This window comes from Clostridium ljungdahlii DSM 13528 (genome assembly GCF_000143685.1).
GTDB lineage: Bacteria > Bacillota > Clostridia > Clostridiales > Clostridiaceae > Clostridium_B > Clostridium_B ljungdahlii.
This window is the reverse complement of sequence record NC_014328.1, coordinates 4324144-4439486: the sequence shown is the minus strand read 5'-3', so window position 1 is coordinate 4439486 and position 115343 is coordinate 4324144. Positions and strand designations below refer to the sequence as shown.

The 115343-nt window shown below is 31.8% G+C and carries 117 protein-coding genes, 2 pseudogenes and 1 riboswitch (1 of these 120 running past the window's edge); of the genes and pseudogenes, 102 read left to right on the top strand and 17 right to left on the bottom strand.

Features of this window, described 5'->3' with window-relative positions; genetic code table 11:
• From CLJU_RS20150 to CLJU_RS19940, 43 genes are all read left to right on the top strand, one after another.
• A protein-coding gene (locus CLJU_RS20150) for a type Z 30S ribosomal protein S14 (RefSeq protein WP_013240679.1) crosses the window boundary here: on the top strand, window positions 1-142 show its 3' portion. Its footprint begins 44 nt before the window's first position; only the last 142 of its 186 coding nucleotides appear in the window; its start codon lies beyond the left edge, outside the window; the stop codon is at window positions 140-142.
• A gap of 32 nt (window positions 143-174) precedes the next feature.
• The gene (gene rpsH / locus CLJU_RS20145) at window positions 175-573 is read left to right on the top strand and encodes a 30S ribosomal protein S8 (protein ID WP_013240678.1); all 399 of its coding nucleotides are present in this window, start codon (window positions 175-177) and stop codon (window positions 571-573) included.
• 73 nt (window positions 574-646) lie between these two features.
• Entirely contained in the window at window positions 647-1189 is a 543-nt protein-coding gene (rplF, locus tag CLJU_RS20140) for a 50S ribosomal protein L6 (RefSeq protein WP_013240677.1), read from the top strand.
• Between the two features lie 18 nt (window positions 1190-1207).
• The gene (rplR, locus tag CLJU_RS20135; RefSeq protein WP_013240676.1) at window positions 1208-1567 is read left to right on the top strand and encodes a 50S ribosomal protein L18; all 360 of its coding nucleotides are present in this window, start codon (window positions 1208-1210) and stop codon (window positions 1565-1567) included.
• Between the two features lie 15 nt (window positions 1568-1582).
• On the top strand, window positions 1583-2080 hold the full coding sequence (gene rpsE / locus CLJU_RS20130) for a 30S ribosomal protein S5 (protein WP_013240675.1): 498 nt from the start codon (window positions 1583-1585) through the stop codon (window positions 2078-2080).
• Window positions 2081-2092: 12 nt separating this feature from the next.
• Window positions 2093-2272, top strand: a complete 180-nt coding sequence (rpmD, locus tag CLJU_RS20125) for a 50S ribosomal protein L30 (RefSeq protein WP_023162486.1) — start codon at window positions 2093-2095, stop codon at window positions 2270-2272.
• A gap of 22 nt (window positions 2273-2294) precedes the next feature.
• Window positions 2295-2735, top strand: coding sequence for a 50S ribosomal protein L15 (gene rplO / locus CLJU_RS20120; protein ID WP_013240673.1), 441 nt, complete (start codon window positions 2295-2297; stop codon window positions 2733-2735).
• Between the two features lies 1 nt (window position 2736).
• Complete coding sequence (gene secY, locus CLJU_RS20115) at window positions 2737-4017, top strand: preprotein translocase subunit SecY (RefSeq protein WP_013240672.1); 1281 nt, start codon at window positions 2737-2739, stop codon at window positions 4015-4017.
• Between the two features lie 25 nt (window positions 4018-4042).
• Window positions 4043-4696 carry an adenylate kinase gene (locus tag CLJU_RS20110; RefSeq protein WP_013240671.1) on the top strand — a complete coding sequence of 218 codons (654 nt, stop codon included), beginning with the start codon at window positions 4043-4045 and terminating at the stop codon, window positions 4694-4696.
• Between the two features lie 308 nt (window positions 4697-5004).
• Window positions 5005-5223: a translation initiation factor IF-1 gene (gene infA / locus CLJU_RS20105; protein WP_013240670.1), complete on the top strand. Its 219-nt coding sequence runs from the start codon at window positions 5005-5007 to the stop codon at window positions 5221-5223.
• A gap of 15 nt (window positions 5224-5238) precedes the next feature.
• A complete protein-coding gene (gene rpmJ, locus CLJU_RS20100) occupies window positions 5239-5352 on the top strand; it encodes a 50S ribosomal protein L36 (protein WP_007062395.1) in 114 nt (37 codons plus the stop codon).
• 187 nt (window positions 5353-5539) lie between these two features.
• A complete protein-coding gene (gene rpsM, locus CLJU_RS20095; RefSeq protein WP_013240669.1) occupies window positions 5540-5917 on the top strand; it encodes a 30S ribosomal protein S13 in 378 nt (125 codons plus the stop codon).
• Window positions 5918-5934: 17 nt separating this feature from the next.
• Window positions 5935-6333, top strand: coding sequence for a 30S ribosomal protein S11 (gene rpsK, locus CLJU_RS20090; protein ID WP_013240668.1), 399 nt, complete (start codon window positions 5935-5937; stop codon window positions 6331-6333).
• 21 nt (window positions 6334-6354) lie between these two features.
• Window positions 6355-6975, top strand: coding sequence for a 30S ribosomal protein S4 (rpsD, locus tag CLJU_RS20085; RefSeq protein WP_013240667.1), 621 nt, complete (start codon window positions 6355-6357; stop codon window positions 6973-6975).
• Window positions 6976-7037: 62 nt separating this feature from the next.
• Window positions 7038-7985, top strand: coding sequence for a DNA-directed RNA polymerase subunit alpha (locus tag CLJU_RS20080; RefSeq protein ID WP_013240666.1), 948 nt, complete (start codon window positions 7038-7040; stop codon window positions 7983-7985).
• A 56-nt stretch (window positions 7986-8041) separates the two neighbouring features.
• Complete coding sequence (rplQ, locus tag CLJU_RS20075) at window positions 8042-8383, top strand: 50S ribosomal protein L17 (protein ID WP_013240665.1); 342 nt, start codon at window positions 8042-8044, stop codon at window positions 8381-8383.
• Window positions 8384-8477: 94 nt separating this feature from the next.
• Window positions 8478-9323 (top strand): energy-coupling factor transporter ATPase, encoded by an 846-nt coding sequence (locus CLJU_RS20070; RefSeq protein ID WP_013240664.1) that lies wholly within the window; start codon window positions 8478-8480, stop codon window positions 9321-9323.
• Complete coding sequence (locus CLJU_RS20065; protein WP_013240663.1) at window positions 9308-10162, top strand: energy-coupling factor transporter ATPase; 855 nt, start codon at window positions 9308-9310, stop codon at window positions 10160-10162. The genes CLJU_RS20070 and CLJU_RS20065 overlap by 16 nt, the downstream gene beginning before the upstream one ends.
• Before the next feature lie 12 nt (window positions 10163-10174).
• Window positions 10175-10984, top strand: a complete 810-nt coding sequence (locus CLJU_RS20060) for an energy-coupling factor transporter transmembrane component T family protein (protein WP_013240662.1) — start codon at window positions 10175-10177, stop codon at window positions 10982-10984.
• Complete coding sequence (truA, locus tag CLJU_RS20055) at window positions 10984-11718, top strand: tRNA pseudouridine(38-40) synthase TruA (RefSeq protein WP_013240661.1); 735 nt, start codon at window positions 10984-10986, stop codon at window positions 11716-11718. Before CLJU_RS20060 ends, truA begins: the two co-directional genes overlap by 1 nt.
• Before the next feature lie 184 nt (window positions 11719-11902).
• Complete coding sequence (gene rplM, locus CLJU_RS20050; protein WP_013240660.1) at window positions 11903-12337, top strand: 50S ribosomal protein L13; 435 nt, start codon at window positions 11903-11905, stop codon at window positions 12335-12337.
• 25 nt (window positions 12338-12362) lie between these two features.
• Complete coding sequence (gene rpsI / locus CLJU_RS20045; RefSeq protein WP_013240659.1) at window positions 12363-12755, top strand: 30S ribosomal protein S9; 393 nt, start codon at window positions 12363-12365, stop codon at window positions 12753-12755.
• Window positions 12756-12955: 200 nt separating this feature from the next.
• On the top strand, window positions 12956-13591 hold the full coding sequence (cwlD, locus tag CLJU_RS20040; RefSeq protein ID WP_081442111.1) for an N-acetylmuramoyl-L-alanine amidase CwlD: 636 nt from the start codon (window positions 12956-12958) through the stop codon (window positions 13589-13591).
• Window positions 13592-13956: 365 nt separating this feature from the next.
• The gene (locus tag CLJU_RS20035; protein ID WP_013240657.1) at window positions 13957-14751 is read left to right on the top strand and encodes a gamma-glutamyl-gamma-aminobutyrate hydrolase family protein; all 795 of its coding nucleotides are present in this window, start codon (window positions 13957-13959) and stop codon (window positions 14749-14751) included.
• 178 nt (window positions 14752-14929) lie between these two features.
• A complete protein-coding gene (locus CLJU_RS20030; protein WP_013240656.1) occupies window positions 14930-16672 on the top strand; it encodes a sigma-54 interaction domain-containing protein in 1743 nt (580 codons plus the stop codon).
• Between the two features lie 26 nt (window positions 16673-16698).
• Entirely contained in the window at window positions 16699-18111 is a 1413-nt protein-coding gene (locus CLJU_RS20025; protein ID WP_013240655.1) for an amino acid permease, read from the top strand.
• A gap of 397 nt (window positions 18112-18508) precedes the next feature.
• Entirely contained in the window at window positions 18509-19486 is a 978-nt protein-coding gene (locus CLJU_RS20020; protein WP_013240654.1) for a GntR family transcriptional regulator, read from the top strand.
• 131 nt (window positions 19487-19617) lie between these two features.
• The gene (gene glmS / locus CLJU_RS20015) at window positions 19618-20022 is read left to right on the top strand and encodes a methylaspartate mutase subunit S (RefSeq protein WP_013240653.1); all 405 of its coding nucleotides are present in this window, start codon (window positions 19618-19620) and stop codon (window positions 20020-20022) included.
• 49 nt (window positions 20023-20071) lie between these two features.
• Window positions 20072-21484, top strand: coding sequence for a methylaspartate mutase accessory protein GlmL (gene glmL, locus CLJU_RS20010; RefSeq protein WP_013240652.1), 1413 nt, complete (start codon window positions 20072-20074; stop codon window positions 21482-21484).
• A gap of 21 nt (window positions 21485-21505) precedes the next feature.
• Window positions 21506-22963, top strand: coding sequence for a methylaspartate mutase subunit E (locus tag CLJU_RS20005; RefSeq protein ID WP_013240651.1), 1458 nt, complete (start codon window positions 21506-21508; stop codon window positions 22961-22963).
• Between the two features lie 35 nt (window positions 22964-22998).
• The gene (locus CLJU_RS20000; RefSeq protein ID WP_013240650.1) at window positions 22999-24240 is read left to right on the top strand and encodes a methylaspartate ammonia-lyase; all 1242 of its coding nucleotides are present in this window, start codon (window positions 22999-23001) and stop codon (window positions 24238-24240) included.
• A gap of 200 nt (window positions 24241-24440) precedes the next feature.
• Complete coding sequence (locus CLJU_RS19995; protein WP_013240649.1) at window positions 24441-25283, top strand: fumarate hydratase; 843 nt, start codon at window positions 24441-24443, stop codon at window positions 25281-25283.
• Window positions 25284-25346: 63 nt separating this feature from the next.
• Window positions 25347-25913 carry a Fe-S-containing hydro-lyase gene (locus tag CLJU_RS19990; RefSeq protein ID WP_013240648.1) on the top strand — a complete coding sequence of 189 codons (567 nt, stop codon included), beginning with the start codon at window positions 25347-25349 and terminating at the stop codon, window positions 25911-25913.
• Window positions 25914-26003: 90 nt separating this feature from the next.
• Window positions 26004-26267: a citrate lyase acyl carrier protein gene (citD, locus tag CLJU_RS19985; protein WP_013240647.1), complete on the top strand. Its 264-nt coding sequence runs from the start codon at window positions 26004-26006 to the stop codon at window positions 26265-26267.
• 13 nt (window positions 26268-26280) lie between these two features.
• The gene (locus CLJU_RS19980; protein WP_013240646.1) at window positions 26281-27153 is read left to right on the top strand and encodes an HpcH/HpaI aldolase/citrate lyase family protein; all 873 of its coding nucleotides are present in this window, start codon (window positions 26281-26283) and stop codon (window positions 27151-27153) included.
• Window positions 27154-27217: 64 nt separating this feature from the next.
• Complete coding sequence (citF, locus tag CLJU_RS19975; protein WP_013240645.1) at window positions 27218-28759, top strand: citrate lyase subunit alpha; 1542 nt, start codon at window positions 27218-27220, stop codon at window positions 28757-28759.
• Between the two features lie 33 nt (window positions 28760-28792).
• Window positions 28793-29833 (top strand): [citrate (pro-3S)-lyase] ligase, encoded by a 1041-nt coding sequence (gene citC, locus CLJU_RS19970; RefSeq protein ID WP_013240644.1) that lies wholly within the window; start codon window positions 28793-28795, stop codon window positions 29831-29833.
• A 12-nt stretch (window positions 29834-29845) separates the two neighbouring features.
• Entirely contained in the window at window positions 29846-30541 is a 696-nt protein-coding gene (locus CLJU_RS19965) for a tetratricopeptide repeat protein (RefSeq protein WP_013240643.1), read from the top strand.
• A gap of 185 nt (window positions 30542-30726) precedes the next feature.
• A complete protein-coding gene (ptsP, locus tag CLJU_RS19960; RefSeq protein ID WP_013240642.1) occupies window positions 30727-32340 on the top strand; it encodes a phosphoenolpyruvate--protein phosphotransferase in 1614 nt (537 codons plus the stop codon).
• Window positions 32341-32535: 195 nt separating this feature from the next.
• Window positions 32536-33294 carry a DUF4652 domain-containing protein gene (locus CLJU_RS19955; protein WP_013240641.1) on the top strand — a complete coding sequence of 253 codons (759 nt, stop codon included), beginning with the start codon at window positions 32536-32538 and terminating at the stop codon, window positions 33292-33294.
• Window positions 33287-34519, top strand: coding sequence for a tetratricopeptide repeat protein (locus CLJU_RS19950; RefSeq protein ID WP_013240640.1), 1233 nt, complete (start codon window positions 33287-33289; stop codon window positions 34517-34519). The genes CLJU_RS19955 and CLJU_RS19950 overlap by 8 nt, the downstream gene beginning before the upstream one ends.
• A gap of 110 nt (window positions 34520-34629) precedes the next feature.
• The gene (gene trxA / locus CLJU_RS19945) at window positions 34630-34947 is read left to right on the top strand and encodes a thioredoxin (RefSeq protein WP_013240639.1); all 318 of its coding nucleotides are present in this window, start codon (window positions 34630-34632) and stop codon (window positions 34945-34947) included.
• Between the two features lie 97 nt (window positions 34948-35044).
• Complete coding sequence (locus CLJU_RS19940; protein ID WP_013240638.1) at window positions 35045-35902, top strand: NAD(P)/FAD-dependent oxidoreductase; 858 nt, start codon at window positions 35045-35047, stop codon at window positions 35900-35902.
• Window positions 35903-35946: 44 nt separating this feature from the next.
• Here the strand turns inward: CLJU_RS19940 and CLJU_RS19935 are convergent, their stop codons facing one another.
• Entirely contained in the window at window positions 35947-36471 is a 525-nt protein-coding gene (locus tag CLJU_RS19935; RefSeq protein ID WP_013240637.1) for a cell wall hydrolase, read from the bottom strand.
• Between the two features lie 2 nt (window positions 36472-36473).
• Window positions 36474-36601, bottom strand: a riboswitch (cyclic di-AMP (ydaO/yuaA leader).
• Window positions 36602-36734: 133 nt separating this feature from the next.
• Between CLJU_RS19935 and cdaA the strand changes: the two genes are divergently transcribed.
• From cdaA to CLJU_RS19865, 14 genes are all read left to right on the top strand, one after another.
• Complete coding sequence (cdaA, locus tag CLJU_RS19930; protein WP_023162482.1) at window positions 36735-37586, top strand: diadenylate cyclase CdaA; 852 nt, start codon at window positions 36735-36737, stop codon at window positions 37584-37586.
• Window positions 37553-38809 carry a CdaR family protein gene (locus CLJU_RS19925; RefSeq protein ID WP_013240635.1) on the top strand — a complete coding sequence of 419 codons (1257 nt, stop codon included), beginning with the start codon at window positions 37553-37555 and terminating at the stop codon, window positions 38807-38809. Before cdaA ends, CLJU_RS19925 begins: the two co-directional genes overlap by 34 nt.
• Entirely contained in the window at window positions 38799-40397 is a 1599-nt protein-coding gene (locus CLJU_RS19920) for an NAD(P)/FAD-dependent oxidoreductase (RefSeq protein WP_013240634.1), read from the top strand. Before CLJU_RS19925 ends, CLJU_RS19920 begins: the two co-directional genes overlap by 11 nt.
• Window positions 40398-40707: 310 nt before the next feature.
• On the top strand, window positions 40708-42057 hold the full coding sequence (glmM, locus tag CLJU_RS19915) for a phosphoglucosamine mutase (RefSeq protein ID WP_013240633.1): 1350 nt from the start codon (window positions 40708-40710) through the stop codon (window positions 42055-42057).
• A gap of 128 nt (window positions 42058-42185) precedes the next feature.
• Window positions 42186-42380 (top strand): DUF4177 domain-containing protein, encoded by a 195-nt coding sequence (locus tag CLJU_RS19910; protein ID WP_013240632.1) that lies wholly within the window; start codon window positions 42186-42188, stop codon window positions 42378-42380.
• A gap of 555 nt (window positions 42381-42935) precedes the next feature.
• A complete protein-coding gene (glmS, locus tag CLJU_RS19905; RefSeq protein ID WP_013240631.1) occupies window positions 42936-44762 on the top strand; it encodes a glutamine--fructose-6-phosphate transaminase (isomerizing) in 1827 nt (608 codons plus the stop codon).
• 978 nt (window positions 44763-45740) lie between these two features.
• Complete coding sequence (locus tag CLJU_RS19900) at window positions 45741-47555, top strand: sigma-54 interaction domain-containing protein (RefSeq protein WP_013240630.1); 1815 nt, start codon at window positions 45741-45743, stop codon at window positions 47553-47555.
• 175 nt (window positions 47556-47730) lie between these two features.
• On the top strand, window positions 47731-47919 hold the full coding sequence (locus tag CLJU_RS19895; RefSeq protein WP_013240629.1) for a Rid family hydrolase: 189 nt from the start codon (window positions 47731-47733) through the stop codon (window positions 47917-47919).
• A 105-nt stretch (window positions 47920-48024) separates the two neighbouring features.
• Window positions 48025-49182, top strand: coding sequence for an alanine racemase (gene alr, locus CLJU_RS19890; RefSeq protein ID WP_013240628.1), 1158 nt, complete (start codon window positions 48025-48027; stop codon window positions 49180-49182).
• A gap of 327 nt (window positions 49183-49509) precedes the next feature.
• Window positions 49510-49755: a helix-turn-helix domain-containing protein gene (locus tag CLJU_RS19885; RefSeq protein ID WP_013240627.1), complete on the top strand. Its 246-nt coding sequence runs from the start codon at window positions 49510-49512 to the stop codon at window positions 49753-49755.
• A gap of 176 nt (window positions 49756-49931) precedes the next feature.
• Complete coding sequence (locus tag CLJU_RS19880; RefSeq protein WP_013240626.1) at window positions 49932-50306, top strand: RidA family protein; 375 nt, start codon at window positions 49932-49934, stop codon at window positions 50304-50306.
• A gap of 618 nt (window positions 50307-50924) precedes the next feature.
• A complete protein-coding gene (locus CLJU_RS19875; RefSeq protein WP_013240625.1) occupies window positions 50925-52184 on the top strand; it encodes a threonine synthase in 1260 nt (419 codons plus the stop codon).
• Window positions 52185-52234: 50 nt separating this feature from the next.
• Window positions 52235-53692, top strand: a complete 1458-nt coding sequence (locus CLJU_RS19870; protein WP_013240624.1) for a Na+/H+ antiporter NhaC family protein — start codon at window positions 52235-52237, stop codon at window positions 53690-53692.
• 439 nt (window positions 53693-54131) lie between these two features.
• Entirely contained in the window at window positions 54132-54779 is a 648-nt protein-coding gene (locus CLJU_RS19865) for a trimeric intracellular cation channel family protein (protein WP_013240623.1), read from the top strand.
• A 747-nt stretch (window positions 54780-55526) separates the two neighbouring features.
• Here the strand turns inward: CLJU_RS19865 and CLJU_RS19860 are convergent.
• The 6 genes from CLJU_RS19860 to menA all read right to left on the bottom strand — a co-directional run bounded on the left by CLJU_RS19860 (window position 55527) and on the right by menA (window position 61227).
• Entirely contained in the window at window positions 55527-56921 is a 1395-nt protein-coding gene (locus tag CLJU_RS19860) for a 4Fe-4S binding protein (protein ID WP_013240622.1), read from the bottom strand.
• 18 nt (window positions 56922-56939) lie between these two features.
• Window positions 56940-57476, bottom strand: a complete 537-nt coding sequence (locus CLJU_RS19855) for a FixH family protein (RefSeq protein WP_013240621.1) — start codon at window positions 57474-57476, stop codon at window positions 56940-56942.
• A 185-nt stretch (window positions 57477-57661) separates the two neighbouring features.
• Window positions 57662-58486, bottom strand: a complete 825-nt coding sequence (locus CLJU_RS19850) for a polyprenyl synthetase family protein (RefSeq protein WP_013240620.1) — start codon at window positions 58484-58486, stop codon at window positions 57662-57664.
• 232 nt (window positions 58487-58718) lie between these two features.
• A complete protein-coding gene (gene ubiE / locus CLJU_RS19845; protein ID WP_013240619.1) occupies window positions 58719-59423 on the bottom strand; it encodes a bifunctional demethylmenaquinone methyltransferase/2-methoxy-6-polyprenyl-1,4-benzoquinol methylase UbiE in 705 nt (234 codons plus the stop codon).
• 271 nt (window positions 59424-59694) lie between these two features.
• A complete protein-coding gene (locus tag CLJU_RS19840; protein WP_013240618.1) occupies window positions 59695-60315 on the bottom strand; it encodes a CPBP family intramembrane glutamic endopeptidase in 621 nt (206 codons plus the stop codon).
• Window positions 60316-60330: 15 nt separating this feature from the next.
• Window positions 60331-61227, bottom strand: coding sequence for a 1,4-dihydroxy-2-naphthoate octaprenyltransferase (gene menA, locus CLJU_RS19835; RefSeq protein ID WP_013240617.1), 897 nt, complete (start codon window positions 61225-61227; stop codon window positions 60331-60333).
• 270 nt (window positions 61228-61497) lie between these two features.
• On the opposite strand from menA, the gene CLJU_RS19830 reads away from it, so the two are divergent.
• The 3 genes from CLJU_RS19830 (at window position 61498) to CLJU_RS19820 (ending at window position 64054) form a co-directional block, all read left to right on the top strand.
• Window positions 61498-62181, top strand: a complete 684-nt coding sequence (locus CLJU_RS19830; protein WP_013240616.1) for a response regulator transcription factor — start codon at window positions 61498-61500, stop codon at window positions 62179-62181.
• The gene (locus CLJU_RS19825; RefSeq protein ID WP_013240615.1) at window positions 62181-63548 is read left to right on the top strand and encodes a sensor histidine kinase; all 1368 of its coding nucleotides are present in this window, start codon (window positions 62181-62183) and stop codon (window positions 63546-63548) included. The genes CLJU_RS19830 and CLJU_RS19825 overlap by 1 nt, the downstream gene beginning before the upstream one ends.
• Window positions 63549-63610: 62 nt before the next feature.
• Complete coding sequence (locus CLJU_RS19820; protein WP_013240614.1) at window positions 63611-64054, top strand: OsmC family protein; 444 nt, start codon at window positions 63611-63613, stop codon at window positions 64052-64054.
• 183 nt (window positions 64055-64237) lie between these two features.
• On the opposite strand, the pseudogene CLJU_RS19815 reads toward CLJU_RS19820, so the two are convergent.
• Window positions 64238-65611 (bottom strand): annotated as a pseudogene (locus CLJU_RS19815) (urease accessory protein UreH domain-containing protein); the annotation flags it as partial.
• A gap of 288 nt (window positions 65612-65899) precedes the next feature.
• Here CLJU_RS19815 and CLJU_RS19810 point away from each other — a divergent pair.
• The 6 genes from CLJU_RS19810 to CLJU_RS19785 all read left to right on the top strand — a co-directional run bounded on the left by CLJU_RS19810 (window position 65900) and on the right by CLJU_RS19785 (window position 71216).
• Entirely contained in the window at window positions 65900-66709 is an 810-nt protein-coding gene (locus CLJU_RS19810) for an electron transfer flavoprotein subunit beta/FixA family protein (RefSeq protein ID WP_013240612.1), read from the top strand.
• Complete coding sequence (locus tag CLJU_RS19805) at window positions 66697-67986, top strand: FAD-binding protein (protein WP_013240611.1); 1290 nt, start codon at window positions 66697-66699, stop codon at window positions 67984-67986. The genes CLJU_RS19810 and CLJU_RS19805 overlap by 13 nt, the downstream gene beginning before the upstream one ends.
• A 3-nt stretch (window positions 67987-67989) precedes the next feature.
• Window positions 67990-69285 carry an FAD-dependent oxidoreductase gene (locus CLJU_RS19800; RefSeq protein WP_013240610.1) on the top strand — a complete coding sequence of 432 codons (1296 nt, stop codon included), beginning with the start codon at window positions 67990-67992 and terminating at the stop codon, window positions 69283-69285.
• Window positions 69285-69578, top strand: coding sequence for a ferredoxin family protein (locus CLJU_RS19795; protein ID WP_013240609.1), 294 nt, complete (start codon window positions 69285-69287; stop codon window positions 69576-69578). Before CLJU_RS19800 ends, CLJU_RS19795 begins: the two co-directional genes overlap by 1 nt.
• A gap of 79 nt (window positions 69579-69657) precedes the next feature.
• Window positions 69658-69975 carry an APC family permease gene (locus CLJU_RS19790; protein ID WP_147453379.1) on the top strand — a complete coding sequence of 106 codons (318 nt, stop codon included), beginning with the start codon at window positions 69658-69660 and terminating at the stop codon, window positions 69973-69975.
• A 347-nt stretch (window positions 69976-70322) separates the two neighbouring features.
• Window positions 70323-71216 carry a metallophosphoesterase family protein gene (locus CLJU_RS19785; RefSeq protein WP_013240607.1) on the top strand — a complete coding sequence of 298 codons (894 nt, stop codon included), beginning with the start codon at window positions 70323-70325 and terminating at the stop codon, window positions 71214-71216.
• Window positions 71217-71766: 550 nt separating this feature from the next.
• On the opposite strand, the gene CLJU_RS19775 is transcribed toward CLJU_RS19785, so the two are convergent.
• On the bottom strand, window positions 71767-72561 hold the full coding sequence (locus tag CLJU_RS19775) for a polysaccharide deacetylase family protein (RefSeq protein ID WP_013240605.1): 795 nt from the start codon (window positions 72559-72561) through the stop codon (window positions 71767-71769).
• Between the two features lie 188 nt (window positions 72562-72749).
• On the opposite strand from CLJU_RS19775, the pseudogene CLJU_RS23105 reads away from it, so the two are divergent.
• The 3 genes and pseudogenes from CLJU_RS23105 to CLJU_RS19770 all read left to right on the top strand — a co-directional run.
• Window positions 72750-72873: pseudogene (locus tag CLJU_RS23105) on the top strand (recombinase family protein); the annotation flags it as partial.
• 11 nt (window positions 72874-72884) lie between these two features.
• Complete coding sequence (locus CLJU_RS23100; protein WP_013240604.1) at window positions 72885-73025, top strand: hypothetical protein; 141 nt, start codon at window positions 72885-72887, stop codon at window positions 73023-73025.
• Window positions 73026-73137: 112 nt separating this feature from the next.
• Complete coding sequence (locus CLJU_RS19770) at window positions 73138-73662, top strand: flavoprotein (protein ID WP_013240603.1); 525 nt, start codon at window positions 73138-73140, stop codon at window positions 73660-73662.
• A 154-nt stretch (window positions 73663-73816) separates the two neighbouring features.
• On the opposite strand, the gene CLJU_RS19765 is transcribed toward CLJU_RS19770, so the two are convergent.
• From CLJU_RS19765 to CLJU_RS19745, 5 genes are all read right to left on the bottom strand, one after another.
• Window positions 73817-74932, bottom strand: a complete 1116-nt coding sequence (locus tag CLJU_RS19765; protein WP_013240602.1) for a helix-turn-helix domain-containing protein — start codon at window positions 74930-74932, stop codon at window positions 73817-73819.
• Window positions 74933-75010: 78 nt separating this feature from the next.
• On the bottom strand, window positions 75011-76420 hold the full coding sequence (locus CLJU_RS19760; protein WP_013240601.1) for an MATE family efflux transporter: 1410 nt from the start codon (window positions 76418-76420) through the stop codon (window positions 75011-75013).
• Between the two features lie 112 nt (window positions 76421-76532).
• Window positions 76533-77369 (bottom strand): MerR family transcriptional regulator, encoded by an 837-nt coding sequence (locus CLJU_RS19755; protein ID WP_013240600.1) that lies wholly within the window; start codon window positions 77367-77369, stop codon window positions 76533-76535.
• A gap of 122 nt (window positions 77370-77491) precedes the next feature.
• A complete protein-coding gene (locus CLJU_RS19750; RefSeq protein ID WP_013240599.1) occupies window positions 77492-78670 on the bottom strand; it encodes a M28 family metallopeptidase in 1179 nt (392 codons plus the stop codon).
• Window positions 78671-78775: 105 nt separating this feature from the next.
• Window positions 78776-79537, bottom strand: a complete 762-nt coding sequence (locus CLJU_RS19745) for a MerR family transcriptional regulator (protein WP_013240598.1) — start codon at window positions 79535-79537, stop codon at window positions 78776-78778.
• A gap of 271 nt (window positions 79538-79808) precedes the next feature.
• Between CLJU_RS19745 and CLJU_RS19740 the strand changes: the two genes are divergently transcribed.
• The 3 genes from CLJU_RS19740 to CLJU_RS19730 all read left to right on the top strand — a co-directional run bounded on the left by CLJU_RS19740 (window position 79809) and on the right by CLJU_RS19730 (window position 83610).
• Window positions 79809-80936, top strand: a complete 1128-nt coding sequence (locus CLJU_RS19740; RefSeq protein ID WP_013240597.1) for a hypothetical protein — start codon at window positions 79809-79811, stop codon at window positions 80934-80936.
• 635 nt (window positions 80937-81571) lie between these two features.
• Window positions 81572-81847 carry a CD3324 family protein gene (locus CLJU_RS19735; RefSeq protein ID WP_013240596.1) on the top strand — a complete coding sequence of 92 codons (276 nt, stop codon included), beginning with the start codon at window positions 81572-81574 and terminating at the stop codon, window positions 81845-81847.
• Window positions 81848-82065: 218 nt separating this feature from the next.
• Window positions 82066-83610 carry an ABC-F family ATP-binding cassette domain-containing protein gene (locus tag CLJU_RS19730; RefSeq protein WP_013240595.1) on the top strand — a complete coding sequence of 515 codons (1545 nt, stop codon included), beginning with the start codon at window positions 82066-82068 and terminating at the stop codon, window positions 83608-83610.
• Between the two features lie 61 nt (window positions 83611-83671).
• On the opposite strand, the gene CLJU_RS19725 is transcribed toward CLJU_RS19730, so the two are convergent.
• Window positions 83672-84103, bottom strand: coding sequence for a nuclease-related domain-containing protein (locus CLJU_RS19725; protein WP_013240594.1), 432 nt, complete (start codon window positions 84101-84103; stop codon window positions 83672-83674).
• A 101-nt stretch (window positions 84104-84204) separates the two neighbouring features.
• On the opposite strand from CLJU_RS19725, the gene CLJU_RS23255 reads away from it, so the two are divergent.
• From CLJU_RS23255 to CLJU_RS19680, 11 genes are all read left to right on the top strand, one after another.
• Window positions 84205-84336, top strand: a complete 132-nt coding sequence (locus tag CLJU_RS23255) for a hypothetical protein (protein ID WP_023162477.1) — start codon at window positions 84205-84207, stop codon at window positions 84334-84336.
• An 82-nt stretch (window positions 84337-84418) separates the two neighbouring features.
• Complete coding sequence (locus CLJU_RS19720) at window positions 84419-85183, top strand: DUF2935 domain-containing protein (RefSeq protein WP_013240593.1); 765 nt, start codon at window positions 84419-84421, stop codon at window positions 85181-85183.
• 269 nt (window positions 85184-85452) lie between these two features.
• Window positions 85453-85584: a hypothetical protein gene (locus CLJU_RS23250; RefSeq protein WP_013240592.1), complete on the top strand. Its 132-nt coding sequence runs from the start codon at window positions 85453-85455 to the stop codon at window positions 85582-85584.
• A gap of 292 nt (window positions 85585-85876) precedes the next feature.
• On the top strand, window positions 85877-87028 hold the full coding sequence (locus tag CLJU_RS19715; protein WP_013240591.1) for an amidase domain-containing protein: 1152 nt from the start codon (window positions 85877-85879) through the stop codon (window positions 87026-87028).
• 572 nt (window positions 87029-87600) lie between these two features.
• The gene (locus CLJU_RS19710; protein WP_013240590.1) at window positions 87601-89043 is read left to right on the top strand and encodes a glycosyltransferase family 39 protein; all 1443 of its coding nucleotides are present in this window, start codon (window positions 87601-87603) and stop codon (window positions 89041-89043) included.
• Window positions 89044-89142: 99 nt separating this feature from the next.
• On the top strand, window positions 89143-89910 hold the full coding sequence (locus CLJU_RS19705) for an ABC transporter ATP-binding protein (RefSeq protein WP_013240589.1): 768 nt from the start codon (window positions 89143-89145) through the stop codon (window positions 89908-89910).
• Window positions 89900-91891: an FtsX-like permease family protein gene (locus CLJU_RS19700; protein WP_013240588.1), complete on the top strand. Its 1992-nt coding sequence runs from the start codon at window positions 89900-89902 to the stop codon at window positions 91889-91891. Before CLJU_RS19705 ends, CLJU_RS19700 begins: the two co-directional genes overlap by 11 nt.
• A 79-nt stretch (window positions 91892-91970) precedes the next feature.
• On the top strand, window positions 91971-92642 hold the full coding sequence (locus CLJU_RS19695) for a response regulator transcription factor (RefSeq protein ID WP_029170057.1): 672 nt from the start codon (window positions 91971-91973) through the stop codon (window positions 92640-92642).
• On the top strand, window positions 92639-93658 hold the full coding sequence (locus CLJU_RS19690) for a sensor histidine kinase (protein WP_013240586.1): 1020 nt from the start codon (window positions 92639-92641) through the stop codon (window positions 93656-93658). The genes CLJU_RS19695 and CLJU_RS19690 overlap by 4 nt, the downstream gene beginning before the upstream one ends.
• A 108-nt stretch (window positions 93659-93766) precedes the next feature.
• Window positions 93767-94288 carry a DedA family protein gene (locus tag CLJU_RS19685; protein ID WP_013240585.1) on the top strand — a complete coding sequence of 174 codons (522 nt, stop codon included), beginning with the start codon at window positions 93767-93769 and terminating at the stop codon, window positions 94286-94288.
• 436 nt (window positions 94289-94724) lie between these two features.
• Window positions 94725-95891, top strand: coding sequence for an iron-containing alcohol dehydrogenase (locus CLJU_RS19680; RefSeq protein WP_013240584.1), 1167 nt, complete (start codon window positions 94725-94727; stop codon window positions 95889-95891).
• A gap of 101 nt (window positions 95892-95992) precedes the next feature.
• On the opposite strand, the gene CLJU_RS19675 is transcribed toward CLJU_RS19680, so the two are convergent.
• Both CLJU_RS19675 and CLJU_RS19670 read right to left on the bottom strand, forming a co-directional pair.
• Window positions 95993-96544 (bottom strand): TetR/AcrR family transcriptional regulator, encoded by a 552-nt coding sequence (locus tag CLJU_RS19675; protein ID WP_013240583.1) that lies wholly within the window; start codon window positions 96542-96544, stop codon window positions 95993-95995.
• A complete protein-coding gene (locus tag CLJU_RS19670) occupies window positions 96541-97725 on the bottom strand; it encodes an MFS transporter (protein WP_029170056.1) in 1185 nt (394 codons plus the stop codon). Before CLJU_RS19670 ends, CLJU_RS19675 begins: the two co-directional genes overlap by 4 nt.
• A 260-nt stretch (window positions 97726-97985) precedes the next feature.
• Between CLJU_RS19670 and CLJU_RS19665 the strand changes: the two genes are divergently transcribed.
• The 19 genes from CLJU_RS19665 (at window position 97986) to CLJU_RS19575 (ending at window position 115334) form a co-directional block, all read left to right on the top strand.
• A complete protein-coding gene (locus CLJU_RS19665; protein WP_013240581.1) occupies window positions 97986-98600 on the top strand; it encodes a LysE/ArgO family amino acid transporter in 615 nt (204 codons plus the stop codon).
• A gap of 16 nt (window positions 98601-98616) precedes the next feature.
• Window positions 98617-100077: an aminotransferase-like domain-containing protein gene (locus CLJU_RS19660; RefSeq protein WP_013240580.1), complete on the top strand. Its 1461-nt coding sequence runs from the start codon at window positions 98617-98619 to the stop codon at window positions 100075-100077.
• 445 nt (window positions 100078-100522) lie between these two features.
• Complete coding sequence (locus CLJU_RS19655) at window positions 100523-101605, top strand: membrane protein (RefSeq protein WP_013240579.1); 1083 nt, start codon at window positions 100523-100525, stop codon at window positions 101603-101605.
• A 4-nt stretch (window positions 101606-101609) separates the two neighbouring features.
• The gene (locus CLJU_RS19650; RefSeq protein WP_013240578.1) at window positions 101610-101873 is read left to right on the top strand and encodes a hypothetical protein; all 264 of its coding nucleotides are present in this window, start codon (window positions 101610-101612) and stop codon (window positions 101871-101873) included.
• Window positions 101874-102056: 183 nt separating this feature from the next.
• Window positions 102057-103145 (top strand): membrane protein, encoded by a 1089-nt coding sequence (locus CLJU_RS19645; protein WP_013240577.1) that lies wholly within the window; start codon window positions 102057-102059, stop codon window positions 103143-103145.
• Window positions 103146-103149: 4 nt separating this feature from the next.
• Window positions 103150-103416, top strand: a complete 267-nt coding sequence (locus CLJU_RS19640) for a helix-turn-helix domain-containing protein (protein ID WP_013240576.1) — start codon at window positions 103150-103152, stop codon at window positions 103414-103416.
• A 139-nt stretch (window positions 103417-103555) separates the two neighbouring features.
• A complete protein-coding gene (locus tag CLJU_RS19635) occupies window positions 103556-103852 on the top strand; it encodes a BMC domain-containing protein (RefSeq protein WP_013240575.1) in 297 nt (98 codons plus the stop codon).
• A gap of 39 nt (window positions 103853-103891) precedes the next feature.
• Window positions 103892-104194 carry a BMC domain-containing protein gene (locus CLJU_RS19630; protein WP_013240574.1) on the top strand — a complete coding sequence of 101 codons (303 nt, stop codon included), beginning with the start codon at window positions 103892-103894 and terminating at the stop codon, window positions 104192-104194.
• Between the two features lie 86 nt (window positions 104195-104280).
• The gene (locus CLJU_RS19625; RefSeq protein ID WP_013240573.1) at window positions 104281-105777 is read left to right on the top strand and encodes an aldehyde dehydrogenase family protein; all 1497 of its coding nucleotides are present in this window, start codon (window positions 104281-104283) and stop codon (window positions 105775-105777) included.
• Window positions 105778-105867: 90 nt separating this feature from the next.
• The gene (gene cutC / locus CLJU_RS19620; protein WP_013240572.1) at window positions 105868-108417 is read left to right on the top strand and encodes a choline trimethylamine-lyase; all 2550 of its coding nucleotides are present in this window, start codon (window positions 105868-105870) and stop codon (window positions 108415-108417) included.
• Between the two features lie 133 nt (window positions 108418-108550).
• Window positions 108551-109501 carry a choline TMA-lyase-activating enzyme gene (gene cutD / locus CLJU_RS19615; protein WP_013240571.1) on the top strand — a complete coding sequence of 317 codons (951 nt, stop codon included), beginning with the start codon at window positions 108551-108553 and terminating at the stop codon, window positions 109499-109501.
• A gap of 247 nt (window positions 109502-109748) precedes the next feature.
• Window positions 109749-110519: an ethanolamine utilization protein gene (locus CLJU_RS19610; RefSeq protein ID WP_013240570.1), complete on the top strand. Its 771-nt coding sequence runs from the start codon at window positions 109749-109751 to the stop codon at window positions 110517-110519.
• Complete coding sequence (gene eutJ / locus CLJU_RS19605; protein WP_013237856.1) at window positions 110501-111343, top strand: ethanolamine utilization protein EutJ; 843 nt, start codon at window positions 110501-110503, stop codon at window positions 111341-111343. Before CLJU_RS19610 ends, eutJ begins: the two co-directional genes overlap by 19 nt.
• A 16-nt stretch (window positions 111344-111359) precedes the next feature.
• Window positions 111360-111665 carry a BMC domain-containing protein gene (locus CLJU_RS19600; RefSeq protein ID WP_013237857.1) on the top strand — a complete coding sequence of 102 codons (306 nt, stop codon included), beginning with the start codon at window positions 111360-111362 and terminating at the stop codon, window positions 111663-111665.
• Window positions 111659-111925, top strand: coding sequence for a EutN/CcmL family microcompartment protein (locus CLJU_RS19595; RefSeq protein WP_013237858.1), 267 nt, complete (start codon window positions 111659-111661; stop codon window positions 111923-111925). Before CLJU_RS19600 ends, CLJU_RS19595 begins: the two co-directional genes overlap by 7 nt.
• A gap of 17 nt (window positions 111926-111942) precedes the next feature.
• Window positions 111943-113271 carry a 4Fe-4S dicluster domain-containing protein gene (locus tag CLJU_RS19590; protein ID WP_013240569.1) on the top strand — a complete coding sequence of 443 codons (1329 nt, stop codon included), beginning with the start codon at window positions 111943-111945 and terminating at the stop codon, window positions 113269-113271.
• A gap of 1 nt (window position 113272) precedes the next feature.
• Entirely contained in the window at window positions 113273-113821 is a 549-nt protein-coding gene (locus CLJU_RS19585; protein ID WP_013240568.1) for a BMC domain-containing protein, read from the top strand.
• A 37-nt stretch (window positions 113822-113858) separates the two neighbouring features.
• Window positions 113859-114548, top strand: a complete 690-nt coding sequence (locus tag CLJU_RS19580) for a cupin domain-containing protein (RefSeq protein WP_013240567.1) — start codon at window positions 113859-113861, stop codon at window positions 114546-114548.
• A gap of 39 nt (window positions 114549-114587) precedes the next feature.
• Window positions 114588-115334: a BMC domain-containing protein gene (locus CLJU_RS19575; protein ID WP_013237860.1), complete on the top strand. Its 747-nt coding sequence runs from the start codon at window positions 114588-114590 to the stop codon at window positions 115332-115334.
• Window positions 115335-115343: the final 9 nt, after the last annotated feature.

The following is a 115343-nucleotide window of genomic DNA, read 5'->3' as shown; positions in this document are numbered from 1 at the left end:
ATATCCAACAAGGGCTTACACAAGATGTAGAATATGTGGAAGACCTCATGCTGTATTAAAAAAATATGGTATATGTCGTATATGCTTTAGAGAACTTGCGTATAAGGGTGAAATACCTGGCTGCAGAAAAGCAAGTTGGTAAATGTTAGTTATTGATGAAAGGAGGCACAATAAATGGTAATGACTGATCCTATAGCAGATTTGCTTACTCGTATAAGAAACGCAAATATTGTTAGACATGAAATAGTAGAAGTACCTTCTTCAACTATTAAGAAGGCACTATTAAATATAATGCTTCAAGAAGGATATATAAAGAATGTAGAGGAATATACAGATGGTTCTGTAAATATGATAAGACTTTCAATGAAGTATGGTAAAGATAAAGAAAGGGTTATAACAGGACTCAAGAGAATATCTAAACCTGGATTAAGAGTTTATTGTAGAAAAGAAGAAATTCCTAAGGTTTTAAATGGACTTGGAGTTGCAGTAATATCAACATCTAAAGGAATTGTTACAGATAGAGACGCAAGAAAATTAGGAGTAGGTGGAGAAGTACTTTGCTACATATGGTAGTTTTAGAAATGAACTAAGATTAGTAGTAAATGATATTTATTATGAACCTATTAGGAATACAGGAGGTGTAATGATGTCAAGAATAGGAAAGCTTCCAATAGCTATTCCAAGTGGTGTCACCTTTACAGTAACACCAGACAACGTTGTTACTGTAAAAGGACCTAAAGGCCAACTTGTAAAGGCTATGAGAAAAGATATGAATATTGCTGTTGAGGATAACTCAATAGTAGTTAAAAGAAATAATGATGAAAAAGAATCTAGAGCTCTTCATGGATTGACTAGAGCATTAATAAATAATATGGTTATTGGTGTAACTGAAGGATATGCAAAGACATTAGAATTAGTAGGTGTTGGTTATAGAGCTCAGTTACAAGGAAAAAAGTTAGTTTTAAACTTAGGATTTTCACATCCAATTGAAGTAGAGGCAGTTGAAGGAATAACTTTTGAAACACCTGCACCTACAAAAGTTATAGTAAAAGGTATCGACAAAGAATTAGTAGGCGATGTCTCAGCAGATATAAGAAATTGGAGAAGACCTGAACCTTACAAGGGAAAAGGAATTAAGTATGAAAATGAAGTTATAAGACGTAAAGAAGGAAAAACAGGTAAGAAGTAGTAGAAAGGAGTGAACCTTATGTTTAAAAAAGATGATAAGAAAAAACTAAGATCAAAGCGTCATCTTAGAGTTCGTAGAAAAATTTCTGGAACAAATGAAAGACCAAGACTTGCAGTATATAGAAGTGCAAAAAATATATATGCTCAAATAATAGATGACGTAAAGGGAACAACTCTAGTTTCTGCTTCAAGTGTAGATAAGGATTTTCAAGGAGTTGGAAGTAATAAAGAAGCAGCAAAAGTTGTTGGTCAGACAATAGCTAAGAAAGCTATTGAAAAAGGAATCAAAGAAGTAGTTTTTGATAGAGGCGGATATATATATCATGGAAGAGTACAGAATCTTGCTGAAGGTGCAAGAGAAGCTGGCTTAGAATTCTAATAAGGAGGGAAATAAATGAGAATCGATCCTAGCGCTTTAAATCTTAAAGAGAAGGTTGTATTCATAAACAGAGTTGCTAAGGTTGTTAAAGGTGGTAGAAATTTTAGATTTAGTGCCCTAGTTGTAGTGGGAGATGAAAATGGCCACGTAGGCGTAGGAACTGGAAAATCTATAGAAATACCTGAAGCAATCAGAAAAGGAATAGAAGATGCTAAGAAGAATTTAATCGAAGTTCCAATTATAGGTACAACAGTACCTCATAGTATAGCTGGTCAATTTGGAACAGGAAGAGTACTTATAATGACAGCTCCTGAAGGTACTGGAATTATAGCCGGTGGACCTTCTAGAGCAGTTCTTGAACTTGCAGGATTAAAGGATGTTAGAGCAAAATCAGTTGGTTCTAATAATCCAAGAAATATGGTAAATGCTACTATTGACGGTTTATCAAGATTAAAGACAGCAGAACATATAGCTAGTCTTAGAGGAAAAACTGTCGAAGAGATTTTAGGTTAGGAGTGAATGACCTTGGCTAAACTTAAAATAACTCTAGAAAAGAGTTTAATAGGAAGAAAAAAAGATCATATAGCAACTGTAAATGCTCTTGGATTAAGAAAAATAGGAAAAGTTGTAGAGCATGAGGATAATCCTCAAATCAGAGGAATGATCCAAAAAGTTAGCTATCTTTTAAAGGTAGAAGAGGCATAATACAAAGGAGGTGTAAGTACGAATGAAACTTCATGAATTAAAACCAGCAGAAGGATCAAGAAAATCACCAAAAAGACTTGGAAGAGGTACTGGTTCTGGTTGGGGAAGAAATGCTGGAAAAGGTGAAAATGGACAGAAAGCTAGATCCGGTGGTGGAGTAAGAATAGGATTTGAAGGCGGACAGATGCCATTGTATAGAAGACTTCCTAAAAGAGGCTTCACTAATATATTTGCAAAACAATATTATGAATTAAATGTTGAAAGATTAAATGCATTTGAAGATGGAACAGAAATTACTCCAGAATTACTTTTAGAGAAAAAGGTAATTAAAAAGTCTAAAGATGGTTTAAAAATACTTGGGAATGGTGAATTGCAAAAGAAACTCACAGTAAAAGCAGCTAAATTTACTAAAACTGCAGTGGAAAAGATAGAGGCAGCTGGAGGAAAAGTAGAGGTGATATAAAGTGCTATCAACCTTGCGTAATGCTTGGAAAGTTCCTGAACTAAGGAAAAGATTGCTATTTACTTTATTTATGATAATAATTTTTAGAATGGGAAATTTTATTCCTGTTCCAGGAATTGACACTACAAAGTTAAGTAGTTTAACTAGCAATGGCTCGTTGTTTGGCTTTTATGATCTTCTAGCAGGAGGAGCATTTAGCAGATTTAGTATATTTGCTATGGGAGTTATTCCATTTATCAATTCCTCCATCATATTCCAACTTCTTACAGTCGCTTTGCCTCGTTTAGAGCAATTATCTAAAGAAGGAGAAGAAGGTAGAAAGAAGATACAGGAATACACTAGATATGCTTCAGTACCACTAGGTGTAATTCAAGGAATAACCATATATGTTATTATAAATAGAGCAGGTGCACTTGCAAATCCATCTGATAAATTCAATATATTTATGATAATATTTACTGTGACTGTAGCGTCAACTTTTCTCATGTGGTTTGGTGACCAGATTACTGAGCATGGTATTGGAAATGGAATATCTCTTATAATATTTATAAACATTATTTCGAGATTTCCTTCTGCAGTATCTGGAATTTTCAAAATGCAACAAGTTGAAACTGTTAACTTTGTGGAAGTAATAGGACTTGCAGCAGTTATATTCTTGCTATTTTTAGGAGTTGTAATTTCAAGTTTATCTGAAAGAAGAATCCCTATACAGTATGCAGGGAAAACAAATGCAGGAAGAATGTATAAAGGGCAATCCACTAATATTCCAATCAATGTAAATGGAGCAGCTGTTATTGGAATCATATTTGCCATATCAGTTATGCAGTTTCCAATGACTATAGGGCAATTTTGGCCGGACTCAGCTTTTAACAAGTTTATAACAGGAAGTGTGTATAGTCCATTTAAAGAAAGCAATTGGACATATTTAGTGCTTTATTTCTTGCTTACAATTTTCTTTACATGGTTTTATACCGAAGTTACTATGAAGCCAGAAGAAATGGCCGAGAATATGAATAAGTCTTCAGGATTTATACCTGGCATAAGACCAGGAGAACCTACGGCTGTATTTATTGAAAGAGTTTTAGCCAGAGTGTCAGTATTAGGAGGAGCTTTTGCAGGAATAATAGCAATATCCCCTATAGTAGCAGAAACGTATACTAGTTTTAAAGGCATATATTTTGGCGGAACAGGGCTGTTAATTATAGTAAATGTAGCTATTGAAACCATAAGGCAATTACAATCGCAACTAGTAATGCGTCATTATCATGGATTTTTGAATTGATAAAATATTTTTGGAGATGGTGCTGTTGAGAATAATTTTATTAGGTCCTCCAGGAGCTGGAAAAGGGACTCAAGCTAAATTTATTAGTGAAGAATATTCCATACCTCATATATCAACTGGAGATATTTTTAGAAAAAATATTTCAGAGAAGACTCCACTTGGAGTTGAGGCAAAAAAGTATTTAGATAACGGACAATTAGTACCAGATGAGGTTACTATAAATATAGTTAAAGATAGATTAGGCAAGGATGATTGCAAAGAAGGATTTTTATTAGATGGATTTCCTAGAACCGTAAATCAAGCTGAAGCTCTAGACTTATTTTTAAATAATAAAGGGCAAAAGATAGATACAGCTCTCCTTATAGATGTTCCTAAAGAATTAATTCTTGAAAGAATGACAGGTAGAAGAGTTTGTCCATCTTGCGGCGCAAGTTATCATGTAAAATTTAATCCTACTAAAGTTGAGGGCAAGTGTGATGTGTGTCATAATGATGTTATACAAAGAAAAGATGATACTGAGTCAACTGTTAAAGATAGATTAGATGTATATGATAAGCAAACTCAACCTCTGATTGGGTACTATAAAAAGCAGAAAGCACTTTCTATAGTAGACGGAACTGGAGAAATAAATGAGGTCTTTCAAAGAGTAAAAGAAAGTTTAAAATCTATTTGTAAATAATTTGACACAAATAGAGATAGATATGCTGGAACCTGTAAGTTGAAAACCAAGCAAAAGCTGATGATACAGTAAAATCTAGAATAACTACTGAATAATTGGATAGAATTTCAGAGGAGTACATATTAAGACAACAGTGTTTTAAAAAATACTCCGGAAATATTGACTTTAATTTAAAGTGTTAGTATTATGGATTAATATGGACTGTAAGTATATGAAGCATAATTTACTGCTACGTTGAAAGTGATTATAAGCTCGGTGCTAAACAGATTTTTGCAGTCAGCAATAACAAGGAGGTTTGATTATACCTTATGTCAAAAGATGATGTTATTGAAATTCAGGGTACTGTTTTAGAAGCTTTACCAAATGCTATGTTTCAGGTAGAATTAGAAAGCGGACATAAGATATTAGCACATATATCTGGTAAATTAAGAATGAATTTTATAAGAATATTACCAGGTGATAAAGTTACAGTAGAGCTTTCTCCTTACGATTTGACTCGTGGGAGAATAACTTGGAGAGCGAAGTAATAAGGAGGGTTAGCTATGAAAGTAAGGCCATCAGTTAAGCCTATGTGTGAAAAGTGTAAGATCATAAAGCGAAAAGGAAGAGTAATGGTTATCTGTGAAAATCCTAAGCACAAACAAAAACAAGGCTAAACTAATAAAAAGTAAGTATTAGTAAAACACGTTACTAATACTTAACGTATGATTTATGAGTTAATAACGTTTTAAGGTGCGGCTGCAGCAATGTAAAGTTATTTACTTTGCTGGCTTTAAAGCTTAATATAATATAAATAAAGTAAATTAATCCTTACCAATCAGATTTTAGGAGGTGTAAATTTTAATGGCAAGAATAGCAGGTATTGACCTACCAAAGGAAAAAAGAGTTGAAATAGGTCTAACTTATATATATGGCATAGGGTTATCAACTTCTCAAAAAATTCTAAAAGAAGCTGGAGTAAATCCAGACACTAGAGTTAAAGACCTAACAGAAGAAGAAGTTAACTCTTTGAGAAATTACGTAAAAAATGTAACAATTGAGGGTGACTTGAGAAGAGAGATTGCTCTTAATATAAAAAGATTGATAGAGATAGGTTCATATAGAGGAATAAGACATAGAAGAGGTCTGCCAGTCAGAGGACAGAAAACAAAGACAAATGCAAGAACAAGAAAAGGACCTAAGAAAATGGTAGCAGGCAAGAAGAAAGTAGTAGGAAAATAATATAAGGAGGTAAAAAGATGGCAGCTGGAAAAGTTAGAAAGACAACTAAGAGAAAAAAAGAAAGAAAAAATGTTGAGCATGGTTGTGCACATATAAGATCAACTTTTAATAATTCTATAGTTACAATTACCGATGCTGCGGGAAATACTTTATCCTGGGCTAGTGCAGGTGGTTTAGGGTTCAGAGGCTCTAGAAAGAGCACACCATTTGCTGCACAAATGGCAGCTGAAACATCAGCTAAAGCAGCTATGGAACATGGATTAAAAAGCATCGAAGTATATGTTAAGGGACCTGGTGCTGGTAGAGAAGCCGCAATAAGGTCATTACAGGCAGCAGGACTTGAAGTTACATTGATCAAAGATGTTACTCCAATTCCACATAATGGATGCAGACCACCAAAAAGAAGAAGAGTTTAGTAACGGGAGGTGTAAGTTTTAATGGCAAGATATACTGGATCAGTATGCAGACTTTGCAGAAGAGAAGGCTTAAAATTATTCCTTAAAGGGGATAGATGTTATACAGATAAGTGTGCATTTTCAAGAAGAGGATATGCACCAGGACAACATGGTCAAAGAAGAAAAAAAGTATCAAACTATGGTTTACAATTGAGAGAAAAGCAGAAGGCTAAGAGAATATATGGACTATTAGAAGGACAATTTAGAAAATACTATGAAACAGCTGATAGGAAAAAGGGAATAACAGGTGAAAATTTGTTAGTTTTACTTGAAACAAGACTTGACAATGTAATTTATAGATTAGGATATGGACAGTCAAGAGCAGAAGCTAGACAATTGGTAACTCATGGCCATTTTTTAGTTAATGGAAGAAAAGTGGATATACCTTCTTTTAAGGTATCAGTTAATGATAATATAACTGTAAGTGATAAAAGCAAGTCATCAGAGAAATTTAAAACTTTTGCAGAAAACCCAAAAACTTTACCAAGTTGGTTAGAAGGAAATGTAGAAAATTTTCAAGCAAAAGTTCTTAGACAGCCAACAAGAGAGGATATAGATGTTCCTGTTAACGAAACATTAATCGTAGAGTTATACAGCAAGTAGTTAATATAGAATCAGTTGCCCTCAGAATACATTATTAGATAAATAGAAGGAGGGTTATATTCATGTTAGAAATAGAAAAACCCAAAATAGAATGTGTTGAAACTAGTGAAGATGGTAACTATGGAAAGTTTGTAGTGGAGCCCCTTGAAAGAGGCTATGGTATTACTCTTGGTAATGCACTTAGAAGGATTCTTCTTTCTTCCCTTCCAGGAGTTGCTGCTAATCATATAAAAATAGATGGTGTACTTCATGAATTTTCAACTATTCGTGGAGTAAAAGAGGATGTTGCAGAGCTAATTCTAAATATAAAAGAATTAGCTTTAAAGATGAATGGAGAAGGTCCTAAAACTATATATATAGATGCACAAGGACCAGGAGAAGTTGTTGCAGGAGACATAAAAACAGATGGTGATGTTGAAATAATTAATAAAGACTTACATATAGCTACCTTAGATGATGATGGCAAACTCTATATGGAGATTGCAGTCAACGGAGGAAGAGGATATGTTTCTCAAAGAAAGAATAAGTCTGAAGACATGCCAATAGGTACTATTCCTGTAGATTCAATATATACTCCTATTAAAAGAGTTAATTTTGCTGTAGAGAATACAAGAGTTGGTCAAATAACTGATTATGATAAATTATCATTAGAAGTATGGACTAATGGAACTATATTACCAGATGAAGCTGTAAGTTTATCAGCTAAAATTCTCATAGAACATTTCAAACTATTTATGACTCTTACTGATCATGCTAATAATGTAGAAATAATGGTTGAAAAGGAAGAGGATAAAAAGGAAAAAGTTCTTGAGATGACAATAGAAGAATTAGACCTTTCAGTGAGAAGTTATAATTGTCTAAAGAGGGCTGGAATAAATACAGTTCAAGAGTTAACAGAAAGAACAATGGATGATATGATGAAGGTAAGAAATTTAGGTAAAAAATCCTTAGAAGAAGTTGAGCAAAAGCTTGATGCCTTAGGATTATCATTAAAGCAAAGTGAAGAATAGAATTTGTTAAAATAACGAACGGATAAACTTATTACCTACAGTAAGGAGGGATATAAATGGCACAGTATCGTAAATTAGGACGTCCATCTGACCAAAGAAGAGCAATGCTTAGAAGTCTTGTTACTAACTTTTTGAAGCATGGTAAAATACAAACAACTGTAACTAGAGCAAAGGAAACAAGAAGTTTAGCAGAAAAGATGATTACTCTTGCAAAGAGAGGAGATCTTCATGCTAGAAGACAGGTACTTTCTTTTGTAACTGAAGAAGAAGTTGTAAAAAATTTATTTACAGATATAGCTCCTAAATATGCTGAAAGAAATGGTGGATACACTAGAATGTATAAAATGGGTCCAAGAAGAGGCGATGGAGCCGAATTAGTTATACTAGAGTTAGTATAAAATTAAGGGGATTAAGTAAAGACTAGCTTAATCCCTGTTTTTCTATAAAATGCTGTTTCAATTTTGTTGCTCATCAAATTAGTGAGGTGTTTCTATGGAAAAAGATATGATATTATGTGATAATGTAAGCTATAAATATAAGGACAATGATAATGGAAATGAAAAATTAGCTGTAGATCATGTGAATTTTCAAGTAAAAAAGGGAGAATTCCTTGTAGTGCTTGGAAGAAATGGATCTGGAAAATCTACTATGGCTAAACATATAAATGCTCTTTTAGTTCCAACTGATGGAAAAGTATATGTAGAAGATATAGATACTTCAGATGAAAAAAATACCTGGAAGATAAGAAATAAGGCAGGAATGGTTTTTCAAAATCCAGATAACCAAATAGTTGCTACTATAGTAGAAGAAGATGTTGCTTTTGGACCAGAAAACCTAGGAGTTCCATCAGAAGAAATAAGAGCAAGAGTTGATGAGTGTTTAAAAAGAGTAAATATGTATGAATATAGGAGACATGCACCTCATTTACTTTCAGGTGGACAAAAGCAAAGGGTAGCTATAGCGGGAGTACTTGCTATGAGACCTGATTGTATAATATTTGATGAATCAACTGCAATGCTTGATCCGTCTGGTAGGCGTGAAGTAATGAGTACAATAAAAGATATAAACAGCAAGTACAATATGACAGTAATTCTAATTACACATTATATGGAAGAAGCAGTAGAAGCAGATAGAATAATTGTTATGGATGAAGGTAAAATTATAATGGAAGGATCTCCTAGAAACATATTTAGTCAGGTATCTAAGATGAAAAAAATAGGACTTGATGTACCTCAAATGACAGAATTAGCCTATGAACTTAAGAATAGTGGTGTAGATATTAAACCTGATATATTAACTATAGATGAGATGGTGAATGAATTATGCCGATTAAAATAGAAAATTTAACTCATATATATATGAAAGGTTCACCCTTTGAAAAAAAAGCACTAGATGATATAAATATTGAAATAGAAGATGGAGAATTTGTTGCTTTGATAGGGCACACTGGTTCTGGAAAATCAACACTTATTCAACATATAAATGGACTCTTAAAGCCAAGTTCAGGCAAGATAATAGTAGACGGAGTAGATATTACTGATAAAAAAATAAATTTGAATTTTATAAGAAAAAAAGTAGGGCTCGTATTTCAATATCCTGAATATCAGTTATTTGAGGAAACTATAGAAAAAGACATTGCTTTTGGTCCCAAAAATTTGGGATTGAGTGATGATGATATAAATAAAAGAGTAAAGAGAGCCATGAATATGGTGGGGTTAAAATATGAAGATTACAAAGATAAATCTCCTTTTGAATTAAGCGGAGGACAAAAGAGGAGAGTTGCTATAGCAGGAGTGGTTGCTATGGAACCTAAAGTACTCATATTAGATGAACCAACAGCAGGTCTTGATCCCAAGGGAAGAGATGACATCTTTTCAGAAATAAAAAATTTACATAGAGAATACAATATGACTATAATATTTGTATCTCACAGTATGGAAGATGTAGCTAAGCTGGCTGGTAGAATAATTGTAATGCATCAGGGAAAATGCATACTTGATGGCCCTCCTGAAAAAGTTTTTAATGAGGTTGACACTTTGGAAAGTGTAGGACTTGCAGTACCTCAAGTAACATATATGGTAAAAAAGCTTAGGGAAAAGGGTATAAATATATCAAAAGATGTATTTACAGTAAAGCAGGCAAAAGAAGAAATACTTAAGATATTAAATAAAAGTTAGGAGAGCTAGTAAATGATTAAAGATATTACAATAGGTCAATATGTACCTGGGAATTCTTTTGTTCATAAGTTGGATCCGAGAGTTAAGATATTGATATCTTTAATATATATTGTAGATTTATTTATAGTAAACAGCTTTAAAGGCTATATATTTATAGTATTATTCACTATAATTTCAATACTTATATCTAAGATACAGTTTTCATATATTTATAAAGGACTTAAGCCAATATTCATATTAGTTATTATAACTGCAGTGTTAAATATATTTATGACAACAGGAGTTAATCCACCTTTATTTAAGTGGAAGTTTTTAGTTGTCTACAAAGAAGGATTAGTTATGGCTGCATTTATGGCAGTTAGACTTGTATTTTTAATTATAGGAACCTCATTACTAACATTAACTACATCTCCTATTGAACTCACAGATGCAATAGAAAAACTTTTAAATCCAATGAAAAAAATAGGGGTACCTGCTCATGAATTGGCTATGATTATGACTATAGCACTTAGATTTATACCAACATTAATGGATGAAACAGATAAAATAATGAAAGCTCAAATGGCAAGAGGAGCGGATTTTCAATCTGGAAACATAATTCAGAGAGCTAAGAATCTTATCCCAATCCTTGTGCCACTTTTTATAAGTTCTTTTAGGCGTGCAGATGAACTAGCAATGGCGATGGAAGCTAGATGTTACACAGGTGGAGAAGGTAGGACTAGAATGAAACAGCTTAAGTTAACTAATAAAGACTTTACGGCATCAGTGTGTGTTTTTGCATTGGTGTGTGTGTCCATATTCAGTAGAGTATGGTGGCATTAATGAAGAATGTAATGCTTACAATAGAATATGATGGTACAAATTATTCGGGATGGCAGAGACAGAATAATGCTATGACAATTCAGCAAAGATTAGAGGAAGCTATTAAAAAAATTACAGGGAATTTTTCTGAAGTTATAGGTGCAAGCAGAACTGATGCAGGAGTTCATGCGAGAGGATTTGTATGCAACTTTTTTACTAATAGTAAAATGCCAAGTCCTAATTTTAAAATGGCGTTAAATGGAGTATTACCTAAAGATATAGTTGTATTAAACGCCAGAGAAGTTGATAATAGTTTTCATTCTAGGTATCACAGCTTAGGTAAAAAATATGTTTATACAATAGTAACGGGAAATAATAGGCCTGTTATTGGAAGACAATATGTTTATTACTTTAGGAGAAAATTGGATATTGATAAAATGAAAAATGCATGTAAGTACTTTATAGGTACTCATGATTTTTCTGCTTTTAAGAAAAAAGGAAGTTCTGCTAAATCTTCTGTTAGAACAGTGAAAGAGTTAACTATTGCACAAGAAGACAATTTGATTAAATTTAGTATAGTTGGAGATGGATTCTTGTACAATATGGTAAGGATAATAGTAGGCACTTTGTTAGAAGTAGGGTTAGGAAGGTTTACACCGGAATATGTGAAAGACATCTTAGACTCTAAGGATAGGTCAAAAGCCGGGAAGCCTGTACCAGCCTTAGGCCTTTGTTTGGAAAAAATATTTTACTAGATTGACACACCAGGCACATTGTATTATAATATAAATTGTTTGTATTTTGGATATAAAGGACCCACCAGCCCCGGGTCTTTATATAGAGAATCGTTTATGAAAATTTAGAAGTTTCTTTTTATAGATTAGAAGAAACTAGAATAAGAGAGGAGTTGAAAACCGTTAGTTGTATAACGGGAAAGCCATGAAATCATATATAGCAAAACCTGAACAAATTGAAAGAAAATGGTACATTGTTGATGCTGCAGGAAAGCCCCTTGGAAGAGTAGCAAGTCAAATTGCTTCAATATTAAGAGGTAAAAATAAACCAATATATACACCACATGTTGATACAGGAGATTTTGTAATAGTAATAAATGCAGAAAAAGTAGTTTTAACTGGTAAAAAATTAGATCAAAAGATGTTGAGACATCATTCTTTATATCCAGGTGGATTAAAGGAAATTTCTTATAGAGATGCTTTAGCAAAGAAACCAGAATTTGTATTCCAGGAAGCTGTAAGAAGAATGCTTCCAGATGGTCCACTAGGAAGACAAATGTTCAAAAAGTTAAAAGTATACAGAGGTGCTGAGCACAATCATGAAGCTCAAAAGCCAGAAGTATTAGAATTAAAATATTAGGTTAGAGCTGGAGGGAGGATAAAAAATGGCTAAGGTTCAGTATTTTGGAACAGGAAGAAGAAAAAAGTCAATAGCAAGAGTTAGACTTGTACCTGGAGAAGGTAAAGTAACTATAAATAAGAGAGATATGGATGATTACTTTGGATTGGATACTTTAAAGGTTATAGTTAACCAACCATTGGAATTGACTTCAACTAAAGGAAAGTTTAATGTACTTGTAAATGTTCATGGAGGAGGATTTACAGGTCAGGCTGGAGCTATAAGACATGGAATATCAAGAGCTCTCTTAAAAGCAGATGAAAATTTAAGACCGGAACTTAAAAAAGCTGGTTTCTTAACAAGAGATCCAAGAATGAAAGAAAGAAAGAAATATGGTCTTAAAAAAGCAAGAAGAGCTCCACAATTTTCAAAGAGATAATGTCAGAGTTCAAAATAGCTTATACATACAAAATTTGTGTATGTATAAGCTATTTTTTTATTATTGAAAATAATTTAATAACTTTTTATGTTTTGGGTAAATATATATTAAGGCTCTAAATAATTATAAGGAGTGAGTGTATATTGAACATAAAAAAAGCAAGAGTTATATTGTTGATATTGGCAATATGTAGCATAAATATGGTATGTCCATTTCTAGTATTAGGTAATGAAAATGTTACTAAAGAAAGTAGTACTATACTTATAGATCCTGGTCATGGAGGGATAGATAGTGGAGCAATATCAAAAGATGGAATAATGGAAAAGGAAATAAATTTAAAAATAAGTAATAAACTTAAGGACAAGTTACTAAAAGAGAAGTTTAAAGTTGTTATGACTAGAGAAAAAGATGAGGGTCTGTATACAGATGATGGTAGAATAAGAAAAAAGAAAGTTGAAGATTTAAATAATAGGTGTGAATTGAAAAAAAGTACAAAGTGTAATATGTTTATAAGTATACACTTAAATATGTTCCCTCAGACTAAATACTATGGAGCCCAGGTGTGGTACTCTAAAAATGATAATAGTAAAAAGTTAGCTTATATTCTTCAAAAAAATTTAGTTAATGATCTTGACAAGAACAATAATAGAAAAGAAAAAGCAGCAAAAAATTCTTATAAGGTACTTAGATGTGAAGATACTAGGCCTTCTGTGTTGATAGAATGTGGATTCCTATCTAATGCCCAGGAAAAAAGTAAATTGGTTACGGATGAGTATCAGAGTAAAATAGCAGATTCTATAGCTAGATCAGTGAAAGAATATTATTCTTCTAATTAAATATCAACTAAAATAAAGTAGATTTTGTGATAAGAGCAAAGTCTACTTTATTTTTGCCAAATTAGAAGTAATTTTCATTTTGACAAATATACTGTCAAAATGAGTTTTATTTCTAAAATAAAAGTGAACAGTGTACTGAAAAAATCATAAAAATACTATTGTCATAATGATTTCTCATTATGACAATAGTATTTTTATAGTATGCTCATATGCCTTATATAGTGTAGGATTTATTGTTGGTATAATTATTGCTTGTTTATGAGGTTAGTTAATAAAATGACTAAAGGAGAGGAATTACATTTAATGAATAAATTAAATTGTCATATTTAAAATATATTAATATTTTTTATAGGAGGAAATAAAGTATGAAAACAATTATAGGTATATGTGCAGATTATTGCTATGGGTTGGATGAAATTTATAATGGTCTTGGTAGTAAGTTGAACTGGCAAATTGCAGCAAATGATTTTGTTAAGGTAGTAGAAGAAGTCGGAGGAGTTCCTTTAATTATTCCTGTATTCACCAATAGGGGTAACATTGAAAATGCTATAGATATTGTAGATGGCGTAATTTTTGCAGGAGGAGCTGATATTGAACCAAAGTATTATGGAGAAGAAATAGGACCTGAAATAGGAGAAGTTATTCCAGAAAGGGATGCACAGGAGCTATATTTGGCAAAAAAAATTATTAATAAAAGTAATGTTCCTATTTTGGGTGTTTGTAGGGGATATCAACTATTAAATGTCGCTTGTGGGGGAACACTTTATCAGGATTTGTGCCAAGTTTCATCGAACTTAAAAAACAATTCTACTATAAATCATTCTGTAATAGGTTCGCCAAAGTATAATACTGTACACAAAGTTTTAGTTAATGAAAAGAGCAAATTGCATAAAATTTTAAATAGAAATACACTAGAAGTAAATTCCTATCATCATCAAGCAATAAAAGATGTTGCTAGTATTTTTAATGTTGCTGCAATGTCACCAGATGGAGTAGTAGAGGCTATTGAAATGAAAGAAGATAGGTTTATATTAGGAACGCAATGGCATCCTGAAATGTTAGAAGAAAAACATGGTGAACAGCTCCTTATTTTTAAGGCATTTATAGAGGCATGTAGAAAAAATAAGGTTTCTAGAAAAGGTAAGGTTACTATAGCCTAATTGTATATTTTATGCATAAAGTATATTTAAGTATAATTATGTAGTTTTAACTATATTTAAGTATAAACTATATTTATGATATATTGTTAATCATTATGGTGGAAAGTTCTTAGTTATTACTATGGTATGCTAATTAATATCAAACAACATACAGTTTTAGTCAGGATAGTGAAATAATATGTATAGTTCAATGTATGAGATAAGAGAATTTATACAAAATTTAATAGAGACAACGAGTTCAGTTATTGAATTTGATATCTATGTTGTAGACAGCCATTTAGTAAGAGTTGCAGCAAGCGGATTATTCAAAAAATCGATTGGTCAAGCTCTTCCTAAGGGATGTGCCAATGACTATGTTATTAAAAATGGTAAACCTCTAGTTATTGACAGCCCCAATGGAAGTGACATTTGTAAAACTTGCCCCATTAGTGCATATGGGAAGTGCTTTAATGAATATTCCATATATTATCCTATAAAAAATGATGTAAAGTGTATAGGAGCTATTACTATTTTATCTCTTACACCAAAGCTTAAAGAAAAACAAATTAAAATGAGAGATAAGCTGAGTATATTTGCTAAAAAATTAGGAGAAACCATTTTAATTAAAATAAAAGAAAAAGAGACAAAAGATAGGTTATTGACAGTTTTAAATTCTATAAGTGAGGGTGTTGTATTAACTGATTCTTCAGGGAATATACTTATTTATAACAGTGTTATGAAGGGAATGTTAAAAAATGAGAAAAATATTCAGAATATTTTCTCGGAAAATTATTTTGAATATGTTATGAAAGATGCAAAAGAATATGATAAGGAATTTGAGGTAGTTTTAAAATATCCAATTCCTAATAATAGAATGTTTTTAAGCGTAAAGTTTATTAATAACAGTAATGAAAAAATAGATATTCTCTTTGTATTTAAGAAAAAGAAAGAATTAGGAAATATAGCTTATAAACTTTTAGCAGATGCTTCACATTTGAATATAAACTTTGACAGCATAAAGGGAAATAGCAAACTTATCAATGAGGCTAAAAGCCTTGCTACAAAAGCTGCAGGATGTGAATCTAACATTTTAATTTTAGGTGAGAGTGGTACAGGAAAAGAAGTATTTGCTAGGGCAATTTGTAAGATGAGTAGAAGAAAAAATGAACCTTTTATAGCAATAAACTGTGCCGCTATACCTGAAAACCTTCTCGAAAGCGAACTCTTTGGATATGAAAAGGGTGCGTTTACAGGAGCTAATAAGGGAGGAAAACCGGGTAAATTTGAACTTGCCAATGGTGGAACCATTTTTCTTGATGAAGTTGGAGATTTGTCTTTGCATTTACAACCTAAATTACTTAGAGTTATTGAACGGGGTGAATTAGAAAGGGTTGGAGGTGTAAAATCAATAAGATTAGATGTAAGAATAATTGCAGCAACCAATAAAGACCTTGAAGAGATGATGAAAAATGGTGAATTTAGAGAAGATCTTTTCTACAGATTATGTGTAATACCGATAATGATACCACCTCTTAGAAAACGTCCTGAGGATATCATATTGTTAGCTGAATATTTCCTGGGGAAATATAACGAAAAATTTAAAAAAAATATTGTTAGTATATCAGAAGAAGTAAAAAAACATTTACTATTATATAATTGGCCGGGAAATGTAAGAGAATTAGAAAATGTTATCGAATACTCAGTTAATATGGCCAGTACTAATATATTGATGCCAGATTGTATTCCAGCAAAGCTTAACAATAATCTAAACAGTAATAAAGAAAATAATCAGTTTAGTAGTTTGAAACTAATGAGAAAAAATTCTATTAAAGAGTTATTACTTAAATATGGTAATACCTTTTTAGCAAAACAAAAGATTGCAAAAGAGTTAGGAATAAGTGTGTCTACATTATATAGAGATATAAGAAGATATGACTTATAAATATAAAAATAAAGGGAGGATTTTACATGGGCAATGAAAATTCTGGTTTACATGAAGATCTCAATCGTGGATTGGAAGAAAGGCATATTCAGTTAATAGCACTGGGTGGTGCCATTGGAGTTGGACTATTTCTAGGATCTGCAAGTACTATTAATATGGCAGGGCCTTCAATTCTACTGGATTATGCCATAGGTGGAATGATTTTATTTTTTATCATGCGAGCACTTGGTGAAATGTCAGTGGAACAGCCGCTTGCAGGTTCTTTTAGTGCTTATGCTAATGAGTATATAGGACCACTTGCGGGTTATTTAACAGGATGGACTTATTGGTTGAATTGGATTTCATGTTGTATGGCAGAAATTACGGCTATTGGTATTTACATAAATTTTTGGTTTCCATCAGTTCCAAGGTGGGTATCTGCTTTTGTAGCACTTGCTTTAATGATAACTATAAACTTAATTAATGTAAAAGCTTATGGAGAATTTGAATTTTGGTTTGCAATTATAAAAGTTGTTGCTATTATTGCCATGATAATTTTAGGTTTAATTGTGGTATTTACTGGGATAGGAAATGGAGGAAAGATAGTAGGATTTAAAAATTTATGGAGTAATGGAGGATTTTTTCCCAATGGAATAAAAGGTTTACTAAAAGCACTTCCACTAGTTACTTTTGCTTTCTTCGCAACTGAACTTATAGGAATTACGGCAGGAGAAGCAAAAAATCCTGAAAAAACCATACCGTCAGCCATTAATAAGGTTTTTTGGAGAATTTGCATATTTTATATTGGATCATTAACAGTAATTATGTCACTTTATCCTTGGGATAAAATAGGAACAATGGGAAGTCCTTTTGTTTTAACATTTAATAAAATAGGAATTAAAGCTGCAGCTGGAATTATAAATTTTGTTGTACTTACTGCAGCACTATCTTCATGTAATAGTGGTATTTATACGACAGGACGTATGGTATACAATTTATCTCTTCAAGGTGGGGCACCTAAAATATTTAGCAAGCTTAGTAGTACAAAAGTACCTAAAAATGCAATATTAGGTTCTGCAGCATGTATGCTTATAGGTGTTATACTTAATTATTTTCTTCCAGCACGAGTATTTACATATATTGCATCTGTTGCAACTTTTGCAGGACTTTTTGCCTGGTTTATGATTGTACTTGGACAAATGAAATTTAGAAAGACTCTTACACATGAACAAATAAGAAAATTAAAATTTCCAGCTAAAGGGTATCCTTATGTAAGTTATATTAGTTTAGCATATCTAGTATTTGTATTTATAATGATGGCATTTAACCCAGATACTGTAATAGCAGTTGTGTTAGGACCTATTTGGATAGCAGGTTTAATTATCTGTTATTATGTATTTGGCATTAATAAAAATGTAACTAAAAAAAAGAATAGTGTTGTTAAGGAAAATCATAATTAAATAAAAAATTTAGCATATCTATATTGGAAAAAATTTTGTTCCCCAATATTTACAATAAAATAACCCTTATAGGGAGATAATTTTAAGAATTGCATAGGGATATGCAATTCTTAAAGGGGAATTGTTCAGATATCTTATTTTAGGATACATTTCTCAAAATTGGACTTTAAGGTTGGGCCAAGTAAAATTGGACTAATTAATGGTAGCCATCCTTGAATTTAGACTAATTGAAGAAGGAGTTTGTTTAGTCTCTAATCCTTTAAAAACACATTTTGAAAACAATTTCATAAGAATTTTCTGAAAATTGAAAGTTTACAAAAAGCTATTGATTTTAATCCTGCATTATGGTACCCTTTAGGTAAAGTAATGGATTAATCCATTAATCCAATAATTTGAGGTGATTGCCATAAACATTAAAATAAATAAAGATAGTGGAGTACCATTATATTTACAAGTAAAAAGCCAAATAATGGATTTAGTTAAAAGTAACCTCATTAAGGTAGGCGAAAAAATGCCTACAGAAAGAGAATTATCTGAAAAACTTAATGTAAGTAGAAATACTATAAGCACAGCTTATAATGAATTGGAACAGGATGGCGTTTTAAAATCTTACCAGGGACGAGGAACTTTTGTAGCAGAAGAAGCAAATCCTTGGAAAGTTCAAAATACAAAGGAAAAAATAACAAAGTTTATAGATCTTGCGTTTGAAGAAGCTATTGAATCGGGTATAGATCCAGATGTATTTTTAGAAATTGTCACTCAAAGAATAAGGGAAAAGAAAGAACTTATAAGTAAAATTAGTGCAGTATATGTGGAATGTAACATAGAGCAATCTAGAATGTTTAGTAAACAGCTTATGGAAAGCACAGACATGAATATAGTGCCTTTTACCCTTGATGACATAAGGAATATAAGCAGCGAGACTAGGGAGATTATAGAAAAAAGCCAAGTTATAATAGCAACTTTTAACCATGTGAATGAAGTAATTAAACTAACGGAAGGATTACACAAAGAAGTAATAGGTGTAGCCATAAATGTAGATTTGGCAACAATAGTTAAGATTGCTAGATATCCTAGTAATACTAAATTTGCTTTTGTATGTATTTCTAAGGAGTTTATGTTTAAAGCAAGAGGAGCACTTGAAAGAGCAGGGCTTGGGGATATTGATATTCAGTTTACTAATACTTTTAATGATCAGGAACTTGAAAGAGTTATAAATAATGTAGATATATTGATAGTTTCACCAGGAAGATATAAAGATGTTGAGTCACATAATGTGGACAAGAAGCATATAATGAGATTTTTATATAATCTGGATGATAATTCAATTAAAGATTTAAAATCGAAAATAGTTGAACTCAATCAAAATAATTAAACTAGAGTATGCAAATTGACATTTAATAAGATTGAAAATAAATAATATTATTTATTTTTTAATATATGATTAATATATGCTAATAAAGATTTTAATTAATTGGTATTTATGCAATTTGGAGGTGTTTTATAATGAAAACCATAGTTTTAGGGGTAATTGGATCTGATTGTCATGCAGTTGGAAATAAAATATTAGATCATGCCATTACAGAAGCTGGATTTAACGTAATAAATATAGGAGTTCTTTCACCACAAGAAGATTTTATAAATGCTGCAATTGAAACTAAAGCAGATGCTATTTTAGTATCATCACTTTATGGACATGGAGAAATGGACTGCAGGGGACTTAGAGAAAAATGTGATGAATCAGGTCTTAAAGGTATACTAATTTATGCAGGCGGAAATTTAGTAGTTGGAAAACAAAAGTGGGAAGATGTATATAATAAGTTTAAGAGTATGGGATTTGATAGAATATATCCACCAGGAACATTACCTGAAGTTACAATTAATGATTTGAAAAAAGATTTAAATGTATAAAAGTAATCTAATTATTGAATCCTCTTTATGAGAACAGAGGTGGTTAATTATGAAAGGATATTTGCTTATAGATTTTGGAAGTACCTATACAAAGTTGACAGCTGTAGATATAGAAAATGAAGTGATTTTAGGCACAGCTAAAGCTATAACTACAGTGGAAGATGACATAATGATAGGTTTTAACAAAGCCTATGCAGAATTACAAAGTAAATTAAAAGATAAAAAAGTTGATTTTGTAAAAAAACTAGCATGCTCGTCTGCTGCAGGTGGACTAAAAATGGTTGCTATAGGCCTTGTACCAGAGCTTACTGCTGAAGCTGCTAAAAGAGCAGCACTTGGTGCTGGAGCAAGAGTTATGCATGTTTATAGTTATGATTTGAGTTCAAAAGAAATGGAAGAGATAAAAAATTCAAAGCCAGACATGATACTTTTAGCCGGTGGAACAGATGGTGGAAATAAAGAGTGCATAATTGGCAATGCTAAATTGCTAGCTAAAAGTGGAATGGACATTCCTATAGTTGTAGCAGGAAATAAAGTAGCAGAAGATGAAATATCAAAAATATTAGAAGATGCAGGAATGTTTTATAAAGTAGCTGAAAATGTAATGCCTAAGCTAAATACTTTGAATGTTGAACCAGCTAGGGAAGAAATAAGAAAAATATTCATGGAAAAAATAGTTGAAGCCAAAGGTATGAAAAATGCTGAAAACTATATAAATGGCATCCTTATGCCTACACCAGCTGCTGTATTGAAAGCTGCTAAAACTTTGAGCCTTGGAAGTGATAAAGAAGAGGGTATAGGTGATTTAGTAGTAGTGGATATAGGTGGAGCTACTACGGATGTACATTCTTTGGCTGACGGAGAGCCTACAAAACCAGCAGTGACTTTAAGAGGATTACAGGAGCCTTTTGCAAAGAGAACTGTAGAAGGAGATCTGGGAATGAGATATTCCGCAGTGTCCTTGTGGGAAGCTGCCAGTACTAAACGGGTACTCAAATATTTAGATGATAAAAGCATAGATATAGAGGCTGGCTGTAAATATAGAAGTGAAAATATAAAAATGATTCCTGATAATGAAAGAGATATAAAATTTGATGAAGCAATGGCAAAGGTAGCTACGGAAATGGCTATGGAAAGACATGTTGGAGTTTTAACTAGTGTGTATACCCCTTGTGGAGTTGTATATTCTCAGATAGGAAAAGATCTTTTGAATACCAAATACCTCATAGGAACAGGTGGAGTATTGGTTCATAGTGAGAATCCTGAAGAAATATTAAAAGCGGGAATTTTTACTACAGAAGATCCTATGCATTTGAAGCCAAAGAATCCAGAGTATTTAATAGATAGAAGTTATATATTATCTGCTATGGGACTGCTTTCAGAAGAGTATCCGGATATAGCAGTTAGAATAATGAAAAAATATTTAGTTAACACTAAAAAAATATGTTGTATAACAAAATAGAAAATATAAGGGGGTAAAGATATGGAACTTAAAAATAAAAAATGGTCAGAAGAACAATTTTTTAAAGTTAGAGAAGAAGTTTTAAGTCAATGGCCAACAGGTAAGGAAGTTGATCTTAAGGAAGCAGTAGATTATTTAAAGAAATTGCCTGAGCATAAAAGCTTCCCTAAAAAGTTAATAAAGGCAAAAGAACAGGGAATTACTTTAGCTCAACCAAGAGCTGGAGTTGCACTTATAGATGATCATATTAAATTATTAAAACATTTACAAGATGAAGGAGGAGCTGATCTCCTTCCAACAACTATAGATAGTTATACGAGACAAAATAGATATGATGAATGTGAAGTAGGTATAAAAGAAAGTAAATCTCAGGGAAGGTCACTTTTAAATGGATTCCCAGGAGTAAATCACGGAGTCAAGGGATGCAGACAAGTAGTAGAAGCATTGGATTTACCAGTACAGGCTAGACATGGTACTCCAGATTCAAGACTTTTAGCAGAAATAATTCATGCAGGTGGATTTACTTCAAATGAAGGAGGATGTATATCCTATAATGTGCCTTATGCAAAGAATGTTTCAATAGCTAAGTCACTTGTAGATTGGCAGTATTGTGATAGATTAGTTGGGTTCTATGAAGAAAATGGAGTATCCATAAATAGAGAACCGTTTGGACCGCTTACAGGAACATTAGTACCACCAAGTACTTCAAATGCAGTAGCTATAATAGAGGGGTTACTTGCAGCAGAACAGGGTGTTAAGAATATAACTGTAGGATATGGTGAGTGTGGTAATGTAATTCAGGATGTAGCAGCTATGAAAGCATTAGAGCAGCAGATAGATGAATATTTGAAAAAGTACGGATACAATGATGTTTATATAACTACAGTATTTCATCAGTGGATGGGAGGATTCCCTGCAGATGAAGCAAAAGCTTTTGGAGTTATATCTACAGGAGCGGCTACAGCAGCCCTTGCAGGAGCAACAAAAGTTATAGTTAAGACACCTCATGAAGCTATAGGAATCCCTACCAAAGAAGCTAATGCAGCAGGAATAAAAGCTACAAAAATGGCTTTAAATATGTTAAGTGGACAGAGACTTCCTATGTCAAAAGATCTGGAAGATGAAATATCAGTAATTAAAGCAGAAGTAAAATGCATATTGGATAAAGTATTTGAACTTGGAAAGGGAGATTTAGCTGTAGGAACAGTAAAAGCATTTGAAACTGGAGTTATAGATGTACCATTTGCACCAAGTAAATATAATGCAGGCAAGATGATGCCAGCAAGAGATAATACAGGAGCAGTTAGATATTTGCACTTTGGAAATGTTCCTTTTAGTCAGGAATTAAAAGACTTTAATCAGAGAAAGTTACAGGAAAGAGGAAAATTTGAAAATAGAGAAGTAAGCTTTCAAATGACTATAGATGATATATTTGCAGTTGGACAGGGAGTACTTATAGGAAGACCAAAAGAAAAATAATTAAAAAACAGTTTAATTTTCAAGGAGGACTTAAAATGAAAATAGTTGACGTAATTTGCTCAGAAGGAAAAACAGGATTTTATTTTGATGATCAGAGAGCTATAAAAAAAGGAGCTAAACATAATGGATTTACTTATGTGGGCGAACCTGTAACAGATGGATTTGCTAAAGTTAGACAGGCAGGAGAAGCTATATCCGTAATGCTAGTACTAGAAGATGGACAGGTAGCTTATGGTGATTGTGCTGCTGTTCAATATTCAGGTGCAGGTGGAAGAGATCCATTATTTTTAGCTAAAGATTTTATACCAGTTATAGAAAAGGAAATAGCTCCCAAATTAATAGGAAGAGAATTAAACGAGTTTAAGTCATTAGCAGAAGAATTTGATAGTATGAAGGTAAATGGTAAGAGACTTCATACAGCTATAAGATATGGTATAACACAAGCTATATTAGATGCTGTAGCAAAATCAAAGAAAATAACAATGGCAGAAGTTATAAGAAATGAATATAATCCAAAAGGTGAAATAAAGAGAGTTCCAATATTTACACAATCCGGTGATGATAGATATGATAATGTAGACAAGATGATAATAAAAGGTGCAGATGTTATGCCACATGCCCTTATAAACAATGTAGAAGAAAAACTTGGAATGCATGGAGAAAAACTTTTAGAATATGTTAAGTGGCTTAGAAATAGAGTAATAGAACTTAGAACTTCTAAAGATTACAGCCCAATATTCCACATTGATGTATATGGAACTATAGGTATTGCCTTTAAATATGATACAAAAGCTATGGCTGACTATATAGCTTCACTTGCAGAAGCAGCAAATCCATTCCATTTGAGAATTGAAGGACCAATGGATGTAGAAGATAGACAAAAACAGATGGAAGCTCTAAGGGATTTGAGAGCAGAGATAGATAGTAGAAAAATAGATGCAGAATTAGTAGCAGATGAATGGTGTAATACAGTAGATGATGTTAAATTCTTTACAGATAATAAAGCAGGTCATATGGTTCAAATAAAAACTCCGGATTTAGGTGGAGTTAACAATATAGCTGATGCTATCATGTATTGTAAAGATCATGATATGGGAGCTTATTGTGGAGGAACTTGTAATGAAACAAACAGATCCGCAGAAGTTACAACTAACATAGGAATGGCTTGCGGTGCAAAACAAGTTCTTGCAAAACCAGGTATGGGTGTAGATGAAGGATATATGATAGTTAATAATGAAATGAATAGAGTAGTTGCATTAGTAAATAGAAGAAAATAGAAAATATATGAAAAGGCGGTTTTTTAAACTGCCTTTTCATATATACTTTATTGGACCTAAAATATGTTTTATTAACTTTTAGATATATTTTAGTAATTAAAAATTAGTATACGTAAAACGAGTTGATTTTTTGCTTTAAAACCTTATATAATGAGCTTGTTATACATTAAAAATACAATTAAGGAGAATGGTGTTAAATTATGAGAGAAGTAGATGTATCCACTATAACTAAAGCTGTTAGAAATCTCTGTATAGATGCCAATTATTATCTTTCGGAGGATGTTAAGAAAAAGATAAAAGAATGTGAAGAGGACGAAAAATGGCCTACTGCAAAAGACATTTTAGGTAAAATACTTGAAAATATAGATATATCTAAAAATGAAGATGTGCCTATGTGTCAAGATACAGGAATGGCTTGTGTATTTATAACAATTGGCCAGGATGTTCATATAGTAGGAGGAAGTTTAGAAGACGCAATAAATAAGGGAGTAGGCCAGGGGTATGTAGAAGGGTATTTAAGAAAATCTGTAGTCTCTGATCCTATAAATAGAGTTAATACTAAGGACAATACTCCTGCAGTAATATATTATGAAATAGTTCCAGGAGATAAACTTAACATAAAAGTGGCTCCTAAAGGATTTGGATCAGAAAATATGAGTCAGATAAAAATGCTTAAACCAGCAGATGGTCTTAAGGGTGTTAAAGATTTTGTAATAAAAGTAGTAAAGGACGCAGGACCAAATCCATGTCCTCCTATGGTTGTAGGAGTAGGTATAGGAGGAACTTTTGACAAGGCTGCAAATCTTGCAAAGAAAGCTCTTGTAAGACCATTATCTGAAAGAAATAAAAATAAGTTTTATTCAGATTTAGAAAATGAACTTTTAGACAAAATAAATCTCCTTGGTATAGGACCTCAAGGACTAGGGGGAAAGACTACAGCTCTTGCAGTAAATATAGAAACTTATCCTACCCATATAGCAGGATTACCTGTAGCCGTAAATATAAATTGTCACGTTACAAGACATAAGGAAATAGAATTGTAATATTAAATTTCAAGTTGAAATTCAGAGAGGAGTTGAAAAGCCGTTTTATTTAACGGCATGTATATGGAAAAAAAGATAACTACTCCGTTAACGGAAGAAAAGGTTAAAACTTTAAAAGCAGGGGATAGTGTTTTAATATCAGGGACAATATATACTGCTAGAGATGCTGCTCATAAGAGATTAGTTGAATTATTAGATGAAGGTAAATCACTTCCTATAAATGTAAAAGATGAAATAATATATTACGCAGGACCAAGTCCTGCAAAACCAGGCCATGTAATAGGTTCAGCAGGACCAACAAGTAGTTATAGAATGGATCCATTTGCACCAAGACTGCTTGATATAGGTTTAAAGGGAATGATAGGAAAAGGCCTTCGTTCAAAAGAAGTTATAGAATCCATGAAGAAAAATAAAGCTGTTTACTTTGCTGCAATAGGCGGGGCTGCAGCACTTGTAGCAAAATCCATAAAGAAAGCAGAAGTAGTAGCTTATGAAGATTTGGATTCTGAAGCTATAAGAAAATTAGAAGTAAAAGACTTACCTGTAATTGTAGTAATAGATTCAGAGGGCAATAATTTATATGAATCAGGACGAAAAGAGTACTTGGACTCTGTGGACCAGTCTAAGTAGGATTCATTGATAGATTTTAGAAGCAAACAATTGATGTGGATTATGTTGCAATTATGCAGGATAATCCATATTTTAAGGAGGTAGCATTTTATGAAAATAAATAAACCAGCAAAGGCAGGCACTCTTGAGTCAAATGATATACTCATTATGGTAATGCCAAATGACAAGGATGGTATAGAACTTGAACTTGAGAGTGTAGTTATGAAACAATTTGGAAAACAAATAAAAAAGACCATATTAGATAAAGTAAATGAACTGGGAGTAAAAAGTGCAGTGATAAAAGCTCAGGACAAGGGAGCACTGGACTATACTATTAAAGCAAGAGTTGAAACAGCTTTGAGAAGAGCATTATAGAGAGGTGATTGTAATGAAAAAATTGAGAAGAACAATGCTTTTTATGCCAGGAAACAATCCAGGTATGCTTCAAAATGCACCTATACTTGGAGCAGATTCTGTCATACTTGATTTGGAAGATGCAGTAAGTCTTACAGAAAAAGATAGTGCAAGATTGCTTGTAAAAGAAGCCATTTGCAATGTAGATTATTCTAAGGTAGAACTTGTAGTTAGGGTAAATCCTTTAGATACAGAATATGGACCAAAGGATATAGATACTATAGCTAGAGTTAAACCTGATTCGCTAATGATTCCAAAGGCAACTGAAAAACAATTAGAAGAAATAGATAAAATATTAACTGGCATAGAGGAAGAAGAATCATTTGAAAAAGGTTCAATAAAATTAATACCTATAGTTGAAACTGCTTATGGACTTGAAAACGTATATAACATAATAAACTCATCAAAAAGAGTGGCAGCTGTACTCTTAGGAGCAGAGGATTTGACTTCTGATTTTGGAATAAAGAGAACAAAGGAAGGTCAGGAAATATTCTACGCAAGAAATAGAGTTTCTACAGCTTGTAGGGCAGCTAGGGTAGATGCTATAGATACACCATTTACAGATACAAATGATTATGAAGGATTGAAAAAAGATACAACAACAGCGAAAAAGTTAGGATTTACAGGAAAGGCAGCTATAAATCCAAGGCAAATTGACAGTATACATGAAGTATTTGCACCTGCAAAAGAAGAAATAGACCATGCTGTTAGAGTGCTAAAAGCAAGAGATGAAGCACAACAAAAAGGACTTGGAGTATTTTCGTTAGATGGGAAAATGGTAGATGCCCCAGTAATAAGCAGAGCAGTAACTACTGTAGAACTAGCAAAATTACTTGGATTTATCTGATGCCAAAAATTCTGTTTATTTAATTAGATAAATTGAGAATAATAAGTAGAAATGAGGGATTACAGTGAAAAATTCAGTTGGAAGAGAAATTCCTGATTACATAGAAGGTTATGGCAAGGTAAAGCCTTTTGAAGGTGCCTTTGCAAACTATGGATTAAGAGAAAAGGCAGGAGTAAAAATAAAAAGTGTAAAACCTGGAGAAGATAAGGTATTAAATAGTATAGATGAAGTACTTGATAAGATAGAATTAAAGGATGGGATGACTGTGTCATTTCACCACCATTTGAGAAATGGAGATTTTGTACTTAACAATGTAATATATGCACTTGCCAAAAGAGGAATAAAGGATATAACTGTAGCAGCAAGTAGTATATTTCCAATACATGAACCGCTGGTAGAGCATATGAAAAATGGAGTAGTTACCCAGATTATAGCGGATTATATATCAGGGCCAGTAGCAGAAGCAATATCAAAAGGGTATTCAAAGAAACCTTCAATCATGATGACTCATGGTGGAAGACCAAGGGCAATTGAAAGTGGTGATCTTCATATAGATGTGGCATTTATTGGTGCACCTACAGCAGATACCTATGGAAATATAAATGGAGTATATGGAAAATCTGCTTGTGGATCTCTCGGATATGCAATAGCAGATGCCCAGTATGCAGATACAGTTGTAGCAGTTACAGATAACTTAGTACCTTATCCTGCATGTCCAATAGAAATAAGTCAGGAATATGTAGATTATGTAGTAAAAATGGATTCCATAGGGAACCCTGAAGGAATAGTATCAGGAACTACCAGGATAACAAAAGATCCTGTAGGACTTAAAATAGCAAAGATGGCTTCAAAGGTAATAGAAGCATCAGGACTTGTAAAAGAAGGAATGTCTTTTCAGACAGGAGCAGGAGGAACTTCTCTTGCAGTAGCTATGGAATTGAAAGATATAATGAAGAAAAAAGAAGTTACAGGCAGTTTTGCAGCAGGAGGAATAACAGGATATATAGTTGATATGCTTCAAGAAGGACTGTTTAGAAACATTTTTGATGTACAGTGTTTTGACTTAAAAGCAGTGGAATCTTATAGAGACAATCCAAAACACCAGACAATGTCAGGTTCTATGTATGGAAACCCACATAACAGAGGCTCAGTAGTAAATAATCTAGATGTGATGATACTAGGAGCTACAGAAATAGATACAGATTTTAATGTAAATGTAACAACAGGATCAGATGGTATGATAATGGGTGGTTCAGGTGGACACAGCGATACTGCAGCAGGAGCAAAGCTTGCCATAGTTGTTACAAATCTTATAAAAGGTAGACTACCAATAATAAAGGACAAGGTAACTACAGTAACCACACCAGGAGAAAGTATAGATGTAGTTGTAACAGATAGAGGAATAGCAGTAAATCCAAAAAGAGAAGATTTAATAGAAAAATTAAAGAAAGCTAATTTGCCAGTTATGACTATAGAAGAATTAAAGGAAACAGCTGAGAAGATGACAGGAAAACCAGAGGCTATAAAAACTTCTGATGAAATAGTAGCAGTAGTTGAGTATAGAGATGGAACTGTAATTGATGTAGTTAGAAAAGTTATATCTTAATTTTACAAAAAGATGGGAAGGAAGGATGAAGTTATGTACGATTTATCCCTTGAAAGTATAGATTTGAGTTCGGAGCAGGAAAAAGATGAGGTAATTTGTTTTTTACAAAAGTTTGATTTAACACTGGACGAAGATGTAGACTACACTGTAGTACTTAGAGACAATAATAGAAGCATAAAGGCAACTTGTTCTAAGGCAGGCAACATATTCAAATGTTTTGCAGTGTCAGAAGACATGAGAGGGGAAAATTTAACTTCATCACTTATATCCCATTTAATTGACAAGAGTTTTAATGAAGGAATATTTCATAATTTTATATTTACAAAACCAGATAGAATCAATGTGTTTACTTCTTTGAACTTTAAACTTTTATATAGAGCAGAAAAAGCTGCCCTTTTAGAGTATGGTATATATAATATAGATAAATTTTTAGATAGTATAAGTGAAAAATATTCTATAGACAATAATATAGAAAGTACTGCTTTAGTGATGAATTGCAATCCTTTTACAAAAGGACACAGGTATTTGGTAGAAGAAGCTGCAAAAAACTGTAATCAAGTTTTATTGTTTTTGGTGGAGGAGGATAGATCTGACTTCCCATTTTCTGATAGATATACTATGGTGAAAACAGGAACACAAGATTTAAAAAATGTTAAAGTAATTCCAGCAGGAGAATACATTATATCTCAAGCTACATTCCCCAATTATTTCATAAAAAAAACAGATGAAAGATTACAGGCTTATGAAGAAATAGACAGCGGCATATTTGGGAAGTATATTTGTAAGAGGTTTAATATAAAAAAAAGATTTGTAGGAAAGGAACCTTATTGTGATGTTACTAGCACTTATAATGAAACCTTGAAAAAAATTATGCCTATCTATAATGTAGAGGTTGTAGAAATTGAAAGAGAAAAGTATAATGAAGAATATATAAGTGCTTCCAAGGTAAGGAAGCTTTTATGTGCAGGTAGAATGGATGTAATAGAGAAAATTGTTCCACAATCTACCTGGCAATTTTTAAATTCTGATAGAGGAAGAGACATTGTAAAGAATAAACTTCATAAGGCTTTTTAGGGGGAGAAATAGATGGCTTTTAAAAATAGAAAAAGAATGGGCTCCAGATTATTCGGGAAATTTTCTTTAAAGACTAAAGTGATAATATTTTGTGTTCTTTGTATATTTTCCATAGCACTTATAGGAAAAGACATCTATATGAATAAAAAAAATGAAAACGTTATACAAAAATCTAATAATAATGTAGAAAAAAATTCAGTTATAAAACCTGCAGATGGAAAAAAGGATGAAGAGAAAAAATATGATGAAGCACAAAAGCTTTTTAGCAATAAAAAGTACTCTGATGCTATTGCTAAAGCGGATGAAATTATAAATGAGGATAAGGAATTTTATAAAGCTTATAATATAAAGGGTATAGCATTATGTTACAGTAATAACTATGAAGAAGGTATGAAAAATATAGATAAAGCACTTGAAATTAACCCTAATTTTGGATATGCCAGGTTCAATAAAGCTCTGGCTTATGAACTTTATGCCAAATACGATGATGCACTTAATTGGTATGATAAAGATTTGGAGATAGAAAATTATATTTGGAGTTATTATGGAAAGGCTAGCATATATGGAAGACGTGGAGATGTTGAAAATACAGTTAAATTTTTAAAAATAGCCGTAAATATGTCACCAGATATTAAATCTATTGCTAGAGAAGAGAAAGATTTTGATCCTGTAAAAGATTCAAGTCAATTTCAGGATTTAATTAAATAGATACTATTTATGCATAACTTAGACAGTTATTTTCTAAATTGTAATATTTTATATTAAAATGATTAATTTACAGTACATATATTTAAAAATTTTTGAATATGAGATATAATTATGTAAAAAATAAATATTTATAGCAACATTTATATATAACTTTGTATAAATATACGATTTTAGGAGGAAAATAAATGAAAAAAGGTATATCGGCTTCTAAAGGTTATGCAATAGGAAAAGTAGTTGTAAAAATGAAAACTGAAATAAGTATAGAAAAAAGGCATATAGATGATGTGATACAGGAAAAAGAAAGGTTTCAAAAAGCCCTTGAATTATCAAAAAGTCAATTGGAGAAAATTAAGGCAAAAGCTGAAAAAGAAGTAGGTAAAGATAAGGCAGAAGTATTTGAAAGTCATATTATGCTTTTAGATGATGTAGAATTTGCAGGTGCAGTAACAGTAAAGATAGTAAATGATCATGTGAATGCAGAAAGTGCACTTTATGATATAGTAGATTTATATATGAAAACCTTTCAGGCTATGGAAGACGAGTATATGAGAGAACGTGGAGCAGATATAAAGGATGTAGGTAGTAGAATACTTGCAAACCTTACAGGAAATAACTCTTCCATAATTGACATGGAAAATAATACGGTAGTTGTAGCTCATGACTTAACTCCTTCAGATACAGCACAGCTGGATAAGAGTAAAGTAATAGCCTTTGTTACAGACATTGGAGGAAGAACTTCTCACAGTGCAATTATGGCTAGAACCCTTGAAATACCAGCAGTAGTTGGCCTAAACGATATAACAGATTCAGTTAAAGATGGAGACCTTATTATAGTAGATGGAGTAGAAGGTGAAGTTATAATAAACCCGGATAAAAATACTTTAAATACTTATAAGATAAAAAAAGAAAATTATAATAAAGAAAGAGAGAAACTTAAAGCTTTAATAGATGTAGAAACATTTACAAAGTATGGAAACAGAGTAGAGGTTTTTGGAAACATAGGTAAGCCAGAAGATGTAGATCAGGTTCTAAAAAATGGGGGAGAGGGTATAGGACTTTTTAGAACCGAATTTTTATATATGGATAGGGATAGTATGCCTGGAGAAGAGGAACAATTTAATGCTTATAAAACTGTAGTGGAGAAAATGGGTAAAAGACCTGTAATTATAAGAACATTAGATATAGGAGGAGATAAAAAGCTTTCCTATTTACCTGTACCGGAGGAAATGAATCCTTTCTTAGGGTATAGGGCTATAAGGCTTTGTTTGGATAGAACGGATATATTTAAAGTCCAGCTAAGAGCTCTTTTGAGAGCATCTGTTTTCGGAAATTTAAGAATAATGTTTCCAATGATAAGTTCTTTGGAAGAATTTTTAAAGGCCAAGGAAATATTGAAAGAGTGTATGGATGAACTTACTAAAGAGGGAAAGAGTTTTAATAAAGATTTACAAACAGGAATAATGGTAGAAATACCTGCAGCCGCAGTAAATTCAGATGAACTTGCAAAGTATGTGGACTTTTTCAGTATTGGAACTAATGATTTAATACAATATACTTTAGCAGCAGATAGGATGAATGAAAAAGTAGCTTATATTTACAATCCAATGCATCCAGCAGTTTTGAAACTTATAAAGATGACCATAGAAGCTGCACATAAACAGGGAAAAATATGTGGAATGTGTGGAGAAATGGCTGGAGATGAAAATGCTGTTGAAACTTTAGTAGAATATGGATTAGATGAATTCTCTATGAGTGCTTCCTCTATATTAAAGGCAAAAGAACTTATAATGAAAAAGTAACATTAAAAACTACTGGTAGAATAGCATACCAGTAGTTTTTAGCATAGAATTATTATGGTATAATTTAATTAAATATTAAGTTAGTATGATAAAAAATAGGCTAACGTACTGATTGATTATTAATTTGAAAATGCCTAAGACTGCATAGCCCCAAAAATAACAATATAATTTTATACAAGGAGGAATATATTATACATGAAAAATAATAGATTGAGTTTTATAATGTGTTCATTATTAGTTATTTTTACTTTAGGACTTACAGCCTGTTTTGGCAGCAAAGGCAATTCTACTTCCACTCAAAGCAGCGGTAGTACTAATAGTAAAAAAATAGACTCAAGCAATGCAAATAATAATAAAGAAACTCAAAAGCCAAAGGAGAAAATGAAAACTTCTTCTACTGCTGTTAAAAGTTCAAGTGAAATAAAATTTATAAAGCAAGAAATGAATAATAATTCTACAGTTAGTTTTAACACTACCTGGAAAAGTAACAAAAATGGAACTTATAATGCCTGTATAGAAGGAAAAGGCAGTGAAGCATTAGAAGAGGGTACAGGGAAAATAATCATAAAAGGTTCTCAGAAAGTTTATAGCTTTCAAATTGAAAACAACACTAAATTATCTCCGAAATACTTGGAATGGGCTGATGATAAAAATTTATTGGTGGTTATAGGATATTCAAATGGATCCATTTCAAAAGGTGGAGATCTTTATATGCTAAATGTAGATACAGGGGATAATGAAATATTAATAAAGATGCCAAGTAAAAAACAACAGATAGTGTCTGCAGAGAAAAATGGAGATATTGTAAATTTAAAAGTCAATGTATATGATGATGATGTGTATAATAAATGTCATGTAGAAAATTGGACTATAAATTCTTTTAGCACAAATTTAAATAATAAGATGGAAGTTAAAAATTCTAATGGGAAAGTGGTATATACGATAAATGGATAAGTCTCAGAAAATATACAATAAAGCTCTAAAAAAATATAATGATGGGTATATAGATAAAGCAATAGAACTTTGTGAAGAAAGTATATCTTTAAATATAAAAAATAGGGCATCTATTAATCTTAAGGGACTTTTATTTTATCTTAAGGGTGATTTAGATAAAGCTCAAAAACTTTGGAAGATGAACCATCAAGTTAATGGAGATGGGGTTTCAGAAAAATATCTCGGTTCTTTAAAGGAAGATGATGTTCGATTCAGTTTGTATGTAAAGGCTTTAAGGTTAATTAGAGAATTAAAAATAAATGAAGCACTTAAGTTACTGGAACAATGTGCTGAAAGCGATTTTAATTATATTAAAGTAAATAATTACAGTGCCCTTTGTTATATAAAAAAGGGAGAGTATAAAAGTGCATTGGAAAAATTAAATAATGTATTAAGAGTTGATGTAAACAATGATGAAGCTAAAAAGACCATGAAGATGCTTGAAGATTTAAATGTAGTAAAGAAAAAGTTCCCACTTAAAAAGGTAGCTTGCATTTCAGCAGGTGTAATATGTTCGGTAGTTTTAATTGTATTAATTTTTAATGGTATTAAAAATAAAAGTTTGCTTAATAAAAATTTTGCAAAGATAAAAACTTCTACTATTAAAAATAGTGGACAAAAGGCTTCAGGTGTAAGTAATAAGGCTAAACCGAAAGTCGAAACCACTAAAGAAGTTTTCCCACAGGAAAAGTTTAAAGGTTATATACAAAATAAAGATTATGATTCTATATATATAGAGGTTAAAAAGTGGAAAGATAAACAATTAAGTACTGATGAAGGAGCACTTCTTTCAGAAGGTTCAAATCTCTTAAAGCAAGACGGATCTGCCTATTTTTATAAGTTAGGAACCAATTATTTAAATAGTAAAGATTATAATAATGCCAAAGCTTATCTGACAAAAGCTTATGAGTTTGGAAGTGAAAATTATCTTTATGCGGACATAATATATATGCTTGCCACAACCTTAGATTCCTCAGGAGATACAAAAAATGCTATAAATTATTATATCCAATATGATAAAGGCTTCTCTGATGGAGATTATGAAGAAACTGTACTGTACAGACTTGCCGTTATATATAAAGATACGGATAAGTCACAAGCAAAAAAATATGCTCAAAGCTTGGTAGATAAATATCCTAATTCAATTTACAATAATTCTATAATAAGTAATTTGATAAATGACTAAAATTTTTATTTTTCATTAAATTTATAGACTAAAAACGTTGACCTAGTAGATAATATATTATAAAATATAATTAAAGATAATACCCCTACGGGGTATAAGGAGGGCAAATAATGGTAGAGGAAATAAAAGATCAAGATTTTTCACAATCAATTGAAAATGCACCTACTCCTGTAGTTGTAGATTTCTGGGCTTCATGGTGTGGACCATGTAAAATGCTTTCTCCTATAATAGAAGAAGTTTCAGATGAGTTGGGGGAAAAGGCAAAATTCTTTAAGTTAAATGTAGATGAGAATCCTGTTACAGCAGCACAATTTAAAATTGCAAGTATTCCAACTGTAATGGTATTTAAAAACGGAAATATGGTAGATAAATTTGTTGGATTCAGACCAAAGGATGCAATAAAAGATGCTTTGAAAAAACATATATAGTTTAAATTATATTTATTTGTTAAAATGACAAATTGACAATTTAGTTGATTTGTCATTTTAACTATGAAATTAGAAAATAAAAATTGGAGGTGGTAGCATGGACACTAGATATGATATTGCTATAGTAGGCAGTGGCCCTGCGGGACTGTCAGCAGCAATTAATGCAAAAATAAGAAATAAAAATATAATTGTTTTTGGAAGCAGCGAGCTCAGTGGCAAATTAATAAAAGCACCTAAAATAGATAATTACCTAGGGCTTCCTGGTATAACAGGAATACAGTTAAAAGATAGATTTCAGCAGCATGTGGCAAACATGGGGATAAATATAACTTATGAAAGAATAAATACTATATATGCTATGGGACAGTATTTTGGTGTTGCTGTAAATGAAAAAATGTATGAAGCAAGTGCAGTTATATTGGCAACTGGCATTGAATATACAAAAGCATTAAAGGGGGAAGAAGAATTCCTAGGGAGAGGAGTCGGATATTGTGCTACCTGTGATGCGCCTCTTTATAGAGGAAAGGTTGTTACTATAATAGGGTATAATAAAGAAGCTGAAGCAGAAGCCAATTATGTAAATGAACTGTCTAAAAAAACATACTATATACCAATGTATAAAGAAAGCTTAAATTTAAGTGAAAATATAGAAGTAGTAAGAGATAAGGTCGTAGAGATATCTGGAGGAAATAAAGTAGAAAAGGTAATTTTGAAAAGTAAGGAAATAGTTACAGATGGAGTGTTTGTTTTAAAAGATAGCATAGCACCAGATAAATTGGTACCGGGACTTATTATGGAAAATGGACATATAAAAGTAGATATGGATATGAAGACTAATATTGAAGGTTGTTTTGCAGCAGGAGATTGTGTGGGGAGACCTTATCAGTATATGAAAGCCGCAGGACAGGGACAGGTAGCAGCACTAAATGCTGTCTTTTACATTGATAAAAATTAATTAAAAAATCCCCCTCATCTTAAAAAAAGATGAGGGGGATTTTTTTAATTAGCTACAAAAAATACATGATGCCCTATAGTTCTCATATTTCTTTTATCTATGTTTTTCATCCATTGAGATGTGGCTATTTGGGGATTATAAAAGAAAATAGATTTACCTGAAGGATCTATACCTTTTAGAGCCTGAGAAACTGCACTATAACTGCTTTCATTTGGAGATACATTTATAGTACCATTTTTGACACAGGAAAAAGCACCCCTCTGTTTTATAACACCTTCTACTGTCTTTGGAAACTCAGGGTATTTTAATCTGTTTAGTATTACGGAAGCTACTGCTACCTGCCCTTCAAATGGTTCTGAATTGCTTTCAGCATAAACAACTTTAGCCATTAAATCAACATCATTTTGAGTTATATATATCTTTTGATCAGAGTAATTAAACACTTGCACGACTTCTTCTTGACCATTAAATAAATTGGAACTGGTACTGTCTAAATTCTTTGCAGTTACTTTAGAAAAAGGAATAAGTAACAGTAAAGAAAACAGTATTAAACAAAAAATTTTTTTCAATCTAATCCTCTCCTTATTACCGACGGGGTTAGCTGACGGGTTCGGTAAAGGCATAACCTACGTAAATACGATTCACCCCAATGTTACTGGTTTCCCCGCGTTTTTAGTAAAACTTAGGCTAATGATATTGTACCCATATAAAAAAATAAAATACGATAAAAATGTATTTTATTAAAATTTTATAAAATAATTTATTACGTGATATAAACAATATCAAATAGTGTATAATTTAAATATATATTTATTGACAGGTGGTGAGATGGGTGGAATTATTGCAAATGACAGCTAATTCAATAAGAAATATAAGTATATCCTCCGTTATGGATATACTAGTAGTATCATATATACTCTATAAAGGATACATGCTTATAAAAGAAACTAGAGCTGAACAGCTTTTAAAGGGAATTATTCTTATAATATTTCTTATACCAATAAGCAGCTTTTTTAATTTAACTATGCTCAATTGGATACTTACCAAGACTTTGACCATAGGCGTCCTTTCTATTGTTATTATATTTCAACCGGAAATTCGTCGGGCACTGGAGCAGTTAGGAAGAACCGCTTTTAATGATAAGCATATTTTAGAAGACGAAGAGACTATGGAAAAGGTTATAACAGAAATTACAAATTCAGTAGGCAATTTATCTGAAAGCAAAACAGGGGCACTTATTGTAATAGAACAAGTTACTGGACTCGGAGATATAATAAATACCGGTACTAAGATAGATGCTTTGGTATCATCTGCTCTTCTAGAAAACATATTTGTAGTAAATACTCCACTGCATGATGGGGCAACTGTAATAAGAAATAATAGAATAGTTTCAGCAGGATGTTTTTTGCCGCTTACTAGTAATAACGATTTAAACAAAAAGTTAGGCACAAGACATAGGGCTGCAATTGGTATATCAGAGAATTCCGATGCACTTATCATAGTGGTTTCAGAAGAGACTGGTACTATTTCTCTTGCCATGAATGGAAAAATTACAAGGAATTATACAAAGGATAGGTTGAAAAAAGTTCTTATAAATATAATGAAAAATAGATTTCAGAAAAAGAGTACATGGAGAGAGAGGGTGATTGGGTGGAAAGAAAAAATAAAAGGAACCAAATCCTAGTAAAAATATGCTGTGTAATAGCGTCATTTATTCTATGGCTGTACATATTCAACGTAGAAGATCCTATGAGGGAAAGAAAGATTGTGGTACCTGTTACTATAGTGAATAAAGATGCACTTGCTCAATCGAAACTTGTACAAATAGATAATCAATCCGCTAGTATATCTCTTTTAATAAAGGGCAATGCTTCCAATGTATATTCAGTAAAACCATCAGATTTTAAATTACAATCAGATTTAAATGCTTATGTTATGAAAAAAGGGGAAAATAATATACCTGTAGAAGTAAAGAAAAGCCCTGATAACATAAGTATATTAAATAATGAAAATTTGTGGATAAAGGTACAACTTGATGAATTAAAACAGAAAAGTGTGCCTGTAAGAATAGGAGTAGTAGGTAAACCAAAAGAAGGATACTATGCATTAGATCCTGTCTTAAATACAGATAAAGTGGAAATAAGCGGAGCAGCAGATGCGGTAAATAGTGTAAAGTATGCTGCAGCCACATGTGATGTAAAATATGCTGGAAGTGATGTAAATACATCTGTTAAACTTCAGGCTCAGGACTCATTTGGAAATGTGGTAAAGGATGTTACAATAAGTCCCTCTCCTATTAAAGTTACTGTACCAATAGGAAAAGTAAAGACTGTACCTATAAACGTAAAAATTCAAGGAAATACAGGAAATGGATCAGTTCCTAATTCAATAGTAAGTAATCCAGATAAAGTAGATGTATCTGGGGATGAAAATGTAATAAAGGGTATAAGTAGTTTAGATACAGAGCCAGTTGATTTAAGTAAAATTGGTAGTTCAAGTAGTATAGAAGTTAAGTTAGTAGTACCTAAAGGGGTAAAATTAGTTAATAACGCAGGAACGGTAGAATTGAGGGTAAATATAAATAATGAGGCTGCGGCTTCTTCCGATAAAAGTGGCCAAAAGACAATGAATCTTAATATACAGGTTAGAAATTTAAATGCCGGGTATACGGCTAGCTTAGGCAGTAACAGTGTATCTGCAGTATTTAATGGACCTACTAATAATATAAATAGTCTAAATGGAAATAATATAAGTTGTTTTGTGGATGCAAGTTCTTTATCAGAAGGCACTCATACGGTAAATGTAGTTGTATCTATGCCTCAGGGAGTGTCTTTAGTATCACAAGACCCACAAAAAATTAGCATAGAAATTAAGAAAAAAACGTCGGAGGGACAAAATGGCAATTAGAATAAATAATTTAAGCATAAACATAGATGAAAGTATAGATGAATTAAAAAATAAAGCTGCAAAAAAGCTTAAAATAAGTGAGAAGGATATTAAGAGGTTTAAAATACTTCGAGAATCTCTGGATGCCAGAAGGAAAAACAATATAAGGTTTAACTACTCTGTTGAATTAACCTGTGATGGAGAAAGAAAAATTGTATCAAAAATTAGAGATGGGAATATAAAGATAGAAGAAGAGGTAGTAGAAGAAAAATTAGTTTTAGGTACAAAAAAAATGAAATACCGACCTATAGTTGTTGGCATGGGACCTGCAGGTATGTTTGCAGGTCTCTTGCTGGCGGAAAATGGTTATAGGCCAATCATAATAGAACGGGGACAAAAAGTTGAAGATAGAACAAAAACTGTAGATGAATTCTGGAAAAGTGGAAAGTTAAATTTAGAATCCAATATACAGTTTGGAGAAGGTGGAGCAGGGACATTTTCAGATGGAAAATTAACTACCAGGATAAAAGATGAGAGATGCCAATTTATATTGAAAGTTTTTGCAAAGTATGGAGCTCCAGAAGAGATTATTTATAATGGAAAGCCCCATTTGGGAACGGATAATTTGAAAATAATCGTAAAGAATATAAGAAATAGAATACTTGAACTGGGCGGAGATATACTATTTGATAGTAAGTTGGATAATTTAATAATAGAGCATAAAAAATTAAAGGCAGTATTAGTAAATGGAAATGAGATAGGCTGTGACAATTTAATATTAGCTATAGGACATAGTGCAAGAGATACCTATGAAATGATATTAAAAAAAGATGTTGTGGTAGAACCTAAGGCATTTGCTATAGGAGTTAGAGTAGAACATTCCCAGCATATGATAAATGTAAATCAATATGGGAAATTTGCAGACCATCCTAAATTAAAAACTGCAGATTATAGGCTAGCTTATAATAGTAAAGAGGGAAGAGGAGTCTACAGTTTTTGCATGTGCCCCGGAGGGGAAGTAATTGCGGCAGCTTCAGAGGAAAATAGGCTTGTAACAAATGGAATGAGTTACTATAAAAGAGATTTTGAAAATGCAAATTCTGCAGTAGTTGTAACTGTAGGAGAAAAGGATTTTGAAGGAAATTCCCCTTTAAAAGGAATGGAATTTCAGAGGCATTATGAGAACCTGGCCTATAAGTTAGGAGGAGGCAATTATGCTGCTCCAGTACAGTTAATTAAAGATTTTTTAAATGATACAGTTTCAAATAAAGTTGGAGAAGTAAAACCTACTTACAAACCTGGATATGAATTTAGAGATCTTAGAAAGTGTTTGCCATCCGCTGTTTCATCTGCATTAAAAGAAGGATTTATTGATTTCGAAAAAAAGATAAAAGGGTTTTCTAAAGGGGATGGTGTAATGACAGCCATTGAAAGTAGAACCTCATCTCCAATAAGAATGATGAGAAACAGCAACTTTGAGAGTGTATCTTTAGAAGGGTTATATCCTTGTGGAGAAGGTGCAGGTTTTGCAGGAGGTATAATATCAGCGGCAGTAGATGGATTAAAAACTGCAGAGAGTATAATACAAAAATACAGTCCACTTTTATAAATATAATTAACTCAACTTTTGCATATATACTTGACTTAATATGAAAACTTTGCAAAATAATTTTTCAGAGGACAATTGACAGAGGACAGAGGACAATGAAGGTGAGTTTTCCTCCCTACGTCAGAAAACTAATTTATTTTTAAGCTTGTTTTGCTAAAGCAAAACATCGCTAAAAATTGCGTTGTGGAAAAATTTTTAATGTAATATAATAAAAGATGAATATTTTCAAAGTAAGAGAGGAGCACAGATTTTAGATTTAGTGTGATAACCTATAGAAAAATTAACTTTTAATAAGAGAGGTATTAATAATATGCAGAGAATGTTTGGAACTGATGGAGTAAGAGGAATTGCAAACAAGGAGTTAACTGCAGAACTAGCATATAAATTAGGACGGGCAGGAGCATATGTGCTTACAGAAACGGCACATAAACCAAAGATATTAGTTGGAATGGATACAAGAATATCTGGAGATATGCTAGAAAGTGCCCTGGTTTCGGGTATACTTTCTGTAGGAGCAGAAGCTGTTTGTGTAGGTGTAATACCAACTCCAGCAGTTGCTTATTTGACTAGAAAATATAAAATGGATGCAGGGGTAGTTATATCTGCTTCACACAATCCTGTAGAGTATAATGGAATAAAATTTTTTAATAGTGAGGGATATAAACTCTCAGATGAATTAGAAGATAGGATACAGAAAGTAATTGAAAGTAATTTTAAAGATGTATCTATGCCTATTGGAGCTGAAATTGGAAGAAAGGTAGTGGAAACAGGAGAAGCACTAAAAGACTATGTAGAATTTACAAAATCCACTATAGATATAGATTTAAAAGGATTAAAGGTAGTTTTAGATTGTGCAAATGGAGCATCCTACGTAACTTCTGTGAAGGCTTTTGAGGAATTGGGAGCTGAAGTGAAAGTTATAAATAATGAGCCTGATGGAATAAATATAAATAGAAAATGTGGTTCAACTCACCCTGAAGAACTTATGCAAACTGTAGTAAAAGAAGGTTATGATTTAGGACTTGCCTTTGATGGAGATGCAGATAGATGTCTTGCAGTGGATGAAAAGGGAAATCTCATAAATGGAGATTTTATAATGGCTATAATAGGAAAACATTTAAAAGATGAAGGAAAACTTTATAAAAATGTGGTAGTAGTTACTGTAATGAGTAATCTTGGACTTGATATAGCACTCAAAAAAGAGCAAATGAGTACTGTAAAGACTAAAGTTGGAGACAGGTATGTGCTTGAAGAAATGAAAAAACAAGGCTATAAATTAGGTGGGGAACAGTCAGGTCATATAATTATGCTGGATTACAATACTACAGGAGATGGGCTTGTAACAGCACTGCAAATAGCTTCTATAGTAAAAAAGACTGGAAAGAAGTTATCTGAATGTGCTTCTATGATGAAAAATTTACCTCAAGTACTTGCAAATGCTAATGTTCCAAATGATAAAAAGAATATATATGCAGAAGATGAAGAAATAATATCTGAGATAAAGAAGATAGAAGAAAAATTAGATGGTTGTGGAAGAGTGCTTATAAGACCTTCGGGAACGGAACCATTAGTAAGAGTTATGTTAGAAGGTCAAAATCAAAGTGAAATAGATAAAATTGCGCATAAATTGGCTGAACTTATTGAATCAAAAGTGAATTAAAAATATAAAAGTGCACTGTAATTGAATTTAACAGTGCATTTCTTATTTGTAAAAATTAAATGTTTTAAATATATTAGAAATTGGACACTCTAATAATTGAGATATAAATTATTAGAGGAGTGAGTCCAATGTCGTGGCAATATAGAATATTTACAGTGGAGCGTTTTTTAAATTCAACTGATAATTTAAACTTAGAAGAAAAATTAAATAAGTATGGTAAGGAAGATTGGGAACTTACAGGAGTTTTACAAAGACATTATGCTACACTTGGAAATCAAGATAAATTAGAAGATGATTTAATAGTGTTTAAAAAACACAGTTAAAAAAAGCCGCCTTTAAAGTAAAATTTAAAGGCGGCTTATTATATATTTGCAATTTTGAGGGTATATAGCACATTTCAATCTCAATTCCATAATATGAAAATAAGAACAAAAAGTTAATTTTAGCTATCTAGTTGACATAAAATAAGATTAAAGAATATAATAGATTGACAGGTTTTTAATACTGTTATATTTTAAAAAGAAGGTGGTTGAATTTAAGAAAAATGTGAATATAAAGCGCCAGAGCTCAAGGCTTAACTTAAACAACACTTTGAGCTGACGAGGATGGGGAGTATCGAATCTTCGGCGGGTGCCCCACGGTATCGCACTACCGTTAACAACTGATAAAACCAGGAAGTGATTTCTGATACAACATCAGTTTGGTGTTAAAACCTTTAATAGGAATCAAAATATATGATTCCAAAAATATATTTACCTGTAAAATTTTAATAACAATGCAGGTTTTATTTGCTTATGAAATTTTTTATCAATAAAGTTGCAGTGTTTTATAGGTAGATTATAATTTATTATATTAAAATGTGAAAGGAAGAATTGATTATGTGCGGAATTGTTGGATTTGTTGGAAAGAAACAAGCATCATCTATTTTGGTTGAAGGATTGAGCAAACTTGAGTACAGAGGTTATGACTCTGCAGGTGTTGCCATAATAGATAATGATCATATCAATGTAGTAAAATGTAAAGGAAGGCTTAAAAACCTTGAAAATAAATTGTCAGAACATCCTCTAAAAGGAATAGTAGGTATAGGTCACACAAGGTGGGCAACTCATGGAAAACCATCTGATCTAAATGCTCATCCCCATAACAGCCAGGATGGAACTATAAGCGTAGTTCACAATGGTATAATAGAAAATTATGTACAACTTAGAGAATGGCTCACTTCAAAGGGATACAAATTTGTATCTGAAACTGATACTGAAGTTATTCCACAGCTCATAGAATATTTTTACAAAGGGGATATAGTTGAAGCAGTTATGCGTGCAATATCTAAGATAAAGGGAAGTTATGCTGTAGGAGTTATCTGCTCAAAAGAACCTGGAAAATTAGTAGCAGTAAGAAAGGACAGCCCTCTTATAGTAGGACTTGGAAAAGATGAGTATTATATAGCATCAGATATACCTGCTGTATTAAATCATACTAGAGATATATACCTTTTAAATGACAATGAATTTGTTGTCATAACTAAAGATGGTGTAAAACTTTTATCAGAAGATAAAAAAGAAATAAAGAGGGATGTATACCACGTTACATGGAGCGCAAATGCAGCTGAAAAGGGTGGATTTGACCATTTCATGATGAAGGAAATACACGAACAGCCAAAGGCAATTAAAGATACAATGACATCAAGAATTATGCCGGGAAAGCCTATAACGTTAGATGATATAAAGATAACTAAAGAGCAAATTAAAAATATAAATAAAATATATATAGTAGCTTGTGGAACTGCTTACCATGCAGGAATAGTTGGAAAATATGTAATAGAAAAATTGGTTAGAATGCCTGTAGAAGTAGATATTGCTTCAGAGTTTAGATATAGGAATCCTATAATAGACGAAAAAACACTTATGATAATTATAAGCCAGTCTGGAGAAACAGCAGATACTTTAGCAGCTTTGAGAGAAGCAAAAGCACAAGGTGCTAGAGTAATAGCTGTAACAAATGTAGTGGGAAGTTCTGTATCCAGAGAAGCAGATGACGTGCTTTACACTTGGGCTGGACCTGAAATAGCAGTTGCATCCACAAAAGCTTATGTAACTCAGCTTATTGCAATGTATATAATTGCATTGTTCTTTGCGCAAAGCAAGGGAACTATAAGTGAAGAAAAGATGGAAGAACTAAAAAATGAGATGCTTACACTTCCTATTAAGGCAGAAAAAGTTCTTTCAAATAAGGACATTATACAGGAAGCCGCAGAAAAGATTTATAAAGAGCAGGACGTATTTTTCCTTGGAAGAGGATTGGATTATGCCGTTGCATTAGAAGGTTCTTTAAAGCTTAAAGAAATATCTTATATTCATTCTGAAGCTTATGCTGGTGGAGAATTAAAGCATGGACCTATAGCTCTTATTGAGGATGGAACTGTAGTAATTGTAGGAGCTACTCAAGGATATTTAGTTGAGAAGATGATAAGTAATATTAAGGAAGTAACTACAAGGGGAGCTAACGTATTGGCTTTTGCTTTTGAAGGCAGTGACGAAGTTAGCAAAGCAGTTGATTCTATAATATATCTTCCAAAGGTAAATGATATATTTGCACCAGTACTTTCCGTAATTCCTCTGCAGCTTTTAGCATATTATATTTCTATAAAGAAAGGCTGCGATGTGGATAAGCCTAGGAACTTGGCCAAGTCAGTTACGGTAGAATAGATAATTAGGTAGTGAAAAGATATTTTGTAGTTGTCTAAAAAAGTTATGTATTGATTAAAAAAGTCTTAAACTGATCAAGAATAGATTTTCTAAAAAAGTTTTAAACTAGATATAATGTCATTAAAATATTAAATATGGAACATTAGGATGTAGAACTCAATATACTTAGAAAGTTAAGTATATTGAGTTTTTACTCTATAGGGGTGTTTTGTATAAAAAATGTTTGAAACTATAAATAATATCGGGAACTATAAATAAAGTTGGAAACTAAAATAGTGCTAAATGTTTAACAATAATAGTGTTGATGATATTTAAAAATTTTAAATTAAGTATTATTTATAGTTAGTATAGAGAATATTTAAATATAGAACTTGATATACTCAAGAATTAAGTATATCAAGTTCTTATTTTATATGGTGAAATCATGAATTTTTTGAAAATCAATAGATACAAGATATTGTATAAAATGATATAATCTACTCATAAGTTAATTCGCAAAGGTAAATTATTATTCACAAACAGGTTTTATTAAAATGACAATTTTAGAGTCACTTTGGAAAGATAATATCCAAAAGCAAATGAAAATATACTAAATAGCCTGATAGAAAAGTGTCAACAATGTAGTAAATGATGACGATAATTTGTGCTAAATTTATAAGGAGTATTTACGGCGGAAGTTTATTTTGTAGAAGAAATGATTACTTTAAATCTATCCACACTATCCTGTTTTAATTTATTGGTAACATGCGAATAAGTCTCCATAGTTATTGACAAAATATTTGTAAATGAAAGCTGTTTGTATGATATCATAGAGATGTAAATCCTTTTTTAGTGGAGTGCTTAAGTATTTTTTTACAATTAAATGCTAACATAAGCTGTGAGAAATAATTTGTTCTTGTAACAAAGATCCTATATTTGTAAGAGTATGCGTTTTTACAAACATCGAAAATTGAATTTTGATTGAGGTGAAATAGTTTGGTGAATGATTTTTATGAATTTGCCCAACAGTGCGCAGAAGCAATATCTAATGCTTTGGAAGTTGATACTGTTATTGTAAACAGAGAATTAATTAGAATTGCGGCCGCTGGTAAATACAAAAGTAGAGCTAGAACAAAAATACCATCATACTATCATTTATCTGAAATGATTAGAACAGGAAAAGAATTTGTACAAGAGACCTCCAAAAGTGAAGTATGCGCTGAATGCCCTGAGAAGAATATATGTAAAGAAAAAGTGAATATTGGCGTACCGATAATGGATGAAAAAAATTTGTTGGGTGGTATAGGGCTAACTTTTATTACAGAGAAGCAGTTAGAAACTTTTATTAGTAAGAGAGAGTCTTTAATTAAGTTTGTTAGAAATATAGCCGAATTATTGGCTTCTAAGATTAAGGAATATGAGATTGTAAGAAGATTAGAACTTAATAATAGTCAATTAAATGCAATCTTCTCATCTATTAATGATGGTATATTAATTACAGACGTTGATGGTAATATTGTGAACTGCAGTGATTCTATATTTAAATTAGTAAAAGTGTCAAAAAAAACTCTGATAGGACAAAATGTTAAAGATGTTTTTGAAAAATTTGATATGAAATACACAAATGAAAAGCAAAAGACCACAAAGTTAAACGAAATTAAACTTAAGAATAGGAAAGAAATCCTATTGTGCTCAATAAGCCAAATAGAGGCTAATAATGCGGTTAATGGCAAAATTATTCTTTTGATGGAGCCTAAAAATATTGAAACTGCAATCTATAGAAGAATCCATGAACAGAGAATATTTAAATTTGATGATATGATAGGTCAATCTCAAGCATTTTGCGAATCTGTCAATCTTGGAAAGAAAATAGCTGGTTTTGACTCAAATGTATTAATATTAGGAGAAAGCGGTACTGGAAAAGAGCTATTTGCTAGAGCTATACATTACAATATTGGGGAAAATAGATCACAATTTATAGCTATAAATTGTGCTGCAATTCCTGAAGCATTACTTGAATCGGAATTATTCGGATATGAGGAAGGTGCTTTCACAGGCGCTAAGCAGTCAGGAAAACCAGGGAAATTTGAACTTGCAAATGGAGGAACGATTTTTCTTGATGAAATAGGGGATATGCCTCTTCATCTTCAAGCTAAGCTGCTAAGAGTTTTGCAAGAACAGGTAGTAGAAAGAATAGGAGGAATAAGAGCAATCCCAATAAAAGCAAGAGTAATTTCAGCAACAAATAAAAATCTAAAAAAGATGATAGAGAATAAGGAGTTTAGGGAAGATTTATATTACAGACTAAATGTTTTTGAAATAACTATTCCACCTTTAAGAGAAAGAAAAGATGACATACCTCTTTTGGTTAATCACTTTATTGCTAAGTACTGTGATAAACTGCAAATTACTGAAAAGAAGATAGAAGATGAAGCAATGACAGCGTTAATCAATTATGAATGGAAGGGCAACGTTAGAGAACTTGAAAACACTATTGAATATTTGTGCTGCATTAGTTCAAATGAAATAATATCTTTTAATGATGTCAAAGGGAAAATACAAGTCAATGGTAATGAAAATATAAAAAATTCAAAAAAAGCTACTGAGGTAAATAAATTAAATGAACATGTACTGGAAAATGAAGAAGTCATGACTATTAAAGATTTGGAAAAGAGAGAAATAAAGAAAGCATTAGCCAAATATGGACATACAAAAGAAGGAAAGACTGATGCTGCAAAAGCATTAGGTATCAGTAGAGCCACATTATATAGAAAACTTAAAGAATATAATATAAAGTCTCAAAATGCGAACTAATTCTTAAGTTGAGATTTAAAGTTCTTAAATTGAGACCTTCGAAGGTCTTTTTTAGAAAATACTTTGCGAAAGGCATAAAGAATAGAGCAATATCTATTGGTATAGATATTGCTCTATTTTTTAGTGAATGATATATCATAAACTAAGCAATAGTTAAATAAAAAGGAGGAATATCATGAATAATATCATAACAAAGAACGCACCAGCAGCAATTAGATCTTATTCACAGGGGATTATCTGTGGAGATTTAATTTTCGTATCTGGACAACTTCCAATTAATCCAACAACGGGGAATTTATTAGAAGGTAATATTAGGGATATGACAAGACAATGCATGGACAATATTTCAGCTATTTTAAAATAAGCCCAAAGTGATATAAATAAGATCATAAAAACCACTATTTTTGTAGCAGATTTAAAGGATTTTGCATAGATATAATTTAACAATAATGAGGGGGGTATAATTTATATGTTGACTAATCATAGACCTGTATGGGTGGAAGTTGATCTAAGTATAATAGCTAGCAATATGAGAAGTATCAGAGATGTGTGTAAGGACAAGGAAATATTTGGTGTCGTAAAAGCTGACGCATATGGGCATGGTGCGATTGATGTAGCGCCTGTTCTCTTGGAAAATGGGGCAACAAGGCTTGCAGTTGCACTTGTGAGCGAGGGGATTGAACTAAGAAAAGCTGGAGTGACCTGCCAGATTAATGTGCTGGGTATAACACCACCAAATTTATTCAGAGAGCTTCTTGAATATGAACTTGAACCAGTAGTGTCTGATTATGATTACGCAAAAGCGCTTTCAGAATCTGCAGCAGCATTAAACAAGACTGTCAGGATACACCTTAAAGTAGATACAGGGTTGGGAAGAATAGGATTCTTGACAACGGAAAAGGCAGTGGATGAAGCTGTTATGATAAGTAAGCTTCCCAATATTTTCATCGAAAGTATCTTTTCACATTTTAGTAGTGCGGGTGAAGCTAACAAAGAGTATTCGTACAAGCAGTTTGAAAAATTCCAATGGTTCATAAATAAAATGGAGGAAAAAGGATTATACATAAAGTTAAAGCATATTGCCAATAGTTCTGCCATATGGAATTTACCCGAGACTTATCTTGATGGTGTCAGACCGGGGACAATCATCTATGGTTGCTCATCTGATGATGTAAAGAGAGAAGTAATTCCAATAAAGCCTGCCATGACTTGGAAAGCAAATATACTATTTCTCAAGGAACTTGAGGCAGGACAGTATATTGGCTACGGAAGGAAGTTCAGAACCGAGAGGAAAAGCATAATAGGGACTTTAGGTGTGGGTTATGCTGATGGTTATTCGAGGATGCTTTCAGGAAAGGCCAAAGTAATAATAAACGGGAAATTTGCACCGGTTGTTGGAAATATATGTATGGATCAGTGCATGGTGGATCTAACAGATATAGGAGATGTTAAACTGGGAGATGAAGTAATACTCATGGGAAGTCAAGGAGAGCTAAAGATCGATGCAGATGACATAGCTAAACTCATAGGCACAAACAACAATGAAGTTATGTGCTTAATTGGGAGAAGAGTTCCTAGGGTTTACATTAAAGATGGAAAAGTGATTAAGATAAAAAACAATTTCTAATTAAATCAGCAGGTAATTCAAAATGTGTTTTTCACAAAGTTATTTTGCTCATTTCTGTTTAAGATAAATTCAAACATCCTATTTTGGTAAACATTCAATATATAACAATAAGTAAAATGAGTACGAAGCATGTTTTTATAACACATTAAAGAAATAATTAAGCAACCGCACATGAACAGGTGAAGCAATCTGATTGTGTGCTTTTTTTATTTTCCAAAATTTAACAATTATCCGTGAAAAAATGCATCAAACACCATCTCTTATGGAAGTTATGTTGTGAAGGGGGAAAGAAAAAACCTTAACAATTCCGTGATACAAAGGAGGTAAATGTATGAAATTATAAAAAATTCAAAAAAAGCTACTGAGATAAATAAATCAAATGAACATGTGCTGGAAAATGAAGAAGTCATGACTATTAAAGATTTAGAAAAGAGAGAAATAGAGAAAGTATTAGCCAAATATGGACATATAAAAGAAGGAAAGACTGATGCTGCAAAAGCATTAGGTATCAGTAGAGCCACATTATATAGAAAACTTAAAGAATATAATATAAAATCTCAAAATGCGAACTAATTCTCAAGTTAAGATTTAAAGTTCTTAAATTGAGACCTTCGAAGGGCTTTTTTAGAAAATACTTTGCAAAATACATAAAAAATAGAGCAATATCTATTGGCATGGATATTGCTCTATTTTTTTAGTGAGTGATATATCATAAACTAAACAATAGTTAAATAAAGAGGAGGAATATCATGAATAATATCATAACAAAGAACGCACCAGCAGCAATTGGACCTTATTCACAGGGGATCATCCATGGAGATTTAATTTTCGTATCTGGACAACTTCCAATTAATCCAACAACGGGGAATTTATTAGAAGGTAATATTAGGGATATGACAAGACAATGCATGGACAATATTTCAGCTATTTTAAAAGAAGCCCAAAGTGATATAAATAAAATCGTAAAAACCACTATTTTTGTAGCAGATTTAAATGATTTTGCAGAAGTGAATGAAGAATACGCTACATTTTTTGAAAATGTATCGCCAGCACGATCTTGTGTTCAAGTAGCAGCACTTCCGAAGGGAGCACGTATAGAGATAGAGGCAATTGCTAGAAAGTAGGTATAGAAAATATCAAGTCCAACTAACAAATGTCAATAAAAAATAATTGTTGTTTTTATGAGCCTAAAAAAGGGTAACTTTAATAAGCCTTTTGACTAACTATCAAAAAAGTTATTTTTATGGAATTATACTAAGCAGCGAAGCCATATTTCGCTTTGCGATAATTCCTTTGGTGTTCTTCTGGGGTGATGATTTCAAATGCTTTTTCATCACAGAGAATGGCAAATACAATATAGCAAACTTTATGGATAACAGCTCTAGGAGCCACCATTTTAGGCTTGCTCTTACATTTTAAAAGATAGTAGTCTCGAAGTATAGAATTTTTGGTAGAACCATCGTTACTTTTACTAATACTGATTAAGGCCATGGAGTGAATGACTTTTTCAGCAATTTTTGAAAAGCTTTTCGAATATTAGGAAAATACCATTCGAAGTTCACCTTGAAGATTATACTTTATGAAAAGTATGGAGTCTATCATGAACCGTCAGACATATTAAATTATACAAATAACATCTGATTAAAGGAAGAAATCCTTCTTCCGTTATTTATTTTAGAAATTTATTAAGAAAAGAATAGTCCTTAGTGGCTATATCATTATTATACTTAGGAGGAATTTTTATGTATACAGGAAAATCAAAGTGCTTAAATTGCGGGCACATTTTTGAAGATGAATCAATATTTGAGGGATGCCCATTCTGTAAAACTGACTCTTTTGTTTCTAATATAACACCTATTTATGATCTCCCTAAAACTAATGGAACAAAGCAGGAATTTAATAATATTTTTTCTGGTAAAGGAATCGAAAAATATATTCCTGTTCTACCATTTAAGGCCGGTACAAATTTAGTTTCTTTAAATGAAGGGAATACACCTCTTACATATTTAAATTCAATCAGCAACGAATTGAATATAAAGTTATATGCGAAAGATGAAACGAGAAATCCAACTTGGGGACACAAGGATAGACTAAATGTAATTCTTATTAATAAAGCACTAGAAAAGAAGGCTCCGGGGGTAATTTATGCATCTACTGGCAATAACGGAGCATCTGGCTCAGCTTATGCAGCAAAAGCAGGCTTGCCATGCATTATTTTAACTGTAAAAGGTGTTAATAAGACGTTGGATACTTTTATGCAGGCATATGGAGCTTGTGTGGTTGGAGTAAAAACTACTTCAGATCGATGGAACATCTTAAAAGAATGTGTTGATAAGTTTGGATGGTATCCTGCAACTAATTATACAGTTCCAATCGTAGGTAGTAATCCTTGGGCTATTGAAGGTTACAAAATTATTGCTTATGAACTCTTTCTTGATATGGAAGAACTACCAGATAAAATTGTAGTACCTATTTGTTATGGAGATGCATTATTTGGTATAAATAAAGGTTTTGAAGAATTAATGAACATGGGATTTATTCAAAAAATGCCACAGATGGTTGCTGTAGAAGATTATGGACCAATCCATAATGCGATTAAAGAAAACTCTAAAATCATTAAACCTATTAAAGGATGGGGAAGTATTGCATCATCTATGTCAACTGTTTATGGAACTTATCATTCTCTTTATACCGTGCGCAATTACAATGGATTAACAGCTGTTATGGATAACAATGAACAAATTTCTTCAGCTCAGTTAGAGCTTGCCCAAAAGGAAGGACTTTACTGTGAATCTGCATCTGCGACAACTTTGGTTGGTGTAAAGAAGTTACTTGCATCTGGACAAATAAAGAGTGGGGATAAAGTTGTGATGCTGATAACAGCAAGCGGAGTAAAAGATACGGCAAATACTTCTAAATATGTGGGTGAAGTACCTGAGTGTGAAGCAAACATGGAAGAGTTCAGCAAACTTTTGCAGAAAAAGTATGATATAACTCTTTAAAATGATATTATGTAGTATTTATAATTAAATAAAAGGTGGGTGTCAACTTTATGGAAGGAAAAAAAAATCAGAATAAAAAACGCGAAATGTCCGTTGGTGTGGCAGTTTTAATATTCGTATTAGTGGCTGGAGCAATTGCTGTACAAAAGGCCGTGTTTCAAGGTGACATGGGATCCATGTTTTTTATTTGTTGGTTATTCCTAATACCAATTGGAGTATTCTTTGGATATGACAGTAATGAACTTACTAAGTCTTCTTTCAATTTTATACAAAAAGCTATTCCTGCCATTTTTATCTTGCTGGCAGCTGGATCGCTTATAGGAACTTGGATTGCGGCTGGTACAACTCCCGCAGTTATCTATTATGGTATTAAAATAATTAATCCAAAAGTTTTCCTTGTTACGACATTGCTATTGTCCTCAGCTCTCTCCATGTTTACTGGGTCTGCCTATGGAACAATGGGAACAGTTGGAGTTGCAATGATGGGTATTGGTTCTGGTCTTAATGTTCCACCTGCAATCACTGCTGGTGCAGTTATTTGCGGAGCTTATTTTGGGAATAGATTATCTCCAATGGCGGATACCACAATTCTTGCATCTACAACTACAGGAATAAATATTTTTAAATATATTAAATTTGCATTGAACGATCAAGTGCCAGCTTATCTGATTACAGTCATTTTCTTTCTAGTAATTGGTTTCAGGTATGGGGGAAGTATAGATCCAGGTACAACAAGAGAGATTGTGACAGGGCTGCAATCAAATTTTCATCTTGGAATTATTACACTTACTCCGTTGGTTATAACAGGTATTTTGTTGGCGAAAAAGCAACCTGCTTTAATAGCAATATTGTCAGGTTCAGTTTCAGCAATCTTTGTTTCTATTTTTTATCAAGGGGTTCCAGTTGCAAGAGCATTTAATATATTTTATAGCGGATATAGTTTGGAAACTCAAAGTAAAGTTATGCAAACTCTCTTAAATCGCGGAGGAATTGACAGCATGTGGTCGTTGGCAGGAATCACCTTGTTTGGCTTTGCGGTTGCTGGGATGCTACAACATATGAAGGTACTGGAAACGATTGCCGAGGCAATGGTAAAACGAGTACATACTACTGTAGGACTAACATTTATTACCCTTTTATTGGGATTCCTTGGAAACGCCATTGCTTTAAGTCAGAACTTCGCAATTGTAATGACAGGAACTTTAATGGCTCCGATATATAAAAGATATAATCTTCAAGTATTATGTTGTTGCAGAGATGTAGAGGCTGGAGGAACATATGGAGCATTATTTTTTCCATGGAATTCTAATACGGTCTTTGCTGCATCAGTTCTGGGAGTTTCTGCGGGAGCATTCATTCCATACCTTATACTTTTGTACATTACACCTATAATTATAATAGGCTATGCAATAACAAATTTTAAAATGCTAAAAATTTATTCTGATGAAAAATATGTAGACGTTTCAGAACGTTTAAAAAGTGATCCGGATCCGGATATAATAATTTAAGATGTAGTAAGCCTGTAACAAATAATTCGTTTTAGTATATGCGGATTCTTATATGACAGTTATCTCAAAATAAGTTTTTCGAATAGCCACCTAAATTTAAGGTGCTTTTAAATAATTGTTAAGAGATTTTGTTTGTTAGCATATGGCTTGAATTATTGCATTTTGCTTCTATAATCAAGTCTAATTAATAATTACTCTATAGGCCCTCTTGATAGAAGGGGGATAAATTCAAAAAGATATTAGCTGTTTTATTTAAGATTAAAAATATAACTTATATAAAGTTTGGTGACATCATATATGATCATCAGACTTTATATAAGTTATATTCCTTTTATGCCATACAAGATTGGATTTTAGTGTCCAATTTTGTATAGATTTTTTTAACTTTTAATTCCTAAAATATAATTTTTACAAATAAGACAATAAAAGAGGTGTGCAGATGTTTTTAATAAATTCTTTTGAAATAATAGGCACTATTGCCTTTGCTATTTCAGGTGCTTTAACTGGAATTGAAAAAAAGCTTGATTTATTCGGTATTATTTTTTTGGCTATTACAACAGCTGTAGGAGGTGGAATATTTAGAGATATAATAATAGGACGAACGCCTCCAGATGCCTTTGTAGATCCCACATCTTGTATAATAAGTATTGTAACTGCACTTATAGTGTTTTTATTTTATGAAAAAATAAACAAGTTTAAAAACATAATAATAATATCAGATGCCTTAGGGCTTGGAATTTTTACATTGGTTGGTTGTAATACTGCAATTGTACATGGTGCAAATAGTGCTTTTATAGTAATTGCTATGGGGCTGATAACAGGAGTTGGGGGAGGGATGTTAAGGGATGTTTTTGCTAAAAATGTTCCATTCATTTTTAAAAAAGAAATTTATGCCATGGCGTCAATAACAGGGGCTTTATGTTTCTATTATATCCATAGATATTTTCCAGAGATAATATCTTTATATATTTGTTGTGCAATTATATTTATTATAAGAATTTTATCACTAATATATAAGTTAAATCTGCCTGTAAGTAAATTTAGCACAAATAGTAACTTTGTAAAAAGTGAAATTACGCCCCATTAAGTATTAGTAGGATTATTTCATCTTAAATATAATTAATCTAACTTCACTTCTAAGCTCATTTATGTCACATTTTATTGTAAATCATATGGGCTTCAAATAATATCAACAATTTTATGATTGTTGACATGGTGATATGTACCCGATTTGAGGCAAAGTTAAGTTGGAATCTTCTTATTAAACGCAATAACTTTTTTAGTATTTTTAAGGGCATTGATTTGCCATTTTTATTTATTCACATAAGTATTTATACTGATATCCTTATAATTATAAGCCTGTAAGGATTGATTAATTGTATATTGTGAAATTGCTAAATACAGAATAGGGCATTTTATCTTATAATTAATAGGATTGTGGCAAAGATACTTATAAATTGTGACAGCTTCAAAATATAAAAACATATATTTTAACCAGTATTTTATGACAATATTAATTATAACTCACATTGTGAAACTTTAAAAAAAGTCGTATCGTTTGAAAAAAAGTTAAATTAAAATAATATAAAAGGCAATACTATATTAGGAGAAGTATGGTATGTAAATTACAAAAATATTGAGACTGTACATTCTCATTTTATAGAATGTATGGTTTCTTTTGTTTTTTAAAAGTGTGAAAAATGGCTAAAAGGTTCTGTGACCTTATAAAATTTAACTCTTATTAAGGTAATAACTTAATCATATTTTACAAAATTAATATGTAGATTTTATGAAGAAAATGCTATCAGAAAAATGTTTTCTGACAGCATCTAAGTTACATACGCATTGCCATTGGAAGCATGAATAGTATTATGTTTATAATACCTAATATCAGTATTAAAATGCCATATACTATTGAAGTTCCTAGGGACTTACTACTCTTACCACCATAATTATTTTTAGCAAGTCTATATGCAGTGTATATTGAACCTATAGTTCCAAGAACAATTAGGATATATTGAAGAGTTTGTATTGTTGGAGTATCCAATATTGCTGTTGAACCTTGCATTTCAATTCCAAATAACCCCACAAAAGCATAGAGAATTGATTTCCCTTCTGCTAGTAGATGGAAAAGGTTATGAGCTATATGGGCAGCCATATCTAGTGGTATAATAGCATATCCGAATTTAGCAAAGTTTTGTTTGACAGAATCTCCATTAAACTTTTTAGCAATTAGCCCTGTTGTTGCTAACATTACTATAGGAATTAGCATTGCTATAGCAAAGGTTATAGTGAAGGTTACATAGTAGCTATCTGTACCAGCAGCTTTTTCAAGCCAATTTAATATAGGTTCCCATATATTAAGCATAGTGATGTTCTGCACAAATACTATACCCATAATTACAATAGCAAGAAAGGACTCTTCAAGTTTAGGTTTACGGATAAACCATAATTCTCTAGTAGGTACACGCCTTGATATTTTAATAGAGTTATTTGGACAACTTTTCACACAGTTTCCGCAGAAATTACATTCTGCGTTAGTATCCATAATTCTCGGAAATTCAAACATAGGACATCCTGCTGCTTTATTACTTCCTTTGTAACAAGCGGCAACATTACATTTAGCACATTTTTCAGGAGTAGCTCTAAGTTCCATCATACCTGCTCTAGTATAGTTAGCAGACAATCCTCCTAAAAAACAAACGTATCTACACCAAGTTCTACGTTCAAATATAGCACCGGAAGCAATTACACCTAGAGTAATTAGTAATAGAAGGTTACCGGAGCCCCTTGGTGATTCAACAACACCGAAAATATGGTCGCTCCACGTAATTAAGATGAATATTGCATCGATAATCCAAATTCCATATTTTTTTAGAAATTTAGGTACAGGATGATTATTACCAACAAATTTTTGAACTAGATCATTAAGTGTCCCAAAAGGGCAGATTGTACACCAAAATCTACCTAACAATAATATTATAATTGGAAGTAGAGGCCACCATAATACCCAAGTTGCAGCGGTACCAAAGTTATCATGGGCACTTGTAGAACCGAATAAAAGTTGATAAACTATAAATGCAAATACTATTGCTACTGGCCATTGAAAAACACCAGGATACCATTTACTCTTCATAAAGCTTGCAAATTTTTTGTTGTCTAAAAGGTTTTTATCATCTGATGAGTATGCTTTTTCTTCATCAATTTTAGTTTTCTTTTTTTCTGACACAAAATATTACCTCACTTTCTATGATTTTACGGCCTTCTTACTTTTCTTTGATATCCCGGCAGTTATTATAATTAAGGCAGCTACTACTAAAAAGCCTCCAACGACAAGTAAGTTAGGTCCAGAACTTGCTACATCAACATCAAAATCAGCCATCTTCTCTCCAGCATTTGTCATAAAGCTTGTTTTAACTTTCCATGTACCTTTATCACTAAGTTTTACAGTTCCAACATATTCACCATCTTCATGGCCTTTTTGGAATTGGATAGTTTCAGCTTTAGAGTCACCCATATTCATATCACCCATACTGCCTTTATCCATTTCTGCAGATACTTTTACATCAGCGTTATTTATTGGCCTATCTTTATCATCAGATAGTTTTAATGTTAACTCATTATCACCGGTTTTAGCTTTATCTCCTGTTAGCATAAGAGTTGCTTTAACTCCATCAATGTTTTTTTCTATCATTTTTCCGCTGCCATCAGCTAATACCGATGTAGATAAAGTTAGAACTAGAGCTGAAATAATTGATAGTTTTTTAATTAGTTTGTTTTTCATTTTAAATACCTTCCTTTACAATTAGTTTAATGTTTTTGTCTTTTAGGGCTGCTAACATTAACAAAATTATGTCACCGTTTTTATATTAGAATTTTTATTAAAAAGCTTGACTAACTTAGGTAAAATAAATCTATCAAGGCCAAATATATAGGCATTTGCTCCAGCAGCCATAAGTAGAATAGTCACTATAATGTATTCTCTACCTTAGGACTATAAAAATCTAAAACATAGTCTACTAACATTATTAAGCTTTGTTTGTATGCTGAGTCTTTTAAATTTTCAATAGAAGCTTTGGCATTATATGCAAATTCAAATCCCTCTTCAATAGTTACATTTTTCATTGCAACGGGATCCTCATCGATATAATCATCCAGTATTTGATATGCCATACCAAGGTTTTCACCGTATTTAGAAAGCATATTAGACTCTTCGTAAGGGGCATAAGCTATGCTGCCACCAAGCCTACAACAAGCGCTCATGAAAGATGCTGTTTTTCCTAAGATGATTTTAAAATAGGTTTCACGATCGGGAGAGGGATTGTTAGCATTTAATATTTCAGCTACAGACATTGATTCAGTAACTCTGCCCATTACCTGCGCAAATTCTCTTGGCAGAGTATCTGAGAAAATAGTAAAGGCCCTTGAGTACAAAGCATCACCGGCAAGTACTGCTATTTTATTTCCAAAGGTCTTATTTAAGGTTTTCTGACCACGTCTTAGTAAGTCACCATCTATGATATCATCATGAATTAGACTAGCGCTGTGAATAAGCTCTAAGCTTATTGACAACTGAATTAAGTTGTGTTTTGCAGATGAAGTAAGCTCGCTACTAATAGCACCTGCAGATAAAAATGTTAATGTAGGTCTTAGTCTTTTACCTGGAATTGAAAAAAAGTAGGTAAAAATATCTTGTGTAACAGTAGAATCTAATTTTGATGCAATATTTTTTAACTCTAACTCAAGTTGATTAAGTTCTTTTATTATTGGAATTGAAATTCCATCGAAGTTCATTCTTTCACCTCCTGTATATTTTAATTAAGTAAGTTAATGGATAATTAATTTTTTTATATCTTATTTACAATTGTTATTATAGAAATTTGCTGTGAAGAAAATATGAAGATATACTTTAAAATTAAAAAAACTATTAAATAAGTTAAAACCCGAATTTAGTCATGAATGTTATAACTAAATTCGGGTTTTTAATCTAACTACAAATCAATTTAATGTAATATTTCTATAGAATCTATTTTTTGACTCCGTAATGAACTGAAGCAATTCCACCAGTTAAAGATGTATATCCAGTACTTATAAAACCAGCAGTATCAAATAAAAGCTTTAATTTCTTTTTAGAAATAAAGTTTTTTACAGAATCCATAAGATAGGTATATGCTCCTTTGTCTTTTGTACCTATGTAACCAATAGTAGGTAGAACAAAAGTCAAATATGCTGAATGAAGCTCTTTAAGAATAGAAAGTTCTGGACAGGATAGCTCAAGGCAAACTAATTTTCCTCCAGGCTTCAAGACTCTATACATTTCTGATAGAGCTCTATTTTTATCCTTAATATTTCTAAGACCAAAGGCGATTGTTACACAGTGAAAACTGTTATCTTCAAAAGGTAATTCTAAAACGTTACCTTTTATTAATTTAAAATTATAAGCCTTTATGTTTTGGTTAAGTCTTTTATATCCAACATCAATCATTTCTTGATTGAAATCAAGTCCTATAACTTCAGTATTTTTCCCTACTTCCCTGCAAGCATAATTAATCATCTGTCCTGTACCACAGCATAAATCTAAAACTTTGCTATCCACTTTTAGATCACACACTTTTATAGCTTTTTTTCTCCAGAGTTTATCTATATTAAAGGTTAGAATTGAATTCAATCTATCATACTTTTTTGCGATAGATGAGAAAATGTTTTGTACTTCTAAGGAATTGTTCACCATGTCCAGTATACCTTCTTTCTTAATTAAATTTATTATATTCTACAATTATTTTTTAAGAAGAGAACTTTTTAATATGTTTATGAGTTCCTTGTTTTTCTTTGTTATCTTCATGACAATTCATAATATATACCTCCAAATTACTTTTTCTAAATTTATAAAATAATTTTTATTTTATTTGAATTATATAGCCTACATATAAAGAAGTTGTGAAGAAATTAAAAAACTATAAAAATTGATTATTGGGATATTGTCCTATATATAGCTAAAAAAATTACATTAGTGGAAGCAAAACGAATATTGTTAAATCCCAAATAGCGTGGGAGATAATTACTGGTATCAAACTCTTCTCTTTTTTATAAAGCCATCCCCAGAATAATCCACATACCAAAGCTGCTATAATTAGCATAAAGTTGCCTGTAACAATATGCACAGCTGCATATAATAAAACTGAAAATAAATATCCTTTGTTTTCTCCAAATTCTTTACCTAAAGTATTTTGTATAAAGCCTCTCCAGTATAGTTCTTCACCTGGACCAATTATAAAAAATAGTAGCAATCCTATTAGTGCTAAGTTAGCATTTGATTTATTACTATAAACTGATGAAATTTGAGTATCCTTAAATGGGAATAAGTATCCTGATATAATATTTCCTACATAAAATATTCCGTACAAGGCTATTGCTGAGAGTATTCCAATTAAAATATGCCTCGGTTCTATTTTCCCAAAGTGGAATATATCTCTATCACCAAAGAATGCCATTAATATTAATAGTAATATCGATCCACTCATTTCTATCCAAAAGTTAAAGGGCTTTATAACAAACATTAGATACCATAAGATTGCTGCTGCAAACAATGTAAAAGTTAAATATTTATAGTTTTTATTGTTCAAGAGTAATACCTCCGTTTATCTTATATAAGAAAATAGTATTGAAATAATAAGGATAACTCCAAATTGTCCCTGTAGTTTTGCTGTTTCCTGATCAAGGGTAGCGAGTTTAGAATTAGATCTATTAGAAATACGCAATTTATTGATATTTTTCAATGCTGTTGGCAATGTAATTAGACAAAGTAAACTCCAAATAGGGGTAACTCTGTAATAAGTCATAGCTAAAACAGAAATATAGGATAAATAAACTAAGCCATAATAAATATAGCAGGCATTAGTTTTTCCAGTCATTATAGATAGAGTTTTTATTCCAGCTTTTTTATCATGATAAATATCCCTAATATCATTTGCGTGTAAAATAGCTGTAGTTAAAAGCCCAATTGGTATAGATAACAGAAGTACGTTTATATTAATTCTCTGAACTTGAACAAAGTATCCACCGAGTGTCATTAGGGGCCCAAAGATCATAAATATTAAAGGGGCACCTAAGCCTCTGTATTTTAGAATAAGTGGCTTTCCGGTATAAAAATAACCACTTAAAGCTCCTATAGTACCTAGAATTAGAATAAAACCCCCTTTTTGAAAAGCTAAAAATAGTCCGAGTATACATCCTAAAGCTAAAACTAAGCGTCCTCCTTTAAGGAGTTCTTCAGAAGTCAATAAATTTTCAAAAATAATACCACTAGAAGATCCAGATTCCTTGGTATCAACTTTGTTAATAAAATCATCATAGTCATTAATCATATTTGATGAGGCTTGCAAAAGTACAGCAGCTAATAAGGAAATCAGGTAGTATATAAACTGAAATTTTGATTCCTTTGCAGCAAATATAGCACCTATTGTAACTGGAATTATAGAAGCAGTTAATGAAAAAGGCCTTGCAGCCATTAACCATATTTTAAATTTTTGTTTCATCACGTATCCCCCTAAATATATTTGTAACTATTAATTTTATAGTACTTTTAAAAAGCAGTCGATTTAAATTTTTGCTTTATACATACTATAAATTAACGATGTGAAGATTTTATAAAGATTCCTAGGGGCAATTTTGGAGTGCAGCTAAATAAGAGATTACTATAGATTTTATATAATTCTACAATCTACATATAATCTTTATAAAATTCAGCTATTATGAGAATTAATAATAGAATTAGTTTTTTACAATACAAAATTGAGGTGAGTAACATGAATAAAGTTTTGATAGTAGAAGATGAGGAAAAGGTATCTAATATTCAAAAGGCATATTTAGAAAAGGAAGGTTATGAAGTATATACATCAACAACTGGACTAAAAGCTTTAGAACTCTTTGATTCAATTGAATTTAGCTTAATAATACTTGATCTAATGCTGCCGGATATTCAAGGAGAGGAAATATGTAAAATTATAAGAGATAAGTCTGATGTGCATATATTTATGGTTACTGCTAAATCTGCATTAGAAGACAGAATAGAGGGGCTTAATACAGGTGCAGATGAGTATTTAGTTAAACCTTTTAGTCCAAGAGAACTGGTTGCCAGAGTTAATTCTTTATTCAGAAGGTTAGGGGCAAATAACATTTCAGTTTTATCTTTAGATAATGGAAATATCCAAATTTATAAAGATAGTAGAATTATAAAAGTTAAAGGACAAGAAATATCCCTTACTCCTAATGAATTTGATATTTTATATGTTCTTGCAATAAATAAAGGAAAAGTTCTTACTAGAGAACAATTAATAGATAGGGTTTTTGGTATGGATTTTGAGGGGTTTGACAGGACTGTAGATGTTCATATAAAAAACATAAGGAAAAAAATAGAAGAAGACAGTAAAAGTCCTAAGTATATTTTGACAGTTACTAGACTAGGATATAAGTTTGGTGGTGACAATTGATGTATAGTATTAGGCGAAAGCTAAGCATTATAATTTTAGCTTGTTCTATATTAGCTGTAGTATTAACTGCTATCTTTGTAAATATCACAATAAATAATAAATTTAGTGAATATATGGTGAACAACCAGAATAAAAGAAATGATAGAATAGTACAGTATTTCCAAGAGGTTTATAAAAGAGATAAAAAATGGACAGCAGCTTCAGGAAGTGAAATGAAGCATGAGGCATATATGAGCAATTACTGCATAACTCTTTTAGATTCAAATAAAAAGTTGGTTTGGATGATGGATCCAAATGATATTAAAGAAAAAGAACATTTTAAATCCTTAGATGGTAAAAGTGGAGTTTTTACTACAAATAGTTTCCCAATTAAATATAATGGTGATGTTGTTGGATATGTACAGATAGGTCAATATTCTTCAGTATTATTATCCGCTGATGATGTAAATTTTAAATTATCCATTAACAAAGGAATTATTGCTAGTATTTTTTTAAGTCTTCTTATTGTAATAATTATCAGCCTGTATATTTCAAAGCAGTTTTCAGTACCAATTAGAGAAGTATCAAATGTATCAGTAAAGCTATCTAATGGAGATTATAATTCTAAAACTAATGTAGATACAGACATATTAGAGATTGAAAAGCTTAAAAGCAGTATAAATACGTTAGGAGAAAAACTTAATCATCAAGATTTATTAAGAAAAAGGCTAGTTTCTGATATATCACATGAAATAAGAACTCCACTTAATGTTCTTCAAAATAACTTAGAAGCCATGATTGACGGAATTTTTCCGGTAAATACAGAACAGTTAATAGGTTTAAATGATGAAGTTATCAGGTTTGGAAAGCTTTTAAATAACCTAAATACCCTAAAAGAATTTGAATCAGAGACAATTTCTGTTAATAAAGAGAAGATCTTATTAGATGAATTGTTATCTGCAGTATGTGATGGCTTTTCAATTGCATTAAAAGAGAAAAGTATAGAGTTAGTGTATAATATAAGACCGGATAAGGACTATAGTATAGTAGGTGATGCAGACAAATTAAAACAGGTATTTATTAATCTTTTATCTAACGCAGTAAAATTTTCAGATTATGGAGGAAAAGTTTGGGTTAATTTAACTAGAGATAAAGAAAGTATTGTTGTTAGTATAAGAGACAATGGAATTGGAATTAGCAAAGAAGATTTACCTTTTATATTTGAAAGGCTGTATAGGGGAGATAAAAGCAGAAATAAAATTGAAGGAAGCGGAATCGGATTAACCATAGTAAAGGATATTTTAACTCTACATTCAGCTTCTATTGAAGCTCAAAGTGAAGTAGGCAAAGGATCCATATTTACTATACGATTTAGAAATAATGTTTAGTATTAATTGATTGGGATATACTGAAGTTGTAATGCTAACTAAATTTATAAAGGAGTGGTATTATGGCGATAACAACATTTAAGGCAACAACAAGACGAAAGAAAGGTCTTGCAGTTACAGCAGAAGCAAGGGGGTTTAATGTAGATATTGACGAACCAGAAAGCTTAGGTGGAAGTAATACTGGAATGAATCCGGTTGAATTAGTTCTTTGTGCTTTAGGTGGATGTCAAACAATTCTTGCATCATCTTTTGCTGAAAAAATGAAAATAAATCTTGAGGATTTTTGGATAGAGTTAGAAGGAGAATTGGATCCAGATGGATTTATGGGATTATCGGATGTGAGACCGGGATACCAGAGTGTAAGATATAATATGCATATAAAGAGTGATGCTTCAGAAGAAAAAATTAGGAAGTTTATTGAACTCATTGAAAAAAGATGCCCAGTAGGAGATACAATAGGAAATGTTGTTAAACTAGAAAAGGCAAAGATTACAATAGAGAAGTAATTATTAAACTAAAAGTGATTGATAAAGTAAAAATGTGTAGATTACTTTTATTCAATCACTTTTTTTATTATGGTAATTAGAGCATCTACAAAATTACTCTTGAATACTATTTAGATAACTTTCATATATGTTTTGAGTTTGTTATTTAGTTGACGAATTAGCACTAGGTGCTACTGCACCACCACTACAGCAATTAGGAGTACCAACAGGAGGAGCGGAAGGATCGGTGGGCTTAGATGTATCAACAGAATCTAGATTATCTACTACTCGAATTACCCCATTTATCATTCCCATCCAGCAGCTAAAGTTTATGTCTTTGTCATTTGGTGTAAACTCTATTATATTTTCACCATTATCCAACTGCTTCTTTATATTTAGCGATGCTACTACAATTGCATTGTTACAAGAAGTTATTTGTTTCCCATCTATTATCCACTTAACAGGAATGCCTTTTTTTACATACAGTACATTAGGCGTATACCCATTTCCATCTGCAGTCATATTTACTACCTGAACTCCATCCTTTAAAACAGCTTTAGTGCTATTTGCCGCAGAAGCAGCAAGGGATTGGTTAGTTCCAGGTAAAAGAGAACCTATAGACGAAACAACATTTATTCCAGCTAAAGATAGTCCTCTATTACCCATAATTAACCCTAGGACAATTACAAGGACTCCACTAAATTTTAAAATCTTTTTTGTGTATCCTTTACTTAATAGGCCAGAAACTGCACCGAAAGTTAACATTAAAGGCACTGTACCTAAGGCAAAGATGAACATAGAAAGAGCACCTTTAAAAGAGCTGCCTGTACCAAGAGCATATAGCTGCATAGTTTGAAGAGGCCCGCATGGCATTAAACCATTTAAGATACCTACCATAAATGGAGTTTTAGGCTTATTCTTTACTGAACAAAAGGACCAAGGTAGTTTTATTTGCAGCTTTCTAAATAAAGAAAAACCAGCCATATTAAATCCCATGATGATCATAAATAAACCAGCAAACAGTTGAAGAGCAGCTTGAGTTTTTATAGATAGTGAAAGTACGGAGCCCAAGGTACCAATAATTCCACCTAGAATTGTATATGATATTACTCTCCCTATATTATAAAGTATTGCAGGTTTAATTGCCTGAAATTTATTGGTGCTTTCATTAGTTAAGCTTTGAGAAAGCATTATTCCACCGCACATTCCCACACAGTGTATAGAGGTGAGCACTCCAACTACAAAAAGTACAAAATAGGTTGCTCCTTTAAGCATATTATTCATATCGAAACCACCAGTAGAATTACCTATAAGAATAATGGAAACTGCTACCATAAGTATTCCAGCAAATCCAAGATTATAGGAATTCTCAGTGCTATATCCAGTACTATTTATACAATCCTTTATATCCTTTAGATTGCAAAGTTTAGAATCATATTCTATGTCTATAAATTGACCACTGTAGTTAGCCTTGGCATTAAAAACCCCTACTAACTTTTTTAATGTTCTTTCTATAGTTTTTTCACAAGATGTACAAGTCATATTATATACTTTTAGTCTTATATTTTTTATACTCATAAATTTACCTCACCAGTATATTATTATTTTTATTCTATAAGCTGAGTACATTGGTATAGTCCTCACATTATAAATACATTTAATAGCTATAATATACAGAATAGTTGTGTAGAAATTATAAAGATTTATATAAAAAATATTTGCATAACCAAACTTGTTTTAAATAAATTTTTTAAATTATTTAATCTTCATTTTTTCTTCATATGAGACTTATATAATAGAGCACAAATAATGAAAAATGATTGTAAATAATAATTTTAAATAAAAATTGAAGGAGTTGTTGTTTAGTTGCATATTTTAGTTTGTGTGAAACAAGTACCGGATACTACAGAAATTAAAATGGATCCAAAAACAAATACTTTAGATAGATCAAGCGCACCTACAATTATTAATCCTTATGATGCACATGCAGTAGAAGAAGCTGTGAAAATTAAAAATAAGTTTGGAGGTAAGGTTTCTATTATATCAATGGGGCCGCCACAAGCAGAGGAAGTTATTAAAAAGTGTATTGAAATGGGAGCTGATGAAGGGTATCTTCTCTCAGATAGAGCATTTGCTGGTTCTGATACTCTAGCTACAAGTTATATACTTTCAATGGGAATAAAAAAAATAATGGAGAAAGAGGCTATTGATTTAGTGTTTTGTGGAAAGCAAGCTATAGATGGAGATACAGCTCAGGTTGGACCAGGTATTGCATCTAGACTTGGAATACCGCAATTAACCTATGTGGAAAAAATAAAGTCTTTAAATTTAAAAAATAATACTGTGATAATACACAGAAAAATTGATAATGGCTATGAAGTTGTTGAATCAAAACTTCCATGCTTAATCACAGTAGAAAAAGATATAAATGATTTAAGTTTTTCTCCACTATCAAATATTATTAGAGCAGCACGTTATAAAGCAACAGTTTGGGGAATTAATGATTTTGAAGCAGATATGAGTCAATTAGGGCTTAAAGGATCTCCAACTTCAGTTCGACGTATATTTCCACCACCTCAAAGGTCCGGTGGGGAGTTACTAAAAGGCAACATTGATGAGGTGGTAAAACAACTTACAGATAGCTTGAAAGGAGGAATAGTTAGATGGCAGTTATAATTACAGATTCTTGTATTGGATGTGAATCATGTATCCCAATTTGCCCCTTCGATGCATTGGGGATTAATGGAGAAGGTAAATTAGTGGCTAGTAAAGAAAAATGTACTGAATGTGGAAAGTGTGTATCGGTGTGTCCAGTTTCTGCGTTAAATATTTCAGGTGTCAACAAGAAAGCCAATGATATCTCGAAGAATGAGACTAAGGAAGGTAGCAAAGCTTCAAAGTCAGAAAAACCTACTGGAGATGTATGGGTCTTTGCAGAACAATTAGAAGGTAAGCTATCTTCTGTTACTCTTGAACTTATTGGTGCTGCAAGAAAGCTTGCTTCAAAATTAGAGGTAAAGGTATGTACAGTTTTATTAGGTGATAAAGTTGAATCTATAATACCTGAGCTTTTTGGATATGGTGCAGATACCATATATGTTATAGATGATGAAGTATTTCATTTTTATAGAGCAGAGACTTATAATAGAGCTTTCTGCTATTTAATAAATAAGTATAAACCAGAAATATTATTAATGGGAGCAACAACTACGGGAAGAGATTTAGCTGGTGCCGTTGCAACTGCATTGAAAACTGGACTTACAGCAGACTGTACCGGACTAGATATTGACTTAGAAAAAAGAGTATTGCTTGCTAGCCGTCCAGCCTTTGGAGGAAATATAATGGCAACAATAGTATGTGAGAAACACCGTCCTCAAATGGCTACTGTGCGTCCAAGAGTTATGATGATGCCAGAACCTGAAGTAAATAAAACAGGCGCTATAATTAGAGAGAATTTTAAAATTGAAGAAAAATGTCTTAAGACTTGGGTACTTGAGATTATTAAGGAACAGGCAGAAAATGCAAAACTTGAAGATGCTAAAATTATAGTTTGTGGTGGACGTGGTGTGCAGAATCAGGAAGGATTTAAGTTGCTAGAGGAGTTAGCAAAGGTTGTTGGAGGTGTAGTTGCAGGAAGTCGCGGCGCTGTTGAGAAAGGTTTAGTAGATCATAAACGTCAAGTTGGTCAGACAGGACAAACAGTATCCCCAAAACTATACTTTGCTATAGGAATTTCTGGTGCAATACAGCATACCGTTGGAATGCAAGGAGCTGAAACAATAGTTTGTATAAATACAGATTCTGAATGTGAAATGATGAAGTTGGCTACTTATGGAATAGAGGGAGATGTTTTTGAAGTATTACCTAAATTAATTAGTAGTTTTAAAGAAGAAATTACAGAAGTTTCGAAGATAAATAATAAAGGTTTGTGTACGATTGCGAAGGAGGTTTAAAGAGTGGCTGAAAAATTTGATGTTATTGTTGTAGGGGCTGGGGTTTCCGGGCTTGCAGCAACATATGTAATGGCAAAAGAAGGTCTTAAAGTTATTGTTATTGAAAAAGGTAAATACCCTGGCTCAAAAAATGTTATGGGTGGTGTATTATACCGCCACATGATGGACGAGATTATACCAGAGTTTTGGAAGGAAGCACCTCTTGAACGTCCTATTGTAGAACAAAACTTTTGGTTACTAGGTAAAGAATCCGCAGCTAAAACCGGTTATAGAGGAATGGAGTGGTCAAAGCCCCCTTATAACAACTTTACAGTTTTTAGAGGTAAGTTTGATCAGTGGCTTTCAAAAAAGTGTATAGAAGCTGGTGCATTGATTGTCAACGAGACTGTTGTAAAGGAATGTATTGTAGAAAACAATAAAGTTGTTGGAGTTAGAACAGATAGACCAGATGGAGATATTTATGCTGATGTGGTTGTTCTTGCAGATGGAGTTAATTCATTGCTAGCTAAAAACCTTGGCTTCCATAAAGAATGGCGTAAGGATCAGGTAGCCCTTGCAGTTATGGAGGAATTAAAACTGCCTTCAGATAAAATCGAAGATAGATTTAACTTAGACAAAGGTATGGGAGCAACTGTAGAAATGTTTGGTGATGGAACCTTAGGTATGGTAGGTACAGCCTTTATCTATACTAATAACGAACATATATCTATTGGCTGCGGAGCTTTGCTTTCACAGATGAGTGAAAGAAATGTTAAACCTTATGAATTATTAGAGTATATCAAGCAGCATCCTGTTATTAAGCCTTTAATTGCAGGAGGTGAAGCAAGTGAATATTATGCACACTTAATTCCAGAAGGAGGGTATAATAGTATACCTAAATTAGTAGGGGATGGAGTACTTGTAATTGGGGATGCAGCACAGCTTGTTAATGGTATTCATAGAGAAGGATCAAATCTAGGAATGACCTCTGGACGTTTTGCTGCTGAGACTATTATACAGGCTAAGAAACTAGGCAAATTCAATGAACAAACACTTTCACATTATCAGGAGCTGCTTAAAGAAAGTTATGTTATGAAAGATCTAAAAAAATATAAGAATGCATCTACAACTATGGAAGAAAATCCGAAGTTCTTTAATCATTATATACCAGCAGCTAACAAGGTGATGAGTGAAATGTTTACTGTAGATGGAGTATCAAAGAGAGACAAGCAAAAGTTAGCTATTAAACATATGGCTGGTGGAAAATCTATATTAAGTATGGGTATGGATGGATTTAAAATATGGAGGGCGATGAAATAATGGAAGATACAAAATTAAAAGTAAATATTGATGATAAGCTGTATTTAAATACTTATAATGTAGACACTCTTTCCCACTTAGCTATAAAGAATCAAAAGATATGTGAGACATGTAATGAAAAGACCTGTACTTTCATTTGCCCTGCTCGTGTTTATGAATGTAAGGATGGACATGTTACTGTTGGTTATGAAGGTTGTCTTGAATGTGGGGCATGTCGTATAGCTTGTTCTCATGATAATATTGATTGGAACTTCCCAAGGGGAGGGTTTGGTATACAGTTCAGGTTGGCATAGTATATTGAATTATAAAAGGTCTCAGCAAATTTTATTTGCTGAGACCTTCTTATTTTATACTATAAAACTGTGCCTAAGAATGATAGTAAACAAAGTAGTGGCAAGTATTATCCTGCTCATTGTTGCTGCAGTGAATTTCTTCGGGATAACATCAACTCCAAAAGTAATAATCGAAATATTTTTTATAAATTTAGTTTTACTAGTATTATATGTAGGTATTTCTGTGTCAAATGTTGATGTAACTAACCTTTCACATGTTTTCGGTTCGGGAATAACTGGTATTGTGACTGACGCAAGGCTTTTCTTCCGGTGCTTTGATGACTTTCAGCGTATGGCAATCATGTCCAATACAATAAAGAATCCACAAAAGTCAATTCCTTTCTCAATTATTGGTTAAAGTCTAATAACTGCTGTTATTTATCTAATTGTTACAGGTACTACCCTTGGTAGTCTTGTTTTATAACTAAACTGTAGAAATCAAATAATCTATTGAAATACCATATTATTCAATTTCAAATTCTATGGTATTTTTATGCTTGTAATTTTAAAACAATATGGAAGTGTTGTAACTCTAATTATATTAGTATTTTTATAATTTCTAAAACTTAATATTATTATGATTTACAAATTTATTTGTTTTGACTTATAAGTATAATTTCTATGAGTGTTAGGAAATCTAAGTACATGAGCATATTCTAATACAATTTTATTAATACATAGTTTATAAAATTAAGAGGTATCTCTATGAAAATAAAAAAATTTATTAATTTAATACTAATTATCTTGTGTGTATGTCTTATAGTAGGTGCTGGTGCATTTATTTATAATGCTAAAGATGCTTACAAAATTAGCAGCGACTTTGTTAGTATACCGCTTAAGTTCAATTATGATGATTCTTCTTCGACATATAGTATACAAAATACACAAGTTACTGTTTATGGTGGATTTGTTAAAGGGATTAAAAATGGGGAAAACAATGTAAAAAGTCTTGTTATTAGAGCATTATCTCCACTTCCAACATTAAAAATACAAGGAACAAAATCAGCTAATGTTTCAATCTTTATTGAAAATGTTAATCCCGATTTTTATGCGAAGAGTATTGAAGATAGTAAGCTACATATGTCAAAGGTTACCGTTAATACTTTGCAGCTTAATATTCCTGTTAGTCATGGTAAAACTATAAAAATTGAACCAGTTAAAAAAAACACGCCCAATAATGTGAATAAATATCAATATATTATTTTAGGTGATAATCGTAATGGATATGATACTTTTCAGAAAATTATTCAGCAAGTTAATGGAGAAGAACCTGTATTTGTAATAGATAATGGTGACCTTGTATTTAGTGGAAAACCTAATCAATATCGACTTTTTGACAAGATGGCATCAAAAATATCAACTACCCTATGTATGACACTAGGTAATCATGACATTCGCGGTAATGGATATAATACTTATACTATGCTGTATGGTCCGTCTTATTATTCCTTTGATTTTGCAGACAGCCATTTTACATTTTTAAATTCAGTTCCAGGATGGGCTCAAAAAAGAGCAATTTCAGATGAGCAATATGTATGGCTTCAAAAGGATTTGAAAAAAGCACAAGGTAAGCGTATTTTTGTAATTACACATACATAGTTATTTTGATTATACTAGAAAAGGTGTACGTTATATAATTACTGGTGGCGCAGGAGCAGAGTTATTAACAAAAAATAACTATTATCATTATATAATAGAAAAAATCGATAATAGTAAGAGTGCTACTAGGGTTGAACTTCCATCACCAGCTAACACTTATATTACAAGGTATCTTGCAGCTACACAACTTTTTGCAAATTCAATGTATGAAGAGAATCCACTTGCGGTTGCTTTTATAATTTTAGGATTTTCGTTACTAATTATCTTATTAATAATGAAAATTTATCTTAGAAAAAAACAGCCTATTAATACTTTTGGGAAATGGTTGCTTGATATTTTTAGATATGCAACGGAAGATTTTAAGGAATTGTTTAAGAAAAAGGATACTAATTAATATACAAATGTAAAAATGATTTTAAATCTAATCATAATATAAGAAATGTAAACTTAAAATCATTTTTATAATTGTATCTTAATTCCAAAATCGTTCCACTAATCAAAGTATTAAGATAAGTTATAAATAGTATTTATGGTAGTTATGTTTTAGATATTACTTCTTATTTATTATTTCAAGTTTCATCAGTTCTTTTTCCTCTGCTTCCGTTAAATTTTCAAACGTTCTAAAATTAAACCCTTGGTCTTTTAAGTATTTTATTATTTCAGGTAGTGATTCTACTGTAAAATGTTTGTAGTAAGTATCATGCATAAGTATTACTGCAATTTTTTTATTTTTACATTGATTTTCAACGTTTCTTTTTATTTTCCCAACAGGTACTTCATGACTATCTGCATCACCTGAACAAACATTCCAATCTACATATTTTATTCCTTTATTATTTAAGGCTTTTTTTATTAAGGATAAGTTTGTTTTACTAATTATTAGGTTAGTCGAACCACCTGGTAATCGGGTATAGTTTACGGGATCTTTACTTGTTATTTTTTTTATTATATTTCTACACATTTCATAGTCATTAGCATAAGCATCTAAATTTTTATATATTTTTTTATAATTATGAGAATAGGTATGAACTCCTATGCACATGCCACTATTACTTAATTCTTTAAGTGCTGTAGGATTTTCTTCTGCTTTTATTCCAACTACAAAAAAAGTAGCTTTTATATTGTTATCATTTAATATCTTTAATATTTTTTGTGTGTTATTTACAGATGGACCATCATCAAAAGTCAAAAATACTTCTTTAGGCAATTCTTGAACGGTTTCATCTTTAAATTTGTTATTAGTTATATTTAATTTATTCGCATATGTAATACTGCTACAATTCAAACATACAAGTAATAATGTAAGCATAAAAGCGTTATAGTTGAAAATAGAAAATCTTTTCATAAGAAAAACACCTTCTTTGATTTTAAAATATAAATTTTATCTTAAGGTTGTAATTAACTTATACTACATATTTAATGTATCCTTTTTTCTTTTGTATATTCTATGGAATATTACACAGATAATATACAAAAAAGTAAATAAAGATAAAAAATCAGTTTAGAAGCTACTTGAAATTCTAAAAGAATATAAAAATTCTCTTTACAATATTTGCTGATATATCGCAATTTGAAAGAGATTTAATAATTCAAAGAACCAAAGAAGGATTAGTAAGTGCAAGAGCACGAGATCGTAAAGGAGGAAGACCATTTAAAGATGAAAAAGATGTGGCATTGAGCAAAGTAATAGAGAGTGATGAAAATTTAAGAAAAATTGCTATTGATGTAGCATGTAATTCAAGACTTTGTGATTATCATACTAAGAATGTAAATAAATTAAAAGAAAATAATTTGCTGCGTACAAAGTAAAGTATTATAAATTTGGTCATTTGTAGAGGAGTTTGGGTTAATTTGTAGAATTTATATTATTGTGTAAGTAATTGATGAAATAATAAAATTATAAGAAAATGGGGGAGTAAATATGTTATCAGGAAAAATAATAACTTTAGGGATCACAGCATGCAGCCCAGCAAACCAGTCGCTTACGTTAATTAAGGAATTGAAAAAGCGTGGAGCACAGGTGCATGTAATTATGACGACAAATGCAGCCAATTTTGTTACACCGCTTATGGTACAGAGAGAGGCAGGAACACCTATCCAGATTGAGCAATTTGAACTTCCAAAGGCTTATGATATGAATCATCAGTCGCTGTCATTTAAATCTGACTTAATGCTTGTTGCACCAATTTCTGCCAATACTGTTGGAAAAGCAGCAAATGGAATAGCAGATAATCTTCTTACTACAAATCTATTGTCAACAAGTGCACCTATTATTTTTGCAACTCATATTAATCCTAAAATGTACAGCAAACCAAGTGTACAAAGAAATGTGAAAACACTTAAAGAAGATGGGGTAATATTTGTTGAAAATAAAGAGGCAAAATTTCCAAGTCTATTTCCAAGCATAGAGGCTATTATTAAAACAGTTGAAGAAGTAATTGGTTAAAAATTATTTTAACCAAAATGGAGCTATAACTTAATATAGTTCCATTTTAGCTGAAGCAAAGATTTTCTTTGTCTTAAATAAGAATATTTATTTGATTAAATTGACCCATCTGTGAAGCAGGAACTTTAGAAGCTATGACAGTGTCATAAGCCCTTTATAGGTTTCCTAATTTTGATTTTATTGCTTCAAGGCTACTCTTAAATTTGGGCTGATCCTTAAATGCTGCAAATGCGGGATTTTCTGTTATTGCTTGGAGTATGATTTTTTTAATGACCTTTTCATCTCTCGGTGCCTGGTTACCTAAATCAAATTCTGCAAACCAATTATCAATACTGTCAAAGAACTCATCGCCGTGTAGTTTAAATGAGAGTGACTCTGATGTGCATATATCTGCATATTTTTTTATCATATCAATTGCTTTATCCTGATTATTTTGCATTGCATAGCACTGTGCTGCTGTTAAATATATCTTTAGCATAACTCCGGGATGAAGTTTGTTTAAATTGAAAAGCTCGGCTGTGGAGATTGTGCGCTGGAGTATATTTTCAAACTGCTTTGGAGTATCCTGATTCAATATAAAATAACTTGGCAATATATCCATCATGTTAATTAAATGATGATATATACCAATCTGTAAAACTTCTTTTGCCTTTTGTATATTTCCTGTCATCTGATATGCACTTGCCAGTAGTACTTCATCTGATGGTTTAGGTTTCATTGTTCCATTCAGTAATTCCTGAACTTCTTCTGGATGCTGTAGCATGAGAGAGCAGGCAGCTTCAAGTGAGTTTGCCTCATTTGTTACATACACATCATCCTCTTCTGTTCTAATCCTCTGGCATAAATCAATTACTTCATGAAGAACGGACTCCTGTGCTTCCTTGCCCTTTGCCAGCATATAATGGTTCGTAAGAAGTACAGCCATCTGCACTAAAAGAGGAAAACAAGAATAGTATTTTTTTATAATCTCATGACACTTATCTAGAACCTCTTCAAAAGGTTTGCTGCTAAATTCACTAGCTAATTTATTATAGAGTTTTTTTATATCATCCTTTGTCATCTGCGGCTCATATCCTATAAGCTCATCTATACTGATATTAAAATATGCTGCAAGCTGTGGAAGAAAAGTAATATCAGGGTAACTTTGACCTGTTTCCCATTTAGAAACTGACGCTTTGGATACACCTATATATTCAGCCAATTTATCTTGAGTAATGGCTTTTTCCTTACGCTTTGCAACAAGTGTTTTTGCAATATTAATTTCTTTCATAATTATCACCCCATAATGTAATTATACGGTTTTAATATATGATAACAATGGATTAAAAGTTGATTTTAGTTTACAAAATCAACTTACAGTTAACTTCGAATATTTCTTAAGTTCTGAGGTAATAAGAATAATAGTCACTATAACTGATAATATTTCTGCACAGGGTCCTGCATATAAAACTCCTAAAACTCCAAGAAATTTAGGTAAAATTATCATAAGGGGAACTATAAAGAAGGTCTGTTTACATAGTGTAAGAAGCATTGCTTTTCCAGGTTTACCTACAGCCTGGAAGAAAATACAACTTGTAAGTTCAAAACCTATAAACATACAGAGCATCAAAAATATCTTAAAAGATTTTAATGCAAATTCATTATATAATGCACTATTTTGACCAAATAGATTTACTATACTCTGTGTAAAAAACTGAAATATAATAAAGCCTATTATTGATACAACAGTTGCTATTTTTATAAGCATAAAATAGGTATCTTTAACACGTTTAAAATTTTTAGCACCGTAATTGTATCCAAGTATTGGCTGGCCTCCTATGGCTATACCTATTACTACTCCTAATAAAAGATCATTTACTTTCATTACAATACCTATTGCTGATATGGGAATATCACTGCCATAAATTGATTGTGCTCCATAAATTTTAAGCATATTATTGCTTACTATTATTATTATTGTTACTGCTGCCTGCGTAATTAAACTGGAGATTCCTAAAAGCATTACTGTCTTGCTCACCTTTACATCAAGCTTCAAATATTCTCTTTTAAACTTTATGTTTTTAAACTTTTTAAGGTAACTTAGAGAAATTGTGCAGGATAAAATTTGTCCTATTATTGTTGCTATAGCAGAACCTTTAACCCCCATACTGAAATGAAATATAAGTATAGGATTCAAAACAATATTTATAACTGCTCCTACTATCATCGCAAGCATTGAATATTCCGGGCTGCCATCTGCACGTATTATTGAATTTAGACCTGCTGCCAAAATCATGAAAGGAAGTCCTATTAAGATTATTCTCATATAATCCAGTGCTACAGAAATGTTAGTGCTTGTAGCCCCAAAGCTCCACAGCAGCTTTTTCATAAAAATATATCCAACTGCTAAAAATATCAAACCTAAAATCACCATCAAAACAATTGCATTACCTATTGCCTTAGCGCCCTCTTCTTTGTTCTTTTCTCCTAATTTTATACTGTAAAAAGCAGCTGCTCCATCTCCCAAAAGTAGTGAAAAACCTAAGGCTAAAACTACAAGTGGAAAGGTTATATTTGTAGCTGCATTACCAATATAGCCTACTCCCTGACCAATGAAAATCTGGTCCACAATACTGTAAAGAGCATTGACCACCATTGCAAGTACGCAGGGAATTGAAAACTTCATAATAAGCTTGCCAAGCTTTTCATTTTCAATATAGCTTTCATTAATTTTTGTACTCTTTTCGCTCAACTTACATACACCTCTTTCAAACTTCATATAGACATCCACTGAAGTTAACAGACTTATCTAAGATATATATTTCTGGTGTGAATATCTACAATTGAAAGAATAATGCATACAGTAACGGGAGAGTCAACACTTATTTTAATTATTTTATTGGAACTATAAGTTCAGTCACATAATTTTCTTCATCTACTGTGTTCATTATGTCCACAAGATAATTATCTACAGGTTCACCGCAAATTTCATATTTATTTTCATAAATGTATTTGTACAACTTTCTATAAGTATCTATCATACTATCATAACTTCCATAATGGACAGCAGTAACAGCTTTAAAACCTCCAAACTTTCTAACTAGACCATCTATTTCTCTTTCCTCAGACACAGCTATACAAACTTCTATATCATAATCTTCCTTTTCTTTTTCTTCAAAATCAATACAGTTATCATAATACACTGCCATAGCATTCTTTATAATATGAAAATTGTTTTTTTCAACTAATGAAATCAGTTTACAGTACCTAACTGTAAATTCTTCAATAGTACAGGGCCCTTTGCTCCTGAGATAGGCAACATAAGAGACTGGTATTTCTTTTATCTCAATTTTAAAATCCTTATTTTTTTTCTTTTCCTTTTTGCTTTCTTTTATAAAAAACTGCAATTTTTGTTTTAGCATCTTTAAATCGTTAATTTTGTTATCAATCTCTATACATTTTTCATTAATTTTTCTTGTGTTATATTCTAAATTTTCTCTGCCCAAAAGTACTTTTATTTCTTTTAATGAAAAACCTGCTTCTTTAAAATGCTTGATCACAAGCACTAAAGCCAATTGGTCATTTGAATAATATCTATAATTACTGTCTGGATCAATCTTTCTTGGTATCAACAATTTTATTTCATCATAGTATCTGAGTGTTTTTATTGGAATATTGCATATTTTAGATACTTTTCCTATTTGATAAAGTTCTTTACTTTCATCCATTGTATTAATCAACTCCTCATATAAACACAGTTAACTATATTTTACCATAACATATATGCCAAAAAAATTCTAAGATTAAGATGCTTATTTATGCAGTTCAAATTTATTCATTTTAGAAATACTTAAACAGAAAGATTTGCGATAATTTCAATTATATACCTGACTATATGACCAATCATGTCAAAATCAATGGTATCCAACGTATCTTTTGAGGTATGGGTGTATTCTAAGCCACCACTAAAAAGATCTGATGATGTTACTACTAAACAAGGTATACCACGAAATATAAAAGGAGCATGATCTCCGGCATACCATTTTCTGCCTTTAACAATTTCTTCACTCTTACCTATAGTGCAGTTTATAATTTCACTTATATTATTACTTAGATTGTGAAAGGAAATGGCAGTTTGAGCTCCCTTATGGCATGGTGAATCTATATTAATCATGAGCTTAATTCTATCTTTTTCATTATCAATTAATTTTAAATATTCCATTTCACCACAGGCACCATAGAATTCTTCACTATTAAATGGTACGATCTCTATATCGTATGCTGTAGATTTCAATACTTCAGCCATCTGCAGCAACACTGCTACTCCTGATGCGTTATCCAAAGCTCCAGGTGTATTATATTTTGTGTCCATATGAGCACCTATAACAATTTTTCCCATTGATTTTGTAGCTTTCTTTAATGCTACAATCTGTCGACTTTTGGACAACCTTTTATGGGAATCTATTGTTAAATTCACAACCTCACCTAAAAGCCCCGCGGCCTCAATTTTTGATAAGGTTTGATCATTGATATTTGTTGATGGTATTAAAAAGTTTCCATCTTCAAAAAGCGGAAATGGATTTTGCCCACTTAATGGATTTTTACCGGTTACAGCAATAATTGCCTTTGGCTTCTTTCTTTCAAGTAGAGAAATAAGATATTTATGCTCTTTCGGATAATAAAAGGGATAGTCTTTTGGCTGCAAAGGACTTTCTGTAAGCTTTCCTGACAATACTAAAATAACATCATTACAATCAATATCTTCTAATTCCTTCACAGTTTTAACCATAATCAACTTTCCACTTCCTTTAAAAGGCTCGGAAAAAGGACTTGGCTCAACCTGGAACAAGTGATTGCGGCTTATAAGAGTTGATTTTGCTTTTTCCCAAACAGTACATTCAAATGGCAGCGACTTTATTGAATAGTTCATATATTTAAACTTATTTTCTAAAAAATTTACTATTTCATCATTTGCAGCTGTTCCTACTGCACGTTCTTTCGTAATTATTTCAAAAACCTTACTTATCATTGTTTTACCTCCAGTTTTTATAGTTAAGGATGAAAAAACAACACACCATCCTTCTATAAAAAAATAACATAGAAAATATAGGGTGGTGTGCAAGTGTAAGGTTTTTTATAAGTTTTTCATCTCTTCAATAATTGAAGGTATTTTTTGAGCTGCTTTTAGTAGTTTATTTAATTCATAAAGCCAGCGATCTCCAACTGAAATAAACTCATCATACTCTTGACAGTCCAGTGATGATGCCACTAACTCGGCATGTCCTTTATCATACATTGAAATACTACGATGGATCGAGGCCATACTATATCCGGACTGTAATAACATATATATAATGTGCATTCTTCCTAAATCAGTACTTGAATAAAGTTTTTCACCTTTTGCACCTACTTTTTCTGGAAGAATTAACCCATTCCTTTCCCAGTTTCGTATGGTTTCAGTAGTGACTCCAAGATAATCAGCAATATCTTTACGTGACAACATTTTCTTTTCTAAAAAAATTTCATTATTCTTAGTTGAGTTTGTCCAATTATCTAGCATTTCACAGGCTTTTTGAGCCTTCTTAATTTCCTGTTCAATTATTCCTATATATAAATCTGTATTTTGTCCTGCTTCATCCCACTGTTTTTTTGTTATTGACCACATGATTTCATTACCGGCATTCCTTATATGTTTGTTTGTAAAAGGATAACCAAAAATACACCGACAAACCTTTATTTGTAGTACATGTAATTCTCCAAATATGCGGTAGTTATTTATATTTCTTTTTGCTTTAGATATAAAGCCTAGCTTTTCATAAAGCCTTATAGTATTGGAATGAATACCATACATTCTAGCTAAATCAATAACTTTATATATTTTTTTCTTTTTCTCCATAATATCTCACCCTACCAGTGGCTCATCTATAAATTTAGTTTCATTTTTCATTATATCCCCTAAAACATTTAAAATAAAAGCCTTGCTTAAAATTTCCTGGACCGTCTTTCTATCATAACAAATATATAAAACAAGTACCCTAACTCTTAAATTTAAAACGATACTTTTCAACAACATCAGGAGGTAGCTAACAATATTGGTAAAGCTTTGAAAATTTACTACGAGAATATTGTTAACGTATTTTTATTTATTATATAAGGGGTTTTGAATTATGAATGTTAGTAGTATATCAAATTCAACAGAAAACAGACTTTATACAAATGAAAATTTATGGGATAAAAATGGCAATATTACAAAAGCCAAGTTTGATACAAGTAAAGCCTTAAAGATTGAAAATGCAAATGTTAATGAAACAAACAGAACTCCATCAGAAATATTATATATACCATCAGAAGATATAGACTACGAAAAGTGCACAGGCAAAGATGGAAAGGAATTTACTGTAACTAGTTATTGTAAGATTAAAGGTGAAACTTTAAATAAAGATTATTTAGATGTATTTGCTTCTAAAGCTCAAGGAAAAGATGTAAGTTATTATGATTATTATGTAAATAATTTTGTGGCAAAAATAGCTCAAAATTTTAGTGATAGTAGTAGTTTAAAAGAGGATGAAAAGTCAATAAAAAAAGGAATAACTGATCTTATTGGAGAGATGAAAAGAAATATTTCAAAAGGTATTTCTAATAATATAGAAAACTTAAATACTAAGTTTAAGGTAAATGGAGTTGATTTTACTTTAAAAGAATTAGTGGATTCTTCAAAGGTTATGGATTATGCATGTTCTATTGTAAATACTTTAGGTGGTATGGATTATAGTGATTATGCAGAAATGGGAATAGCTAAAGGTAAGGTAAGTTCTTATGCAGAAAAAAATCTAAATGTAGAGCAGCAGAAGTTACTTAATTCAACTATGTCTGCAAGAATACAAAAGGTTATAGATTCAGAGCCAGAAATATCAACTGTAATTGAAGACCTGAAACGTGTAAATATCAAAATTGACATGGTTACAGATAAAAATAGTAAATACTATGCCGTAAAAAGTTTAGAACGTGCCACTAATAAGGAATATGCACAAAAAATTATGGATACTTTTGCAAATGTAGATTATTCAAATGCAAAAAGTTTTGATAAAGCTATAGAAGAATATAAAGTTCTAATAAAACCTGTATTAGAGGAAGCAGGTATTAAGAATATGGGAAAAAATGACGCTTTAGATTATACAATTGATTATGAGGCTAATAACCTTAAAACTTTATTTGATAAAGATTATAAAAGAGTTATTTCATCAAGTGTTAAACTTAAAACTTTGTATGGACATTCTTTAGATGTTTATAGATAAATTTTAAAAATGTCTCTATTTTGTAAGATTGAAACTATTTATTTAGAAGAAATATTAAGTAAATTATTAGAATAATAAACAGAGTTCTTGGTTTCAGGTGGAGTTCTTTTCTCCATCTGAAGCTTAGAAATCGTTATCCAGGGGCGTAGCAGCCGTTATCCCCCACTTTATAAGAAGATGGGGGTATTACGGCTGGTAGCCATCGGATAAAATTTAATATTTCTTATTGAAGTCATCTTAAATTAAAGCTTTGAAAATGTTGGAGTTTATATTATACTTAATTTGATTGTATTTGAAATCTTCAATAGTTTTCATGATGTATGAGTTCATAGAATAATTATTGTAAATATACAATTAGTAGATTAAGGAAAAAAGGGGGAATTTATAATGATTTTAGTTATAAGAGTTAGCTCCATGCAAAGATTGTAAAAACATGGAAAAATTTTGTTTGGAGCTGCAGGGAAAATAATGTTAAACTTAATTTATGTATGTTTCAAAATGACATTTTCAAATCATTATGAGTAGTGTATAAGTTAATTAGCGACCCTATAAATTTATCAATTTAGTTTTTACATGTTTTGTTCAGTCTTTGCTTCATTATTTACAAAGTAAATGTAGATTGGAGCAGATGACTTATGAAATATGAAAAGGCACAGAGTGTATTACCAGAATGTATAATTCAAGAAATTCAAAAATATACTGATGGTGGATATATTTATATTCCTAGGAAAAATGAAAATAAAAAATCCTGGGGAGAAAATACTGAAACCAAAAAGTATCTTTATATAAGGAATAAAGAAATTTTTAATAAGTATTGTACAGGAATATCTGTTAAAAGCTTATCTAAACAATATTATTTAACAGAAAATAGTATTAGAAGAATAATCAGAAAACAAAAAAAACATGGTTAACGTAAAACGGTATATTAGCATAAAAAAGTATGCTAATATACCGTTGTTTTATTTTACTATAGCTAAACAATTGAATATAGTTGAGGCTGTTTAGCTATATAGTCACATATAATACAGAAATATTTATGAGCTTGAGTATTTATAGCATGAAATGATATGCTTTAAAAGCGCATAATATATTAGATTGGAAATACATAGATAAAGGAAGTAAATAAATAATGAGTATTTTAACAGTTGAAAATATGAGCCATTCATTTGGTGAAAGAGTATTATTTAAAAATACATCTTTTAAACTATTAAGAGGAGAGCATATTGGTCTTATTGGTGCTAATGGGGAAGGTAAGTCAACCTTTATGAAAATTATTACGGGAGAGCTTCTGCCAGATGATGGTACAATTCAATGGAATCCTAAATTTAGCATAGGCTATATGGATCAGCATGTTGATCTAAAAAAAGGAAATACTACACTAGACACTTTAAAGGGCGCATTTTCAAAGTTATTTGATATAGAGAAAAAAATAAGTGACTTATGCAACAAGCTTGGTACTATGGATGAAAAGGAATTATCCAAAGCTCTCAATAAGTTATCAAATATGCAAGAAACTTTAGACAAAAACAACTTTTACAGTATTAATTCAAAAATACAATCTACAGCAGCAGGTCTTGGGATTAGAGAACTTTTAGATAAAGACGTTTCAGATTTAAGCGGTGGACAAAGAACAAAGGTTTTACTTGCTAAGCTTTTACTTGAAGCACCAGACATTTTGTTATTAGATGAGCCTACTAACCACCTGGATGAAGAACATATAGAATGGTTAAAAAGCTATTTAATAAATTATGAGAATGCCTTTATATTGATATCCCATGATAACAGCTTTTTAAACAGCGTTGTCAATGTAATATATCACCTTGAACACAAAATCTTAACTAGATATCACGGAAATTATGATTATTTTCTCAGGCTTTATGAAATAAGAAAACAGCAGCTGCAGATTGAATACAAAGAGCAGCAAAATGAAATTGCAAAGCTTGAAGATTATGTGAGAAAAAATAAAGCGAGAGCTGCAACGGCAAAACAAGCAAAGGCAAGAGAAAAAAAGCTAAGTAAAATTGAAAGAATAGAAATTAAAAAGAACCTTATAAAACCTCGCTTTAATTTTAAAAGTGTAAAAATGCCGGAAAGTGTAATTTTTAGAGCCAGCAATTTAGTTATTGGATATGATAAGCCTTTAAGCAGACCTCTAAATCTAAAAATGAAAAGAGGAGAAAAAATTGCAATAACTGGAGCCAATGGCTTAGGAAAAACAACTCTATTAAAAAGTTTGCTTGGATTATTAAAACCTGTAAATGGTAAAGTAGTTTTAAGTGACTATAAAAAAATAGGCTACTTTGAGCAGGAAGTTGCAGAAAGTAATACCCATACGGTTTTATATGATGTTTGGAAGACTTTTTCTGATTTGACCCAAACTGAGGTTAGAAGTGACCTTGCTAAATGCGGACTCACAAGACAGCACATAGACAGTCCTATTAATATATTGAGTGGAGGAGAACAGGCCAAAGTTAGATTGTGCAAGATCATCAATAAACCAACCAATATATTAGTTTTGGATGAACCAACTAATCACTTAGATATCTATGCTAAAGATGAGCTTAAGCGTGCTTTAAAGGAATATGACGGCAGCATAATTTTAGTGTGCCATGAACCAGAGTTTTATGAAGACATTGTAACGAATGTATGGAATTGTGAAGACTGGAAAGCGTGAGTATTAGAGCCGGTTAAAATAACCGGCTTTTTTCTGTAGTTTATCCATATTATGTAAACAATTATAAATCTATCTTGGTATCAATAATTGTCTCTAATTTTTTGATTTCTTCATGTGAAATAGTTCTATTTTTACTTTTAAAATTATCTATAAATGAAAGTAATTCATTTACTTTCATAACAGGAGTAGAATTTGTAGGTACTTTTAGTCTTGAACTCCATCTTATTGTGAATACTACTATAGGTTGAATCCACAAATGTCCAAGTTGATTCTCTTTTAAATAACAACTCAAAGTGTATACATGTCTCCGGGATTGTTTACATGGATTGTAAAAGTTTTTATAGTAAACTCCTCCTTTTTGGCCAACTTTTTTCTCGCCTTTTATACCATAGGAGAATATTGATGCCTTATTCAAATGATATAGCAAATAAATTATTGGAATAAATGATGAATTAGATTTTGTCGGCATAGCTATAATTTTAATTATTGCCATAATAGTATTACTCCTTTACTAACAGAGGTAAGTGTATATATTAGTTAATATGTGATAATAATAAAAATAATATTGAATTTTAGGAAGAGGAGTGAGATTAGATGTCGCGAGGTTTACAGATATTTTTAATTACTATAGGTGGATTAATTACAATTGGAACAATAATGGCTGTATTTATAAAAATTATGATTAATATTACGAAATATGTGAATGAAAAAAATGGGTCATATTAGAATGGATAAGTTTTATGGTAACAATATTGAAGAACATACATAAACTAAATGTAGATTATGAAAATTGTATGGAGGGAGCTTTTTGCCTAATGAAAAACAAGATTTATTATTTTGGACAGGTATAATGAGAGACCATGCTATATTTCAAAATAGTGCATTAACATCTAAAGAAGTGCCATATATTCAGAAAACAATAATTTTTAGAAACTTTTTTCAGAAAACTATGGACAAAATTGAAAGCAAAGACAATTTTAATGAAAATACACCTGGTTTAATTGAAGCTGTTAATGACTTCATAAATTTTAAAGTAAGTATACTTAAAGGTCTTTTGACCTGTAAATTAGAGATGAATTTGCCGCCAACTCTTATTAGTCATCAAATAAATGAAGCTATGGAATTTAGACTTCAACTTATGTATCCAGAAGATTATTTAAAAAGTATTCAAGATCCTATACATTTTATAGAGTTATTAAATAAGTGGATATCTGATAGTTCAGGTCATGCCTCGGCTTATGCTTCATTTTTAGATCCTACTGAATCAATTCTTAGCGCTGAAGCACTTGAATTTAAGATGAAATTTGATATGTTGTCAGTGAAAGGTAATGAATTACAAATGATGATGATGCAAAGTGAATCAGGCAATGATGCTCTAATGCTCTTGATTGAAGAAATAGAAAAAGTAATGAAAAAATTTATCCTATATTTACAAGAAATATTAAAATTGAGATCCAGTTGTGAGGTTATGGCAATAGGTACATTAAATCCTCTCCTTCCAGACCATATGATTAGAGAGCATAAATACTATCTGGATAAAATTAATAATTATATGAAAAGCAAAAAATGTTAAATATACTTTTGTACACCTTACAAAGCTACATATGCATAGTTTGTAGAAGGTTCAATATTATAAAAAAGAAGACTAGGTATTCTCCATGCCCAGTCTTCTTTAAGTTACTAAAAATTCTTATTTTTCATAGCATATCTTATATTGAACAATTTCAATCTGTCCATTTTCAATGTGGTATACCACTTTTAAAACTTAAGACGCAAAGAAAAAATATTTTTTATAAATGGTTATAATAATAGATATGTTTAAATTAGAAGGAGTGATATTGATTGTCACAAAGCGTAGGAATAGTTTTAATTATTGCAAGTGGATTAATTGTATTGGAAGGTATAACATTTGCTTTTATAAAAATTATGATTAATATAATTAAATACTTAAATAACAAAGATAGACATCATTAAATAGCGCTATACTTGGTATTAAGTAGGATGAAATACAAAATTTTACACAAATTTGGAAATATATTTATCACATGATTTTATGATAAATTCCTAATCATATATATGAAGGTTTTTATCCGATGACTACCTGATCTAATACTCCAACTTCTTTAAGTTGGAGTAAAGATCAGCTACGTCCCTGGATAACGATTTCTAAGCATCAGGTGGAGTCAAAACTCCATCTGATGCCAAGAACTCTGTTTATTAAAATAATGGGCAAATTGTTAAGCCATCTTTTAGGAGGAGACTACTCGTGAGATTAAATCATGTGATGAAGAAAATTAAAGTTATGTCATTGTTAAAATACATAACTTTAATATTTATATTCTTAACGATCCCTATACTTAAATGTTCAATATGCAAGTCTAGGGAAAGTATAAATAAGGAAGAGATAAGTGCAGAAATTCAAAAAATATATAATTTTCGGTGTGATGCTCTTAAAACCGGTGATTATTCAACATTGAATAATTACTATGATACATCTAGACCAAGCGGTAAATATGCATTAGAGCATGAAGTAAAAAGAGCTAAATACTTGAAGGATTGGTGCAGCAAAAGAAATATAGAATTTAAAGATATTAAATCTACTATAAATTTAAGAAAAGCTATACCTCACGGTAGCACAGTAAGATTAGTTATTGCAGAAAGTTATAAGTTTGATTATAAATATAAAAATGATGAAGCTAGTCCATTAAATTCATTTGGAGTAGGTATACGCCATACGGCAAGTGTAGTAAAAAAAGATGGAAAATGGCTTGTACTTAGTGACTGGTACACTGATTGCTTTGAAGATTCTCTTCAACTTTATACAGCAGCATTAAATAATAACATAAGTTCTTCAAGAAAATATTCCAATAATTTCAGCGGTAAAAGGAGAATGGTTTATGACAGGAAAAATGCAGTGGCTTATGCTGACAAGTATTGTGGTATAGCTTGGGGAAATAGCAATAACTTTAAGTATAATAGGAAATATGATGATTATAATGGAGCAGGGGGAGACTGTACTAATTTTATATCTCAAGTATTGGGAGATAAAGAAGGAGGTGCCATGCGTACCAACGGTGAATGGCATCCAGGTACAAGAGCTTGGTCAAATGCAGATGGATTAAAAAATTATTTGTTACGCAGTGGAAGGGGAAGTGTTATAAAGATTGGAACTTTTGATCAGTTAACTGCTAATATATCAAATACATCTAATGGAGTATTTAGTAAGTTAAAGATAGGTGATTTGATAGCTTATGAGAAAGGCAGAGGTAATATAGATCATTTTGCAATAGTAACGGGATTTGATTCTCACAATTACCCTTTGGTTAACTCCCATACCACAGATAGGTATCATGTACCCTGGGATTTAGGTTGGGGAAATAAAAATATAAGATTTTTTCTCATACACATGAGGAATTAAGAATTTTATATTAAGGTTGAACATCTATAACATAGGTCTGCGGCATTAAGAAATTAGTGCCGCAGACCTATATTTATCCGATGACTACCTTCTCTAATACTCCAACTTCTTTAAGTTGGAGTAAAGAGCAGCTACGTCCCTGGATAACGATTTCTAAGCATCAGGTGGAGTCAAAACTCCATCTGATGTTAAGAACTCTGTTTATGTTAAAGAAAATAATATAACAAAAATGTAATGTTAATGAAATATAGTTCAATTGATGATATAAATAGAATCTTATAAAATAAGTTACATGAAATGACGTTAATAGTGCTAGTTAATATCTCAAAATGAAAGTATTATATCAAGTGATTCTTAGGTTCAGATGGAGTTTGCTTATAAGAATGACTTTCTCCAGCTGAACCTTAGAAGAACTTATCCAGGCGCGTAGCAGTGCTTATTCCTCACTTTGATAGAAAAGCAGATATCCCAAATATTTGATTTGGTGATAGTTGCTTTCGCTGTGTGCGATGGGGGTGTTAGCAATGGTAGTGATCGGATAAATTATCAATAATATTGCAAAGGAGTGCGGTATGAATTATATCAAAAAAAAGTTTACAAATTTCATGAATATATCTTTAAAAATTCTTTTTTTAATGATTATATTAGGAAGTATAGGAATGTCATTTTTAAGCCTTATAAAGTTATCATTCAAAAATATAATATACTTAATAATAAGTAGTTTAATTTTATTTTTGATTTGTTCATTAATAGGATACTTTATTTGTAAACTTTTGAAAAAAGGTTATTCTGATAAAGTAATATTATTAATAATTTTGTTATTAGCATTTTCATTAAGGCTATTATACATTTTATTAATAGATGTTAAACCATTTTCAGATTTTGAAATAATTTATAATTGTGGCCAAAAATTTGCATATGGAGACTACTCAGTCTTTAAAGGTACAAGCTATATAGCCAGGTTTCCCCATTTAACAATATTAACATTATATTTTGGAATGATAATTAAAGTATTTCCAGATGCTTTATTGGTAATTAAATTAATAAACATAATTTTATCAACAATAAATGTATATATTATTTATTTGATAAGTATAGAATTATACGGAAATAAAAAGGAATCAATCATAATTTCTTTTATAGCATGTGTATTTCCAGCATTTATATTTTATAATTCTGTAATTTGTTCAGAAAATTTAGCTATGACATTTTTTTTAGGAAGTATCTACATATTCATTTTAGTAATAAAAAATAAAAAGGGTTCACTGTGGATTCTTGTTTCAGGACTATTATTAAGTATAGGTAATCTTTTTAGAATGGTAGGTATTGTTATTATTATAGCGTACATTTCTTATTTAATAATTTATTATCAAAATAGGAAAAGCATTACTATAAGTATATTATTAATAGTTTCATTTTTAATTCCATTAGGCACTACTAACACCATATTGTTAAGATTGAATATAACAGAATATTCGCTGTGGCATGGAAGAGAACCAGCTGTATGGACCTCTGCCTTAAAAGGTACAAATATTAAAGCTATAGGTATGTGGAATAATGAAGACAGTCAAGTAGCAGAAAAATATAATTTTAATTATGATAAGGTTGAATCAGCTTGTAAGTCTATTATTAAGGAGAGATTGACGAGTACACCGTTGTATGAATTAATTGGATTTTATATAGTTAAATTTATAGGACAATGGTCAAGTGGTGATTTTTCAGGAGCATATTGGTCTACAGGTGAGATTAGCATATTAAATTCAAGATTTACTTTGAGCATAGTATTATTCTTTTATTCTCAAATGTTATATATTATTTTAATGATGTGTATATATAAACGATTATTTCATGTAAAACAATATTTGTATAATAAGCTAATAAACTTGCTATATATAATATTTTGTGGTTTTGGGATGCTTTATTTAATTACTGAGCAACAACCGAGGTATGGTTATATAATATCATGGGTATTTATATTAATGTATCAATTACCGGTGAGACAAACAACGGATTAAGTGATATACATGTAAAATTGAATCGCTTGATGGTAATGTCATCAGATAACAAAATCATTAATGTTTAGAATAGTACTAAGAAAAAAGGGAGATTTATAAATGCAAAATATATTAAGTGTAGAAAAAATTGAAAAGTATTATGGTAGTAAAGATAATGTAACAAAGGCTATAGATAATATCAGCTTTAAGGTAGATGAAGGGGAGTTTGTTGGAATAATGGGACCTTCAGGAAGTGGTAAAACTACATTACTTAACTGTATATCAACTATTGATAATGTTACTGTGGGAAAGATAATAATAAATGATAGTGACATTACCAGGTTAAAATCAAAAGCATTGGACAAGTTTAGGCAAAATGAGTTAGGATTTATATTTCAAGACTTTAACTTATTAGATACTCTTACAGCTTATGAGAATATTGCTTTAGCATTAACAATAAAAGGCGAGAAAATTTCAGAAATAGATGAAAAAATAAAATCAGTAGCTAAATATTTAGAAATAGGACAAGTATTAAATAAATATCCTTATCAGATGTCAGGAGGACAAAAACAAAGAGTTGCTTCAGCAAGAGCAATAGTAACTAATCCATCTTTGGTACTTGCAGATGAACCAACAGGAGCACTGGATTCAAAATCAGCCAGATTAGTACTTGAAAGATTTGAAAGTTTAAACAAGGAGTTGAATACTACCATACTTATGGTTACTCATGATTCTTTTACAGCAAGCTATGCTCATAGAATACTTTTTATTAAAGATGGAAGAATCTTCAGCGAGCTTGTAAGAGGTAATAACACTAGAAAAGAATTCTTTAATAAAATTATAGAAGTTATAACTCTTCTTGGAGGTGATGACAACAATGTATTCTAAGATAGCTATAAACAATATTAAGAAAAGTTATAAGGATTATACGATATACTTTTTAACACTAATACTGGCTGTTTGTATATTTTACAGCTTTAATTCTATAGATTCACAAAAAGCACTTATTGATGTAAAATCTTCAAATGCAAAATACATATCCAGGTTAATGGAAATGATGTCTGGCGTATCAGTATTTGTATCAATGATATTAGGGAGTTTAATATTATATGCAAATAATTTTTTAATAAAGAAACGCAAAAAAGAATTAGGAATATACATGTCTTTAGGTATGGGAAAAGGAAAAGTATCCAGGATATTAGTAGCAGAGACACTTATAGTTGGAATTATATCTTTAATTGTCGGTCTTATATTAGGAATGGGAACATCACAGGTTCTATCTATTTTTACATTAAAATTATTTGAGACTCCTATAAATGAATACAGGTTTGCTGTTTCAACAAGTGCTATAGGTAAGACTATATTATACTTTGGAATAATGTTTTTGCTTGTTATGATATTTAATGTATTTGTTATTTCTAAGTATAAAATAATTGATTTACTAACAGCAGGCAGGAAAAATGAAAATATAAAATTTAAAAATTCATTTACATATTTATTAGCTTTTATTCTATGTGTGGTATTACTTGGATTTACGTATAAATCTATACTAAAGATAGGTTTAGATACAAGAAATCCTATGTTTAAGCCATTAATAGTCCTCTCGGTAGTAAGTACAGTATTATTCTTCTTTAGTTTATCTGGAGTAATGCTATATATAGTAAATAGAAATAAGAATGTATATTTAAAAGGATTGAATATATTTGTAGTAAAACAAATAAGTAGTAAAGTTAATACAAATTTTATATCAATGTCAGTAATATGCTTAATGTTATTTATTACAATACTTGTATTATCTACAGGAATAAGTCTTAAGAAGGATTTTGAAGCAGGGCTTGAAAAAGAGGCACCTTTTGATGCTAGTATAACAGTATACAATAATAGTAAAAAGAACAATTTAGAAGATGTATTAGCTAAGGTTAATTTTAAAACAAGTAAAAATGAAAAGTATGCAGCTTACAATGAATATCTTTCAGGAGTAAAAGTAGGCGGTTTATTATCAATTACAGATGAAGAGCATAAGGATGATAAGGTATCCTTTGTTAAAATATCCGATTATAATAAAATGTTGAAACTGAGAGGAAAAAAAGAAATAAGCTTAAACAAGGATGAGGTTTTACTTATGTCTAACTATAATGAGATGGTTAAGTTAGCTCATGGAAAGCTTAAAAGTAATAAGAAAGTTAATATTAAAGGAAAAGAGTACTTGGTTAAAAACGATAAAATTATAGAAGAAAATCTCGGAAATGATATAGTGCAAGATACTTATTTAACGATAGTTATAAATGATGAAATTCTACCAAAGTCCAATAAAATTTGCAGATCCATACTTAATGTGATGTATTCAAATAAAAATAGGGAACAAAATAATAAAAAATATAGTGAAATACACGAGAATTTATTAAATCACAAGTATAAGGGCTTAAGTATTTCAGATATGAATGCTTATTCAAAGGATGATATTTATTCCAGTGAAAAGGGTGGAACAACAGCAGTATTATTTATAGGAATATATTTAGGGATAATATTTCTAATAACCAGCATGGCAGTACTTGCTCTTCAACAATTATCAGAAGCCAGTGATAGTATAGAAAGATATAAAGCATTAAAGAGAATTGGTGCAAACAAAAAAATGATAGATAAAACAATCTTCATTCAAACTTTTATGTATTTTAGTCTCCCAGTTACGCTTGCGATAATTCATTCTATCATTGCCATTTCAGTAGTTAATGGAGAGATGAGTAAGTTTAATCAAATAGATATTAGATTTTCAGCTTTAACAACAGCGTTATTATTTATCGCAGTTTACGTAGGATATTTCTATACAACATATACAGGATACAAAAATATAGTAAAAAATAATATCTAATATTATAATAATTATTAGGACTATTAAATTTTGTTTGCCAAAGTTTAATAGTCTTCTATATAGAAAGGTAAAGAAAATAATGACAAAAATTATTATTATTGAAGATGATGAAGTTATAAGAGAAGAATTACAAAATTTTTTAATGAAATATGGATACGAAGTGAAAGCTCCTGTAGATTTTAATAATATAATACAATATGTTGAAAATGAGAATGCAAACCTTATACTGCTAGACATAAATCTACCACAGTTTGATGGCTATTATATATGTAGAGAAATACGTAAAACCTCAGATGTTCCCATTATAATAGTTACTAGCAGGGATAGTGATGCAGATGAATTAATTAGTATGAATTTGGGGGCAGATGATTTTATAACAAAACCTTATAATACAGAAATACTACTTGCAAGGATAACAAATATATTAAAAAGAACCTATGGAAACTTAAAAACTAGTAATATATTAAATTACAAAGACTTTAATTTAAATCTTTCAAATGCAACGGTTATTTATAAAGACAAATCCTTAGAGCTAACTAAAAATGAGGTTAAGATACTTTCCTATTTAATAAATAATAGAGGAAGTATAGTAAAAAGAGATTTACTTATGGAATACTTGTGGAAAGTAGACTATTTTGTAGATGACAGTGCTTTAACTGTTAATATTAACAGATTAAGAAAGAAGCTTGAAGAGATAGGAATAAAAAATCCAATAGAGACAAGAAGAGGGTTAGGGTATATAATGCCATGAGTATAGGTGAATTTATTAAAGATAAAATGGCAGTAATATCATGCAATATGCTGATGTTTATTGTGTTATCAGTTATAATGCTTGCTATTAATGTTAACTTCATTATAATTGTATTGTTTTTTTGCATCTGGTTTTTACCACTAATTTCATATATGGCCTTAGAATTTATAAAATATAAAAATTATTATGATGAAATTGACAGTATATTAGAAAAATTAGATAAGAAATATCTGCTTCCAGAGGTAATAAAAGAAGCAAACTTTATAGAAGGTGAAAAGCTTAATTCTATACTTAAAGTGGTAAGCAGAAATATGCATGAGAATGTTAAATATTATAAAGATATGCAGGCAGATTATAGAGAATACATAGAGACCTGGGTACATGAAATTAAGACGCCAATAGCTTCTACAAAACTTATACTTGAAAATAATCAAAATGAAGTAACTAATAAAATAGATTTCCAGATGGATAGAATTGAGGGATTTGTAGAACAGGTACTTTATTATTCACGAAGTAACAATGTGAGTAAAGACTATATTATAAAACAAATTAACCTTGATAATGCAGTAAGAAATGCAGTCAAAAGGAATTATAGAGATTTTATTCATAAGAAAATAAAATTAGATATAAAAGATATTGATGAAATTGTATATACTGATGGAAAATGGGTTGAATTTATTATAAATCAGATAATAGGAAATTCTATAAAGTACTTAAGTAATAAGGAGCCAATGATAATTATATATTCAGCGAAGAAAGCTAATTTAGTAATGTTAACTATAGAGGATAATGGAGTGGGTATAGTAGATAGAGATATAAATAGAGTTTTTGAAAAAGGATTTACTGGTGAGAACGGAAGAAAGTTTAGCAAAAGCACAGGAATGGGACTATATTTATGTGAAAAGCTTTGTTCAAAATTGGGGTTGAAAATTAGTATTAACTCTGATATAAATAAAGGAACTAAAGTTACATTAATATTTCCTTTGTCAGATATGATTGATATATGCAACACTTAAAATGTGATCTAAAATATGTGTGGAAAAATTAAGAAATCCTTTGTGACCATGCAGTAGAGACAATGAGTATAACATAAGGGTTATACTTGTATATGTGAGGTGAAAATTTTGCAGTATGTAATAGGATTATTTAATCATTATGGATACATTGTATTATTAATAGCGTTAATGCTGGAACTTATAGCGTTTCCCTTACCTGGAGAGGCACTTATGACCTATTGTGGATATGTTATTTATAAGGGGAAAATGAGTTTAATTTTAAGTATATTAATTGCTTCACTTGGAGTAAGTATAGGTGTAACTCTATCCTATTTTATTGGAAGAATATTAGGATCAGCTTTTTTCGAAAAACATGGACATTATATTCACATGAATAAAAATAAATTTGATAAGGTATCTCTATGGCTTAAAAAATATGGTAATAAGCTGCTAATTATAGCCTACTTTATTCCAGGTGTAAGGCATGTTACGGGGTATGTTTCAGGCATTGCAGATATGTCATATAAAAGATTTTCAGTTAATGCATATATAGGAGCTCTTATATGGACCACTACTTTTATTTCATTGGGAAGTGTCCTTGGAGTTAACTGGGTAAAATATCATCACTTGTTAGAAGGTATTTGTTTATAGAAAATTTACAGAACAGTGCCTAAAATAAAACAAGAAAAAATTCAACTATCAGTTATCTACTCATAGTGTACAAAAAAGGTGCACTTAATAGATGAAATAGAAATCAATAAAATATAGTATTATAAAAATTTTAATGAAATACAAAGGAATATACGGCTATTATCCAAATAATAACATTACAGAATTATCTGAAGATTGTGTTCTTTATTTGATCAAAACCCTGTTCTTTTTTTGAACAGAGGTACCGGTATTATTAAAGATAAGCATAAAGTTGGAAAAGCTATAAAAGTACCTCGAAGCCTTAACTGGTATGGCTTTGGGTACAATATCTAATGATATAGAAAATTTGAAAAGTAAGTAAGTTGATTGGTACGAATTTTGCTAATGAAATATATGGGAATAAAAATATATGGAAATAAAATTAGGGGGAATAATAATGGAGAGATTTACGTTGCCAAGAGACATTTACTTTGGAGAAGATGCTTTGGGTGCTTTGAAAACGTTAAAAGGTAAGAAAGCTGTAGTAGTTGTTGGAGGAGGATCCATGAAGAGATTCGGTTTCCTTGACAAGGTAGAAGAATACTTAAAAGAAGCAAACATAGAAGTTAAACTAATAGAAGGTGTTGAACCAGATCCGTCTGTGGAAACCGTTATGAAAGGTGCCAAAATAATGACAGAATTTGGGCCAGATTGGATAGTTGCTATTGGAGGAGGTTCACCAATAGATGCTGCAAAGGCTATGTGGCTATTTTATGAATATCCAGATTTTACTTTTAAACAAGCAATTGTTCCGTTTGGATTACCAGAATTAAGACAAAAAGCTAAATTTGTAGCTATAGCTTCTACTAGTGGAACAGCTACTGAAGTTACTTCATTTTCAGTAATAACTGATTATAAAGCTAAAATAAAGTATCCTTTAGCTGACTTCAATTTGACACCGGATATAGCTATAGTTGATCCAGCATTAGCCCAGACAATGCCACCTAAATTAACTGCACATACTGGTATGGATGCATTAACTCATGCACTAGAAGCTTATGTAGCATCAGCTAGATCAGATATTTCAGATCCACTTGCAATACATTCCATAATTATGACAAGGGATAACTTACTTAAATCCTATAAGGGTGATAAAGATGCTAGAAATAAGATGCATATATCACAATGTTTAGCAGGTATGGCATTTTCTAATGCACTTCTTGGTATAACTCATAGTTTAGCACATAAAACAGGAGCTGTATGGCACATACCACATGGATGCGCTAATGCAATATATCTTCCATATGTTTTAGATTTTAATAAAAAAGCTTGCTCAGATAGATATGCTAATATAGCTAAAATATTAGGACTTAAAGGAACTACTGAAGATGAATTGGTAGATTCTCTAGTTAAAATGGTACAAGATATGGATAAGGAATTGAATATACCTTTGACCTTAAAAGATTATGGTATAAGCAAAGATGATTTCAATTCAAATGTTGATTTTATAGCAAAGAATGCGCTCTTAGATGCATGTACAGGAGCTAATCCAAGGCCTATAGATTTTGATCAAATGAAAAAGATACTTCAATGTATATATGATGGAAAAAAGGTAACTTTTTAATATGACCCAATATGACCTCAATATAACCCTAATATAAACTTAATATAATTTTATGAAGCACCAGTTATTAATACAATTGATAACTGGTGCTTTAATAAATATTATTTTATTGATATTCCATATAGGATAATTTTTAATACTTCCTGGATAGCTTCCGAAAATTTCATTTTGTTATCCATTAGAAAATTATAATCTAGAAATGTATCAGCTGTTTGTTCAAGCATTTTGATGAGTATTGGTAAATTAATATCTTGTCTTATTACGCCGCTTGAAACTCCTTCTTCTAATAATTTTTTAATAGCACCAAGTTTATATTGTTTTAATTCCTGGATTTTACCCCATTCTTTTGGATAATATATTTTCGCTTCATTTATTAAATTAATAGGAATCTTGTACTTATGGTTTGAGTATATAATAGAGTGAATTTTTGAAATAAAGTCATTTTGGTGGCTTAAAGAGTTTTCCATATTTTTTTTATCACTTTCCACTACTGTCTTAAAAAACTCCTCTACAATTGCATCTTTACTATTAAAATATTTATAAATAGTTTTTTTACTAATTTTTAAATCTTTGGCTATTTCGTCTATAGTAAATTTTTTTAAACCATGCATTTGTATTTTATTAGCAGCCGTGTCTAATATTTTATCTTTCATAATTTACCTTCCTCTTTTATATTTGATTTACTAAAAATTATTGTAAAAATTCCACCTAGTCCAATAAATATTGTGAGAATCAAAGTTATTCTTTGTGAAAATCCCCACAAAGCTCCTGCAGCAATAGATCCCGCAAAGGAACCAATATACTGAAATGAGTTGAATATACCATTTGCTGTACCTCTTAAATCATCTTTTACTATATTGTTTACATTGGTTGCAAGTATTGTTGTTAGGCACATATATCCACAAAAGAAAAAAATAGTACCTAGAAGCAAAAATATATAAGATGTTTTTTGAAAGTAAAAAAATATACTTAAGGATGAAACTGTGAAGGCTGCAGCAAGGATTATATTACTGCCATATTTTTTCATGTACCTTATTGCCTTTTTCATAAATATTATAGCAATAATTATGGATGGAATAAATATTCTCCACATACCATTTATACCTGTTACGTTACTAAGATAAATAGGAAGTACGTAAAATACTGCCATCATCATAAAATTATTACAAAATGCAGCTTTATTTAATATTATAAAAGTTTTATTTTTAACAAGGATCTTGAAGTTTTCTTTAAATGAATTTTTTATTTTATTAGTATAGTTTTTACTATCTTCTAGGAATAAAAGTATATACAGCCAGTTTACAAATATAAGGAGGGCGCAAATTAAAAACATTTTGTTTACGGGAAGAAAATTATGAATAATAGGGCCAAGTGCAAAAGAAAGGGCAGCTGCACAGGATACAAAAGCACCTAAAATACTTAGGGCTTTTATTTCCTTGTCTTTAGTTACCATACTTGAAACCCAAGAGTATCCAACACCCAGTATTGCACCACTTCCTTGAAGTGCTCTTGCAAAGATAAAAACATATATATTTTTTGCTAAAAAAGCAACTACAAGTCCTATATCAACCTGTAAGATGCCGATAAGCATCATGATTTTATTTCCATACTTATCACTTAAAGCACCAAATGGTATTTGGAAAATTGCCTGTGTAAGTCCAAATATGCCAAGTGCTAACCCCGCAAGAAGAGGAGTATTGTATAAAAGGGATTTACTATAAACGGAAATAAAAGGGGATACAATAGTCATTGCCATTTGCCTTAGTGCTAGAACCAAACTTAACATAATTACGCTTAACATTTCATTATTTTTTGTACTGATATTCTCCATAATTACACCACAAAAGTTATAAAAATATAGCTTCCTTTCATCAAGATTTACACTATGGAAACTTATATGGTACATATGGTTTCCGACTTAAATATTAATATATGGGTATTGATTTGTCAATACAAAGAAAATAAAATCTTTTGGTTGGTATAAATTTTAGATTTTGGTTGAAGACATTGGCATTTTAATAAATATAATTGATTTTATAGGGTTTTTGTTTTTTACTTGGAAATTCTATAATATGAATTTTTAGAGGTGGAAAAATGATTAGATATTTTTTACAAGGATTTTTACTTGGAATTTCTTATGTGGCTCCAATTGGTATGCAGAACTTATATGTAATTAATTCAGCTATAACTGCTAGTAAAAGAGCAGAGGCATTTAGGACAGCTTTTATAACTATATTTTTTGATATTTCCCTTGCACTAACCTGCTTTTGGGGTGTAGGAACCATAATCCAAAAATCAAAGGTTTTGAGATCGGTTGTGCTATTGGTTGGATGCATAGTTGTTATATACATTGGAATAAGCCTTATAAGAAGTAAACCAGATATTGATGAAAAAACTAATATAGAAAAAAACTTAGTTAAAGTAATTATATCTTGCTTTGTTGTGACCTGGATGAATCCACAGGCTATTATTGATGGTTCACTTCTCCTTGGAGGATTTAGGGCATCTCTTTCTTATCAAAGCTCCTGGTACTTTATACTGGGATCATGCATGGCATCAATTTTTTGGTTTACTTCTCTTGCAGCTATTATGTCAATTTTTAAGCACAGTTTTAATGAAAAATCAATTAAGGTAATTAATAGAATATGTGGTATAATAATAATTTATTACGGGGTAAGACTTGGTTTTAATTTTATATTATCAAAATAAAAGGATTTGAATATGTATGTTAAACATTGATTGGAAACCGGATAAAAAATCTTGTATTTCTATGTACAGGCAAATTGTAAATTATATAAAGGAGAAAATAGGAAATGGAGAGTGGACTGTAGGAGAAAAGTTACCATCACAGAGAGAATTGGCAGAAAAATTTGAAGTAAATAGAAGCACTATTGTAGAAGCCTTAGACGAGTTAAAAGCTGATGGTTTAATTGAGGGAAAAAGTAAAAAAGGTACCAGAATTATAAATAATACTTGGTCCTTGATGGCTTCTATGCTGCCAGGTAGTTGGGAACCTTATATAAAAAGTGGAATACACAAACCTAACCTCCATACAATCCAAATTATAAATAAGATGGAGTATAAGGATAATATAATAAGGCTTGGTACAGGTGAACTTTCTCCTGAATTATTTCCAAAAGATATGATGAAGAAGGTATTTAAAACTGTGTCCAATAATATAACTTCTTTAAGCTATGAAATGGCTAAGGGTTCACTTAAATTGAGAAAGGTTATAAGTAAGTATTTAAAAAAGTTTCATATAAATGTGTCACCGGATTCAATACTAATTGTTTCAGGTTCACTTCAAGCTCTTCAGTTGATTTCAATGAGCATACTAAAGCCTGGTTCCAAGATACTTGTGGAAAAACCATCATATATAAAATCACTTCATGTATTTGACTTTTCCGGAGTTAGTTTTAGTGGAATATCTATGGATGCAGATGGAATTAAGTTAAATGAAATTTTAAAAAATATAGATAGAAATACATCTCTTCTATATACTATTCCAACATTCCATAATCCTACAGGTATATTAATGCCGCAGTATAGAAGAAACAAGCTATTGGATTTATGTAATAAAGAGAGAATTCCAATTATTGAAGATGATGCTTATAGGGAATTATGGTTGGATGAAATACCACCTTATCCAATAAAAGCAAAAGATGAAAATGGAATAGTACTTTATATGGGTACTACATCGAAATCAATGGCAGCAGGAATAAGAATAGGGTGGGTTGTTGCGCCGGAAACTGTTGTTGAGCGACTTGGAGATGTTAAAATGCAAACGGATTATGGTGCAAGTTCCATTTCACAGTATGTAACTGCGGAATGGATAGAAAGTGGATTTTATGAAATATATTTAAAAGAACTGAGAGAGAAACTTAAAATAAGGAGAGAAATTGCATTAAATGTTCTTGAAAAATATTTTTTTAACATGGCTAGTTGGAATGTGCCAAAAGGAGGATTTTATATATGGTTAAAGCTTAAAAATAAAATAGACATGAAAAAACTTTTTTATAAATGTTGTAAAAATGGAATATTAATAAATCCAGGATATATATACGATTTTACTAAAAATTATAATATAAGGATATCCTATTCCTATGCTTCTCTTTATGACTTGGAGCTAGGACTCAAAAAGCTTTCGCAAATAATCAGAAGTTTATCTGATAGCTGCTATTGCTAACACTCCCATGGACATAGTGAAAGCGACTATGAAAGTGGGGTATAAGCACTGCTGCGCGTCTAGATATGTACTGCAAGCAGATTACATAACATTTTGTATAATTTTTAACAATTCTAGAAGTGGTAGGCATAATCTTCTGTCTTATCGCAAAATGCACCTCTTTATTCTAAATTATTCACAAAGTAAGATAATTCCTTTAATATTTTATTGAAAAAAATTAATACTATTAATACAATAAGGTAACGATAGTACAAAAAAATAAAAAAATAAGCGGATATTGTCCAAATAACATATGTCGCTTTATGCCATGAAAAGATCTTCTATTCGTTTACAATAAGTAATGTATTAATATATTAATATTACAAAAGCGTCTTAATCTGAAATTCGCATTAAGATGAGGCCTCTCATCAAATAACAATATAATAAAATAATTGGAGGTTTATTTATGGAATTGTCAATGGATGCAGCTTTGGCGGCTGCTAAAAAAAAGGTAAAATCAAGTTTCTTTAAAAAAGGTATTGCAATTGGTTTATTTTCAGGAATTTCATATGGACTATATTCAGCATTTTTGACATTAGCTACAACAAAGGGAGTTTGGAGTGACTGGTATGGTGCAAATACAGCAGGTTTAACAGCACTTACTATTGCATATGTACTTGGTGCACTTAGTAGTGGAATAAATGATACTGCTAGTGCAGTTTGGGCATTAATTGCTGCAGCTGGTAGAGGTAAATTGGGTGATTTCTTTAGATGTCTCAATAGTAAACCAGGACGATTGATTATGGTAGCTGCTCTTATGGGAGGACCAGTTGCTACTACAGCTTATGTTGTAGCTCTAAAGATGGCAGGTTCACTTGCTGTTCCAATTTCTGCTCTTTGCCCAGCTATTGGTGCTATATTAGGTAGAGTTTTATATAAACAAGAATTAAACAAGCATATGATTGTAGGTATTCTTATCTGTGTTTGTGCAAGTGGTTTGATTGGTCTTCAAAGTGTTACTGGAAATGCACCTGCAGGAGCAGGATTAGGTATGGTTATCGCTCTTATTGCTGCACTTGGATGGGGACTAGAAGGTTGTATAGCTGGTTATGGTTCATGTATGGTAGATTCAGAAATTGGTATTGCTATTCGTCAGACAACATCAGGTCTTTCAAATTTAATTATATTTATTCCTATTATATCTGTAATTGTAGGTAATAATGCAGGTCTTGCATTTCATCTTACTGCTAAAGCATTTACAAGTGGTCCTGCTATGATTTGGCTTGCTATAAGTGGCCTTTGCGCTTATCTGTCATTTATGACTTGGTACAAAGGTAATAGTATGACTGGTACAGCTCTTGGTATGGCAACTAATGGAACATATTCATTTTTCGGACCATTCTTCTGCTGGATTATACTTGGCGTAATTTTCGGAATATCAGGTTGGTCAATGGCTCCTATAGTATGGTTCTCTGCTATATTAATGGCAGTTGGTATTTTCGTAATTGCTGTAAATCCAATAGATTTATTTAGAAAACAGGAGGATTAATTGTATGAAACCACTAAATTATGCTATTTTAAAACATTTTACAAAAACTAAAGAAGCCTGTGCAGATGATGTTATTGAAGCTTTAAAAGGTGACTACGGCGATTTTAAAGGACTTAAAAAAGGTGCTGTAATTGAAGCATTAATGACAGCTGAAGCTAATGGACTTCTTGAAGAAACAAGATCTATATTGGACAAGTCAGGTGATTTAGTTGTTTACTATCATGCAAATGAAGAGGGAGCAGCTACAATTAATAAATACATTGATTAAAGTCAATACTATTAGTGCAAGAAAATAACTATAGTACAAGAACTCCAAAAAACTAGCAGATATTATGCATTAAAATATGGCATTTTGTACCATGAAAAAATGCTCTAATGAGTTAATATATCATTAGATTGCAAAAAACGTTTTCATCAATCTAGTTTTTTAATATGAGGAGGAATTTTGTTTATGAGTGAAATGACAGGAGCGGTTAGTGCATCTGCAATTGCTGCTAAAAAAAAGTTATCATCACAATTTTTTAAAAAAGGTATATCAATTGCTATATTTTCAGGTATTATGTATGGATTTTATTCAGCATTTTTGTCATTAGGTATGACTAAGGGAGTTTGGGGTGACTGGTATGGAGCTAATAAAGCAGGATTATCCGCTTTTGTTATTACATACGTATTGGGTGCCCTTGGTAGTGCAGTAAATGATTCTTGTAGTGCTATATGGGCAATGCTTTATGCAGGTATTAAAGGTAAGTTTGGAGATTTCTTGAGATGTATTAATACCACCCCAGGCCGTGTAATGATTTTGGCAGCCCTTATAGGAGGACCAATTTCCAGTACAGCTTATGTTATCGGTCTTCAAATGGCTGGTTCAATAGTTATTCCTATTACAGCTCTTTGTCCGGCTATTGGTGCTATATTAGGTAGAATATTATTCAAACAAGAATTAAATAAACGTATGATGTTAGGTATAGTTATTTGTGTTGCTGCTAGTTTTATGATTGGTAGTACAAGCATTACAGGAAGTGCTCCTAAAGGTGCTCTTTTAGGTATTGCTATTGCTTTCATAGCAGCTCTTGGTTGGGGTTTTGAAGGCTGTGTAGCTGGTTTTGGTACATCTATGATTGACTCTGAGATTGGTATTACTATTCGTCAGGCAACATCAGGTATTTCAAACTTAATTATATTAATACCTATTATGGGTATGCTTGCAGGTAGTGTTAAGCTTTCAACTGGTCTTGTATTTCAGGCATTTACAAGTGGATCTGCTATGATTTGGTTTTCCATGAGTGGTCTTTGTGCATTTGTTTCATATATGAGTTGGTATAAGGGTAATAGTATGTGTGGTGCAGCTCTTGGTATGGCTTGTAATGGTACTTATTCATTCTGGGGTCCATTCTGTTGCTGGATAGTACTTGGTGTAATCTTTGGCAAATCAGGTTGGTCAATACCTGCTATTGGTTGGATTGCTGCAGTACTCATGGTATTAGGTATTTTAGTAATTTCCATGAATCCACTGGATTTATTCAGAAAAAAGGAGGATTAATTGTATGAAACCACTTAATTATGCTATTTTAAAACACTTTACAACAGTTAAAGAAGCTTGTGCAGAAGACGTTATTGAAGCTTTAAAAGGTGACTATGGTAATTTTAGAGCACTTAATAAAGATGCTGTAATTGAAGCTTTAATGACAGCTGAAGCTAATGGTCTCCTTGAAGAAACAAGATTTGATGAGGATAAATCAGGTAATTTGAGAGTTTATTATCACGCAAATGAAGAAGGAGCAGCTACAATTAATAAATATATTAAAGACTAATAACTTGGATTCCATAAGTTCAAATTATTAGTTCAAATAATAAATAAACATTTTCAAGCAAAGGTAATTGAATCAAAATTGCATTTAATTGAAAAAGATCCATACTGCGTAATTGCGTATAGAGGAGGAGGGTAATGAAATGAGGTATTATGGCGAAGAGGCATTAGGCCTTATTGAAACATTAGGGATGGTTCCTGCAATTGAAGCAGCAGACAAAATGCTGAAGGCTGCTGACGTTGAACTTATATCATATGAAAATATAGGTTCCACTCTTGTTACAATTATGGTAAAAGGTGATGTTGCTGCTGTTAGAGCATCTGTGGAAGCAGGAGCTGCTGCTGCTGCAGCAATAGGAAAATTGACAGCACACAATGTTATGCCAAGACCAATTAAAGGTGTTGGGGACATTGTTTCAGTACATGACATCGATGCATAAAAATATAGTAAAAAATATGATAAAGGAAAGGGAAAACAGATGAGCAAATATGTAGCTTTAGGTTTAGTAGAAACATTTGGTTTGGTTTTTGTTTTAGAGGCTGCAGATGCAATGTGTAAAGCTGCAGATGTTGAATTAATTGGCTATGAAAATGTAGCTTCCGGTTATATTTCTGTATTGGTTGCCGGGGATGTAGGAGCTTGCAAAGCAGCTGTAGAAGCTGGAGTAAAAGCTGTAAAAGATATGGGAACTGAAGTTTATAGTTCAGTTGTTATTGCAAGTCCACATCCAGATCTTCAGAAAATCACCAAACGTTATACAATTGAAAATTTACTTCCTTAATATGTGGATGTTATGATCTACCACATAAAATAGAAAAGTACAGAAATTGAGTACTTAGTTAGTAAAAATGAAAGGGAGAGTTAGAAATGAATATTATTGATAATGATTTGCTCTCCATCCAAGAATCCCGAATCCTTGTGGAAAATGCTGCACGAGCACAAAAAATGTTAGCAACCTTTCCACAAGAAAAGCTAGATGAGATTGTTGAACGTATGGCGGAAGAAATCGGAAAACATACCCGAGAGCTTGCTGTAATGTCACAGGATGAAACTGGTTATGGAAAATGGCAGGATAAATGCATCAAAAACCGATTTGCCTGTGAGTATTTGCCAGCTAAGCTTAGAGGAATGCGATGTGTAGGTATTATTAATGAAAATGGTCAGGATAAGACCATGGATGTAGGTGTACCTATGGGTGTAATTATTGCATTATGTCCTGCAACTAGTCCGGTTTCTACTACCATATATAAGGCATTGATTGCAATTAAGTCTGGTAATGCAATTATCTTTTCTCCACATCCTAGAGCAAAGGAGACAATTTGTAAGGCGCTTGACATCATGATTCGTGCAGCTGAAGGATATGGGCTTCCAGAAGGAGCTCTTGCATACTTACATACTGTGACGCCTAGTGGAACAATCGAATTGATGAACCATATTGCGACTTCTTTGATTATGAATACAGGTGTTCCCGGGATGCTTAAAGCAGCATATAATTCTGGGAAACCTGTTATATATGGAGGAACTGGTAATGGACCAGCATTTATTGAACGTACAGCTGACATCAAACAGGCGGTAAAAGATATTATTGCTAGTAAGACCTTTGATAACGGAATAGTACCATCAGCTGAACAATCTATTGTTGTAGATAGCTGTGTTGCATCTGATGTTAAACGTGAGTTGCAAAATAATGGTGCATATTTCATGACAGAGGAGGAAGCACAAAAACTAGGTTCTCTCTTTTTCCGTTCTGATGGCAGTATGGATTCAGAAATGGTTGGCAAATCCGCACAAAGATTGGCTAAAAAAGCAGGTTTCAGCATTCCTGAAAGTAGCACAGTGCTAATTTCAGAGCAGAAATATGTTTCTCAAGATAATCCTTATTCCAAGGAGAAACTTTGTCCGGTACTAGCTTACTACATTGAAGATGATTGGATGCATGCATGTGAAAAGTGTATTGAACTGCTGTTAAGTGAGAGACATGGTCACACTCTTGTTATACATTCAAAAGACGAAGATGTAATTCGCCAGTTTGCATTAAAAAAACCTGTAGGTAGGATACTTGTTAATACGCCTGCTTCCTTTGGTAGTATGGGTGCTACAAGTAATTTATTTCCTGCTTTAACTTTAGGTAGTGGATCGGCAGGTAAAGGTATTACCTCCGATAATGTTTCACCAATGAATCTTATTTACGTCCGCAAAGTCGGATATGGCGTACGGAATGTAGAAGAGATTGTCAATACTAATGGATTGTTTACAGAAGAAAAAAGTGATTTGAATGGAATGACAAAAAAGTCAGACTATAATCCAGAGGATATACAAATGTTACAGCATATTTTAAAAAAAGCTATGGAAAAAATTAAATAGTGTACAGATGTGTTTAGAACATGGTAAACAATAAGTTAAAAGTAAAATATTTAAATCTAAAATAATTATGAAAGAAAAGAGGTAAGTGTTTTGGATATTCGTGAATTTTCAAATAAGTTTGCAGAGGCAACTAAAAATATGTCTGCAGAAGAACAAGCAGCTTTAATGAAGATATTTCAAGGAGTTTCCCAAGAGATTACAAAAGAAGATAATGGAGCACCTGCAGTTAGTGCAGAACCTTGCACTAACAATGGAGAAGTTCCAAATGGAATGACAGAACGTTTAAAGAGAATAAAGGAAAATTATTTAAAGCAAAAGCCTTCAATAACAACATATCGTGCTAAGGCTATTACAAAGATTGCTAAAGAAAATCCTGGTATGCCTAAGATTTTATTACGTGCTAAATGTTTCCGTTATTGCTGTGAAACTGCACCTTTAGTAATTCAAGATGATGAGCTAATTGTAGGAGCTCCTTGTGGTGCACCTCGTGCTGGAGCTTTTTCTCCTGATATAGCATGGAGATGGATGCAAGATGAAATAGATACAATTGGAACACGTCCTCAAGATCCATTTTATGTATCTGAAGAAGATAAAAAGGTTATGCGTGAAGAGCTTTTCCCTTTCTGGCAAGGAAAATCTGTTGATGAATACTGTGAAGACCAGTACCGTGAAGCAGGTGTTTGGGAACTTTCTGGTGAATCATTTGTTTCAGATTGCTCTTACCATGCAACTAATGGTGGTGGAGATTCAAACCCTGGATATGATGTTATCTTAATGAAAAAAGGTATGGCAGATATTCAGCAGGAAGCAAAGGATCATTTAGCAAAATTAGATTATGAAAATCCTGAAGATATCGAAAAGATTTATTTCTATAAATCCGTTATTGATACTACTGAAGGAGTTATGATTTACGCTAAACGTATGTCTGAATATGCTGCTGAATTAGCTGCAAAGGAGACAAACCCTAAACGTAAGGCAGAATTACAAAAGATTTCAGAAGTTAATGCTCATGTTCCTGCACATAAGCCTAGCAATTTCTGGGAAGCAATTCAATCAGTTTGGACTATTGAGTCATTACTCGTAGTTGAAGAAAACCAAACTGGTATGTCAATCGGCCGTGTTGACCAATATATGTATCCATTCTATAAGGCAGATATAGAATCAGGACGTATGAATAATTATGAAGCATTTGAATTAGCTGGTTGTATGTTAATCAAAATGTCTGAAATGATGTGGGTTACAAGCGAAGGTGCTTCTAAGTTCTTTGCAGGTTACCAACCATTCGTAAATATGTGTGTTGGTGGTGTTACTCGTGACGGTCTTGATGCAACAAATGACTTGACTTATCTTTTGATGGATGCTGTTCGTCACGTTAAGATTTATCAGCCATCTTTAGCTTGTCGTATTCACAACAAATCACCTAAGAAGTACTTGAAGAAGATTGTTGATGTTGTTCGTGCTGGTATGGGATTCCCAGCTTGCCATTTTGATGATGCACATATTAAGATGATGCTTGCAAAAGGTGTTTCCATAGAAGATGCTAGAGATTATTGTATAATGGGTTGTGTTGAGCCTCAGAAAGCTGGACGTTTATATCAGTGGACTTCTACAGCTTATACTCAATGGCCTATATGTATAGAATTAGTTCTAAACCATGGTGTTCCTTTATGGTATGGAAAACAAGTTTGTCCTGATATGGGAGATTTAAATAGATTTAAGACTTATGAAGAGTTTGATGCTGCTGTTAAGGAAGAAATCAAATATATTACAAAATGGACTGACGTTGCTACAGTTATTTCTCAGCGTGTTCACAGAGATTTAGCTCCAAAACCTTTGATGTCCATCATGTATGAAGGCTGTATGGAACACGGTAAAGATGTTTCTGCCGGTGGTGCTATGTACAATTTCGGACCTGGTGTTGTATGGACTGGATTGGCTACATATGCAGATTCCATGGCTGCTATTAAGAAGGTAGTATTTGATGACAAGAAATGTACTTTAGAGCAATTAAATCAAGCATTGAAAGCTGATTTTGTTGGATATGAAGAACTTAGAAATGATTGCTTAAAAGCTCCTAAGTATGGTAATGATGATGATTATGCAGATTTAATTGCTGCAGATTTAATCAACTTTACAGAGATGGAACATCGTAAATATAAGACTCTGTACTCTGTTTTGAGTCATGGTACTTTATCCATCTCAAATAATACTCCATTTGGTCAGTTGACAGGTGCGTCTGCTAACGGACGTAAAGCTTGGACACCATTATCTGATGGTATTAGTCCAACTCAGGGTGCAGATTTTAAAGGACCTACTGCTATTATTAAATCTGTTTCCAAGATGTCTTGTGACAATATGAACATAGGTATGGTTCATAACTTTAAACTTATGGCAGGATTGCTTGAAACTCCAGAAGGAGAAGAAGGTATTATCACATTGTTACGTACTGCTTGCTTATTTGGTAATGGACAAATGCAGTTCAATTACTTGGATAACAAGACTTTGATTGAAGCACAGAAGCATCCAGAACAGTACAGAGATCTTATTGTTCGTGTAGCAGGTTACAGTGCATTCTTTGTTGAATTGTGTAAGGATGTTCAGGATGAAATTATTAGTAGAACTATGTTGACACATTTTTAAACATAGCATTCCATTGATTTTAAATTAATTTATCTGATGTCTGTATCTTGCATACTGCAAGGTATGCAAGAGGACAGGCTCGGTTAAAAGTTTATCTGAACACCAAAATGAATCAAACAGGAGATTGGTTAGTATGAGTAATGCGAAGGCAGCAATGATTGAAAGAAAAGCAGTCATTTTTAATGTGCAAAAATACAATATGTATGATGGACCGGGAGTAAGGACACTGGTATTCTTTAAAGGATGCCCATTGCGTTGCAAGTGGTGTGCCAATCCTGAAGGACAATTACGAAAATATGAAGTTATGTTCAAAAAAAATTCATGCATTAATTGCGGTGCTTGTGTCTCTGTTTGTCCGGTTGGAATACATACAATGTCAAAAGGAATGGAACATGAGGTAGATCATAGTATTGATTGTTTAGGTTGCCGTAAGTGTGAGAATGCTTGTACCGAGTCAGCAATATCCATTATGGGACAAGAAAAAACTGTTTCTGAAATTATGGAAATTATAGAAGAGGACAGACAGTTTTATGAAATTTCAGGTGGTGGTGTCACACTAGGTGGCGGCGAGGTATTGATGCAGTGGGAATTTGCAGCAAATTTGCTTATGGTATGTAAGCAGGAAGGAATCAATACAGCCATTGAAACTTGTGGTCATGCAAAATTAGAAGCAATACTTAAGGTTGCTGAGTTCACAGATTTGTTCCTTTTTGATATAAAGCATATTGATCCTGAACGACACTATCAACTGACAGGAGTGCATAATGAACAAATTTTGAAGAACTTGAAGGAACTTCTTAATCACAGATATAACGTGAAGATTAGGATGCCCCTGTTAAAAGGCCTGAATGATAGCAAAGAAGAGTTTGATGGTGTAATTAACTTTTTGATGCCTTTCCGTGATTACAAAAACTTTAAAGGTATAGATTTACTTCCTTATCATAAATTAGGCGTAAATAAATATACACAGCTAGGAATAGAGTATCCAATAGAGGGAGATCCAAGCTTAAGCAGTGATGATTTGGATAGAATTGAAGGCTGGATTAAAGAATATGATTTCCCGGTTTCGGTTATTAAGCATTAATAAGTAGTTAATTAGTCAATATGTGTTAATGTGTAATTTCCCTGGTTTTATAAAGATTTATTATATGACCTGTAATTGGTGTAGTAAATAAAATTGATTTGATGGCGGAACATTAGAGTTTATGTTTCCGACAGTTGAGGCAAGTAAAAGCTTCAGAGCCTTATTATAAGATTAGTGTTCCTAGCGGATTAGCCGGCGGAGCCCTAAAAAATGTTTATTTTTAAAATAAAAGTAAAGGGGGGCCAAAATGAAATTTATTACCGAAATTGATTTGCGGGATTTATATAGAAAAGAACCTTTTACAGATTATGAATTAGAACCGGGAACAAGACTTACGCCTGGAGCACGTCAATTTCTATCAGATAAAGGTATAAATATGTTTGACGATGGTCCTTACACAAAGAGAAATACTGCAAATAAAAAGCAGACTGTAGAGAAAAAGCAGACTGTGGAGAAAAAACAAGCTGTAGAGAAAAAGGAAACTGTGGAAAAGGTGCAGATTAAAGATGAAAATCAAACACCTGCACAGCCCAAAAAGAAGAATAACTGGAAGAAGAAAAAACTTTACAGTAAGATGAAATCAACGGAAGCATTGTTCCTTATTACAGAAGAAGAACTTTTGAATAAGGATATCCTTTGGGCACAGAATGTTATTAGTTTAGGTAAGCAGTTTACTAAAATTAAAAACGCCATTCAGGGTAAAGGGTCCGTTGAAAATCTTTGTATTAAGGAATGTACAGCAATAAATTTTAGCAATTATTCACTTGATTTAGATGATTGCTTTGAAATTACAGAATTTCATATGCAGCTTAAAAAGGGCAGAGATATTATAATTTTGCATAGACTGCGATGTGCTCTTAGAGAAATCGAACCATTTATTTTAGAAGCATATGAAGATAGTGAAGATGAAGATGCATTGTGCAGCGATACTATTGGAAAGATCAATCAAATTATTAATGCTTTGTCCCAAATGATTTGTTCTATTTTTGGAGGTACAAAATGTCAGAGAAAAATTTGACTTTTAAGTTCTGCGACCAACTTGTGAAAGATTTTGAACATGTAGTAAAGCATCCGATTGTTGGCAAGTCATCTGTTTATTATACAGGAGTTGACTTAGGTACAGCATGTGTTGTCCTAGCAGTTGTAGATGAAAACTATAAACCAGTAGCAGGTGCTTATAAATATGCAGATGTAGTTCGAGATGGTATGGTTGTTGATTATATTGGTGCAATCAATATTGTTAGAGAGATGAAGCATGAAATTGAAGAAAAGTTAGGTACAGAGTTGATTTATGGAGCTGCAGCTATTCCACCAGGAACAGATGATTTGGATTCAGGGGCAGTTAAAAATGTAGTTCAGGCAGCTGGATTTGAACTTACAAGTGTGCTTGATGAACCAACGGCTGCTAATAAAGTTCTTAGAATTAAGAATGGTGCAGTTGTAGATATCGGTGGTGGAACAACTGGAATTTCAATTTTAAAAGATGGAAAAGTTGTTTATATTGCAGATGAACCAACAGGAGGTACTCAATTTTCATTAGTAGTTTCTGGTGCATATAAAATGCCTTTTGCAGAAGCAGAATTGTATAAACGTAATCCAGAAAATCATAAGGATCTTTTACCTGTACTAAAGCCAGTAGTTGAAAAAATTGCATCTATTATTAACCAGCATATTAAAGGGTACGATGTTCAGGAAATATCTCTGGTAGGAGGAACTTGCTGTCTGACAGGTATTGAGACAATTATAGAAAAAAAGACAGGAATATTTACTCATAAGCCAAAGAATCCGATGTTTGTAACCCCTTTAGGCATAGCACTTAGCTGTACGCAGGAAAGTATATAGTTGGAGATGATTCAATATGGAATTTCGAACTATTAAATCACCTTCAAAGGGTACTATAGATATGCTTATGAGGCGTATGGGTGCTAATGTTAATAAAGATTCAATTTGTGTTGATGCGGTTGGTCTTGTACAAGGCAAAATGCTGGACATGATTTATGCCGCAGATATTGCTGAAAAGGCAGTTGGTGTCACAGTAGAAGATATTAAAGGAAGTTGTCCACAGAACATGATAATGATTGCGATTTTTGGCGATACGTCATCTGTTGAATCAGCAATTCAGGAGATTAAGCGCAATGTTAAAAAGGAGAAAGATATATGTTAATAGCAAGATTAATTGACAATGTATGGGCAACAAGAAAAGCAGAATCACTTAATGGATTGAAGTTTATGTTAGCGGAAGTAATTGGTGGAACTGGTGCTGGTCAGCATTTAGTTGTAGCAGATATAATCAGTGCCGGAATTGGAGATAGAGTTCTTGTTTCAACAGGGTCGTCAGCTCGAAAAATGTTAGATGAATGTGAAGATATCCCGGTTGACGCAGTTGTTGTTGGAATTATTGATGAAGACTGCAATGTAGAATAAACTCAGGAGGTACGGGAATGAGTATTCTTGATATGGTGCGAGAAGCTGGTGTTATTGGTGCCGGTGGGGCAGGATTTCCTACCCACGCAAAGCTAGCATCAAAGGCAGAATATATACTTCTTAATGGAGCTGAATGTGAGCCGCTGCTTCGTGTGGATCAGCAGCTGATGAGGATGTTTCCAGATGAGATAATTAAAGGATTTGAATCAGCAGGAAAGTTAGTAGGTGCAAATAAAGCACTTATAGGCATTAAAGGAAAGCATAAGGAAGTTATTTCTATACTTCGTAATAGAATTGAAGAACTTCAAGTAGGAGATTTTATTGAAGTAAAAGAAATTCCTGATATTTACCCTGCAGGTGATGAGCAAGTTCTAGTTCATGAATTGACTGGAAGAGTTGTTCCTGAAATGGGTATTCCAATTAGCGTTGGTTGTGTAGTAGTTAATGCAGAAACGGCATTAAATATTTATCACGCTTCTATGGGAGTGCCGGTTACAGAAAAATATATCACAGTTGCAGGAGATATCCCTAAACGTTTGACTGTAAAGGTACCAGTGGGTACACCTGTTATAGATGTACTGAAGCTGAGTGGCATAGAAAATTTTGATGATTATACAGTTATTGATGGTGGCCCTATGATGGGACCTGTAAAGAGTGATGTAGATGGATATGTTACGAAGAAAAATAAAGGGTTCGTAATTTTGAAAAAAGATCATCCTCTGATTCGTAAAAAATCTGTTAGCATAGAACAGGCGAAAAGAGTAAATAGATCTTCCTGTGAACAGTGCCGCATGTGTACAGATATGTGCCCTCGTTATCTTCTTGGACATAGTACACAACCCCACAAGATGATGAGAGCTTTGAATTATGCATTGAAGAATGTTGAAGAGCAGAAGATTGCACAGCTTTGCTGTCAATGTAATTTATGTGAATTGTTCTCATGTCCAGCAGGGCTTTATCCGAAATCTGCAAATCTCTATTTTAAAGGAAAATTAGCAGAACAGAACATAAAATATAAACCAATGAAGTCGGAATTTACTACCCGCAAAAGCCGTGAATATAGGTTAGTTCCAAGTAAGCGTCTTATTGCCAGATTAGGTTTGCATGACTTTGACAGGCCAGCTCCTATGACTGAAGTTCAGGTAAATCCTGAAGAAGTTCATATTGCAACAAGACAGCATGTAGGAGCACCTGCAGTACCAATTGTTAATGTTGGTGATCATGTAGAACTTGGACAACAAATTGGAAAAATTCCTGAAGGTAGTTTAAGTGCTGCTATTCATGCAAGTATTTCGGGAACAGTTGTGGAATGTGGAAATGATTTTATTGTGATAAGGAGGGGATAATATGTCACAAGCAATAGGAATGGTTGAGTTTACAAGCATTGCTCGTGGTATATATGCAGCAGACCAGATGGTAAAGACTTCTGAAGTGGAAATAGTTACAGCAGGTTCTTCTTGCCCAGGAAAGTATATTGCCATTGTTCAAGGTGATGTTGCAGCAGTTGAAGATTCAGTGAGTGTTGGTGTAAGATTTGCAGAAGAATTTTTAGTTGATTCTATTGTTATACCAAATGTCAACCCGGCAGTATTCCCTGCAATCACAGGTGCAACGATGCCAGATGAAGTTCAGGCTTTAGGAATTATGGAGTCTTTCTCCCTGTCAACAATGGTCATTGCTGCTGATGCAATTTTGAAATCTGCTGAATTGCAGCCAATTGAACTTCGTTTGGGAAATGGATTGGGAGGTAAGTCATTCTTTACTTTTACCGGAGATGTAGCTGCTGTTGAAACTGGTGTTGAAACAGGAAAAGCTATTGCAGAAGAAAAAGGGTTATTAGTAAATGCAGAGGTTATACCTTCACCGTCTGAAAGATTATTGGCATCATTGTTCTAATATATAAGAACTTTTATAAATGAAAGGATGTGAAGGAATGAAAAAGTTAATTTGTGTAAAAGATGTTGAAACTGCAGAAAAGCAGGGTCAAAAAGTAGTGTATATTAATTGCGATACAATTGTTACTCCTTCAGCTAAAGATGCGGCTAGAAATAGTGGAATAGAATTTTCTACCGAAACTCCAGTTCCTGAAGTAAAGAAATCTTGTGAAGTAGAAGTTCCTTGTGAAGTAAAAGGTTCTTGTGAAACAAAAGCTTCTGAACTTGAAAAAGTTTTTGAAAATGGAATTGATAGTGAAGTAATTTATAAAGTATTCAAGGTAATGATGGAGAAAGGACTTTTGAATGGAGTGATTGATTTGATTACCAATAAGAAGCCTTATCTTGCTGAGACTGACGCTATCGGTTTGAAGATCGTTCGTGGTAGTTCAGTAAAGTATGAAGCACTAGATACAGGAAATCCTGATGATAAAGTATTTTATCAGGAAATAATCAATGCAGATGATGGTTCCTCAATGAATGCGGGATTTATTACAATTGAAGATTGCAAATTTGATTGGGAAACAGAATGTCAAGAACTTTACTATGTTATAGAGGGTACATTGACAGTAACAGTGGATAATAAAGTTTATACTGCACATCCTGGTGATTCAGTATTCTTCCCTAAGGGAGCTAAGATAGCATTTGGTTCACCTGACAAGATGAAAGCATTCTATGCTACATATTAGAATTTGGAATGCTTGACCAAAGTTTAGGAGGGTTAAACAATGCAGGCACTTGGGTTAATCGAAACAATAGGACTTATTGCAGCTATTGAGAGCGCAGATGCTATGCTCAAGGCAGCAGATGTGAATCTCTTAGAAAAGACATATGTAGGAGGGGGACTTGTTTCGATTGCTGTAACTGGTGATGTGGGTGCTGTGAAGGCAGCTGTAGACGCTGGTGGAGCGGCAGTTAGAAACATAAATGACACATTGCTTGTTTCACAACATGTGATTCCCCGTCCACATGAGGAATTAGATAATATAATTGTATCAGCAGTACCACTGAAAGATAGAAATATTCCAACTGTCGCTCCAGCGAAAAACCAACCAGAAGATGAAACAACAGTTGAAGTAATTGAAGAAGATACTGTAGAGGTTCCTGTTAAAATAGAAGATTCAATAGTAGAGGACTCAATAGAAGAGAATTCAACAGTGGAAGATCCAGCAGTGGAAGACTCTAAAGAAGAGAATTCAACAGTAGAAAATTCAGAGAATGAGGAGCTTTTGCCAGAAAAAATAACTGATCCTTTGAAAATGGATTTAACTAAACTAAATAGGAAAGCCGTAGATAAGATGGTACTTGACTATGGTTTAGAAAAAGCTATTGAGATTTTGAGTAAGTTTAAGGTAATAGAGCTTCGAAATCTCGCTCGTAAATATAAGAACTTTGGTATCAAAGGAAGATCCATTTCTAAAGCAGACAAGAAGTTACTGCTTATAGAGTTCAAAAAATATTATGGGCATAATTAGCCAGCTATA

Excerpts from the sequence above, each read along its gene's own strand:
- rpsI (WP_013240659.1), top strand. The coding sequence starts at position 12,363 with ATGGCTAAGGTTCAGTATTTTGGAACAGGAAGAAGAAAAAAGTCAATA.
- CLJU_RS19675 (WP_013240583.1), bottom strand. The coding sequence starts at position 96,544 with ATGAAAGATAAAATATTAGACACGGCTGCTAATAAAATACAAATGCAT.
- CLJU_RS19625 (WP_013240573.1), top strand. The coding sequence starts at position 104,281 with ATGAATATTATTGATAATGATTTGCTCTCCATCCAAGAATCCCGAATC.
- rpmJ (WP_007062395.1), top strand. The coding sequence starts at position 5,239 with ATGAAAGTAAGGCCATCAGTTAAGCCTATGTGTGAAAAGTGTAAGATC.
- CLJU_RS20070 (WP_013240664.1), top strand. The coding sequence starts at position 8,478 with ATGGAAAAAGATATGATATTATGTGATAATGTAAGCTATAAATATAAG.
- truA (WP_013240661.1), top strand. The coding sequence starts at position 10,984 with ATGAAGAATGTAATGCTTACAATAGAATATGATGGTACAAATTATTCG.
- CLJU_RS19870 (WP_013240624.1), top strand. The coding sequence starts at position 52,235 with ATGGAAGGAAAAAAAAATCAGAATAAAAAACGCGAAATGTCCGTTGGT.
- CLJU_RS19665 (WP_013240581.1), top strand. The coding sequence starts at position 97,986 with ATGATTAGATATTTTTTACAAGGATTTTTACTTGGAATTTCTTATGTG.
- CLJU_RS19765 (WP_013240602.1), bottom strand. The coding sequence starts at position 74,932 with ATGAAAGAAATTAATATTGCAAAAACACTTGTTGCAAAGCGTAAGGAA.
- CLJU_RS19885 (WP_013240627.1), top strand. The coding sequence starts at position 49,510 with ATGTATGAAATTATAAAAAATTCAAAAAAAGCTACTGAGATAAATAAA.
- CLJU_RS20005 (WP_013240651.1), top strand. The coding sequence starts at position 21,506 with ATGGAACTTAAAAATAAAAAATGGTCAGAAGAACAATTTTTTAAAGTT.
- CLJU_RS19595 (WP_013237858.1), top strand. The coding sequence starts at position 111,659 with ATGTTAATAGCAAGATTAATTGACAATGTATGGGCAACAAGAAAAGCA.
- rpsD (WP_013240667.1), top strand. The coding sequence starts at position 6,355 with ATGGCAAGATATACTGGATCAGTATGCAGACTTTGCAGAAGAGAAGGC.
- CLJU_RS19680 (WP_013240584.1), top strand. The coding sequence starts at position 94,725 with ATGGAGAGATTTACGTTGCCAAGAGACATTTACTTTGGAGAAGATGCT.
- eutJ (WP_013237856.1), top strand. The coding sequence starts at position 110,501 with ATGTCAGAGAAAAATTTGACTTTTAAGTTCTGCGACCAACTTGTGAAA.
- CLJU_RS20025 (WP_013240655.1), top strand. The coding sequence starts at position 16,699 with ATGGGCAATGAAAATTCTGGTTTACATGAAGATCTCAATCGTGGATTG.
- CLJU_RS19590 (WP_013240569.1), top strand. The coding sequence starts at position 111,943 with ATGAGTATTCTTGATATGGTGCGAGAAGCTGGTGTTATTGGTGCCGGT.
- CLJU_RS19735 (WP_013240596.1), top strand. The coding sequence starts at position 81,572 with ATGAAATATGAAAAGGCACAGAGTGTATTACCAGAATGTATAATTCAA.
- CLJU_RS19855 (WP_013240621.1), bottom strand. The coding sequence starts at position 57,476 with ATGAAAAACAAACTAATTAAAAAACTATCAATTATTTCAGCTCTAGTT.
- rplR (WP_013240676.1), top strand. The coding sequence starts at position 1,208 with ATGTTTAAAAAAGATGATAAGAAAAAACTAAGATCAAAGCGTCATCTT.
- cwlD (WP_081442111.1), top strand. The coding sequence starts at position 12,956 with ATGGTATGTCCATTTCTAGTATTAGGTAATGAAAATGTTACTAAAGAA.
- rpsM (WP_013240669.1), top strand. The coding sequence starts at position 5,540 with ATGGCAAGAATAGCAGGTATTGACCTACCAAAGGAAAAAAGAGTTGAA.
- CLJU_RS20030 (WP_013240656.1), top strand. The coding sequence starts at position 14,930 with ATGTATAGTTCAATGTATGAGATAAGAGAATTTATACAAAATTTAATA.
- alr (WP_013240628.1), top strand. The coding sequence starts at position 48,025 with ATGTTGACTAATCATAGACCTGTATGGGTGGAAGTTGATCTAAGTATA.
- CLJU_RS19790 (WP_147453379.1), top strand. The coding sequence starts at position 69,658 with ATGATAGTAAACAAAGTAGTGGCAAGTATTATCCTGCTCATTGTTGCT.
- CLJU_RS19660 (WP_013240580.1), top strand. The coding sequence starts at position 98,617 with ATGTTAAACATTGATTGGAAACCGGATAAAAAATCTTGTATTTCTATG.
- CLJU_RS19875 (WP_013240625.1), top strand. The coding sequence starts at position 50,925 with ATGTATACAGGAAAATCAAAGTGCTTAAATTGCGGGCACATTTTTGAA.
- CLJU_RS19965 (WP_013240643.1), top strand. The coding sequence starts at position 29,846 with ATGGCTTTTAAAAATAGAAAAAGAATGGGCTCCAGATTATTCGGGAAA.
- CLJU_RS19730 (WP_013240595.1), top strand. The coding sequence starts at position 82,066 with ATGAGTATTTTAACAGTTGAAAATATGAGCCATTCATTTGGTGAAAGA.
- CLJU_RS19850 (WP_013240620.1), bottom strand. The coding sequence starts at position 58,486 with ATGAACTTCGATGGAATTTCAATTCCAATAATAAAAGAACTTAATCAA.
- citD (WP_013240647.1), top strand. The coding sequence starts at position 26,004 with ATGAAAATAAATAAACCAGCAAAGGCAGGCACTCTTGAGTCAAATGAT.
- CLJU_RS19640 (WP_013240576.1), top strand. The coding sequence starts at position 103,150 with ATGAAACCACTTAATTATGCTATTTTAAAACACTTTACAACAGTTAAA.
- CLJU_RS19880 (WP_013240626.1), top strand. The coding sequence starts at position 49,932 with ATGAATAATATCATAACAAAGAACGCACCAGCAGCAATTGGACCTTAT.
- CLJU_RS20080 (WP_013240666.1), top strand. The coding sequence starts at position 7,038 with ATGTTAGAAATAGAAAAACCCAAAATAGAATGTGTTGAAACTAGTGAA.
- CLJU_RS19700 (WP_013240588.1), top strand. The coding sequence starts at position 89,900 with ATGTATTCTAAGATAGCTATAAACAATATTAAGAAAAGTTATAAGGAT.
- CLJU_RS19755 (WP_013240600.1), bottom strand. The coding sequence starts at position 77,369 with ATGGATGAAAGTAAAGAACTTTATCAAATAGGAAAAGTATCTAAAATA.
- CLJU_RS19585 (WP_013240568.1), top strand. The coding sequence starts at position 113,273 with ATGTCACAAGCAATAGGAATGGTTGAGTTTACAAGCATTGCTCGTGGT.
- CLJU_RS19710 (WP_013240590.1), top strand. The coding sequence starts at position 87,601 with ATGAATTATATCAAAAAAAAGTTTACAAATTTCATGAATATATCTTTA.
- CLJU_RS19740 (WP_013240597.1), top strand. The coding sequence starts at position 79,809 with ATGAATGTTAGTAGTATATCAAATTCAACAGAAAACAGACTTTATACA.
- CLJU_RS19580 (WP_013240567.1), top strand. The coding sequence starts at position 113,859 with ATGAAAAAGTTAATTTGTGTAAAAGATGTTGAAACTGCAGAAAAGCAG.
- ubiE (WP_013240619.1), bottom strand. The coding sequence starts at position 59,423 with ATGGTGAACAATTCCTTAGAAGTACAAAACATTTTCTCATCTATCGCA.
- CLJU_RS19600 (WP_013237857.1), top strand. The coding sequence starts at position 111,360 with ATGGAATTTCGAACTATTAAATCACCTTCAAAGGGTACTATAGATATG.
- CLJU_RS19725 (WP_013240594.1), bottom strand. The coding sequence starts at position 84,103 with ATGGCAATAATTAAAATTATAGCTATGCCGACAAAATCTAATTCATCA.
- CLJU_RS19955 (WP_013240641.1), top strand. The coding sequence starts at position 32,536 with ATGAAAAATAATAGATTGAGTTTTATAATGTGTTCATTATTAGTTATT.
- CLJU_RS19695 (WP_029170057.1), top strand. The coding sequence starts at position 91,971 with ATGACAAAAATTATTATTATTGAAGATGATGAAGTTATAAGAGAAGAA.
- CLJU_RS20035 (WP_013240657.1), top strand. The coding sequence starts at position 13,957 with ATGAAAACAATTATAGGTATATGTGCAGATTATTGCTATGGGTTGGAT.
- CLJU_RS19920 (WP_013240634.1), top strand. The coding sequence starts at position 38,799 with ATGGCAATTAGAATAAATAATTTAAGCATAAACATAGATGAAAGTATA.
- infA (WP_013240670.1), top strand. The coding sequence starts at position 5,005 with ATGTCAAAAGATGATGTTATTGAAATTCAGGGTACTGTTTTAGAAGCT.
- glmM (WP_013240633.1), top strand. The coding sequence starts at position 40,708 with ATGCAGAGAATGTTTGGAACTGATGGAGTAAGAGGAATTGCAAACAAG.
- rplF (WP_013240677.1), top strand. The coding sequence starts at position 647 with ATGTCAAGAATAGGAAAGCTTCCAATAGCTATTCCAAGTGGTGTCACC.
- CLJU_RS19705 (WP_013240589.1), top strand. The coding sequence starts at position 89,143 with ATGCAAAATATATTAAGTGTAGAAAAAATTGAAAAGTATTATGGTAGT.
- trxA (WP_013240639.1), top strand. The coding sequence starts at position 34,630 with ATGGTAGAGGAAATAAAAGATCAAGATTTTTCACAATCAATTGAAAAT.
- CLJU_RS19650 (WP_013240578.1), top strand. The coding sequence starts at position 101,610 with ATGAAACCACTAAATTATGCTATTTTAAAACATTTTACAAAAACTAAA.
- CLJU_RS19995 (WP_013240649.1), top strand. The coding sequence starts at position 24,441 with ATGAGAGAAGTAGATGTATCCACTATAACTAAAGCTGTTAGAAATCTC.
- CLJU_RS19610 (WP_013240570.1), top strand. The coding sequence starts at position 109,749 with ATGAAATTTATTACCGAAATTGATTTGCGGGATTTATATAGAAAAGAA.
- menA (WP_013240617.1), bottom strand. The coding sequence starts at position 61,227 with ATGAAACAAAAATTTAAAATATGGTTAATGGCTGCAAGGCCTTTTTCA.
- CLJU_RS19990 (WP_013240648.1), top strand. The coding sequence starts at position 25,347 with ATGGAAAAAAAGATAACTACTCCGTTAACGGAAGAAAAGGTTAAAACT.
- rpsH (WP_013240678.1), top strand. The coding sequence starts at position 175 with ATGGTAATGACTGATCCTATAGCAGATTTGCTTACTCGTATAAGAAAC.
- CLJU_RS19910 (WP_013240632.1), top strand. The coding sequence starts at position 42,186 with ATGTCGTGGCAATATAGAATATTTACAGTGGAGCGTTTTTTAAATTCA.
- rplM (WP_013240660.1), top strand. The coding sequence starts at position 11,903 with ATGAAATCATATATAGCAAAACCTGAACAAATTGAAAGAAAATGGTAC.
- CLJU_RS19825 (WP_013240615.1), top strand. The coding sequence starts at position 62,181 with ATGTATAGTATTAGGCGAAAGCTAAGCATTATAATTTTAGCTTGTTCT.
- glmS (WP_013240653.1), top strand. The coding sequence starts at position 19,618 with ATGAAAACCATAGTTTTAGGGGTAATTGGATCTGATTGTCATGCAGTT.
- CLJU_RS19795 (WP_013240609.1), top strand. The coding sequence starts at position 69,285 with ATGGAAGATACAAAATTAAAAGTAAATATTGATGATAAGCTGTATTTA.
- ptsP (WP_013240642.1), top strand. The coding sequence starts at position 30,727 with ATGAAAAAAGGTATATCGGCTTCTAAAGGTTATGCAATAGGAAAAGTA.
- rpsE (WP_013240675.1), top strand. The coding sequence starts at position 1,583 with ATGAGAATCGATCCTAGCGCTTTAAATCTTAAAGAGAAGGTTGTATTC.
- rplO (WP_013240673.1), top strand. The coding sequence starts at position 2,295 with ATGAAACTTCATGAATTAAAACCAGCAGAAGGATCAAGAAAATCACCA.
- citC (WP_013240644.1), top strand. The coding sequence starts at position 28,793 with ATGTACGATTTATCCCTTGAAAGTATAGATTTGAGTTCGGAGCAGGAA.
- CLJU_RS19770 (WP_013240603.1), top strand. The coding sequence starts at position 73,138 with ATGTTATCAGGAAAAATAATAACTTTAGGGATCACAGCATGCAGCCCA.
- CLJU_RS19750 (WP_013240599.1), bottom strand. The coding sequence starts at position 78,670 with ATGATAAGTAAGGTTTTTGAAATAATTACGAAAGAACGTGCAGTAGGA.
- CLJU_RS20065 (WP_013240663.1), top strand. The coding sequence starts at position 9,308 with ATGCCGATTAAAATAGAAAATTTAACTCATATATATATGAAAGGTTCA.
- CLJU_RS23255 (WP_023162477.1), top strand. The coding sequence starts at position 84,205 with ATGTCGCGAGGTTTACAGATATTTTTAATTACTATAGGTGGATTAATT.
- CLJU_RS19635 (WP_013240575.1), top strand. The coding sequence starts at position 103,556 with ATGAGGTATTATGGCGAAGAGGCATTAGGCCTTATTGAAACATTAGGG.
- CLJU_RS20060 (WP_013240662.1), top strand. The coding sequence starts at position 10,175 with ATGATTAAAGATATTACAATAGGTCAATATGTACCTGGGAATTCTTTT.
- CLJU_RS19645 (WP_013240577.1), top strand. The coding sequence starts at position 102,057 with ATGAGTGAAATGACAGGAGCGGTTAGTGCATCTGCAATTGCTGCTAAA.
- CLJU_RS19760 (WP_013240601.1), bottom strand. The coding sequence starts at position 76,420 with ATGAAGTTTGAAAGAGGTGTATGTAAGTTGAGCGAAAAGAGTACAAAA.
- CLJU_RS19895 (WP_013240629.1), top strand. The coding sequence starts at position 47,731 with ATGAATAATATCATAACAAAGAACGCACCAGCAGCAATTAGATCTTAT.
- CLJU_RS19575 (WP_013237860.1), top strand. The coding sequence starts at position 114,588 with ATGCAGGCACTTGGGTTAATCGAAACAATAGGACTTATTGCAGCTATT.
- CLJU_RS19805 (WP_013240611.1), top strand. The coding sequence starts at position 66,697 with ATGGCAGTTATAATTACAGATTCTTGTATTGGATGTGAATCATGTATC.
- CLJU_RS19865 (WP_013240623.1), top strand. The coding sequence starts at position 54,132 with ATGTTTTTAATAAATTCTTTTGAAATAATAGGCACTATTGCCTTTGCT.
- CLJU_RS19690 (WP_013240586.1), top strand. The coding sequence starts at position 92,639 with ATGAGTATAGGTGAATTTATTAAAGATAAAATGGCAGTAATATCATGC.
- CLJU_RS19940 (WP_013240638.1), top strand. The coding sequence starts at position 35,045 with ATGGACACTAGATATGATATTGCTATAGTAGGCAGTGGCCCTGCGGGA.
- CLJU_RS19775 (WP_013240605.1), bottom strand. The coding sequence starts at position 72,561 with ATGAAAAGATTTTCTATTTTCAACTATAACGCTTTTATGCTTACATTA.
- glmS (WP_013240631.1), top strand. The coding sequence starts at position 42,936 with ATGTGCGGAATTGTTGGATTTGTTGGAAAGAAACAAGCATCATCTATT.
- rplQ (WP_013240665.1), top strand. The coding sequence starts at position 8,042 with ATGGCACAGTATCGTAAATTAGGACGTCCATCTGACCAAAGAAGAGCA.
- CLJU_RS19655 (WP_013240579.1), top strand. The coding sequence starts at position 100,523 with ATGGAATTGTCAATGGATGCAGCTTTGGCGGCTGCTAAAAAAAAGGTA.
- CLJU_RS19745 (WP_013240598.1), bottom strand. The coding sequence starts at position 79,537 with ATGGAGAAAAAGAAAAAAATATATAAAGTTATTGATTTAGCTAGAATG.
- CLJU_RS19630 (WP_013240574.1), top strand. The coding sequence starts at position 103,892 with ATGAGCAAATATGTAGCTTTAGGTTTAGTAGAAACATTTGGTTTGGTT.
- CLJU_RS19785 (WP_013240607.1), top strand. The coding sequence starts at position 70,323 with ATGAAAATAAAAAAATTTATTAATTTAATACTAATTATCTTGTGTGTA.
- CLJU_RS20000 (WP_013240650.1), top strand. The coding sequence starts at position 22,999 with ATGAAAATAGTTGACGTAATTTGCTCAGAAGGAAAAACAGGATTTTAT.
- CLJU_RS19830 (WP_013240616.1), top strand. The coding sequence starts at position 61,498 with ATGAATAAAGTTTTGATAGTAGAAGATGAGGAAAAGGTATCTAATATT.
- CLJU_RS19950 (WP_013240640.1), top strand. The coding sequence starts at position 33,287 with ATGGATAAGTCTCAGAAAATATACAATAAAGCTCTAAAAAAATATAAT.
- CLJU_RS19820 (WP_013240614.1), top strand. The coding sequence starts at position 63,611 with ATGGCGATAACAACATTTAAGGCAACAACAAGACGAAAGAAAGGTCTT.
- rpsK (WP_013240668.1), top strand. The coding sequence starts at position 5,935 with ATGGCAGCTGGAAAAGTTAGAAAGACAACTAAGAGAAAAAAAGAAAGA.
- glmL (WP_013240652.1), top strand. The coding sequence starts at position 20,072 with ATGAAAGGATATTTGCTTATAGATTTTGGAAGTACCTATACAAAGTTG.
- CLJU_RS19980 (WP_013240646.1), top strand. The coding sequence starts at position 26,281 with ATGAAAAAATTGAGAAGAACAATGCTTTTTATGCCAGGAAACAATCCA.
- cutD (WP_013240571.1), top strand. The coding sequence starts at position 108,551 with ATGAGTAATGCGAAGGCAGCAATGATTGAAAGAAAAGCAGTCATTTTT.